Here is a 90,581-nt window from a genome sequence, read left to right on the forward strand (position 1 = left end):
TAGTGCCATTGGCAGTCTCAGTTTTGGTTTCTTCAACGTCTTTTGAGACATCGTCGACCTTGTTGCCAACTTGATCGACTTTTGAACTTGTATCATTACCTTGCTGAATGATTGACTTCTTAGTTTCAGTTCCCAGAACTACTTCAGTGTATTTCTTAGAAATAGCATCAAATTTGTAACTCAATATCTTACTTACAACTTCAACGTTTGGTAATTGAACATGTACTTTATCCCAAATACCAATATGCTGAAGTTTTTTGAACTGTTCATATTCTTTCGTATCACCAAGATGCTTGAACTTAATCTTGATATTAATTTGAGGTTTATCAAAGTTGTTAACTTCGAAGTCCTCTTTAGCTAACCGTCTTAATTCTGCATACGCATCTTCAAGTGGTAATGCATCGTCTTGATCAACAGTTGAGTTTTCAGAGATGGCTTTAACATCTTTGTACTCAACTTTTTTAATTTTGATGTGAGAATAATCATTGATATTTGGAGAATCAACATACTTTTCAGGAATCATCAAACCATCAAATCCATATGGCATAATTCTTGTAACGATTTGTTGATAATCAATATCATAGTCATATCCTGTTAAATTCTTACCATGTTTGATTTTGTATCCATTATCAATACCTGAATCTTTCAGAAACTTAACATCATAGCCATCACGAATGATCTCGCCACCCCAACGACTGATGAATGAATTGTCTTTGCCTGTATCAAGCAACATCTCAACAGGATTCATTCGAACAATTCTTGCGTTGGCAACTTTTCCAATATCAGAACTGAATCTGAACTTACTTGGGTATTGCATTGTTGAGTTCAATTTATTCATAACTGCCGTGCCTGTGAGGTTGACTAGGTTAGTGTCTTCGATGAAGTTATCAGCTAAATCATAGAACAAGTGATTACATTGCACTTCTAAGTACCCGATATGTTCGACAATATCGTAAATTCTGAATGGTTGATTACCGTGAGGTGTTGGTACAACGACGATCATATTGCCTTCGATTAACTTTGAATACTTTCCTGAAGACAAGTATTCAAAATCGAAAGTGAATAATCCATTCTTAACTTCCTGAACCGAGTTCTCAGTAATCGCATTATCAAGAATCGCGACACCGTTTGTTTTTAATTGTTCTTCAGTAGCATCTTGAGGAAAAAGTTTGATCATAGGTATCTCTCCCTCATCTGAATTTCAATTGTGTCAAAATCTCCGTTTACTAGAATCAAATTATCTTTTGGTTTTAATTCAGGAAATTCCCCTGTCATGGATAATCCATAATTCGTATCATCCTTGTAAATTTCCTGAACGTCTGAATCAATGATGATGTTCTCTTCTGGAAGATCTAATGCGACCACAGTGTCATTAACTGTGATGGTTCCTTTACCTTTTCCCAGAATCTTAATTCTAGGAAGTGACTTGTACGTTCCTTTATTAATTATCATTTCTGAATCAGTTACTTTGATAGTCTGATCGGCAACGATGTATTCGAATGGATCACAGTAAAATTTCACATCAAACTTGCCGTACTCAGCGATGTCATTCTCAATATCATCAATCTCAACTCGCTTAACTTTACGATACACAAAGTCATCTTTGAAGTAATACTTCTTAGCATTGAACAGCCATGCTTTTACGAATCTTAATTGACTTTTGATATTGAAGTCTTCCAAAATATTGAACTCAATAGTCTGTTCAACATCTTTAATATATTGAAGTCTATTAACACTGCCATCCCTACCATCAATATAAGTTGATTCAAAATCATATTCAGGAGATGAAATCTTTGGCCGTGTTGCGACAGATACCAACATATCTTTGTCTTCAATTCCATCGATCACAATCGTTGAACATGCCATTTAATCACACTCCCCTTATTCCAAAGTTTTTCTTAATTCCAATATTTCCAAGATATCTATCCAACTTATCGATCATGTAATCTGAATCGGCAGGACTAGCAATATTATTTGTCATATTTAAGTTCAAATATGTAGTATTACTATTCTCAACTCGTTCAGTAGTAGCAGCGGCAATTTGATTACCGATAGCAGCAAGGTTCTTTTCATTTAATGGCAAGATAGCTTCACGACCAGCTTCTCCACCGACTTGAGCAACACCATTGTTCATTCCAAACATGGTTGGTTGCGTCATGATTCCACCTTTTGCATGCCATTTAACTGATAAGTGAGGAACTGTCTTCTTCTTCAAATCAAAACTACCTGAAATACTAAAGTAAGGCATTGCAGGTAAATGAATTTTTGGAATACTCAAATGCATCCCTGAGAAAAATCCTTTGATTGCATCAACAATTCCAGAGATTTTACTTTTGGCTGCTTCAACTGGTGTAGTCATTGCTGACTTGATTCCATTCCAAACTGAAGTAGTAACCGACTTGATTCCATTCCATCCATTAGTAACTACTGATTTAACAGCATTTACCACTGAACTCGTTACCGATTTAATTCCATTCCAAACATTAGTGATCACAGATTTAATTCCGTTCCAAACAGAACTTGTAACTGACTTGATTCCATTCCATGCGTTTGTGATTACAGATTTAACACCATTAAATACACTGGTGGCAGTTGACTTGATTCCATTCCAAACATTCGTAACTACTGATTTAATAGCATTCCAAACATTCGAAGTCACTGTTTTAATTGCATTCCAGATTGTGCTGAAGAATGCAGATAGTGCATTAAACACTGTTGTTGCAACACTCTTAATGCCATTCCAAACGGAACTCAGGAATGAACTAATTGCGCCCCAAACACTTTGTGCAACACTGGAAATTCCATTCCACAAACTTACAAAGAAGTCTGCAATTGGCTGCCAGATTGGTTGTGTCAATGCAACGATAGCTTGCCATGCAAAGGTCAACCATGAAGTGATAAATGTCCAAACTCCCTCGATGACGGATTGAATAGTCATGAATATCAAGGTAAAGACATCAACCAATGTTCCCCAAACAGTTGATGCAATATTCACTATGTTCGTCCAAAGATTGGTTAGAAAATCAGCAATTGGTTGCCAGACGGCCATTACAGTTGTAGAAATGCTATTCCAAAGATTGCTAAAGAAGTCCACCAACCCTTGCCAAATTCCTGAAGCTGTATCAACAATTCCTTGCCATATATTACTTAGAAAATCGACAATACCATTCCAGATATTCTCGGTAGATTCTTTGATCTGATCCCAGTGAGTAACCACATATGCAACAATTACAGCAACGGCTGCCGCAATGACTACTCCAATTGCAACTACTCCTGCAACTACTGCTCCAAACGCTAAGGCTATGGTTCCAATAACAGATGCAATAGTTCCTAATACTGCAAGAACGGGTCCAATGGCTGCGGCAATTGCAATTAGTGCTAGAACAAAATCTTGAGTTGGCTTACTTGCATTCTTGAATTTGTTAGCTAAATCAGCTACTACTTTCAGAACAGGTTTCAAAGCATCAAGAACACTGCTAAGTGCGTCCATTAAAGGACCACCAAATTCAATGCCCAAGTCAGTAACCTTGTTCTTTAGAATTTGAAGTTTTGATGCAAAAGTTTCATGTCTCTTTTGTGCTTCATTCGTTAAGGCTGTATTCTTCTTCCAGCCTTCAGCTGAAATGTCCAACGCCTTCGACAACGTTCCACTCGATCCTGACAGACGAAGTAACGTATCAATCTCTTGAGTTGAGTTAATTCCCATGTCTTTAAGAACACCTGTAACGTCTTTACCAGACTTCTTAGCTTTGCCAAGTCCTTCAACGAACTTAACAATTGCACCAGATGCATCAGTTTGCCATTGCTTCTTAAATTTCTCAGAACTCATTCCTGAGATCTTCGCGAACTTGTCCAAGGCATCCCCACCACCAGATACAGCAGTGTTCATCTTTTGCATTACACGTGACATGGCACCACCACCAGCTTCGGCGTTAATACCAACGGAACTCATAGCAGCAGCCAAACCTGTAATTTGTGATTCTGTTAATCCGACCTGATGACCAGTACCTGCTAAACGAAGCGACATCTCAACGATATCTGATTCAGTAGTAGCCATATTATTACCAAGATTAACGATTGAAGAACCCAACCGATCGAAGTTCTTTTGTGGCATCCCTGTAATGTTGGCCAACTTGGCAAGTGCTGTAGCAGCATCTTCAGATGACATGTTTGTCGCTTCACCCATCTCGATCATGGTTTTGGTAAACGACATAACATTCTGTGTCTTGATTCCTAATTGACCAGCGGCTTCAGCAACATGAGATATTTCTGTAGTAGTAGCAGGAATAGTCTTTGCCATACTCCTGATACTTTTTTCCAGATCAGCATATGAAATCTTAACTTTACCGTTTGAGTCTTTAACTTCATCAACGGTCTTCTTAACACCTGTAAATGCTGAATCAAAATCACTAGCAGCTTTAACGGATGCGGCAACACCGGCAACGATTGGAGCAGTAACTCCCATTGTCATTCCCTTACCGATTGAAGTTAACTTTCCACCAAACGACTTCATTGAATTACCAAAATTCTGTAACTTGTCATTTGATTGAGCTAAAGAATTGGCGAACTCCTGATGTGCTTTTTTTGCATCAAGCAACTTGCCATTTAATTCCTGAACTTCCTGAGAATTCTCACCATATTCTTGCTTAGCAAGTGATAATTGCTTATCTAAATTCTTGACCTGTTCAGCAGTGGCCTGCTCTTGCTTAGCAAAGTATTGTTTTGCTAACTTAGCTTTTTCAGATGCGGTTGCATTCTTACCAAGACTAGCGACCTGTAAGTCATACTCTTTTCTTAAATTCTCAGAACTAGTTTCAAGCGATTTCTGCTCAGTACCTAAAGTCTTCAATGCGGCTTGACGTTTTTCAGAGGCTTTAGCAGCTTCACTTTCAGCTTGAGTAGCAGCTTTTAATTTTGTGTTTGTACCCTCAATTTGATTTTTGAGTGATTCTTCCTGCTTTTGTGCACTTAAAAGTTTGTTAGTCCAAACACGAGTTTCTTCTGAATTCTCTCCTGTTGCCTGCTTAACTTTGTTCAATGCTTCAGCAGTGATCTGAGTTTTACTTCTAGCCAATTCATACTGAGAATTTAACTTAGTAAGTTGTGCTTCCAACTTTTGTGATTCAGATGAAGTGTTTCTCATCTGCTCTTTTTGTACTGCGAACTGCTTGTTCAGAGTTGTGATAGCATTACCATTCTCACGAAGTGCTGACTTAAATTGAGAATTAATTAATTTATATTCAAGTTGAATCTCTTTATTTGCCCTTAGATGACCTCCTTTCTTATGAATTCATGAAGCTTTCAATTGCAACTTTGTTAATGAACAATTTGTTTAGTTGATCCACTGTCCAATCTTCGGCAAAACTTGGATCTAAACCTACAAAAAAAACGTAGAAGCTGTACAAGTCTTCTACGTCTTGGATGATTATTTTTGGTTGTTTCTTTTTGTCTTGCCTTTTGATTTTTTTGTTGCTCGTTTAAAACTTTGAGCCAACTTAGCATCAGCTTTTGCAGTTCCTCCAACCATCTGTGCAAGAATGTCGCCAAGTAATTCAAAATCTAAATCAATCTTTGATTCAAATTCATCCTTAGTCATGTGATCATCCTTATTAGCATTGATATATGCCAGCCATGCAGCATTCATCAAATAAGGTTCCATAATCTCAGGTTTGTCCTCAGCACCAACGAATGCCTGAAGTAATGATTTAGGCAATTCATCTTTTGCTTGAAAGTCGCGAAGTGTCTTCAATGTGATTCTTGGTTTGATAGAAACTTCCGTGCCATCATTCAATGTAATTTTGTCAGTCATTATTTTCCTCCTAAACTCCCTCATCGACAGCGCCTGCTACTACTAATTCAGGTGTGAATGCTGTTAACCACTTATCAGCCAATGCGGTATCAATTGCATCGCTACCTGTAGTCAATGCTTCGTAATAGAACTTGCTATTTGAATCTTTCATGGCAATGAATGATTGTTCGATTTCAGCAATCTCTTCGCCACCATTTTCAAGTTCCCACTTCAGTCCATCTGAAAATTGCATGTTAGGGAATGCACGTAGCATGTGTTGTTCTTCGTCAAGATCAAGAACTTCGAATGTTAAAATCCCTTTACCTTGACGTGAATCAGTACCATAGGCATAAATACCTTTTTGAAGCCCTTTGTTAGTCAAACCCCAAACTTTACGAAGATTTTCTACAGGGAAATGCCCTGTCCAAGTTCCATTAATTCGTGTAGGGATATCCTTGTGTTCAACTTCGTCACCCTCACACTTTTTAATTACAGTCTTGAGTTCTGTTTCAAGCTCAAGTTTTCCAGTACATCCTAATTTCACAGCGGGTGTAACGAACTTCCCTTCATCCCACCATTGAATCGATGCATTTGTAACTTTATATTCATCAAATGTTGTAAATTTTTCACCAGCCATTTAAATGACCTCCTATTATTTAAGTTCCATCGCTTCTCCAAGTGCCTTCATGACAGCATCGAAAATAAAGTTTGATGCGACATCGCCACCAGTTTCAAAGAACTTCTGAGCAATTGGATTATTCTTGCCAAGTCCATCATTAGGAAATACAAGATACCCAAAACCATTCTTGCCAGTAGCGCCACCTTTTGGAGTTATTTTAAAACCAAGGTTCTGCATCGTTGACTTCAACGGATTTGAACTCTTAGCATGCTTTTTATTTCTATCCGAAACAGGAATGAATTTGATAATATCCTGAATTGCTTCTTTAACTCCTACTGTTCGTAGGACATTATTGACGGCTTCTTCAGAACGTTCTGGAACCTTTGCCATTTCTGTTTCGATTTGTTTTGATTTAGATAAATCTAAGAAGTACTCAGCCATGACTATTCACACGCCTTTATGACATGAACGAATGTCATTGTTGTCATTTTTGTATCCTCATCAGTTTCAGCAAACTTGCCTTCTTCTGAATCTGAGTTTCTAAATATCAAGCGTGCTTTCGTGAGTTGATCACTCAATTGCAAAACGTTGACTTGAGCATTTTCTCTGGTAATGAATGCAAGCGTGAATTCCTGAAGATACTGATTGTGACTATCAGTACCCTTTTCGATTCTTCCTTCTTTTGAATAGATGAAGAACGACTTGTTATCAACAATTTCATCCTTTTCAGCATTAGTACCGAACCACGGATATTGCTGAGCATTCATAATCTCGATGAATTTATCCAAATTCAAAGTGTCATTGAATTTCATTAAGTGATCCTTTCTTCGTCAAATACCAAAACATCGTTTTTCTGTCGTTCGATGGATCAATATTTTTGACTTCGTAATAGTCATTCTTATAAACGACTTTCTGAATATTCTTATCAATTCCATCAATGTAATATGTTTGAACTTTTAAATTAGATGTTTGGTCTTTTCCAATGTCATAGATTTCTGTGTCTTCTTGACGAATCTGTTTGAAGTCAAAAAAAAGAAACCCAGACTCTACAAACTCAAGTCCGACTTTCTCTTTTAATGCGTTTCTTTTTGTTTTGATGGTGCCATAATGTAAAACTCCATCATTAAAATTGCTAAGTTTTCGCTTCATCATGATTCCTCCTAGCAATTCCATTCACTACTTGAAGATTTAAAATATCAGATTTGTAGTCACCTGCAAAAACTTGCCTATATCCATCCCAGTCATAACGACAGTAATTAATAAGCAAGTCATTAGCTAACAATGAAACTTCTGAATCTCCATTAAATTCAACATCTCCAACACGGCTGGTAATAAATGCCATGCCACGTCTTAAAGATTTTTCCAGCGATTTATCACGTTCACTAAAAGTAATTTGTAATTCTGATTTCAAATCATCAAGTAATTCAGTTGTAACTGTATATTCCATTAGTAACCTCCTTTTATTCAGTAGGTACTAAGGCAAGCAAGTCAGCTTTGACTGTTTTGCCAGTATGATCGATTGAATGAGCATCCAACCAATCAGTGATTTCAGCGACAGTTTGCGAATCTGTTGGTTTAGCATCTCCACTCACATCAAATTCGCCATCATTTTCAGACGGCGTATCTATTTTGACGCGTCGTCAGTAGCTTTTGCATCTTCAACATCGCCAATTTTACCAACACGTTGAACATCGGCTTCCTTTTCAAGTTCAGGAATAACGGCTGCTTCCATTGTTGATACATCTGCAACGAAGAATGCATTTTCGTTCTTAGCAACACCCATACCGAAGAATTTAGCAATGAACAAGTCCATATCTTCAATGGCAAGTGTTTGATCGTAGCTCTTCAATTCGACATTGCCTGAAACACCAAGCACATAGTTCTTTGGAACACCAAAGATAATCTTGTCTTCGGGAACGGCATATGATTGAACGATTGTATCGCCTGTTGGCATAGCAATTAAATGCCAGTTATTATTAGCGTCTTGAACTGCTAATTGTGGGAAAATCTTTGACCAATATGTCATAGGATTCATAATTGCACAAATTTGACCGTTGGCTGTCTTAGCCTTTGTTAATGCTGCATGAATTCCTGCAAGTGAAATTGGTTTCAAATCTTTCAATGCAATTGTGTCTTTGTCAGGATATACACCATCGACAGAACCACTCAATTTCTTGATCATACCGATTGGTTGTAACTTACCAGTACCGGCTACAACGGCGGTTTCAAGTGTTGCACTCATTGTTTCTTCCAAAAATGTAATTACATATTGTGATAACACTGATGGTCCAAGTTGGAAGAAACCTTTTGGAACTGCCATGAATCCTGAAAGTTTGCTTGATTCTAGTGACAATACCTTGAATCCATCTTCAAGAATTTGTTTGATATCTGATGGCACCTTATCCCAGAATGCGGTCTTCTTAGTTGGATCAGCATATACAAGTTTCATCAATGCTGTAACAGGTTGTGTATCAATCTCTGATAGTAATGGATGTTCTTCTTGAATTCTTGAAAGTACATCTGTAATAACTGTTTCAGGCAATACTTCATCAAGATTTTCAAATGATTGTTTTTGTGCTGCTTCCGCAAAGAATTTACGTTCAGATGAAGTTAATGGTTTTGTAATGCCACGCGATTCAAGAACCTTTTCATCTGTAATTTCTGCGCCAATTGTATCTAATTCTTCCTTGGCATTATCTGTAATTGAAGTTTGTAATGATGTTGCGAATTCTGCGAATGCATTATCTTGTTCTTCTTTTGAACCATCACGCATTGCCGCAAACATTTGAGCACGTGCTGTATCTAATTCTTTTGTGTTTAAATCTGAATTAATCATATTTATGATTCCCTCTTTCTAAATTAAATTAATAAGTTTTTCTGCAAAACTTTCTTGTGGTTCTTTAATATCTAAATCGATCACAGCTTCTTTTGAGCTATCTTCTGAAGTTGAGGTGTCTTCCTTAGCTTCAGCAGCAATTGGTTCTTTTGAATATTTACTGAATAATCTATTCTTGATATCAGCGTTTGACTCATCTGAATCATCTTCATCAGAATCGTAATCAACAATCTTATCTACGAATCCAAAAGCAAGTGCTTCGTCAGATGTTAAGAACGTTTCAGCATCAAGCAATTCACGCAATTCAGCTTCAGTACCTTTGAATCTTGATTCATAAGTTAAAATCATCGACTTATCCATTGCATTCAGTGATTGAATTACTTTTTCAAAGTCATTGGCATTGCCATATTCCAATGTTGATGCATGATGAACCATCAACTGTGCATTTTTTGGCATAAAAATAGTGTCACCAGCCATTGCGATCAATGAGGCGGCACTTGCGGCGATTGCATCAATATAAACATTCACTGTTTTATCTGATTCTTTTAAAACGTTATAAATTCCGATTCCTTCAAAAGCAATACCACCATAAGAATTGATATGAACGTCAACAGAATCACCATCAATCTGCTCTATAGCTTTCTTAACACCTTTGGCAGTGATAGATTGCTCATCACCAGACCATGGATCAACACCAACCGTTCCATATAAATCAATTCGTCCTGGTTCATCATTTGTCGGATTTACTACGTTCATTATTGTTTTGATTTTCTTCACTATTCTCACCTCCCTCCAGTTCTTGTTCTACAAGACTGTAATTCTTGCTAATAATATGTTGGTTCGCCCAGTCTTCAGCGATTGGTTCGTAATCCATAAAATCCAAGATGTCGTTAACTGACCAAACACCGATACGACTGATAAGTTCAGCAGAACTAGCGATTTTAGTGAGGTCATAATTACGAATCTTGTCAGTTCGAATCTTGCAATAAGTACTTTTAGCAACATTCCTTTTGCCATACATCTTTCGATTGATCTCATCTTCAATCTGCTCAGCAATTGGATTAATGCAAAATGAAATAAAATTGTCAGTCATTCCATCAATATCAGCGGTGTCACCTTTTAACAGACCTCTAGGAATCATAAATGCATCAGCACAAAGATTAATAATGTCATCAACCATTGCTGATATGTCACGAGTTGTCTTATTGGCCGCTGATCCAGAACTCTTACTATTACCAGTTGCATTCAAATCGACTAAATCAAGGCCGTCTTCAAGTGGTGTTACAGAATCATTATCACTAAATACACCTTTCAAACGATTTTCGAACATGTCATCAATCGCATAGTCATACTCTGTTTGCTGAATTCCATCTTTTAGGATTGGATTACCATCGGCATCAACTAACGGCTTGTTCTTCAACTGTTCAAATTGAGTTTCAATATTCAGAGCATATTTAATTGCATTACTTCGATTATAATTTCGAATTGCTCCAGAAAGTAATGTGCCATACTCCACAAACAAGTTGTCAAATAAGGTTTTTACTCGTGAGTTATTCAATTTCAAATGCCAAACTTCATCTTCTAAAAAGCTCGTTTGCATCATGTAATTGCTAATATCAACGTTTGAATAAACATTCGGTTTGAATGCAAACTCCTTAACCGAATATGAATCAGCGACTAGCAATTCCCCTGTGACCCTTGATTGAATCACCAACGCTCCATCTTCGTTCATAACCATTTGATAGATAACCTTATTCCAAAAGTCAGCAGCATTCTGATTCTCATTCGGTTCAACATTCAACTGATACCAGATATCTCCCTTTTCTCTTTTACCTGAGGTCAATGTTTGAAAATCACACTTAACTAAGGCATTTGAAATTCGGTTGATACAAAGTTGAATGGCATATAACTTGAACGCCGTTTTTGTATTAGTTCGATTAATGTAACGATCGAATAGTTCATATTGCTTCTTTCTTAACGCCAATGCCTGTTCATCTTCACTAACTCGCACCGGATCAGATTTAAAAAAGTTAAATATTCCCAATCTAGCACCTCCTTTCTTTAATAAGTTTTATAAATCTCAATAGGTTCTTGTTCTTAATCGACTGTGATATGTTGCAACAGGAACATCAGCCAATTCCCTGAATTGATATGCCGTTAAGAACGCAAAAAAGCCGTCAGTCTTTCGCAACTTAGGTTCTATTTTTGAGTATTCAATATTCCCACGCATATCCCTGTTCTTATAAACATTATTTGTGTACCAGCGCATCATCAAATCATCGCCAACATAGACTAAATTATGATATGCGAACAAGTCATCGATGTTATTTTCAAGTTCAGTATGCGTTTTGATACCAGTTCTCGCTTTCAACAATTCAGGAAATCCATTCTTTGTGAATTCATCTTCAAGATATGTTCGTCTGAACGTATCAGCAGCAACACCTTTGATATCATATTTCTTAGCTTGTGCAAGTACCCAATCAACAATATATTTTGGTTGATTGGTTTCATCATCGATAATGGTTATCAAACCACGCTCTTTTGCAACATCCAGTGGTACTTTATATTTTCTTCCCTGCAATGCTTTGCAATTTATAAGTGAATGATGCTTCCAGTAATACTTTTCTCCAACTTTAAACAGTAATCCTAAACCACAAAAATCCATTGTGTCTGAATAATCAATTCCAACGACGCAAGGTCTACCTGTTAAATCAGGAACATCTTGATTAGTAGCCTTGATATTTTCCCAACTAGCAACAGGCGATTGAGCTTTGGATGCAGGAATATTCATTCGTTTGGTCATGAACTCAATCCGTGCTTGATCTCTGTCTTGAGCTTTTTCAAATTCTGATTCCATTTCATGCTTTAAGTTTGGAAAATATATCAATGATGGATTAGCTTTCTCCCACATCTGCTTGTCTGACCATTCGTCAGGACTATCCAATTTACAGATAAACGGGAACGTTCTTCTGTTTGGTCGTTCGCCATTCAAAATCATCTTTGATTCTTCTTTTAACTGATCCAAGAAACCATCGCGGTTATATCCATCAGTTGTCATGTAGAATCGTCTTGGATAAGGCTTCTTACCAAGTCCAGATGTAAAAACATTGATTGAATCTTCATCTTTATAAGCATGAATTTCATCAAAAAATACCGCACCAGGACGCCCACCATCTTTTGTGTTTGCGTTACTAGTACGGTATTTCAATTTAGAATTAGTTTTCTTAAATTTAATCAGCTTCTTAGTCCATTGAAAGCTCTTTTTGTATCGTCGTTCATCGGCACTCAATAGGTCATGAATCTCATTAAATGAAGTAGTCGCCTGTTCTTCAGACGTTGCAACAACATCAATATCATAATTTTTAACGCCTTGAACAGACATTAATAACCATTCTTCAGCGGACATGAATCCTGTCTTCCCATCACCACGGCCAAGAAGAACTAGGAATTCATCAAACATCAAGCTGCCATCGTCGTAATAAGCACCATGAACGAATGCCAAGATAAACTTTTCCCAAGGAAGTAACTTCCAATCGAAGTGCTTATCAATATTATTCAGAGCTTTATCAATTAAATCTCCTCTAATTACAGCATGTGGATCAGACAATCGCTTTTGTAAGAAGTGCATTAAATCAATTTGTTCTTTGCAGGCAATGATTTTCCCTGACAAAACATCATTCATATAGTTATCAATTGCAGGATGATATTTAATCGAAGTCATCGTCGCTGTCATCATCCCCCTCTAACGTCTCAATGTGTAATTGCTGTAGGATTTTCAACATCTGAGCATTCACTTTTACTAATTCAGATACTGAGTCATTCTTTTTTCGTCCTTTTTGAGTAGCTGAATTAGCCCATTCGATTGAAACGCCACGATCGTGAATATCTGCAATTAATTCATTCTTAATTTTGTAAAAACTAATGTAATCTTCAACCAAGTCCAAGAATGTGGCTGAATCAGAGTTCATTGACTTCAATTGAGAAATAAGTGAGTCCCTCAATTTAGGAACTGTTGTAATAGTCTTCTGAGCCATTTTTGAATAAACCTCCCTTCATGTGAGAATCAATCTGCGTGTTAAGTCTGCATCCTTCCCCGTTGCTTGGTTCCCTAAGGGATTGGCCGTTTGGTTCGACCCGGGGGATTGACTACCAGCGTTCTTGATTCTCAAATTTGTCTTTGTGGAACTCTTGTAATTTTTCAGGATGTTCCATGTTGTGATGCATCCTGCATATTGTTTCAGTATTTTTTAATTCTAATGCAAGCATTGGCTTGTCTCTCACGTGTTCGATGTGATGCACAGTAGTCGAATGAGTATGCTTACCTTGTGTCTTGCATACTTGACACTCGTAATGATCTAACCTAAGTCGTTCATGTCTAACTGATTGCCATTGCTTTGAATGATAGAACTTAATCAATGAATCATCTTTGATCTCAGTTCTTATCTGCTTCAGTATCTCAGGTGTCATCAGGTTCATAGTGACTTGGCATACTCCTTGCACCATATGCTCATCATCTGAGTAACATCATCAATACTTAACTTATGTGGATCAATACCTAACTCATTGAGTTGATCAGCGTTGTGTGACATCTGCATCATGTTACGCATGATAGATACCATAAGTGCTGCGGCTTCTTCATTGCTTACCTGATTCATTGTGAATGAATCAAGGAATGCCTGTTGTATCTCATCAAGGCTCATCTTATTCTTATCAAGATATTCTTTGATATGTTTCTCCTGAATGTTATTCATATGCATCACCTCCTATCTATTTCAGATGTTGGAATCGAACCAACTTAGCAAGGCAAAGGAAACCTGCGAGATACCAACCTCCCATCTGAGTAATCATATACAAAACAAAAGACCAATAGCGATTAAGCTATCAGTCTGGTGTGTGTCCATTATTGGGGAAAATGCCGAGCAGGAGTCGAACCTGCATACTAAGTGATCGTTGGCATCTTTGGCCTACACCATTGTTCTTCCGTTGCAACTATCAGCACCGTAACGTTACTATATGAATTCAAACAACGCGGAGCCGCGTCTGCTAATTCAATTGGATTGACTGGACTTGAACCAGTGCATAACAGAGTCAAAGTCTGTTGCCTTACCAACTTGGCTACAATCCAATGATGGTTTGAGATAGATTCGAACTATCACACCACCTAATACTATCAACCTTTGCGGTAACACGTCTGTCCCCTCATCATCACAATGTCCACTCACGTACGAATAGTGAGCTAAGTTTCACGGTTGATATGTCAGTGATAGGATTCGAACCTATTCAGGCATCGCCACCAGATTTACAGTCTGGCTCAACTCTCCCACTTTGACGCACTGACAATGTGCAGGATATCAACCTGCTGTATGTATGCATATCACTATAAATTGATAGTGTGAGCTGGAATCGAACCAGCATATCAACTAGTATTGCTCTACCATTGAGCTACCACACTTGCCATGACACTCCCGATAGAAGCTATCTATCACTCTTATTTATCCTATGTGACATGATCCCACCCAATTGTGACTTGGATACCAATAGTCTGATATCAGGACTAATTAACGTCAGCCACCTAACGTCGATGCTAACTGTAAGAATCGAACTTACGACCTTCTGTTTACAAGACAGATGCACCACCGATTGTGCTAAGTTAGCAAAATAGCTATATCAGGAATTTACTCCTGATCACGCGATTACGTGTCTACTTGAGAATAGCTATAAAAACAATTAAGGAAAAAAAAGAAAATTAACACCAACAAGATGTACTCGAAGAACTACCCGTTTTCAGCCATATTGACTGCAATGTGGATATCAGGAGTTGAACCTGAACCAATGCCAAGATATTGAATGAAATGTTGTAACAATATTTTTGTTTATCATTCAGTATCTCTCATAATCCACCATCCTTATTAATTTCAAAGAGCTGGTAAATAATTAAATTATCTACTCTATCATAATAAGATTATTAGGCCCTTCGTGCGTACTCACTTTGTACTTTATTTAATAGGGATCATACATGTTCAATCTCTTTGCCAATCGAACGAAAAAGTCAGCTTTCTTTTGATAAGCGGGATTTCTTGAGCAGTTAATCTTATGATTGATAATCAAGCCATCTATTGTGAATTCAGGATGTTCTTTAAAGTACACTTCCGTAATCATAGTGATAGTATCAGCATCACTCTCAAGAACAGTTGCCTCAATAGCTTTCTTCTCAGACTCCATCGCTCGAAGTCTTCTGTCTTCATCAATCGTAATGCTAATTGTTTCTTGTGGCCGTGATATCTTACTAGACTTCCCACCACCAACATTCTGATCAATAGAATGATATGGCACAGTTAATTCCTGCATTCTGTCATCGATATGTTTGGCCATCTTTGGATAATCCCGAAGTATTTCTTCGATGCGTTTCTTAGTTCCACGTCTGATAGTGATCACTTCCTATTTGATATTTAAAGTCCATCTTTGATGTCATCGATTACCATTGCAACTATCAGTAAGTCTGATACCACCATAATTGCAAGAATTGAATATTGAATGAATAATCCTGCATTCATAAGCAAAGCTAATTTGTAGAATCCGTAAATAACAATATTTGATATACAGCAATGAGTACTCCCGCCAATACGCTTAACCAACCATTCATTTTTCTTCACCACACAAATGCCAATTATCGGAAACCAAAACCTGATATGCGAACATTGGATCATCAGCATTCAACCGATCACAGTATTTTTGACAATTTTTTCTAAAACGATAAATGTGACCCTCGGTTGAAAGAACTTTACCATCACCTGTAATCTTTCCACATACGTATGCTTTGGGAATTATTTTACTCATCACAACTTCCTCCCGCATTTCGGACAAAACTTGATATTAGTAACACAAGTTCCAAAGTCACAATCATCAAGCATTAACTTCTTATCCATAATATTAACTGATGCACCGATTTGTCCTCGATCATATAATTCGGGTTCATCGTACAAAGTATGAACATTCGATAATAAATCTTTACCAGACTTGCAATAATCGCAACCTTCACTTTTAATGCCATAATCAAAGTTATAATGCAATGGTAAAGGCCATTCAGCAGTTCTCTTTGAAGTAGTAATACCGCCCTTTGATGAATTCTTAACAGGGATTGATACGATTACGATAATAAGGAATATCCCAATCAACCCAGCAATTGAAGCAATTAGATCTCCCATTAAACAAATCCTCCTGACATCATCCATTCTCGATATGGATATTTTTCATGCATATCTTTTCGTGAATAAGCGAAAAACCTCGTGCCATCTTTGCTAACGATAAACTCATCACCTAAAAGCAACTGATCCCCTAAGTAGCAATCAAACGAATCATCATTCTTTTCCACTCGCGTGATACCACATTCTTTTTCAATTACAGGATCAAATTTCGTATCAGTAAAGTGATAGGCACGAACTACATTACCGTCACTATCAGCATATCTTGGTTGCTCATACATGAATGCTTTGTGCCAAGTACCAAGCACTTTAATCTTGCCATCAACCAAGGCAAGCGGCTGTGTCCAAGTACGATTCAATGAATAATTGAATTCTCTTGAATTGGCAAACGACTTTCTTCCGGCATGAGCTTGATCGTGAGTACGTCTTTCAAGACATCTGAACTGATTTTCGTATTCAACAAACTTCATGAATTTCAGTGAATAAGATGTCTCATTATCAACGACTCTTTTTGTCCAAGCTGTCATGTAATCACTAGTTGCTTGAATTAAATCATCAAGTGTTAGATTTTCAACTTCTAATGGAACAGACGTTAGCATAATTCCCGAAGTATAAACGAAAACTTTCATTAATCAACACTCCAATCTCCGACTTGAATAACATAGATATGCAATACATATTGTGGAAATCCACCAATGTTAGGTGCAATCAACTGATTTTTAACATATTGTTGAGCACTTTCCAATCTACTAAATAGCTTTACCGGAATGTTAATTCCAGGTTCAAAACCATAATCATCAGGATCTTCGTTATCATCTCGAAGAACCAGAAACATACTTTTTCTACCCGGTTTGGCTTCCTCAAATTTAGCATCTCGGCAAAAGTAATCTGAAATGTCCTGCACAATGGTATTCTCATCTTCACAATTCAATATCATTCGGCCAATGTTCTTATATTCACCTGAATGACTATTGATTCGAGGAATCAAGGTCCAAGCTGTTTCTCCAATGTCATCTGCATGCTTAATTTCTTTAATGGCTGCTTCTGACCAATCCTCAATTATTCGTGTCATAGTAAGTTCTCCAATTCATATTTTTTTCATTCACATTTCCTCAAGTTGTATCCGACAGCAGAGTATCGACGTAGGTAATTATTAACAGTCTTTTTCTGAAATCCTAAGTAATTAGCAATTTCATTGATCGTTCCAACTTTAAGAACCACACCAGTTCGATACAATTCATACCTAACAGAATCAACTTCCAGTTTTTGTTGCTCCAGTAACTTTTTCCGCTTAGCACCTTTAATATTTCCTTTATAAACAGCATCTTGAATTGTCGAATAAGAAATACCAACTTTATCCGCAATCATTTTGACATCCATTCCATTGTCGTAAAACTTCTGTGCCAATTTAATATTCCAACTTCGGCCCTGCTTTAAATTAGATTCATGAGCTGTTGACTTGAACCATCTATGCAACTTTTTAACGATAGGATCATCAAAAGGAATTTTGTTATCCAAAACATATCTTGCTACAGTACTGGCATTTTCAGATGTTACTTCAATATCAGTCATCATCTAACCTCACTCAGTGACCCAATTGGATCAGGAGTCTCCATTGCAAAACTTATAGTTGTTTCTAAACCGTGTAACTTTTTAGAACCATGAGCAGTTTTCAATTCGATATGGTTCTTTTCAGCAGCACTTAGAATTCGATCATGCCAAGATTTATGAGATAAAGATGTCATTATTCTTTCACCTCAATTGCTTCAAATTGATCCAGTGTTAATCTTGAAAAACCACTTTCGAGTGCTTGTTCAGCTTCACGTTTTGTAAATTGAAATTCAGGCATTCGGCATGCACTTTCAATATCGATTGACCATGAAGTCAGGTATAGCTTATCCAAAGTACCTGCTAAGAAAATTGGAAAAGTGTTTTGATCGGTAATACCAATCAACTTATAAACATAAGTCTTTTCTTCAAACTCAGCTTCACCAGCAAAGAAGTCAGCAATGTCTTGAACAACAGCGACATCATTATATTCAGAGCCATTAGAACCAAAACGCATACTTAAAATTGGCGCGACTGTTTCAATATTGCCGATCGTATCGAAAATATTAGTATTCTCTTTTGCTCCCATTAGTTCTTTGATCTCCGCTTCAGAGTATCCGGTTAGTGTTCTCATAGTTAGTTCTCCTCATTTATATGTCATGATGTATATATGACAGGTTGTGTGTTTTTTAGTTTAATTCATGATAATTATTGATTTTAGGGTAGGGTTACATTATCAGGGTACAACTTAGAATCTCTCAATCCCTTGGCAGAGTAGCAGGTTACAAGTTACAGCATTTTTTGACCAAAAGTTTTTTAATATAGTAACGTTACTAGATACATATACCTATATATATATTCTTTTTTAAAAAGGGTTACTTGTAACCCTGTAACCTTGTTCCTGTATCTCCTCTGCCACAAGGGATTGCGTGGTTACAATTTTGAAAAATTAATTGTAACCATCTGTAACCTGTGTAACCTACTCGTCAAATTCAACGAATATTCGTTGTGACTTTTTGTTCCTTTTCTTAACTTTAAGCTCAACGTGAAAATTGGTGCATATAGTATCCTTGAATAATTTAGGACCTTGAACGTTATATCCGTTTTCCTCACACCAAACTTCATATTGTTCGTATATCTCTGGTGATCTCTTGCCAAGAACATCGTCTTCCTTGTTCAAATCCTGAGCATAAGCAAGTGCTGTGTTGTTATCTTCATGATATTGTTTGTTGAAATCATCAATCTTGCTTGAATCAGTGAACTTCTTAGTCTTGTAAAGTCTTTGGTATCCATCGACAATCAGCTTCAACCAATATTTCAACGCTTGATCATTAGTCACATCTGTGATAAATGTCCCTGATTTATGCTTTGGCTTATTATACATAGGCAACCACTCAACACGTCTTTGATATGAAACACCCTTTTCAAATGATTTAAGAATATGGTTCGACGTGAATATCAGTGTTGGTGTCAATTCAGTAGATACAGAATCGGCATACAATTTTCTCAGTGATATAAAATCACAACTTGAGATATTCTTGAGAATCTTCATCTTCTTATTGTCAATTGCTTCGTCTTCAACATCATCTCCAAGATTGGTTAACTTTCCTTGAAGCGAATTTAAGTATCTTTCATCCACCATGTTATCGATTGATAATGATCCACAGTTCTTAACATCAAGAATCTTTCTGATAATGGCAAGCAAGGTTCCCTTACCATTACCACCATCCCCAACAAAGAAGAAGAATTTAGCAAGCAATCTCTTAACTTCCTTATTAACGATTAGCGTATGACCAAGAACTTCCAAGATATGGTTTTGATATCCCGTATCGTGGTCGGATAACATATCAAGATAGTCATCAACCAATTTAACTGGTGTTGCATCAGGATCATACTCAAGGTTAATTGAGTAAGGTGTAAAATCGTCGTATTCAATTGGAATGAATTTACCTTCACGCAAGATACCGTTGTTCAATCTGATATCAAATACCTGCGATTCATCAACTGACTTTGCTCGGTAATCCATTTGTTTTAAAACTTCATCAACATATCTTGTCTTTTGGCCAGGACAATACTCATATATAATCGCTCTCAACTTCTCGTCATCAGACAAATACTCATGCCCCTCTTTGAAATAAAGTTGATGCGCATACTTAACGACTTTTCTTTCTTCCATTACTACGTCTGCGATCTTTGATTCTCCATCTTTTTCAGCTTTAACATCTACCGAATCACGTAGGATCTCAGACATCTCTTCAGCGGGTAGTGGTGTCGCAAATATTGTGTTGTTAATGAAGTTGATAATTTGCTTCCAATGCTTGGTATTACCAAGATGCATTCTTTGTTTGAATAGTGCGGGATTCCTACCTTCGCCTTCTTCAAGCCCTAGCAAGTTCGATGATTTTCGATCAGGCTTTAAGAAATCTGGTAACTCTTCGCGAACACCTGCATTCTCAATTTCACGTGCTTTTCCACGTTGCTTGACTGTAATCGATTGAGTATTACCACTGTGCTTATACTCAACCTCAAATCCTAGTTGAGTTAATGATCTCGCACCTTTAAACACTTGAGGTTTCTTAAAGTAGAAGTGAACACCTCTGTTTGTCCAAACTGTTTGAGTCTTGATATTAAATATCTGAATCATCTCTTTGATCTGATCAATACTTAATGCATCAATATCGACCACCAAGTCATTCTCAGTCAGGATATAACCTGCATCGGCAAAAGACTCTAAGTCTTCAGCCATATCTGCGCCCTTCGCGGCGTGCTTCTGGTTTGGTAAGTATTCAACATACAAGCTATTCCCACCTTTCTAGGTTTTTAGTTGTAAGTTTGTAATAGAAATTTAAATCAACTTTGTTTTTAAAATCAGTGAACTTATCAGTTTCATCATTCCAAAGCATCATATTTTCAGGCGAATCAGGGAACTTAACAAGTCCATCATCTTGACGGCGTTTGTACAATTTAATCCCTGAATCTTTTGTTGCGAATACTCTGTTGATGTTTTGATATTTGTTGCCATTCTGATCGAACGTACCTTTATAAGTGCGTCCAGCCTGTAGAATGTACTGGAATAAGTGTGGATCATTCAAGTTCTCTTCTAATGTAGTAACTACATCTTTTCCATAAACAAGCTTGTTTACGATTGCGATGTCTACAATACGAATTGAATTATTCTTGAAAGGTTGGTCTTTATAGAATCTTGCAACATCCCCACCCTTAACTTTCAAGTGATCGCCTTTTTTACCAATATAATTATTAACATCTTTCTGAATGAATTCATCGAAGTAGTCATCTTCAAGCGATAGATTAAACATCTTCTCCCACTCGGACTTGATCACTTGTAACTTCTCTTCATCAACTTTAGGAATGAAGCCAATACCATCGGTATTGATGTTTACCAATGTCGCATAAGGTGCAAGCATTTCGCATAATTTGTAAAGTGCAATTTGACCATAGAAACAAACACTTCGTGCGGCTTCAGGGTTGTAAAGAATTGAGTATTTGTTCTTCAAGTTACCGTACACCGAATTCAAAATAATCTTATAAGCTGCGGCTAGTTCAGGATTAGTCTTCTTTAATCCGATTCTGTCCTCAAGAATCTGCTTATATTTCTCTGCATGTGGTCCAAGAACTCCAAGAATCAAAATGATATGTGGATACATGGAAGTAACATCCCACTGTCTAACATCTGTAAACTTCTTCTTATACTTATGAGCACCATGCAATCCACCGAAGCCGAATTGAATCTCACAATCGAACTGATCTAACGTCTGAGTGCCTTTTTGACCTTGCCATAATTCTCGAATTTCTTCGGGAACTATCTTAAGTAATTCATAATCTCTATTGGCATCATATTTTCCCAGTCTGACGTCTGACCACTTTGGCAGTGGTCTGTTCATCAAAACATTGGCACTGATAGTTGTAGTGTTCCAATCTTCAATTGAGCTTGACGGGTTATCGATCATTGAAACAAGGTGTTTCTTGGCTTTGAAATAGTTATCATGTCGCATCTTGAACACGTCAACTGTAGTTTTGACATCATAGGTACAATACTTGATGACTTCCTGAATCTCTTCTTCAGTCAACGGTCTATCAATATCAAAGGGAACGTCTGATTCAAAAATCATCTTCCCTTGATTACCCTCAATCTTCTTTAAACCAGGTCTTGAAACGTCAATTTGCTGAAAACAGTCATAAGTACTTTTCAACTTACCTAACTTACCTGCGTTCTCGTTACCTGCGATGATCTCGTCATTCAAATCTTTAATCTGAGCGACTGATTCACCATCCATCATCTTTGGTATAACTCGATCATCATAGTAATGGTTATTGTATCCAACTAACTTCTTATCACGAATCAGTTCCCTGCATCCGTCATAGTCGTTGTGAAATATCTGTACCACATTTTTGTTCTCATCGAGGAAGACGGCGAAGTTGTCACATTTAAAAACTTCTAAATCGTAGAATAGTAGTTCTTCAGTCATTTTGTCCTCCTACTTTTTAGCTTTCTTAATTTTCTTAATTTCTCCATAAGGGAATTTTCCGAAGGCCATTTTAATTTCAACTTGAATAGGTTGGCCAATCAATTCATCAGCTTTGCTGAATGGCTTGCCAAGTGTATCTTCAAACTTTTCAAGTTTCTTAGTTTTGAGGTTTGGATTAGGAATGTACTTGTTTAAATCTTCAAAGTACTTGGAATAGTTGTATTTAGTTTGATGAAGTTCGTTTTCATAGTTATAGCGAATCAAAATCATCTTGCCGTTGTCAGTAATGTTCTCAATCTTAGTGTCGAAGATAGTACCTTCATCGTCTTTATCAAACTTGGCAACTTGATCGATATGATATAGTGAGCAGAACTTGTCATATACATAGACATCATGCTTTGCATTGATTTTGGTATCTAACTTATCAAAGCTAACTCCGAATTCATCTTGAGCAATCTTCTCAACTTTGGCTGCTTGTTCATCACTCGGATTATATTGATGTGAGTCATTGTCGTAGGCACCTTGATGAAGATTGATTTCACGAATTTCTCCTGCATAAGCATCCAAGAATGTTAATGTTGCTGTCGTGTTGTTATCCTTGTATTCGACTTGAACCATTGGTAGATCTTTTAAAATTTGTTCTGACATTTTGTATTACTTCCTTTTTAGTTAATTTAAATTTCTTTGTATTCGATCTTGTTTGCATTCATATAGCTACGAACCTTAGAGGCTTCCCCAGTGTCATAAATTACAAATGTGACAGGCTTTTTAGCCTTAGTAATATCATTGTTATAGTCTGGTGTTTCAGTCTTCTTAGTGGCTTCAGCGGCCTTTTGAAGATATTCTTTCTTCTTCTGAACTGTTGAGATTGCTTCAGTGACTGAATCAGGAAACATGATGTACTGAGCTAGAATTTCTTCAGCGTCATCCATTTTCTTGATCACGTCAATATCCTTTTGCTTGGTATCAAACCATGCTGCCATTAATTCTTCAGTCTTGTTCATTGATACTGACTTATTCAGTACATTCGATTGCGCTGATAGAAAGTCATTAAATTTGAATGGAAAGTTAGGATACAAGTTAAGTCTTTGAAGATATAGTGCATTGATATCATCTTTCTTATGCTGACGTTGAGCTTCTTCCAACTCACGTTCTTGCTTTTTAATGATTTGAGTAGCATTAGTGATTGATTTCAGAATTGAATCGGTCTTAACTTTCAGCTCGTCATAAGGTTTGTTGATCTCTTTCTTTGCATCTTTTCGGAATCGCTCAACCTTATCGATCTGTTTGTTGACCTGTGCAAGTAACTTCTTACTTGTCTTCAACGTTTCAGGCGTGACTTTAACTGACTTCAATCCCTCAGCTAAATCGTCAGCATTCTTTTTTAATTTTTCATATTCAGGGAATTCGATTTTCCCTGGAATGATTTTTAGTAAATTCTCATTAATGACTAATTCATTCATAATATCCTCCGATTAATAGAATCTGGCAGACTTATGAAGTTCGATCCAAGGTGATTCGGGTGTCCTTCTGTGCATGAAATAGAATGCTTTTGCTTGTTGCGTTGATAAGTGTCGCTTGGCACCTGCATACGCATCATATCCGAAGCTCTTGTTCTCAATTTGTTCAATTTTCTTTTCGTCATGATTCGATTCAACGAACAACCAATCAAATTTGATGTCAGGGACGTTTTCCAGCGAATATGTATCTGTAACGTATATGATCTGTTGGCCAAACCACTTCCAGATATATCCATACACCAGCACATTGTGTGGTGCTTCGAATGGCAGGAATGTGTATCCTCCTATATCAATCGGATAACCAGCATTAGCAATAATGTCACAGTGGAATCGTTGAGATACTTCCCAATTACCAACAAACTTGATGTTCGGGAACACCTTTCTGATCCGCTTATAGGTGCTTGGATTAACGTGATCACTATGAACGTGAGTCAACAGAATGTAGTTAACTTTGTATAATGCATCATGCAACTTGCTAAATGGCAATCCAATGTCGCAAAGAACATCGTTTATTCTTACTGAATTACCTTTTGATGAACTTCCATAAATCTCGTATTCAAATTTTTGTTCCATTTATACTTAACCCTTTCGTGTGATATAATTGAGTTAAGTATTTGTGTATAATACCTTGCCAAGAATTGAGTGCTGTCAACGCTCAGTTCTTTTTTTTATGCATAATAATCTTCAAATCTCGCATAGATTGCTTGCTCGTATTTTGATTTCATATCTTCAAGTTCAGAACGCTTTGACTTGAGATAGATATAAGCTGATTTTTCTTCGGAACAATCTTGATATCCCTGTTCCAAGTCCCAGATATCGTCGCTAATTTGATGCATTTGATAGTCAACTGATCCAATCTCTTTGTTAACTTTTGAGTAATCAGTTAGTGTTGATTCAATGCTTACTAGTTCATCATTCATCGGCTTCTTCCTCTGCCTTTTCTTCAAAGTAATTTGCAATATCATTTATAACTGACTTTCGGACGCCTTTTCGTCTTGAATTCAATTCTCCAAGTCTCAATCTCAGGTAGTTATAATCTGAAAGTTCGGCATTCCAACTCCTGTCGTTCTTTGATGCTTCAAACATCGCTTTCTTAACTGATTCAATTCGATATGTAACTTCCCCAATTTCTTCACAAAGCTCATCGTAGTCTTCGCTGTAATCTTCAAGCATCACTTCGTCAATCCAGTCATAGTCGCTTCTGGCCATTCATATCACCTCCTTTCATGGATTTTCGAAAGTCTTCATTCAATTGGTCTTTGATTGACTTTGAATAATGATGGCCATCTCTGAATTCAATCTTGTTAGGGTGGTAGCTATTGAGATATTTTGCTATTCCGCTAACAGCCTCAGCAACACCATTCAGTACCGATCGAACATGATATTGCGTCTTCCTCCGAATGTTTCTAATTTCCTTTGGTTTCAAACTGCCAAAAGTTATGGCGTTGATATTTCGTTCAACAGCTTGATTCTTGTGCTTCTTTCTAATACGTTTGTTTGGCATTATTCATATCACCTCCTCTCGTGGCAATTTATCGATTTCAAATTCCTTAGCAGTTTCTTCGTCAAATTCAAAATCGTATTGTCTGGTAATTCTTTCTGACGCATCAATACCCACACTGCATAATTCTCCATGCTTCTTATTCAAAGCATAGTAACTATTGCCGTACATTGGGTTGAATACAAACTTGCCTGGTACTGGTACTTTAAACTTCATATCTTTTCACCACCCTTCTTCAATATCACAATCTTCTGCTCCAACATGTGGTGCATCTGTTGATTCAGGTGTTTCAGGTTCATTCAACTTCCAATCATCAAAATTATCTGGCATGATTGTGTCACTTCGATACACTTTCAAAGTTTGACTTCTTTAATTTTTCGGCTCTATTTTCAGAAAACCTTGCCCACGCTCCTGATTCATTGAGCATTGATGAACATTTAAATATCAGGAACTTGCCTGACGCTACAACATCTATTACTGGTGGTAGATTCGAGATGAATTTGTTAATTTGTTTGTCTGATTTGTTGCTTGTATCTAACGCAACTAGTTGAAGAATGTCTCTCATGCTTATCTCCTCCCTGATATAAATCTCAAGAATCTATGGACCAGACTCTTATTAGTTCCAAGCGTTACTTCAAACGCCCCGGATATGATTGGTCCTTTGATCATTGCATTTTGAATCGTCAACTCATCTTCAAGTGAGTTGGCTTTTTTATTTAGTTTCATTGGTCGTTCTCCTTTTATTCATTTGTGAAAACTAATCTTTTCAGGTTTACCAAATTTAAAGACGCGATTTTCTTTATTGATAACAGTGCTTGTTTTGTACAGAACTGATTTAGTAACTCCAAAGTAATCCGCAAGTTTATTAGCAAGTAGTCCATCTTTGCCAAGTTGGCGTTTGCTAATTTCCATATCAATCTGATCAACTGTTACATTCAAATCTTTAGCTAATTTAGCTTTACTGATATGTCTTTCTTTGAGCAAGTCTTCAATCTTATTTTTCGGTGTATCTTCTGCAAAACTGATTCCGAAATCCATCATTATGAATTCCTCCTTATTCGAATAATGTAGTTACTAATCTTTCGAACCATTTGAATGGCTTGACATTCATATCAAACAATCCGTTGATACCAAATTTAGTAACAAGATATGTGATTAATACTGCTGTCACGATTCCAAAGTAAAACGTTCCAAAATCGACTTTCATATGTACGCCCCCACGGCTATTTTTTATTAATGTTTCTTTATGAATTCGTCAATTTCATCTTTGTTATACATAGTCATGCCTTCGACCTCATGTGATGGCAATTCTCTAAACTTTGCATCAAATGTATTATTAACCATAGGAAGATATGCAACTGTTTGTTTCTTGTTCATCCAAAGTCTTGGCTTGGATTCTTCAATAGATTGCTGAATCAACTTTTTGAGTTCACTTTTAAATTCAGGATCCATGGTTAGACCTCCTAATTCATTGATGACTTTCATAATTTCAGAGTCTGGACTGTCAATTTGTCGGTCCAGATAATTATTAGTATTAAAAGCTGTCTACGCCATTTTGGCGTACATGAACGGTACTAATTTTCTGTGTGCTCTTATCTAGTCTGTAATCAGACCTCCACCAATTGCTCAATTTTTGGATAAATGTTTTCTTGTTTCAGTAATTCATAGAGTCCCAAGCGCCCTTTTTGAGTCCACTTAGTATTTAATACAGCTTTCTCAGTGCCGTCAGTGCGTTTGATCATGGTTGTCTTGGAATGTGTCCAGCCGTTAGTTTGATACTTGGCATACAGCAACCACGTATTGCCTTGCTTGTATTGAACACCAAGTTCGTGAAGTAGTTTATTCAGCTTTCTTCCACTCATTCCATAGTCTTTAGCGATGACTGTGATTGTTACTAATGATGGATTTTGTAAAACTTGATCGTAGTATGTGGCTTTTGGTTGTAACTCATTGACTTGTTGTTCAGCAATCAATCTTCCTTCGCGTTCCGTTTTAAGCTGTGTGGCTAATTTAATTAGGTAATCTGGATCCGTTAACGTTTGTTCAATTGCTGAATCAGTTAAGTAAGCACCATGTTTTCGTATTGTTGGTAGAACCTCTGATGTAACCCAATCTTGAAACTTCTCAGCTGTTGGGTTGTTGGCTTTAATTGCCAACTTATAAAATTGTGGCTCAGTGATAAAATCGCCTTTTGAAACCTTTCTGCCACTTTTGGCAGAATTTAAATATTCATTAACTCGATTCCATCTAACATTGATATAGCCTTTCGAACTTGATGTAATTCCTAATCCAATAGCTGCCTTTTCTGCATCAAATTCAATGTCTCCGTTTTGATTAGTACGAACTGGCAATTTGATATCACCATTTGTAAATTCTTGTAAATTATTCATTACTTTTACCTTCTTTTTTTATAGATTTAAAACTCGTGCTACTTGCTCACGTAACTCACGTGACTTAGGTGTCATGTCGCCTTTAATGGCTCTATTCAATTGTTGTGGATTGGCATGAATCAATTCAGCTAACTCTTTTTGCGTCATATCTCGATTAAGCAATGCGATCTTAATTGAACGTTCAGTGTCATATGCTACCTTTGCTAATTGTTGTTCTGGCATGTAATCAGCTCCTTTCTATTGTTATAATTTGATTAATTCATATATATTCGAGGTGATAATAATGGAACTAGACTACGATTTTGTTAGAAAAACTTTAATTGAATGTGCAGAAAGTGAACATTTACAGGGACCAACTAATAAGGAAATCCGTAATTTTGCTGATGAAAATCATGTTTCCTTAAATGAACTAGCATTTACAATTGACAAAATGGAGGAAGCTGGATTCATCACAGGTAAAGTGACCTATAGTGGTGAGGGTCCATATGTCATCCTTATAGGTAATTTAACCTGGGATGGTAATCAATATTTGAATTCCATAAGAAATCCATTTATTTGGAAAGAAACCAAACAAAAACTCATCGATAAAGGTGTCACTGCCTCATTCTCTGTAATAACTGCTTTGGCAACCGCAATTGCTAAACAAAAACTTGGACTATAGTATTTTAAATATATGTCCATCAACCATTACATAAAGATTCTTGTTCGAAGGTAACAGCTTCGACAAGGATTTTTTTTCTGCCTCATCAATGAAAAAAATCATACTAAACCTACTTGTTCCACCAGTAAGAATAGGTATTCTGTCATTACCATCCTTATAAAAGTAAACGTACTCATGATTTTCCAAGGCTATATCTCCTTTAAAAATTTATTAACAAAATATGTTTGACCTTTTCCAGTAACTTTAGGAGTTTTAGTCACTCTTACAGAACCATCCGGGTTGCTGTAGGTACGTTCTTTTATTTCAAATATCTTTAAGTTCATTGATCGTTGGGTTCCATCTTCGACCAATCCGATCGTCTTCATCAAATGGAACCAAAATGAAACATGATGAAGTATTAGTTGGAATTATCGTTGCTGCATAGGGCATCCACTTCATACGTGTGATACCTTTTTGTTTGCTCTGATATCCTTTAACCGCTTTTCTAATATTCATATTTTCTACCTCCTTTACTGTTATTTTTTCATCAAGTTATTGCACATGTTCTTTGATAAATTTCAAACCTTCGTCAAAGTACAACCATTGTGGAACTTCTTTATCAGAATGCTGAGACTTACTATTTGACCAACGGCCATATTTATTTTGACCAGGTTGTTCTGCTTTAATTCCAAACTTATTAGCAATTCGTCCAACCTTATTTGATGTAATTCCTGCTTTGTTACCAACTTCTGTTGCCGAATATTCCTTCTTCCTCATGACCGGAATAGTCATTTCTCCAGTTAACTCTTTGGCTGCATTAGCTAGTAATGATTGTTTCGAAGAATTAGATTCAGTCGCCATAGCAATTCGGTACATCAAATTTGCTTTTCTAGTAGCTGCATTCTTCTCCATAATTTCCAAGCGCTTGTCTTTTACAATAGCTGGATTATTTTCCTTGATCGCAACTCGCATATTAAAGTAGTTATCAACCAATTGGTCATATACTTCCCAAGCTTTATCATCATCAAGAATTTTTAGTAATTTGCTATAACCACGTTCAGACAATAGATAAATATTCTTCGTAGCATTGATCTGATTTTGACTAAATCCGCTCTTGTTCAAAACAATAGCGAAATTACCAGCCTTTAAATCTATAATATCTATGCCTTTTTTGAATCTTTTAATATTGCGATTAATCAGTAAATTAATGTTTCCCACCGTCTGTCCGTGAATTACCGCAATATCTTTAACCAACATTGCTTTCTTATCTTTACCGAAGCCGCCTTCAATTCCTATAAATTCAATTGATCCAATTTTCTCTTTACCAATTACTTTTAAATTATTCATTACTTTCTTCCTTCTTCTACGTTCAATTTATCTCTAAAAGAGATAACATTTCCAAAAAAAATAGCATTCATCGGATATTTATATAATTCAGAGAATCGAGACATATATTTAATAGGCATATTACCAGCATCTTTTTCCCATTTAATTATTGTCATTCGATTGACTCCCATGATATTTGCAACATCATTCTGTGTTAATCCTTTTCTTACTCGTAAAGCTTTTAAAGTCATCATTTGTTCAAGTGGCATCATGTCACCTCCTTTCAACATAGATTAGTATATATCCCTAAAAGAGATAATGCAACATTTAATTCTCTTTTAGGATATAAGGGTGGCTTTTTGTGTTGATTATATGACTTTAAGTGATATACTAAATTTATAAATATTAAGTAGAAAGAAAAAAATAAAAATCATGACTGAAGACTTAAAAAATATTATTGGAAAAAATATCAAAAAGTATCGTGAATTGCATAATGAAACAACATCTGAACTTGCTGAATCTATCGGAGTTGCTCAAAGTGCTGTTAGCAATTGGGAAAATGGAAATAAGATGCCTAGAGCTGGCTCGATTGAAAAGTTGGCCGAACACTGGAATATCTTAAAAAGCCAAATACTAACATCTAGTAATGAACCTCAAGACTCTACCCCCGAATTACGTGCAATTCAACGTGGAGCTCGTCAATTATCTAAATCCGATCAAGAAAAATTAATTAAGATGATGAAAATTACATTTGATAAATTAGACAATAATAATTTCGATGAGGATGACAGTGATGACGACTTATAGAGATGCAAACTATGCTCTTGCCCAAAAATCTGCATATGATCTCTTGGAAACTTTAGGAATAAGCAATTTACCTATTTCAGTTAAAAAAGTTATTAGAGTATTTCCCAATTTGCATTTACAAAGATATGACCAATATGCAAAAAGCTTGCAATGTTCTGAGCAAGAAGTTGCTAAATTATTACAAAGCGATGATGGAGCATTATGGTATAACGCTGATGACAATGATTATATTATTTTCTATAATGCAAAAATTGATTCCAAAGAAAGAATTCGATTTACACTAGCCCATGAATTAGGACACTATATTCTCAGACATAATGAAGAATCTAACGAAACAATCGTTTCTAGATATTTGCTTCCAGAAGGAAAATATCGAATCTATGAGCGAGAAGCAAATTACTTTGCAAAACGATTTTTGGCCCCAATCCCAGTAATAGATGGCTTTCTTTCGTATAATAATTCTAGAATTGATCAGTTTGATATCGAGTCAATATTCAATGTCAGTTTTTCAGTAAGTGGTCATATCATTGACGATTTAAATAGACGTAAGCAATATGGCTTACATGGAGTCAAAACAAAATTAACAAATCAGTTTGATCTTTTAAATTTCGGATTAGCAAAAACGACTACGTGTAAAACATGCAATTATTTACTTCTTAAAGATACTGTCATTTGTCCAATATGTGGGACTAAACAAAATCCCCAATATATTAATTACTTATTTTTGAGCAAAAGTTGGAGGAATAACTTAATGAATTATAAAAAACCTTGCAGACTCGATAAAGGTGGAAAAGCAATTATTTGTCCCGTGTGTGGCAATGAAGAAATTACGAATGGTCCAATATGTCCAATATGTGGAACTTATTTGATTAATAAATGTTCTGGTTGCTCTGTAACTTCAGAATTTGATGATATCGACGATATTAAATATGCGTGTTTAGAGTCTCCAAATGGATGCAATATGCTTCTTCCAAGTAATGCTAGATACTGTACTCAATGTGGTTGTATGTCTACCTTTTACTTACAAGATGTTTTGTCAGATTATACTGAGGAGTTTAATTCGGAATCAGATTCAAAACTAAAGGCTATTTAGTACATCCTTTCTGATATACTTATACTGATTAAATATATATTTATGGGGGAAATTATGGACACATCTAATGAAATTTTTGTTAAGCATCCAGGTAAAACAATTATTAATTATGACAATGAGAAAGTTGTTATTACTAGAAAAGGAACTTTAAACTTTATGACCCAAGGGATTAAAGGTTCTAAGACTATTCCAATCAAATCAATAACATCCATTCAATTAAAGAAGCCTGGTATGACTAATGGCTACATTCAATTCGGTGTATTAGGTGGTAATGAATCTAATCAAGGTGTTTTGAATGCTACGCAGGATGAAAATACTGTTATGTTTTCTAAGAAATACTATAATGAAATGACCTCTTTAAAAGAAAATATTGAGAAAATCATGTTTGAAAATAATAATAAAAAATCTAATTCTTCGGAATCAGTAGCAGATGAACTCTTAAAATTAAAGCAGCTACTAGATTCTGATGTTTTAAGCCAAGAAGAATTTGATCAACAAAAAGAAAAATTGTTAAGTAACTAAAAAAAATAAACTAAGTCTCAAGTAGGCTTATTTATTTTTCAAAAATTTAAGGAGGTGATGCCTGTTTACTCTCATAATTTGCGCTCCCACGCTTGAAATGAGGAGTAATAATATGGCAACAATAACAAAATATACATTAAAAAATGGCAAATCAATGTGGAGATGTATTTATCCTAGTAGCATTGATCCATTAACAAATAAAGTAAAAAGAACCACAAAACGCGGCTTTAAAACTAAAGCGGAATGTCAAAAATTTCTAAATGCAAAATTATCTGAAATTGATAACCATGGATATTCTAACGACTCTGATCTTACTTATAAAAGAGTATATGAATATTTTCTTGAGTCCTATAAAAATACAGTCAAAGAGAGCACGCTAAATCGTGTTGAGGGGCTTTTTAAACACCACATCTTGCCTTCACTGGGAAGTTTCAAGATAAAAAAAATAACCACTCCTATGTGCCAGGAAGTGGTTAATAAGTGGTCTAATGAACTATCATCATTCAAAATGGTTAAATACTATGCGAATCTTGTATTTAAAGAAGCCATTAGATTAAAGATTATCTATGATAACCCTATGAGCTTAATTGTAATGCCAAAGAAAAAACAGCAAGTGGTTAATAAACCAGCTAATTTTTGGACTAAGGAAGAAACAGCTATGTTCTTTGACCAACTATATAAAACTTATTTCGACCATAATCAAAAAGCCATAGCAATGTTCAGACTTTTATTTTTTTCCGGAATGAGAAAAGGTGAACTCTTAGCATTGCAGATCAACGATATTGATTTTGATAACAAGACATTGACCATCAATAAAACTGTAAGTCGTGGAATAGATAATAAACCTATTATTTCTACACCTAAAACTAAAACGTCTGTTAGAACTATCGGTCTTGATAGTCAAACTTGTTTAGTTTTAAAAAAGTGGCTTAAAGAATTGAGAAAAGAAATGTTTGTCCTTGGTTATAATATTGATAGCTCAAACGATCAATTATTGTTCCCTAACACACACAACGAACTATTGAGCTTAACTAAAATCAATAAATGGTTACAGGTCATAATAAATACATACAATAAAAATCATGACGAAAAGTTAAAACGTATTAACATTCACGGAATCAGACATACAGCATGTTCCCTCATGCTTGAATCTGGTTCAAGTATCAAAGCTGTTCAACTTCAACTTGGACACTCTGATACATCCCAAATCATGAAAGTTTATTGGCACATATCTAATAAAACACAAATGAATACTGTTAACAACCTCGCAAAGTTTGTGAATTTTTAAAGTGTGTCACGAGTGTGTCACGAGCATATTTTAACAGGCTGTAGCCCTTGTACCTATTGCTATTAAGGCATTTTGACCATTGAGGGTATCTTCCTCGTAGTTCGCTTATAAAATAACTTTTCCCTCAAATCATAATGGTTTGAGGGATTTTTTTGTAAAGAAATAGCTATCAAATTACTTGATAGCTATTTTCTTAGTTCAATGTTTTTTAATTTAGGTGCAAGTTCATTGAATAACGTTCTTATTTCCTTGGGAGTGTTGTTTTTGAAAGTAATGACCTGAAAAAGATCATCATGGGGAAATTCAGTAGTATCGATCCAAGGCAATATCCTATTTGTAAATATTTGAATTTCTTCAGGTGCTTTTGCCATTATATCCATAAGATAGTATCTCCTTAATAAGTTTTATAAGATTCTTATCTAAAATTTTTGCTTCATCAACCTCAACTTCAGCGACTAGCTCATTAATAGAATTACTAAATAAAATTCCATTATAGGCGTCTAAACTTACATTCAACAAAAATGAGGGGTCAATACAATTCTGATTTTTTACATAATTTACCAAAGATGCATCAATCACCATCTTAGCTTCTTCAACGTTATTATACTTGCCCAAACTATTATTGTATAGATTTTTAGCAGCGTCCCAATGTCTCTTGTGTACCAACTCATGAATCAATATTCCTTTAAAATTCCTAGCTGCAAAGTAATCATCATTTAACATCTTTTCTACTTTTCCATATGAATCTAAATTATCATTGATAAAAATAATGTCAGATATCCGATCGTATGCTGAAAAACTATCCGTTGGCATTTCAAAGTCTCTAACAATTACTATTATAGGTATTTCATATTTATCAATACTCCGCAAAGTGATATTTAACATTTTAAGGATATTCCTGGAACGTTGATTATTTTTTTGCACCCAAATATTGTAATTTGTATTCACAGTCTTGTGCGCTCTAATTATTAATTTATCCAGCTTGAATACTCTAGACCTAGACATCATTTCAAATTCCACGTAATTTACTATCTCCTCAAATAATCACTCTTATAACAAATTACGCAAAAAAATAACGATCCATCTCAATAGATGAATCGCTATTCTTAATATTCAACTGTGGCGCTTGGACTCTCAGCGCTTAATTTTTGAATCTTACCATCAATCTTAAAGTAGCCATCAGTTAATTCTTTTAACTTCTTAATAGCTTCGTCAGCACGTTTTGCTTGAGTTGCATTGATTGATTCAATAACCATTACGGCGTTCTTAGTATCTTCAGTCAACATAGTTCTTTGTGCCTCCCGCCAGTTCAAACAACGGCAAATGGCACCAGTATTATCATAATAAATTATTTCACCCTCTAGAGCTGGTGAATCCTCGTCAGCACCAAGTGGTTTGAAGGACTCTCCACCTTTGGCCATACCTAAATGTAAATCTCCGTCCATTTTCTCCAAGTCTTCTCCACCACAAGGTACAGCAAACTCCAAAGAAATACTATTATAAATATCAACTAATGGATTGATCGGTGAGAATTCTTTTCCTTGGTCAACACGTTTTAACAATGCTTCGATTGATGAACGTGCACCTTTTTTAGTCTTAAATTTACGTAATGCTTCACGCCATTCGTCAACTACCGGATTCAACCTGAATGTATCATTTTGCAAAAATTCATGTGATTCTTTTGAAGCATCCTTTAGCAATCCTGCGAAATAAGGATCATCTTTCTCATCTACCGTATTGTCAATTTTGTTCAAAGTTAAAATATTGATTTGTCCATCTGGAAATAAATCCCAAAATTCTTTGTCTATAATTACTTGTTTCTCCAAAATAAATCCTCCAAAAATTTAATAGTTTCTTTTATGTCCAGCTTTCACGTATTCCCAATCTCCAGCAATATTCGATTCTACCTTTTGTAATAACTCACCTAGCTGTTTCTGTTCTGACTCTGACAATCCTTTTAGAGCAATTGAATTAGAGTATTCGTTCTCCCTAATAATAAAGGGATATACATTCTTTCCCTTATTGGTTGGAAAAATCAGCCTTATTTTTTTATTAGTCACATCGCTTCGTCGTTCGATCATGCCATTTCTTTCTAGCTTCTGAACCGCACGAGCTGCTGTGGTCTTGTCTACCTTAATTAAGTTAGCCAATTGCTCCAAGATAATTCCCGGATTCTCGCATATCCTCACTAAATACAAATACTGTCCTCGAGTCAGATCAACCTCTTTAAACTCAATATTGCTAATAGAATCTAACGATCTAGCGATTATACCAATTGGTCTCAAGATATCACCCAACGATTCACCCTCCATCTATTTACAAAATGAATATACTTATTCTAATTTATTTTTGTTGCAAATGCAACATGATTATAAAAATAAAAGTGTGAATCTCTTTTCACACTCTAATTTAACTCCATATTCAAAACGTAATCAGTTTGAGGTTTATCACCCATATGAAAAATATGCGAGCTAACCTTTTTGAATCCCATACTAGTATAGAAGCTTAACGCACGGTCATTGTGCTCCCACACTCCAAGACAGATGCTGGTTCTTTTTTTATCACGTGCTTCTTGAACTGCTTTATCGAACAATATTTTCCCGAATCCATGACGATAATATTCCTTCAAGACATAGATTCTCTGAAGTTCCATATTCCCTTCTTCAGCATCATACCCCAATGTATTCATACCAAAATTAAGTTTTAAGTAAGCCACAGGCTTGCCATCAAACATCAAAAAATAGAATTCTGAGTTCGATTCTCGTAGTTCACTTCCTAATACTTCGTCATTATATGATCTTTCCAAGTATTCCTTAATATGTTCATCAGTATTATATGGTCCAAACGTTTCAGCAAATGTCTGGCGACTAATCTCTTGCAAAGACTTCAAGTCTTCAATTGTGCATCGATGTATCTTCATATCTTCCATAACTACGCCTACCATTTAATTAATAACTAAATCTTAGCAGAAAAGTTATGAAATCGTCTAGAAAAAAAAGAAGCCATCAGCATTCACTGATAGCTTCGAGTAAATTTGTGTTTAACAGACTTTCAATTAGGCTTCTTGAAGTTTGCCAACAGCTTCTTCGATTGTCTTACCGTTAGCAAAAACATTTGTATTGTTTTTTTCATAAACGGTAAACAATTGAGTATCGGTATTTAAAGTTACTTGATATTTCATCTTGCTTACCTCCTTAATAGTTATTAGTACTTAATATTAACCGTTTTCATAAATTTGTCAAATAATTTAAGTCATTTTCCGTAAAACGGTTACAAAAATATTAATATATTTTATTTTAGGCACGTCTAAGCAAGCACTACAACGTTTTGAAAACAAATGTAACCTCATTATAAAATGATTTAATCTAAATGATTATTTTCATTCTGTTTATATTTTGTATTTCGACTGTGTCCATGCATTAAATCTCGAACAACATCCTTACCTGGATGCACCAGATGATGAGTGTCTCTGAATTCAATACTCAGTTCAGTATGTGATCTAAGATCCGCTAGTACCTGCTGATAGACTTCCTTATTATGTGACATTTCTAACAGGTCATAGCTGTGAATCAGCCTCTCACCGGACTTCTGAGCTTGCAAAAAGAATCCATAACAATGGAACAAATGATTATCAACGATCAGTAAATGATAGCGCCAATGGTACTTACGCAAAAAATATTTATCAAAGTTTTCAATTAGCTTTTTAGATTCTTTTAACAAAATATCACTACCTTATGCTCGATGTCCTCCAACCAATGAAGAACGACTGATCGCTGTTCCAGCCTTTGTTTTACTGTATCCACGTACAATTGACTTGTATCCATATTTACTTCTGATTTGATCAATTGTATGTTCAAGCTTTAAATTAGCTTCATGTCGTTTCTCGTCCTCAAATAAAGACATCTGAAAGTTATTCATCTTGCTGATACGATTGACTCTGACACTCAAATTACGCAGTGGTTCACCCTGCCACCTTTTCTCAAATAAATATTTAACAGCTCTAATAAAATCGTCTGTTGAATTGGTTGAATCAATTTTGGTTTGGGCACTCCATCCTCGCTGCCCCTTCTCATTTGATTCTGAAAAACCAACTTGAATACCAACAACTTCACCCAAGACTTTGTGTTCTCTGAGCCTTGTTGCTACTTGATCAGATATTTCAAATAGGACTGTCTCTATATCATCCCTATTAGCGTAATCACGCATCAAAACCTGGCCATTACCGTAACCTTTGTTTTCAGCTCTGGGAACATATCTTTTTGCTAAGTCAGAATAATCTATTCCCCAGCTGTGAAAGTACAGTGCATCACCTAATACTCCAAATTTTTGTTTAAGCTTCTTTCTATCCGCATGTGCTAGATCATAAATCGAATGAATCCCAATTCGTTCCAACTTCTCAGCTGTCTTAGTTCCAATTGACCAAAAATCAGTTAAATTATTTATCTTCCAAACAGTATTTGGAACATCTTCATAACTCCAATACGCTCGCCACGGTGCTTCTTTTTTTGCATCATTATCTAATGCTAATTTTGCCATTAATGGATTGGGACCAATACCGATAGTTGTAACAATCCCCGTTTCATTAAAAATCTTATTCTGAATCTTTGCGGCGATTTCCTCATTACTACCGAACAAACTGTGACTCTTAGTTACATCACAAAAGGCTTCATCAATACTATAAATAAAGCAATGCGCATCATCCGTAAACTGACGAACTATCTTATTGATTCGGTAATTGAGTTCAATATAATCGTGCATATGTGGCGAAACCAGCTCAATATCCATCTCCGGACGTATCTCATACTTCCGTGTTCCCAGCTTAACGCCATAATCCTTCTTCGTATCAGGGGAAGCTGCCAAAATCAAGCCGCCATCGGACTCTTCACGAGATAACACCGCAATCTTAGACGCTAAAGGATATTCACCACGCCTGATTGCTTCAGTACTGGCAAAGAATGATTTGCAATCAATACACATGATATCTCGAACTGGCAACCGGCTTGGATCATCAAACGGTGTAATCATTCATTCCACCACTTAATGTTTTGTTCCAATTTCACATAGCGAATATCTTCGACAAAAACCGACTTGACGCTACCATCATCTAAATACAAATAAACTTGGTCATTTTCGAATCCCGCAACTATACCGTGAATTTCGGGTACATAATTGTTATCCTTCAAAATATCTAATTGAATAACAATTGACTTAGAGTAATCCAATGATGATTGAAGGCTCTCATTAATAGCCATATCGTCCATTTCATCCTCAACTTGACGAGGTTGTTCTGATGTACGAACACTATCCAAAAATGCACTGTGATCGGATAACAGCCACCCCATCCACTTCATCATACCGCGGTCGTTATACAACCACTTCTCACGAGGAACGATCCGCTCCATATGAATCACCGTCCTTTATTTTTATTATACGAACATATGTTCTATTTTTCAAGATGTTTTTCTGCCACTCTGGATATTTGTTATACTTGCCTTAAAGACAGTGGAAAAGGGGCAAGCACTATGAAACTAGATATTAACTTGATCAATGGTGACTCTATCACAATTACTGATGATACTTATATTGCAGCATGGAAGTCTTCCTCATCACGTTTTAGTGACGACGGGGATAATTATTATTTGGAAAATATCTTTGAAGGTAATTTTGAGGATGGCAAAGTTACTGATGAAGATGAAATAATAAAAATTGAAGGATTGATTGGTGCTGCCGATTGGTTCACGATTGGCAAAGATAGCAACAAGACGTACAAATCGACTGCTGTTCTTAGTATCAGCAGAGACTAAAAAAAACGGGTATCTCAGATTAAACTGAGGTACCCGTTTTCTATATGTTTTTTGACACGCTCTACTTAAACGCGTTTACAAAAGACAACATCCTCCGCTTAGCTACAGATAATAAAGGATGCACAATTCACATCAATTATTATCTTATGCTAATGCTCAGATATTCCCGTCTTTTGACACGCTCTACTTAACCTTCTGTGTCGCCCACTTGGCTGAATACTGATTACCAGCGGTAATGTCATACTGAATGATCTTGTAATCATGCAATATTTCTTTTTGCTTAGCTGTTAATTTATCAGCCTTGATCTTCTTGCTATTATCAGTAATAAAGACTTGTGAACCATTGAAGGCATTTGATCCATTATCAGCGGTATTAGTCGTTGCAGCTGGTAATTCTTCAGTAACCTTGGTCATCATAGCGTAGTATGGACTGACCTTGATTCCTGCCTGCTTCATTGCTAGAGCCGCGAACTCATATGGCGAGATAACTTATACTGCACTCTGCTTAGTACGATCACGAATGTACTTATTGTTATAAATAAAGTAATCTGTCTGATGTAATTGAATACCATACTCATCCATTGAATCATTATCAAACAATGCCGCCAAATGATCTCCGTACCAGACCAAAGTTATTGGTTTATTGATTTTATCTAATTTAGCAAGGAAAGTCTTCGTTGCTTTATCAGTATAATTCAAACCTTGTGAGTAATACTCTACTCGTGGTTTGTAAACTTCGGGTGCGGCAGTCCCATCAATTGTATAATCATGCTTCTGATAATAATCATTAAACGGCATGTGATTTTGCATCGTTGATAATTGAATAAATTGTGTTTTATTTGTCGATTTATCAATGACATCCAACGTATCCTTGTAGGCTGATTCGTCACTAATATAAGGATTGTCGTCAATTTTGTCGGTATACTTCAGCTTATCTTTGCTTCCGACATAATAGAACTTCTGGAATCCAAACTTTTTGAAGACATTCTTACGATTATAGAGTGATGCCACATAAGGATGAACTGCAACTTTTTCATCAAATAAATTGGTGATATTCGGTGCAATATTCTGGTTATCAACTAGCTGAGTGTACGGAGTTGGTAGCGTTGGAGACAAACTACTTAAGTCCAACCCAGTCAATGATTCCCATTCAATGTTGGCAGTCCCGCCACCATAACCAGTCGACATCATCAAACCTGATGTCGTATTTTTTTTAATGTTTCGAATATTTGGCATTGGATCTGACGAAATCGTTTGATTAGGTACACGTGCAGGATCACTAAAACTCTCACTTAAGTTAAAAATAAATGTTTGATCCTTAGCCCATGAACTACGAGTTTGGTTAATCTTATCAGCATCGTTATCATACTTCTTCATAACACGATCAACCTCAGCCTTACTGTATCCTTCCGGCTTATTCATAACTTTTGTATCGACGTTATTGATAAATTGCACGATTGGTCCATTGATCTGTGCACCTAACTCTTGGTTATAAAAATAACGATTAATATTAGACATATTAAAAACAGTAAACGGAACTGAACCCTCATGATTAACGAAGAATGCTCCGGACAAGAAAACTGCTAATAGCACTGTTGAAGCAACTCTTCCCTGCCATCTCATCCTCAAAGTAGATTGCTGTTTGAATCTATGTTGCAAGAAAACAGCAATAACTATTAAAACAAATATCAAAGCAAAACCAATTATCAAGATGATCGGATCGACCATCCCCAAGATATCTTTCATACCACCTAGCATCTGCAAGTCAGATGGCAAAACTGGTTCGTTACGCAACGGTATCTTCAAATAATTAGCAATTCCCAATGCTAATTCAATAATCAAGGTTATTGCGAATGAATACCAAAAACGCTTGGTTATGACATAAATCAATAGTAAGAACGCCATAACAATAACGGTATTTAAAATAATTGCTGCCTGACGATTGAACGGAATAAACAGTATCGCTGGCTGCCAAGTAGAAACTCCAACTTTGATCTTAACTGGTGAAACAGAGAACATCTGAATCATCGTAACAATATAGAAGAACAAAGCTGAATAAAAGATTTTTTTACGTGCTGCGACCCACTTGCCAATGCCACGTAACTTAGCCATAAACTCATCAAAACTGCTAAATGACAATATCTTAGCAAGCTTCTTAAACCATGGAATCATTGATATAAGAACTAGAATGACCGCCATTGCGACCGATGCCACAAAAATAATTATCCCACTCTTAGTTAACTCAACTAACCACTGCTTAGTTGATGTAATCGTGAAACCTGTCAAATACTTTTCGATCAAAGTAATATTTGGTTCCCAATTAATAACCACCTGTGTTGAGATAAACAATGCTGCTACAACATTAGCTGAAGCTTTTATCCGTTTTGAAATAGCAATTCCAAATACAAAAATGCTCAACGTTAAATACATGGCAAAAACAGAATTAGGAACATTGAAACGTGTCATTGTCTCAACATTCTCACGAATCATATAAGATATTTGTTCCATTAAATATGTCATGCCAAAGTAGATAGCTGCACTGACGATCAAATGGGCAAACTTAAAGTGAATCTTGGACATCCAGTCAAATCGTTTAATGACGTATCCTAAAAGCATCAAATACAATAACCAGACCGGATTATTACCAGATGCAAAGAACCATAGATCTTTACTAAAAATTGTCGGCATAACTACAAATAGGATCGTAGTAACTGTTAATATCCTTCTAACAACAATATTTTTTTGTTTATTCAAATACTCAAACAGATACGGTGCTAACAACATAATTAAGACGATTGAGGCACCATACGCAAAAATATTAGAACTAATTGGAAACAATATTCCCCAGAAATTACGCCAGACCAGACCCACCGAACGTGTGACCAAGAACACATTAAACGCCAAAATTGAAATAATATAGTACAGAATGTACCTACCTATTCCACTGGTAAACCTGCCTTTTCTAAATGAGGATTCATAATATCCTAAATAAAGCGGTACTAAATTAAATCCTAAAATAGAAACTGAAACCAACAGCTGATATGCCAAGTAGCGTAATTCATTGCTACTGTAATCTGGCATTGTACTTGATGCCATAATTCTGTTAAGCATCATTAAAACTGCCGCAACTAAAACAATTAAAAGATTAAACTTTTTAGACTTTTTCACAATCAAAATAAAACCTTCTCAACAAAATATAATTTTTCCAAAATAAAAATTCACATGAAATTATATCATATAAAAAATATTAAAATCGCTGATACAAAAAAAGAGACACAACTTTAACATTGTGCCTCCACGTACCTTTGCTCTCTGGGGGAAAGCAGTAATCAGAATTTTGATTACGCCAAATATTAACATCTGAATCCCCGTCAAGTCCAGAAACAAGCACTCATATTGACAACTTGTCTCATAGTTATTAATACAATGGCATGTAAGTGTCACGTTCCCATTGTGAAACTGTTTGTTGATAACGAGCCCACTCTTCATTCTTAGCTGCAAAGAAGCTGTTTGTTAGTCCTTTGCCAAGTGATTCTTGAACGAACTCATCCTTACGTAATGCTTTAAGTGAATTGTGTAATGTTGAAGGTAGATCAACGATTCCTTCTTCACGACGTTTGTCTTCTGACATTTCATAAATATTTTCTTTTACTTCTGGCATCAAGTCATAGTTGTTCTTAATTCCATCAAGACCAGCATCAAGGATACATGCGATAGCCAAGTATGGATTTGTTGTAGGATCAACACTACGCATCTCAAAACGTTTTGACTTGCCTTTTGCAGCAGGTACACGGATAAGCGGTGATCTATTCTTACTTGACCAAGCAATATATGTTGGTGCTTCGAATCCTGGAACTAGACGTTTATATGAGTTAACTGTTGGGTTATTGATGGCTGTCAAAGCACGGGCATGAGTCAAGATACCACTCATGAATTGTTTGGCAACATCTGACAACATGTCGTTTGAATCACCAAAAATATTTTCATCACCATTGAATAGTGACATGTTGATGTGCATACCTGAACCATTGATTCCTTGCAATGGCTTTGGCATAAATGTAGCATACATACCATTTTCTTTGGCAATAGTCTTAACTACTAATTTGAAAGTTTGGATACTGTCGGCTGCTGAAAGTGCGTTTTCGTACTTGAAATCAATTTCTTGTTGACCAGGTGCTACTTCATGGTGACTAGCTTCAACTTCAAAGCCCATCTTTTCGAGCTTCAAAACGATATCCTTACGAACATTTTCACCTAAATCAACTGGTGAAAAGTCGAAGTAACTACCATCATCATTCAATTGAAGAGTTGGTTGACCCTTATCATCTGTATTGAATAAGAAGAATTCAGGTTCTGGTCCGATATTGAAGTTTGTATATCCCATACCGTGCATCTTTTTAACGATACGTTGTAAATTGACACGAGGATCTCCAGCAAATGGTTCACCATTTGTTGTATAAATATCACAGATCAAACGTGCAACTTTTCCATGTTCTGATCCCCATGGGAAGACCAACCATGTTGAAAGGTCTGGGTGCAATAGCATGTCACTTTCTTCAATACGTGTGAATCCATCGATAGATGAACCATCGAATGTAATCTTGTTAGCAAGCACCTTATCGATTTGGGATACTGGTACTTCAACGTTCTTGATGATTCCGTTGATATCTGTAAACATCAAGCAAATAAACTCGACGTTTTCATCAACTGTCATCTTTTTAATATCTTCAGCAGAATACTTATGCACAATAACCACTCCTATTTTGTATATACCATTTTTTGACGAGTTATTAACCAGCGCCATTCTCATGGTGTTTTTTAATAATAGAACGATAATACCAATTCCATTTGTTGCTGTCAAATCATTTATGGAACAATATAAATAAATTTAATTCACCTATAAATTGTACTAGAAAACACCCCCTGAAATAAAGGGGTATCACAGATTTTTTAATTGACATTTAGTACTTTACCAGTTAAGTTATATATGCGAACGAAATACAATATAAAAATAATTATTGTTCGTATTTTGGAGTGAATAAAAATATGCAAGTTTTTGATTATGAAGATATCCAACTAATTCCGAATAAATGTATTGTGGACAGCAGATCAGAATGTGATACAAGCATCAAATTTGGTCCACGTACTTTCAAAATTCCCGTGGTCCCTGCTAATATGCAAACAATTATTGATGAAAATTTGGCTGAAAAATTAGCAGCCAATGACTATTTTTATGTCATGCATCGTTTCCAACCTGAAAAACGAATCAATTTTATTAAAGATATGCAATCTAAAGGTCTATATACTTCTATCAGTGTCGGTATTAAGGATGAAGAATTCGACTTCATTAATACTTTAAAACATGAAGGATTAACACCAGACTATATTACGATCGACGTTGCTCACGGTCACAGTGATCGTGTAATCCAAATGATTAAGTGTGTTAAATCATACTTACCTGGATCATTCTTGATTGCTGGTAACGTTGGTACACCTGAAGGTGTCCGTGAATTGGAGAATGCTGGTGCCGATGCTACAAAAGTTGGTATTGGACCTGGTAAAGCCTGTATTACTAAACTAAAAACCGGCTTCGGTACTGGTGGCTGGCAATTAGCCGCGATCAGACTATGTGCTAAAGCCGCAAGTAAACCAATTATTGCCGATGGTGGAATCAGAAATGACGGTGACATAGCCAAATCTATCCGCTTCGGAGCAAGCATGGTAATGATCGGCTTACTATTCGCTGGACACACTGAATCACCTGGTGAACTAGTTGAAAAAGATGGTAAAGAGTACAAAGAATACTTTGGTTCTGCATCTCAATTCCAAAAGGGTGTTTACAAGAACGTCGAAGGTAAGAAAATGTTGGCGCCATACAAAGGACCTATCAGTGGTACTTTGAACGAAATGAAGGAGGATCTTCAATCAGCTATTTCATACGCTGGTGGTAGAACTCTGGATTCACTTAGAAAAGTTGACTATGTCATTGTTAAGAATTCTATTTATAACGGTGATTAATATAGAAGGTTCTGGATAATTCAATTTGTCTGGAGCCTTTTTTGTTGTTGGCCGCTTCCGGAGGGGAGTGATTGAGCCTGCTATGAGGACCGGTTTCAGCCACGGTCTGAAACCTCGCTTTTGAACTTAGCATAAATTGCTAATTTTAAAAGTCGCCCTGTGCTGTAAGAACGGAAGATCACCGTTCAACAGCACTGCCACAGCTGGCTCATCGCTTCCCTCCTCCAGCTAAGAACCTTTAGCACGTAGTTTATAAATATGATATCTATATATAAATATGTATAAAGCAATAAATCGAATATTTCTACTATAAGACATGGAGATTAAAAAATATTTAACCAGCCGTGAAGGTGGCGTTAGGTCGGTGATTTATCCGGCCTTACACCACAGGACGAGCTGGGGGATTTGCGGTCTATGTAAAGCTTCAAGTCGAGGTGACAGACCGCCTTTCGGCTGGCACCGGTCCCCACAGCAGGTTGAATATTTTTTAATCGGAACACACAAACAAAAAAGACAACAAAAAAGCCGACGACTGGGTTATCGTCAGCTTCTTCAATGAATGGGATAGTTCATGTTCAATTTGGTATTCAGTTGTCCTGTGACAATTGCGTTACCTACCAAATTTAACATTACTTTAACACATTGAAGTGAGTTTAAAAAGCATCTAAACTCAAATAATTCAAATTTGTTTCAACATGTCACTTTCTAAGCTAATTAAAGTTTCAAAAACCTTATGAGAGAACTAATCCTCACTTCCTTTCTTAAATTTATTCTTTTTTTTATTGTTACTAGCTTGATCATTACTGACATCTGTCGGTAAAAATAAAACTCCTATTACAACTACCAAACTAGTTACTAAAATTATCAAACGTATCATTATTTCTTCTTTTCACTAACTACGCATTTGTCTTGCATCTAAATGATGTATGCCCTTGTTGCGCTCCTGAAATCCTTCAGTCTCACTTACGATAAATCTAGGACGATCATTTACTTGATCAAGAACCCTACCTAAGTAACTTCCTAGGATTCCCACGGATAATAATAATAGTCCTAAAGTAAATAGGAGAATCGTCATCCCTACTGATGAAGCAGTATATCTTCCAGTTGCGAACAAGTATCCCAAATAGAATACTCCACTGACAATTGGTACAACTGAAAAGATATTTGCGAACTGTAGTGGTTTCATTGAAAAGGATGTGATCCCATCAAGCGCCAATTTGATCATCTTAGACAATGGATACTTAGTTTCACCAGCAATACGTTCTTGACGATGATACTTAACACTAGTTTGTTTGAAGCCGATCCAAGTAACTTGTCCACGAACAAACGGATCTTGTTCATGTAATTTTTGAAGTTGTTTAACTGCCCTTTTATTCATTAATCTGAAATCACCCGTATCGAGCGGCATATCGATTGTTGCCAAGTGCTTGAAAGTTCTGTAAAACATCGCCGCAGTGAACTTCTTAAAGACTGTCTCACCATCACGTTGCATTCGTTTGCCATAAACGATGTCATATCCTTCATGCCACTTCTCGATCATTTGAGGAATGACTTCAGGTGGATCTTGCAAATCTGCATCCATAACAACAACTGCATCCCCACTGGTATATTGCAGCCCAGCCGTAATAGCTAACTGATGTCCAAAGTTACGTGAGAACTCGACCAATTTGATATTAGAATGTAGTTCGATTGCATGTTTGATAATTTTGACTGATTTGTCCTTTGATCCATCATCGACAAAAATCAATTCGTAATCTTCTTTTTGTTGTTCCGTAAAATTTAATAGTGTATCGATAGTTGCCTGAATACCAGGCTCTTCGTTGAATACTGGTAGGACAATTGAAATTAATTGAGACATGAGCACTCATCCTTTCATTTAATGCTAATTATAAATACTTGATAAATCATAAAGTGTTCCCGAAGAACCACCAGGCCCACCTGTCATACCACCCATTCCTTCGGGTACCGTGTTTCCTGTACCTGATGGTTTCTTTGAAGGCTTCTTCATCTTCTTAGTGGATGAATTTGATGAACCACTTGGTGGTGTTCCACCCATTTCTCCTTGCATTCCGCTTGGAGCAGTTCCGGATGGAGGCGTACCCCCGGCATTACTTGGAGCACCGGTTGGTGCTGATTCATTAGAACTACCTGTCTTAGTACTTGTAGTAATTGATGACGTAGCTGATGTTGAACTGCTTAACTTGATCTTCTTAGCATTCTTCTTGATCCAGTTAACAATCGCTGTGTTACTTCCACCAGTCTTACCACCTGAGTAGTAATATTTAATTTTTCCTTCTTTGACTAACTTCTTAAATTGTTTTAGTGTAATAGCTTTGTCAGTACCATTGAATCCACCAATGGCCATAACTGCTTTACCGGTCGAAATAATATATGGTGCTGCCGTACTTGAATCATCTGTAGCAAATAGATACTCTGCGTTACCTTGGTGCTTCTCAAGGTACTTGAGTAGGGTCGAATCAGTTGAACCACCCATACCTCCGGCATTCATACCCATTCCACCGCCACCTTGTTGTAGTAGTGAAGGTCCAGCAGTTGGAATCTGCGCTGATTCACCTGCTAATGTTGGTGTTAATGACCAGAATGATGGTGCCAACATGACCAGGATCACACCAGCAATCGGCCAAACATGTTTAGATTTCAAATTGGTAGCAATCCAAGGTAATACGAATAATGGTATTGAAATTAGGACTCCCAAACCAAGTAATACCCATGCTAATACTGAATAATACTGTGCCACATACCATGCTTGTAATGCTGCCGTCGATAATATTGCTATCGGAAGCAACATTGACCAAATAGATTTTTCTTTCCATTGTCTGAACATCGTATAGATACCAACACCACCAAGAACAGCGATGGCTGGTGCCAACATGATCGTATAATAAGGATGGAAGAAACTGGCAACTGAGAAGAATCCATAAACCGGAACTAACCAGCCGGCCCAGAGCCATAATTCCTTACGCTGTGGTGTTAACGACCACCACTTCTTCATCCTTGAACCACGATAATAGAAGTAACTTGAGATCAATCCTAAAATAGCTATGATCAATAACCAACTGATCTGCGGACCTAAATCAAGTCCAAACAATCTAAATGGTCCGACAGTACCAATGCTAAATGCTCCACCACCGGCACCGCCTTTGCCACCTTTGTTGCTTCCACCAGGTCCACCTTGACCCCCAGCTTGCATACCTTCGGCACCATTTGGTGGTGTTGGTGCATTTGTGGATGATTTCTTAGAACTTGACGAACCACTTGGCTTAGCAGGTGGTGTATTCGATGAAGAACTTGCTGACTTTTTTGAAGTTCCATTTGGTGGCGTCATATTCTTTGAGCTAGAATTCTTTTTAGAACTAGAACCCATACCGGGAAACGCTCCACCGGTACCAGTTGTTTGTCCTAACAAACGTTGTGTACCATTGTATCCAAAGGCAAGTTCCAAAGCTGAATTAGTTTCAGATCCACCTTCGTACGGGCGATTTGACGAATTTGTCATGTCAACTGATAATGGCCAAATCAATGTGAATATCGCTAAAAATATCGTTGCAACTCCTAAATGTGCCAGCTTCTTCTTCCAACCAATATTGGTTGCGATCCAGTAGTAAAAATATAGGGCCGGTAAAATCATGAAGGCTTGTAACATTTTGACATTAAAGGCTACACCCATTAATGCGAAGCCTATCCATAAATATCTTTGTTGATTTTTAAAAACTGCCTTTTGAACAAAATATATTGACAGTAATAAGAAGAAAATTAATGTCGCGTCCATATTGTTGGTTCTAGAATCTGCAACTGCAATAGGTGTTAAAGTCATGATCAAAGCAGCTAGACGTGCTGGAACCCTGCCGAACCTCTTATGAACTAGGTTGTAGATCAAGTATACCGAGGCAATTCCAAAGAGAATCGACGGTAATACAACGCTCCAACCATGAACGCCGAATATCTTGGCACTAATAGCCATAAACCATAGTGCAACTGGTGGCTTATCAACTGTAATGAATCCTGCAGGATCAAAGCTGGCATACCAAAAGTTCTTAAAACTCTTGGTCATACTTACAATGGCAGCTGTATAGAAACTATTAGCTTCACCTGCTTCCCATATGTTCCATGCATACAAGAAGGCTGCCAAAATCAAAATAGCAATCAACCAATAATCATATTTGATTAATTTCAGTCGGACCCAAATACTCACCTTTTTATTTTTTGTGGTACGAGTCGGTTCATTTTCCATCATTTATCAAACTCCAATCCTTAAAAGGCAATATTAATTAGGAAACAAATGATCGAGTAAACGATGACTGACAACAAGATGGGTCTAAGCTTTGTAATTTTATCTCTCATTTGTTAAACATCCTTTCCTTACGATGTGAACAGATTATCCAAGCTAACTTAAATTAAGCTTAAAGTTAAAAAAATGCTTTATAATAAACGTATTGATTTAAGACGAGTACTAATGAGGAGAAATTATATGCAAAACATAAAAATATTAGTTGTTGAGGATGATGTGAATCTAGCTGACAATATTGCATCATTCCTAGCTGATTTTGCTGAAGTAGATATCGAAAATGATGGTTTAAGTGGTAAGTTTGCTGCAACAGAGGATGTTCACGACCTAATCATTCTTGATCTAATGCTTCCGGGAATGAATGGCTACGACATTCTAAAGAGTATTCGTGCCGATCAAATCACGACTCCAGTTTTGATATTGACTGCTAAAGCTGAATTGGACGACAAAGTTCACGGATTCGATTTAGGTGCTGATGATTACTTGACCAAGCCATTCCACCGCGAGGAACTTCAGGCTAGAGCCAAAGCACTGCTCAAACGAAGCGGAGCATTGGCTGATGATTCCATCTTAAAAATGAATAGTATTGAAATTAATCTGAATAATCACGAAGTGTCCGCTGGAGACCAATCAATTTCTTTGAACGGTAAAGAATATGACTTATTAGTTTATTTATTACAGAATAAAAATACTATTCTAACTAAAGATCAAATTTTTGAACGTATCTGGGGATTTGATTCCGATACATCTATTACGGTCGTGGAGGTTTATATGAGTAATCTCCGTAAAAAACTTCGTCCGTCAAAGAACGATTATTTGATCAAAACTATTAGAAATGTTGGGTATATTTTCCAAGATGAAAATCAAAACTAGACAAAACAAAATCACCCGTCGACAGCAAGTTCGTCTCTTTCTATCAGTCATGGCCACCTTTGCGATCTTGTTCTTCACACTAGGCATAATTATCTTCAACTTATTCCAGTCCTCAACTTACCGAAGTATCGACAAAGACATTAAGGAACAAGTAACAGCAATCAAAAGACAGCCAAATATGGATAACAAAGTTCAAACCGGTCCTCAAGGTCCTGGGGGCAGAACTGAAGATAAACAGCCTCAACCAAGGGCACCATTTCAAGCATCTATTTTGGTTTTTGATAACAACGGAAAACTTCTTAACAAAACAAGCCTTGGTAATCGATACTCACTTCTTAAGAACATTAATTTGAATAAAAAGAACCTCAATAAGAAACAAACGCTCACCATCAAAAAAATGAGTTTCCGCGCTCTATTGATAAAAGTATCAAAAAATAATAACAATCCGATGTACGCTGGACACTATGTATTGATAATGCAAAATATTGATACACAAATTCAGGCAACCGAAAATTTCCAAAGAATATTAATTATTACTTTCTTTATATTCTGGGTCATAGCTTTGATTCTCGCCTACGTCCTAACACGTATCAGTATGTTTCCAATCATCAAATCTTGGAAACAACAAAGTGAGTTCGTAAACGATGCTGCTCACGAACTTCGTACACCCTTGACGATCATTCAGGGAAAATTGGAATATATGCTCACAAAACCAAGTAACACAATTATCGACGAAGCAGAGTCAATTTCTGTTTCACTCGATGAAGTTAATCGTCTGAATTCATTGACCAATAATCTATTGATATTAGCACGTTCTGATCAGGCAACCACTAAGATGGACTTCGATATTACAACACCTGATTTTTTCTTAAAAGACCCTATCATGCCCTTCAAAGAAATCATCAATTCACAATCCAAAGTATTTCAAGTGAATATCCATCACAAAGCCGATGTCAATCTCAATGTTGACCGTGACAAGATCAAACAAGTTCTGATTATTTTATTGGATAACGCAACAAAATATACACCTGAAAATGGCACTATTAGAATTTATGATCACATCGAAGGTTCAAAGTATCAGATAATTGTTTCTGATACCGGAATTGGCATCAGCGATACTGATAAGAAAAAAATCTTTGGACGTTTCTACCGTGTCGATAAATCACGGAACCGTAATAGTGGTGGACATGGTCTAGGCCTAGCGATTGCCCAACAAATAATTAATACTCACCATGGAAAAATATTTGTACGCAATAATTTACCCACTGGTAGTGAATTCGTTATTGAATTACCTATTAAACATTGATAAATAATAAAAAACAGTCTGAACAATACCGTTCAGGCTGTTTTTCTAGTCTTACAAATAATTTCATATATCAGATTACTAATAATTTATTATCAAAAGTATAATTATATTTTCTATTTTTTAGATTGTGAAAGTCCTTTCGCCATGATAATCTGATTTAGCAATCAAAAAACATTCGGGAGGTTATCCCCCATGCGAAGACGGAAAAAATTTATACTATTTATTTTGCTTTTATTCATATCCAACTTTTTCACAAATGCTATTTCTATTCTAGCTGTTGCAGATGAAACGTCATCAGCTGATATTACAAATATAAAGTTTGATAAAGATCATTATGAGCCATAATTCATTACACTTTGAAAAACAATGAGGATTCACTTCTCATCAGTGCTAATGATTTCGACAGTATAAACCAAAAGGCTTTGGAAAAAGAACTCGGCCCAAAAAACATCCGAATCAATACAAAGGACAGAAATATTGAAGTTAATCTTCAAAAGAACAAAACTGGGCAATTCAAGATTAATGTTTTGAAAAGCGATCACACAATTTTATCAATTAGTGACCAAAATAAAAATGATTTGATCACTAAAGAATTAATTATTGAAGATAATTTAGCCAACCCACCACCTTCTTCAAACACTGAAGCTACTGGATCTGATATACCTCCTGCAACTGAAGGAATAGATCCAAATATAACTAAAGATACACCTGAAGAAGAAGATCTAAGAGCTAATGAAGCTGATACTGCATGGATTCGTTCGCGTAACTTAAGAATAAGTAAAGGACCAACCTTGAAACACAATGACGGTAAAATAACTGTTCCGTTTATATACTTTGGTGATTATAATTACGCCAAAATGAACATGCGAATTGCTGCCGCGTATGAACAAGATGAAAGTGGTGGTGGACGCATTGACAGTTTAACGGCTCCAAACTTCTGTCTTGTAACAGCTCCAGAAGGTACTAAGTTAGAACCCGACAGTAATTTTTCAAGTGAAACAACTCATATATTCGGTCACAATTTTGGTGATGCCCAAATGAAAGATGGTAAACAAGGCTCCAATGGTACCTTTGTTACCACCGACATTCATAACATTGACACTCCAACTGATAGGAAACATCACCCTTCTATGGCTGGACCTGACAAATTTGGAACAACAATTGGCATGTTGAGAATTCCGCAATTATTCTATCGCATTGATCCTAAAACTGGCATGGAGGAACAAAAAATGGTCTTCCAGCAGCGATACATAAAAAGAAATCGTACTTACGGGATTGAAACTTCAATTATTCAAAGATTCGATTTCTCTGGTGAAGTCTTTACTGATATCAATTACAAAAACATCGGTGATGTTGAATTCGATGATTTTATCGGCTTTGCCTTTCATGACTTAACGTTGACCAAAGATTACGGCCAGATCAAAAATGAAAAAGGCATTAATATTGGTGACTATGCACCAATGAGATCATTAGGAAACAATCGTGGTTTCTATATGCAATCAGATAACGTTGAATCTCGTATAAACTTCCATATGGATCTAGAAAACAGCCCTAGTGCTTGGGCAACTCGAACCATTACCAAATCACATCATGAATTCAAGGGCTTCACTAATGCCGGTGGTGGACTATCGATTGTCTTTGGTACTATCTTACAAGCCAAATTTACTGGAAATCCTTGGAAACACAGTATGCATGATCAATATCACGATAAGCGCTACAAACCCGGTAGTGTTCCAGAAAAAATGTTTAATGCTTTTTATTATGATTCAGATCCTGGTGATAAGGGGTTTGACCCCGGTGCTGGAAAAAGATTAGGCAAACTTCATAAAAAGAAAGAGTCTGACAAAACCAAATACATCAGTGAAAATGAACCTTTATGGGATTCCGGAATCACAATGCACACAGAACACCAGACCTTAGAAGTCGGTGATTCAGTTAAACTTAGTTATTCAAGAACTGTTGACTTGAATCGAGAAAACTTTGCCCCCGTAAATTACTTGGATCAAAGAGATACAGATGATAATCCTGATATTATTAACAATGACACATCAGAATACAAATTAAGCGGTGCCTGGTACGATTTTGACAGTAATGACGTAGATCTTTATGTTTCATTCGATAATGATAATTTTGAATCCGCTAAACAAATCGAATCATACAATCAAAAAGACGAAGAAAAAGTTGCTGGTGTCCCCCATGATTGGGAAACAAACTTGGATTTAACAGACAAGGACCCCGGCAAACACAGAGTCTATATCTGGTTCAAAGATAAAGAAGGTAATGTTTCGATTGTCGATAAAACCGTTATTTATCTTCCTCAAAAGGCCACTGAGGCTCCACAAATCAAAATTATCAATCCTGAATCTACAGAAACAACACCGTTCATCCCTAACACCGAAATATTCAAGGTCGATGGCATTTGGAATGACAAGGATAGTAAAACTATCAAAAGTATCAAATACTCACTCGATAATGAAAAAGAACTTTTTATCAATACTAATCTCAAGAACCCTGGTAACAATAACAACGTCAAATGGGAATTGTCTAAGTTTAATATGTCCAAAATCGGTGATACAAGAATCCACAAATTAAAAGTCACTATTGAGGATGCAGAAAAACATCAAGGCTCAGATATTCTCTACTTCAAGCGCTCACCAGGTGCCTTTGAGATAGTTGCCCCAGAATACATCGATTTTGGTCAACAAATATTGGCAGGTGAAGATTCTCCTCACCTGCATCCAAAATTCGATCAAAAAGTTGAGGTGAATGATTATCGTCAAAAAACATCCGTACCACTCAAAGTTTTCGTAAAAATGTCTGAATTTGAAAGTGTTGACTCCAAAAACTTGAAAGTACCCCATTCCGTCTATTTAGATGACCAGTTGAAGTCAAATGACGTATTCCTTGGTGAAACGCAAAGTCCAAACGATGATAATAACATGACCTGCACTGACTTCACTAAGAAGGTCAAAGAAGGAATTTGTATTGTCTTCAGATGTGACGGAAATGCCAAGACCGGTAGCTTCACAAGTGAGTGGACTTGGATAGCTCAAGATGTTCCTTAAAATCTTTTGCTCCATGGCAGTGATTACATGATATTATTTGTATATAATATTCGCTAACTTGGAGGTTGGCTTCATGAACAAAAAAATTATCAAAGCTTATTGGGACAAGTTCCTAGAAAACAAGAGCCCTCGTGAGGATTATCCTATCGGAGACATAACTATTTTTGGCGGCGATCCCCAAACTCTGGCCGAATTGGTTGATAATAATACCAAGACTGCGACTACTTCCGCATATGATCTATATACTGAAACTGACTATATGCCAACAGTTGGCGATTACAACATTATCCTCGACGCTAATGAACTACCAGTTTGTATCACCAAAACTCTTGTAACAGAAGTAGTTCCCTTTAATTTGGTCAGCGCAGAACATGCCTATCATGAGGGCGAAGGCGACCGCAGTTTGAAATATTGGCGTGAAGTTCATGAAGATTTCTTCACCAAAGAATATGCCGAAGCCGGCAAAAAGTTTACCGAAGATATGCCTTGCTTGTGCGAAGTGTTTGTTAAAGCTTATGATGAAGCTAACGGAGATATATGATCCACACCTGCCAATAGTTCTCTTATCGTTAAAAACGATGTATGCCAAAAAAATTATTGGCGGTGAACAAACGGTCGAACATCGTAAGAGATTCTTACATACCAGTTCCCAAGCAATTGTTTATTCATCCGGAATCGATAAGTCAGTAGGATTGTTCTTAAAACTAGGAATTCCTGTTGAGGTTGAAGATGGGTACGAAATACCTATTATCTCCCTTACCGAATTTACCAGTACTTCATTGGATACCCTCCAGCAGAAGTTTCCTGGTTTTAAGGCTCCCAGGTCCTATATTTACTTGGATAGACCAGATAAAAAACCATTGCTAGACTATTTCTTACGACAAGCAGTAAAAAAAGAGATATGACGACGTCATATCTCTTTTTTGTTACACTGGATAATTTCCATAGTTATCAATTTTTTGTTCTAAGTCATTCATTCTGACGGTGTTTAATTCTTTAACACGTGATGATTTGAAGTATAGGTTATCCCCAACTTGCCAAACATCCTTACCATCAACTGTAACTTTATTAGCCTTCCAATGTTGGATCGTTTTATTCTTACCATTACCTTTATTCATATTTACACGTTTGCCAGTATAAACTAACTTGTCATTCTTTAACTTATAGACACCGATAGTTTGACTGTCATTCTTAGGAGAAGCTGCAATTACAACTACGGCATTGCCACCCTCATATGTTGGTAGATCCGGAGTATAGTTAGCGTACTCGATCACTGGCTGACCTAATTTTTCCATTTCTTCTGTGTCAACTACTGCCACACGACCAGATTTGAAATACTTGTTGTCGGCAATTTGCCACCAAGTCTTCCCCTTGACCTCAACTGGATTAGCACGCCAATAGCGAATCTCATTACCTTTGGCCATATTCTCAGCCTTGCCAGTCTTAACCATCTTGCCCTTTTTCTTTGTATAGACATCATACTTATGTGAATCACTCTTGCGTGATGCTGTGATAACGATCGTGTCAGATGCTTCGAATGTATACGTCTTATCTGCAGCCTGAGCAACATTGACAGTACCAAACATTGCGATAGTTGCCAAAATAATTCCGAGAATTGCCTTCTTCATAGTAATTAACCCCTTTAATTATTCATTTCATTCACAGTGTATCATACAAAGCTGTGCAAACAAAAAGAGCGATTAACTCGCTCTTTTTTGCATCTATTTTGCCAAGTCAACTTTGGCTTGTTCGATTTGCATTTGAACCTGTTTGAAGCCTGTACCACCTAGTGAGTTACGCCTTTCAACCGCAACTTCAGGTTTTAACATATTATAGACATCATCTTCGATCAACGGTGAAATCTGTTTAAATTCTTTCATCGTAATATCTTGGAGATTATGATGTGTTTCAATCCCTTTCAGTACTAACTGACCCACGATACCATGGGCCTCACGGAATGGAATACCCTTAGTTGCCAAATAATCGGCTAATTCAGTTGCATTTGAAAAGTCATTTTCAGTTGCATGATACATTCTTTCTTTGTGAACTTTGATAGTTGAAATCATCCCATTGAAGACACGTAAGGCTGGTAGAAGTGTCTTGACGGTATCAAATGTGCCTTCTTTATCTTCTTGCAGATCCTTGTTGTATGCCAAAGGCAATGACTTCATCGTCGACAATAATCCCATCAAGTGTCCATAGACACGACCTGACTTACCTCTGATAAGTTCTGCCATATCAGGATTCTTCTTCTGTGGCATGATCGAACTTCCAGTTGTATATTGGTCGCTTAGTTCCAAGTAATTGAATTCATAACTGACCCACATGCTGATTTCCTCACAGAATCTCGACAAATGCATCATTAAGATCGAAGCATTACTCAAAAATTCTAGGACAAAATCACGGTCAGATACAGCATCTAATGAATTAGTATAGATATCTCCAAAACCTAATTCCTGAGCTGTAAATTCACGATCAATTGGAAAAGTTGTTCCGGCTAAGGCTGCGGCACCTAAAGGTAAAATATCTGTGTGTTTCATGTTGAATTCAAATCGTTCCACGTCACGTTTCAACATCGCATAATAAGCCATCAAATAATGACCATACGAAATCGGTTGGGCGTGTTGTAGATGGGTATATCCAGGCATGATCGTCTCAACATTATCTTCAGCCAAGGTTACCAAAGTTTTTTGAATCGTTTTGATCTCTTCAATTATCTTTGGCAGGCGATTCTTGACATAAAGATGAAAATCAGTTGCGACTTGATCATTACGTGAACGTCCCGTATGCAATTTACCGGCGACTGGTCCAATTTTTTCGGTCAAAATACTTTCAATATTCATATGAATATCTTCGTTTTCAACTGTGAATTCTAACTTGCCATCATGAAGTTCTTGTTGCAGTTCTTCCAATCCGGCAATTATCTTGTTACTATCAACTTCACTCAATATCTTGGTCTTCTTCAGCATTTTCACATGTGCCAATGAACCCTCAATATCCTCATCGGCCATCAATTGATCGAAGCTGATCGAAGCACCGAATTCATCGACCCATGCTTCTGCTTGAGCTTGAAAACGGCCACCCCATAGTTTCTTAGTACTCAATTATTGGACCTCGTGTGCTTCTTCGTTAGCATTTTTTTGAGCTACTTGAGCAGCGACTTGAGTTGAAAGTCCCCAAAGTTTGATAAATCCTTTGGCAGCGACTTGATCAAATGAATCAGATGATGTGTATGTAGCAAGATTGAGGTCATACAATGAGTTAGGTGATTTACGTCCTTGGATCCAAGTGTTACCTTTGAATAATTTCATCTTGATAACACCATTAACAGTCTTTTGACTTTCATCCAAGAATGCTAGTAATGACTTCATTAGTGGTGAATACCAGAGACCGTTATAGATCAATTCTGTAAGTTCTTTTTCAATAACTGGTTTGAAGTGAGCCAAACCACCTTCTTGAACTAGATCTTCAAGTTCTTTGTGAGCCTTGATCAAGACAGTCGCAGCTGGTGCTTCATAAACCTCACGTGATTTAATACCAACCAGACGGTTTTCGATATGATCGATACGTCCAATACCATTTTCACCAGCGACAGCATTCAATTCTTGAATAATATCAACCAGCTTCATCTCGATGCCATCAAGTGCAACTGGGATACCATGTTCAAAGGTGATTTCAACACTTGTTGGTGTATCCGGTGTTTCTTCGATTGGTTTTGTGAGTGCAAAAGCATCTTCTGGTGCTTCAGCCCATGGATCTTCTAGTACTCCACATTCATTGGCACGTCCCCAAATGTTGGCATCAATTGAATATGGTGAATCCAAATTAATAGGAATTGGAATATTGTGGTCTTTAGCATAGTCGATCTCTTCTTCACGGGACCAATGCCAATCACGAACGGGACTCAATACTTCTAGGTCGGGGGCTAGAGCATGAATCGCAACTTCAAAACGAACTTGATCGTTGCCCTTTCCGGTACATCCATGAGCAACAGCTGATGCACCTTCATTTTGAGCTACTTCTACTAATTTTTTACTAATCAATGGTCGGGAGAGAGCGGAGAGTAGCGGGTAAATACCTTCGTAGAGGGTGTGTCCTTGCAACGCAACAAGTGCATATCCATCTGCGAATTCTTCTAGTGCATCAATAGCGATTGCCTTAATGGCTCCTGCGTTGATGGCTTTTTCTTTGATGAAGTCGAGGTCCTTACCTTCACCAACGTTAATACAACAAGCGATAACGTCGTATCCTTTATCTTTCAGCCAAGGAATGGCTACAGAAGTATCTAAACCTCCGGAATAAGCTAGTACTACTTTCTTTGTTTCTGTCATAATGCGTCTCCTCCGATTAGAAAAAAATTAATTTGATGTACAAAAGATTAACACTTAATTAATTTTGAAACAAGAGAAAAATTGTGAAAACGTTTATGAATTCCTTTACAACGTGTCTAATTCGTTAACAATCACCAAAATACATTAGTTAAAGGAAAGAAAAAATCAATTAGAAATAAATTAATATTTACCCTTGCATTTTGATTTTTTCGTGTTTATAATTAGCACCAATAAATCAAAACAAACGTTGAGGAAAAAAGTAGAAATCTCAATTACGCACAGTGAGTCACGTTTAATGAGAAGTGGCCGTTACGAGAATCTTCGAAAATCATTTCTGAGTTCGATGTCGATATGTAGGTCATCGTGGTTGCCACCAATATCTGGCTAGTGGATCAATTGGTCCGCGATTCGAGTGAGCAGTTCTCTTTGAACTACTCAAAAAGGTGGTACCGTTCTTTAACTAGAGCCCTTTTCCCTATTTAGTGGGAAGAGGGTTTTTTTGGTTTTAGAGAATGGAGAAAGCCGAGAAATTCCGAGCACTGCCTAAGATAGTGAAAGTGCCAACGTAGTTGGTGCATTTACTATCTGTAGCAGGTACAGGAATTTGGCTTTCGCAACTCGTTTCAGATAAAAATAACAACGTTAAAAATTTAAGGTGGTGAGTATCATGGATTCTGATATTAGTGGCATTACGCAGATTAGTCATATAAATAATATTACGCAAAATTCTAGGGGGATTTTTTATGCAAAACGATTTATTGGAACCAAAGTCAAACAAGAGTAAGTTCTTACAACTATTGGTAGTTAGTTCACTTATCTTCGGGATGTTTTTTGGATCAGGTAATTTGATTTTCCCAGTTCATTTAGGACAAATGGCTGGTAACAATTGGTTCGCAGCCGCAGTTGGCTTTGCCGTTTCTGGTTCACTATTTCCACTTCTCGCCATCCTCGCCGTTGTCGTTACTAAGAGTGATGGATTATATGATCTAGCACGTCCAGTCGGCAGACATTATGCCGCATTGTTCCTTGTACTAGTTCACTTAACTATCGGACCATTCTTTGGTACTCCACGTACAGCCGCAACTGCCTTCGAAATGGCAGCCAAACCATTCTTACCCGCACAATTTAATCAATTAAGTATGTTTGTTTTCACAGCCGTATTCTTCGGTCTTGCTTATGCATTGAGTGTTCACCAAAACAGACTTGTTAAATACGTTGGTAAATATTTAAACACTATCTTCTTGGTATTATTAGCAGTTATCTTCGTAGTAGCGTTCACTAACCCAATGGGTGGCTTGAATCACATGCCTACTACTGCTTATCAAACAACAGCTACGATCAGTGGTATGTTGGAAGGCTACAACACAGTTGATGCCGTTGCTCTATTGGCTCTATCAGTTACCTTCGTTCGCTCGGTCAAAGGCCTTGGTTATCGTGACAAGCAATTATCATCCCTTACAGCTAAAGCTGGTACCATGGCCATCACACTTGAAGTATTCGTTTATCTAGGTTTAGTTCTATTAGGTGCTTTCAGTTTGAACAAAATGAGATTATCCGCTAACGGTGGTGACGCACTATCAACTATCGTCGGTGATTACTTCGGTAACTTCGGAGCCGCACTACTTGGTGTCTTAGTTACATTAGGTGTCTTCACAACCGCACTTGGATTAGTTGCATCATTCGCACAAGACTTCCACAAGTTGTTCCCTAAAGTAAGCTATCTTACATGGTTGCGTTTGACATGTTTCGTTTCATTCGTAGTCGCTAATGCCGGACTTGATACCATCATCAGTTACTCATTGCCAGTCTTAATGCTTCTTTACCCATTATCACTTGCTTTGATCTTAGTATCATTAACAGTTCACAACAAACCATATGCTGGCGTCGTCTACAAAATGACCATCGCCTTCACGGTATTACCAGCAGTTCTTGATATGTTCAACGCTGCCCCTGCTGTATTCCAAGTAGGCTTCGTCAAAACAGCTTTGAACGTCTATCATCAATACCTACCATTCGCCAGTCTTGGCCTTGGTTGGGTAACCCCTACATTACTTGGATTCGTCCTCGGATTAGTTCTTGGTAAGATGGGTGTCTTCGTTACAAATAACGAAACCGTTCCACAGGAATCAAAATATTAATAGCTAACAAAAATACGGAAGCCACATGGTTTCCGTATTTTTTAATCTTCAATTGTTTGAAAACTTACTAATTGATCAGTTGAAATCTGCTGATACAATTCATTTCCTAACTCTCGACTGTACTTATTAGAAGCAACTTGTGATTGAACAAAGTTATGTTCATGTTGGAATGCTTCAACCAATAACTCATTTTGCTGATCTTGTAAATCACGAGTACCAGACAACCGACGGTGTCGTTGATCATAGGCACGACGAACTAATCCTACTTCTACTTCATTTTCATCGGTCATATTTGAGGTTAGAAATACAATTACCCTATTATAGGCTTAGTCTCCATTTTACGGATATTCTTCCATAACTGCCTATTCCGGCTAATCATTTCTTCACGTGTACGATCACGATTCCTAACGGAATTTTGTCTAATCATTTTACGTCGTTTTCTAGCTTTACTACTCATCGACAGCCTAGTTATAATTTGAAACTTGAGTACATACAGCAGATGCTTACGAAGACCACCCGCATGCTGAACAACTGTTTGACGAATAAATTTGGAATATACAGCAAACTCTCGACTTGATATCTCACCGTTATGAAGCATTTGTTCAGCGGTCGAAGTTTCTATTTCAAACGTCTTATCGTATAAGGCAGAAAGAACAGCTTTGTTCGGACGTCCCTCAACCGCACGCTGGCTTTCAATGATCCGAATAACTTCCCCACCGGCGGGCGATGCACCAAATTGCGATTGAATCATTTGAACAGCATCACGGACCATGTCTGCTTTAGCATCACTTAGTTCACTTTCACCAACAGCGGATACTTTCTTAGGCAACATAAACGGTAAAACTAACGTTGGTACGATCAAACTTATTAAAATGACTACTGCGGCCACAAATATTATGTCATTACGATACGTGAAAGCTTGTCCACCAAGTGTTAGCGGTAATGAAAATGCCATTGCCAAAGTAATAGTTCCATGGACACCACTAAAAGCCATAACAGCACTATTCATAATTTTGTCATGTAACGTCCAAGCTCTGATTTCAGCAAAATCAAATTGCGTCCATAAGAATCTTAATAACGTCATTACGAGATATAGTAAAGCAGCTAATCCAACTAAGATGGCAACTGAACCAGTATCACGTTCGTGGAGATTCCTAATTACTCCCGGCAACGATAACCCCAGTAGGACAAACACTATTCCGTTCAAGATACTGGCAACAATTGACCAAGTCGTACTCATAACGATCTGTAATCTAGAAGTGGTCAATCGTAATTTGTTTTGTTGCAGTCCGTGAATCAATCCAGTCGCGACAACTGCTAGAATCCCTGAAACACCAATAGCTTCCGCTACTAGATAAACCGCAAATGGTGTCATCAATGTATATGGGACAATGACTGACGGCGTATCCACTCGCATATTGATCAACATAATACGGACTGCCACGATGACATATCCCAAGACCAATCCCAAAATAATTCCACCGACAAAGACGTACAGAAAGCTTTCGACACCACTAGCTATCGAGAACTTACCTGTAACTAGAGTCGCAATTGCCAAGTTAAAGGCCACGATACCTGAAGCATCGTTGAATAATGATTCGTTCTCTAACGTGCTCATGGCTTCTTTCGGAACCATTACTTTACTAGTAATGGAAGAAACTGCCACAGCATCGGTTGGTGTAATGATTGCTCCTAAGCTAAGGCCAGAGCCAATGAGAATTGTGGAATCAACCTATGAGTAACTGTTCCAACGATTAAGATAGTAATAATTGCCAGAACCACGGACATCGAAAGTGTGGTTCCCATCTGATGCATCAACTTACGAATATTAGTATTCTGACCATCGTTGAACATTAAAACAGCGATGATCCCAAATAAAAACAATTCTGGTTCCAATTCAAAATGCTTATATAACGGTACAAATGATAAAACTAATCCTGCAGCTATTTGTAAAAAGGCCACAGGTACTAAATTAAAACGGGCATAGATGGCATTGGCGGTAACAACAGCCAAAACTATTAATAGGACTAAAAAAATAGTTTCCAAATGATTTGCCCTCCCCTGATAGTTTTTTGACTTTTTAATTTTAACGCAATCAATTCGAAGTTGAAACAAAAAAGGAGATTAAGCCAAGTTGGCTAATCTCCTATTTGTGTTCCTTATCAACTGATTCTGAAATCTTCTTCAAATACATAATCATTTCATCTTCCTTAGAAGCTTCTTCTTCCTCTTCAGCATCTTCGTCAGACTTTCTAGCATTGATGATCGTATTCATTGCCTTCACTAAGAAGAAGACTACTAGCGCGATTATCAAGAAATTAATAATTGATTCAATGAATGCACCATATTTGAAAGTTGCATCCCCAACTTGGAACTTCAAATTAGTCAAATCAATTTTACCTAAGAATAACCCGATCAGTGGATTAACCAAATTACTTACTAATGATTGAACGATGGCGGTAAAAGCAGCACCCATAATGACACCAACTGCCAAGTCCATAACATTTCCACGACTTATAAAATCTTTGAATTCTTTAATCATAATGCATGACTATCCCTTCTATAAATATTGTCATATTTAATTATGCTATTTTTCATGTCGCCTCGACAACAAATAACTCCCTCTCAAACCGAATTGTAAGACTTTTTTAAAGATTTACAAATAAAACGAGCGCAACAAAACACGCTCAGTGACTTCTATTTACGATACTAGTATCCTGCATCATAAATATAATCATTACCATCATCATAAATATCAATAAAATCTTCGTACTCATCATAGACTTCATCATCAAAGCAAGTCATCAATACTTCCATGTGATAATCTGAGTTTTTTTCAAGCCAATCACCGACTGCTACTAATGCGACTTCACAGGCATCTTCAAGTGGATAACCATATACCCCTGTAGAAATTGCGGCAAAGGCAATCGTATGTAGATTATTATCCCTAGCTAATGTCAAAGAGTTCTGATAACACTTCGTCAGCATTACCTCATCATCTGAACTACCAGAATAAATCGGTCCAACCGTGTGAATTACATGCTTGGCTGGCAAATTATATCCCTTAGTTATTTTGGCCTGTCCTGTTTCACAACCATGTAATGTTCGACATTCTTCAAGAAGTTTGGGACCAGCAACTCGATGAATCGCTCCATCAACGCCACCGCCACCTAGTAATGATTTATTGGCGGCATTAACTATTACATCGCACTTAACCTTAGTAATATCACAAACTTCAATATCGATCGTACTTTTTTTATGTTCATCAATAGTCATATCATAATCTCCTGTCGCAATTTTGGTTGTATTCTTAATTTTGTAGAGAATCTTTTTGTATTTATTTAGCAATACTTCAGACTTTGGACATACCCTGACGTTGATTACTGTAGCTTCTCGGGGATGATTGTTAGACCCAAACGGTACCATGACCACGTCACCGATATTAATATTTTCATTATCCGTCCAACAATACTTGCTATTACCACTAGCTTCTTTAACTTCACAAATAATAATATTATCAACTGATTCCACGTTACATCACCTACTATTACTTACAATATAACAGATTTTGTATGCTAAACTAACAGTATAATAACTGATTAAAAATATTTACGACAGCAGGCGCATCTAAAAATGAAAACCTTAAGATATCTCTTGATCAATTTAATTATTGCACTAGTTTTTTGCTTTGCTTACATCATAATCGATCCAACATCAATTATTCAGGAAACCTTCACGATCCATATTCCTAGATATATTATCTATATTATTTGGACGGCGATAACCATTGGATACTTATATACTCTTATTATCCGTTTGCCAGATGATGAACCAACTGCTAAGAAAGTTACTACACAAACAGTACAACCAGCTTCAGCAGTGGTGACTGAATCCAATCCTCTTTCTGAGGTTGATCAATTAAAAAAAGAAAATCAAGAGCTCAAAGAACAACTCAATCAATTAAAGCAGCCGACACCCGATTCCGTTCAAGAGGCAACATTTGACTTGATATACAAACATAAACCAATTCTTGAACAAAAATCATCAATTAAAATGGCAAATGATCAAATAAATAAACTTCACTTCATAAAAGCCAAAAAGCTCACCAATTATCTTAAGGATAAGTTATCCAAACTCGGATACGACACCAACGAACCATCTCGCTATCCTGTGACGACTATTATTGCTAAAAAAAATGGAAAAAGATATAAAATCATAAACGAACTCAACTCCCGTCAAAGCAACACATCCATCATTGATTCTCACATCTCATCGTTATCAACATTAAAAACTTTTGATGAATTAGTTATATTAGTCAATCGATGTGATAAAGCTGATATCGAATATGCTAGAACTCATGGTTTTACATTGTGCGATGAGGACATTGTTCATAATATAATCTATGCTGCATTCAAGAAAGAGAGCGTGATATAACTACATAAGTTACTAAATTTGCAGCGTAAACGCGCGGCAAAACACAACTTCTTCCGTTTAACTACAAACAACCTCGCATTTACTACGTAAATACGAGGTTGTTTTAGGTTATACTCAGAAGTTAAACGTGTTTTGCCACGCTCTCTTTTTAAATGAACTCAGTTTCAATAATATAATCGTTGTCACCTTCATAGTCATCAAAAAAATCATAATAAGAATCATAACTATTTTGATTATCACAGGCTATTAAGACATCTAACTTGTAATCCTCATTTTCATCCAACCAATCGCTTATTTCTTCCATGGCGTTCGCAGCTTTGGTATCTAATGAATTCTTAGACTCATAAAAAAGCACATCTGGAAATACTATACTATTCAATTCATTAGCTTTTGCCATCTCCAAACACTGCTTATATGGAGATACACCATCTTGCTTATCGACATAATGAATGACATTTTCTGCCGGCAAATTGTATCCCTTAGTAATAACTAAATCATCATTATCGTTAAACTTTTTGTATTCAGCTTTTAATTTGGGACCAGCCACTTCATTTATATCACTACTATTAACGTATTCTGTATCTTCTTCATAGACGAGTGCATCACACTTAATACGTGTCAGGTCACATACCTTTACTTGAATTGCACTGTCTTCGTCATAATTGACAAAATCCGTAATCGGTTGATCGTCATTATAGTAATCATACTTCTTAGTGACCTTAGCAATCACATGCTTCATCTTACTAATTGGGAATGACGAAGTTGTATCAGTATATTTACCAATACTATCAACCGTAACTTCTTTTTGATTACCATTAGCACCAACTGGAACCAGAACTCGATCGCCAACTTTTAATTTTTCATCATTAATTAAGTATGAATATGAGGTTCCGTAATCATTAAATTTAACTTTGCAGATTAAATATTCTTTTTCAGGAGGTTCAATATCAAAAATATTTCGACTTAAGTTTCCATTCTGAAAATAATATTCGATTCGCCTGGTAAAATCTTTCCAATTAGTTGGAAGTTCACCGTTATCTTTATAAAAATAAAATTCATTTTTACCATCAGCATAACTAACCTTTAATCGTAAAAAAGCATCCGGGACAATTTTGCTCTTTTTATCAAATTTGGATACTTCATCATCCAAATCATCTAATAAACCTTCTAATCCATATTCAGAATGGTAACTGAAATTTTGTGTTTGTCCACCATCTTTGGTGTTATATCCAATCGAATCATTTTCACCATCAACTACTAATCTCTCTATAGATTCAGACTTTAACGTAATAATCTTTTCACGGAATATATCATAATTATTTTGTGGAAGAATATAATCATGATAGTTTATTTCTAACTTAGTTATTTTAGAATGAGGTAATTTATTATCATCGTAATTAGAAATATTTTCCGAATCAAAAATATTTTTAGCCTCAAAATAATCGTTCAAAACCTTGTTCTTATCAACATTCGAACTAGAAATACTATCGATCAATCCACTAGATTCAATAAAATCCATTGTCTTGGGAAACTTCTTATTCAATTTTTTTCGATTGTTATTAAAGAAATTCAAACTAATATCATTAAAATCATTTGAATTGATTTCATTACTCAAAAGACCAAAGAATTTTTCCATCTTATTATCGTAGTCCATGGTTGCCCTCCATTCGAACGTTTGTTTGCTTTTAATATACTATATTTTGAAGATAAAAAAAAGAGTAGAGATGTAAAAACATCCCTACTCTATATCATCTATGCCGCTGGAAGATTCGAACTTGTACATGGTTGCCCATACAGCGACCTGAACGCTGCGCGTCTGCCAATTCCGCCACAGCGGCACGGTACCATATCTCACTGATATGGCTTACAATATTAAATGATACTACAATTGGAGGTTCTTGTAATGGAAAAAATCAATAAATCTATATTATCTAAAGTAATTAAAGCACGTAACCCAGAATCATATAAGGGTAACTACGGGCGAATATTGATCATTGCTGGATCTCTTCCATTTGGTGGAGCAGCCATTTTGTCTACGTCAGCTGCAGTTCATACCGGAGCAGGATTAGTCACTGTTCTAACGATTCCAGAAAAATTTACAGCTATGAATACCGCTGTACCTGAAGCTATGACGCTTGATTATAATGACAAAGAAGAAATGATCGATGCCATCGTCAAAAACAACGTGATTGTCGTTGGACCCGGATTGGGAACATCGCCTAAAACTGAAGAAATAATTGATACTGTCATTAAAAACATCAATCCTGATACCACCGTCATTATGGACGCTTCAGCTCTAACAGTTGCTGCGGAAAAGAGTATTGACTTAACTTCTATCGACAAATTGATTTTGACTCCACATCAAGGTGAATGGGCTAGACTATCAGGCTTAGATATACCCGAGCAAACCCCTGACAACAACTTATCTGCACTAAACAGAATTGCTCCAAAAGCTGTATTGATTCTAAAAAAACATCATTCAGAAATTTATTCTTCTGAAGAAGTACTCCAAATAGATGATGGTAACCCCGGTATGGCAACTGGTGGCATGGGCGATACATTAACCGGTATTCTAGCAGGATTCATTGGACAGTTCGGATTCTCACTCGAAACAATCTCTGCTGGATTGTACTTACATAGTTATATTGCTGATAAGATCAATAAGACTGACTATGTTGTCCTACCTTCAAAGCTGATCAGTAAGATACCAAAATATATGATGAAATTCTCAAATTAAAAATGCCGACTAAAAAGTCGACATTTTTTTTATTTTATATTAACTAAACGTCTAATACGTTCAACCTTTGAACCAAGTATCTTATCAGCCAGTTGTGTTTTCAACACTAGATAACCATAAATACCGCCACCTAGTACTGCTTCAACCATCAAGATAATAACACTTAGTATACGATCAGAATTGCCAACAAAATGGAATACTAACCAGTTAACAAGGATTACGACCGCAAACATTACAAGTGAAAACATAATGATCCCACTAATACGACGTGAAATTCTATTGGTATCGAATGGATAAACCTGATGTAATTTTCTAGTCATCAACCAACAAACTACGCCCATACCAATACTTGTTGCCACCAATGGACCAAACTCATGGAACAATCCAATCATTGGAATCTGTGCCAATACTTTGGCAATGAAACCATAGATGAAGTATTTAATAGCTAACCTGTTGTTATACAACGCCTGCAAAATTGCGGATAGTACGGTAAAGAATCCTAACAAGATTGAAATTACCGAACTGAATTGTAACATCAAAATACCTAATTCATCATAACGATAAAATGTTGTCCATAGCGGCTGCGATACAGCGTACATCCCTAACGATGCTGGAATCATGATGAAGAAGAACAATTCTAGCGTATTAGAAATTTGATCTTCAATATCTTTCTTAACACCCTTAGAATACAATCCTGACAAAATCGGAATTGCTGTAACTGCCATAGCAGCTGACAATGAAACAATAATCATGATTAACTTATTAGCCTGGAATCCAAACAATGAATAATAATTATCCAATTGATCATTCGTAGCCTTAACAAACATTCTCATGAATTGATTAAAAGTTGATTGGTCGAACAAATTAAAGAACGTAATACCGGCATCCAATATGATGAACGGCACGGCTTGTTCAAAGATTTCTCTCGTAAAGTTCTTATTAAGTTCCTCTGGCGCCTTCCCGTTACGCGACAACTCCCGCAACTTAGGCATCTTCTTCATGAACGCGAATAACAAAATTCCAATTGCAAATGCAGCACCAATGAATGCCGCAAATGTTGATTGAACAACGGCAGTAATATAACTACCGTTATTCATCTTCATAATCACATACGTTGCTCCAAGCATATAAATAACTCGGGCAATTTGTTCAATGAACTGTGATATAGCCGAAGGAGCCATGTCAGAATAACCCTGCATGTACCCTCTCATAATACTCAAAATTGGAATTATCAAAACCGCAATCGCTAGCGACTTGATAACGGGAATACTACGAGGATCCCCGTCCGCAAATAATGCCGCCATCAATGGTGCACCGAAGTACATCAATGCGGCAAAGGCAACACCCATTATGGTCATGATCCGTAGACCATGTTTAAATAGCCTGTTACCAGTCGAATACTCATCTAAGGCGTTATAGTGAGAGATTTGTTTTGAAATAGCCCCCGGAATCCCCGCCGTCGAAATAATAATAAATAAACTATAAATATTATATCCCTTCGCATACAATGCGTTAGCTTGTGGGTAAGCAGCACCCATCCACGCCATCCAAGGAATAATATATATTGCACCTAATATACGTGAAAAAATACTCCCTGCAGTCATCCACGCTGAACCTTTCAACATCGTATCTTGTGTTGAAGTTTCAGGATTCAAAACTGGGGTTATTTCTTCATCGTCACGGTTTTCGTTCAAGTCCTGCACCACCTTAAAAACTATCTCTTCAATTATAGCAAAGTTGTGAACTCAGAAACTTAAAAATACTCTTAAATTCAGTTAATTGCAATTAAATTCTAAAAAAGAGACTGTGATTTGTCCATCACAATCTCTTAGAATTGGAAATTTATTTTACTGTTTGTTTGCTTTATACGTCTTTCGAAACGAGTTGCGAAAGACAACCCCCTCCGCTTAGCTACGCTTAAGAAAGGATGCACAAACCGCATCAATTCTTAAGCTAGGCTATGCTCAGCATTTACCGTCTTTCTCCACTCTCTCTAAAACGCGCTTACAAAAGACAACCCCCTCCGCTTACTACGAATAACAAATGCACCAACTACGTTGGCACCTTCGTTATCCTAGGTAATGCTCAGGCGTTACCGTCTTTTGACACGCTCTACTTAACAACAACATTAACAATCTTATTAGGTATAACAATCACCTTAATAATATTCTTGCCTTCAGTAAATTTCATGATTTTCTCATCTTCACGAGCTAATTTTTCAATTTCATCTTTGCCCATTCCAACAGGAACTTCCATCTTATCTCTCAACTTACCATTAACTTGAACGATCAATTCAACAGTAGCTGAAACCATCTTGCTTTCGTCGTATGTTGGCCATGCTGCATAGCTGATTGAACCTTCGTGTCCATACTTGCTCCATAATTCTTCCATCATGTGGGGAGCGATAGGTGCAAGCAACTTAACGAATCCTTCAGCGTATTCTTTAGGCATAGTATCAACTTTGTGAGCTTCGTTAACGAAGACCATCATTTGTGAAATAGCAGTGTTGAAGTGCAAGGCGTCATAATCTTCAGTTACTTTCTTAACTGTTTCGTTATAAACCTTATCCAACTTGCCATCATTAGTGTCAACGACATAACCATCGCAAAGTGTACTGTAGTCATCATCATTGATAAATAATCTCCAAACACGATCAAGGAACTTGTGGGCACCGGATAGTCCGTTTTCTGACCAAGGAATTGAAGCATCCAATGGTCCCATGAACATTTCATAAACTCTCAAGGTATCAGCACCGTATGATTCAACAACATCATCCGGATTAACAACATTACCCTTCGACTTAGACATCTTTTCATGATTATCACCCAAGATCATACCTTGGTTGAATAGTTTTTGGAATGGTTCCTTAGTTGGAACAACACCCAAATCGTACAATACTTTGTGCCAGAATCTAGCATATAGTAAGTGAAGTACGGCGTGTTCTGCACCACCGATGTACAAGTCAACTGGCAACCATTCTTTTAGTAGGTCGTAGTCAGCTAATTTTTCATCATTATGTGGATCAATATATCTTAAGTAGTACCATGAGCTACCAGCCCATTGTGGCATTGTGTTAGTTTCACGACGACCCTTACGACCGTTCTTATCAACAACATTTACCCAATCAGTCAAGTTAGCAAGTGGTGATTCACCAGTACCTGATGGCTTGATATCTGCTTCAGCAGGCAACTTCAATGGTAATTCATCTTCAGGAACTAGAGTTGTTTCACCATCTTCCCAGTGAATAACAGGAATTGGTTCACCCCAGTATCTCTGACGTGAGAATAACCAGTCACGAAGTTTGTAGTTAACGAACTTCTTACCGTAACCTTTGTCTTCTAGATATTCAATTGCTTTATCAATAGCTTCTTTTTGATGTAATCCATCCAAGAAGTCAGAGTTGATGTGCGCACCGTCACCACCGAAAGCTTCTTTAGTAATATCTCCACCTTCAACAACTTGTTTAATTGGCAAGTGGAATTTTGTAGCAAAGGCAAAGTCACGATCATCATGAGCAGGAACAGCCATAACAGCACCTGTACCATATGTAGCTAGAACATAATCTGAGATCCAGATTTGAACTTTTTCACCATTTACAGGATTGATTGCATAAGCACCAGTAAATGTACCAGTCTTATCATGATTCAAGTCAGTTCTGTCAAGGTCTGACTTACGAGCAGCTTCTTCTTTGTATGCTTCAACATCAGCACGTTGTTCATCCGTTGTGATGATATCAACAAGCTTGTTTTCTGGAGCTAGAACAACATATGAAACACCGAAGATAGTATCAGCACGTGTTGTGAAGACAGTGATTTTCTTATCATCGTAACCATCGATTGGAAAATCAATATGAGCACCGATCGAACGACCGATCCAATTACGCTGCATTTCTTTGATGCTTTCTGGCCAGTCAATGTCATCCAAATCGTCTAACAATCTGTCTGCATAAGCTGTGATCTTTAGCATCCATTGACGCATAGGTTTTCTAACAACTGGGAAACCTCCACGTTCGGTCTTACCGTCGATAACTTCTTCGTTAGCGACAACTGTACCAAGATCAGGACTCCAGTTAACTGGAACTTCAGCTTCATAAGCTAGACCCTTCTTGTACATTTGTTCGAAGATCCATTGTGTCCACTTGTAATACTTAGGATCAGTCGTTTGAACTTCACGATCCCAATCATATGAGAATCCTAGTGAGTTGATCTGACGTTTGAAGTTTTGGATGTTCTTTTCTGTGAAGTCAGCTGGATTGTGACCTGTATCCATCGCATATTGTTCAGCAGGTAGTCCAAAAGCATCGAAGCCCATTGGATGCAAAACATTGTATCCTTGAGCACGTTTCATACGAGCGAGAATATCAGTTGCAGTATAACCTTCTGGATGTCCAACGTGTAGACCTTGTCCAGATGGATATGGGAACATGTCTAGTGCATAATAGTTCTTCTTATCCTTGTCATTAGTAGTTTTGAAAGTTTGATTTTCTTTCCAATACTTTTGCCATTTTTTCTCAACTGTATTGTGATTGTACATATTTTATCCTCCAAATAATTTGTCACGATAATAAAAAATCGCCCTATGAAATTAATCATAGGACGAAATTATCGCGTTACCACCTAAGTTCCGCTCAATGAGAGCGACTCTTGAATGCCTTAACGCGGACTATTCGTAATCACCTACTGTTAGTTCAGCAATTAAACTTAAATGGATGAGTTCAGTCAAAGAAGTTATACGTTCACATTAGCCACGTACTTTCTGAAATTCTTCCTTCACTTACTATTTCCGTTGATTTATATACTATACCATTAACTTCTGTCCGACAACCAATAAATCAGAATTTAAGTTATTATCTTGCTTGATCTGATCAGCAGTTGTATTAGCTTGAGATGCAATCGAATCAATTGTGTCACCATCTTGAACGGTTACAGAATTGTCAGTTGAATCATCTTTTGGCGTAGTATCATTATCAGCTGCGGCAGCTGGGGCTGAATTATCTGAGCTACCAGTCGTACCTGTAGTCAAAGTATTCTTAACTGATACTGCAACATTAGATGAACTGTTAGATGCATCGTACTTCTTAACTCCGTCAGTTTCATCTTGAACAATAATTGGTGCTTGGTCATTACCATAAACATCAGAACTTGTAGCGGTTGCTGAAGCATCAGTTGAACCAGTTACATTAGACATATTATTAACCGTTACAGGTTGTTGATTGTCACCATTGTTATTACCGATAACCTTTAAGACTGTCAAAGTCTTGCCAGGGTATACATAGCTACTTGTCTTCAAGTTATTAAGTTCCATCAATGTTTCAACGGTCATATTGAACTTGTCAGCAACTGATTGTAATGTGTCCCCTGATGCAAAGACATAAGTTTGATCTTGTGAATCAGTGTCTGTATCAAAACGAGTTAAATCATACTTTTGAATGATAGCATTCAATTTGTCAGCATAAGTAGTATCAGTAGCATAACGACCTGTCAAATAAGCTGTGGCATCTTTGTATGATTCAGTATTACTCTTCCATGCACCAGCGTAAATTTCAGGATTACCTGAAACGCCACCTCTGATCAATGAAACGTAATCTTCAAGTGATTCCTTGTAAGATGGATACTTTCTGAAGTTAGAACTGATCGAATACAAACTACCAGTTCCATCGTCTTCTTGAGTTCCCATGTTAACCGACTCACCATTGTATGAACCCTTAACACCGAACAAATTATAGTTAGGTGCACTAGCTAAACCACTAGTTCCCCAGCCACTCTCGACCATAGCTTGGGCAATCATAACTGATGCATAAATATCATTATTGTCAGCCAATTTACGTGCTGAATTACCAATGTAGTTAATGAAATTTTGGTCACCAACTCCACGCGGTGTGACCATCCCTGCTACACTAGTAGTTGAATCTGTTGAACCTGTGCTAGCTGAAGTTGCTTCCGCATATACTGGCACAGTAGTTGATACATCAGCTAATTGAGCAAATACTCCACCGACAACCAAACTACCGCCTAAGAAAGTAACATTCTTACGCAAATTTGCACTTTTAATACTTTTATTATTTAATTTAGTCAAACGATTTTCTTCACGAATGCGTTCACGACGTATAATAGTCATATTCATTTACCCCACATAAAAGCTTATACAACATTATATAATTTCTTAAACAAAATTTAAACAATAGAGAGTAAAAACAATGAAAATTTCTAAAAAAATGTCTTTTTTTAATTTAATCCTGCTGATTTGTTTTATTATTTGGAGCCTACTGGTTATCAAACAGACAAGTTTCATCAGGACATTTGATCAAGTCGTAATCGGACAAGTTTATCATCACAATGCTTTTTCACTCAGTATTTTTAGATTTTTAACTTCCTGTGGAAACACTGGCACAATTACAATTTTAACTATTATTTCTGTAATAATATTAGCTCTAATGAAATACTTTTATGCAGCTGGATTCGTTGCAATCAACGAAATTGCTATATCATGGATCAATCATACGATCAAGATGAACGTCCAACGTCCACGACCAGCACACCATCACTATGTTTATGCTGGTGGATACAGTTTTCCAAGCGGACACTCTGCTGGATCATTTGCACTATATATTTCATTACTGATAATTGCTCTATTTGTGTTCAAAAAGTTAAGCGTCAAAATCACACTAAGTGTCATCGCAATTGGATTAGTGATCCTTATCGGATACAGTCGTATCTTCGTTGGTGTTCACTATCCAAGTGATGTTGTTGGCGGCTACCTCTTGGCAGCAACCATTCTCACATTCACAACTCTATTATTCAGAGCCAAGAATCTTTCTATTCTTAAGCTCAAAGGCATTTAGAATTAAGCCTATAATCAATAATACTAGAGATGCGACGTACATATTGTGCAATCCAGAAAAAAGAATTTGTCTCATTTTGGGTAAAAGCTCTGTTGGCAAGGAACTGGCGGTTTGTGGATCAATTAATTGATTCATCATATCGACAGTTATTTTTTTGTTCTCAGCCGCACCTTTGATCAAGGCAGTATTAAGAATAATTCCGTAGACTGAGACCATCATTGATTGACCGATGGTACGCAACAATGTATTAAAACTAGTTGCGACACCGACGTTTTCAGGTGAAACGACTGTTTGTGTTGTAACGGTCGTTGTCGTGATGGTCAAACCAAACCCTAGTCCACCAACAGCTGCAAGGCCACAGAAGTAAATAAATGGCGTTGAAACATTTGCCGTCAATAAAGCGATATTCGCTAATCCAATGAAGAACAAACTAATATAAATAATTCTGTTTGGAGCCATTTTCTTGATTAATGAACCAGCCCAGAATGAACCGAAGATCCAGACGATTGAACTTGGTGTAACAGCAAATCCACCCATTGATGGACTCAAGCCTAAGATTCCTTGCATCCAAGTTGGAATGTAAGCTTCAAACCCAATTAAGAACCCACTGACTAATAGCGCAATAATATTCTGAATTACAAAAGTCTTATTTTTGAATAATTGCAGTGGCAAAATTGGATCAGCAACATGTTTTTCAACCTTAATAAACAAGAATACTGAAACAACTGAAACTAGAGCCAAACCAATTGGTAATAACATTGAACTAGCACTCAAATACTGTAAGGCAAGCATTAGTGGCAATAATATTAGAACTAGCAAAGCTGTTCCAGTGTAGTCAATTCTGACCTTGTCATGCTCACGCTTGTCTTCTTTTAAGAAGATCCAAATCAAGGCAATCGTGATCAAACCTACTGGCAAGTTGATCAGGAATACCCAATGCCAGCTTAATTTTTCAACAATGAATCCACCTAGTAATGGTGCAATAATAGCAGCGATTCCCCATGCTGATCCATTGAATCCAAGGATCTTAGCACGTTTATCCAATGGATAAATATCCGCAATAATGGTAAATGTCAAAGGCTGAATGGCTCCTGATCCCAATCCTTGAACAACACGTGCTAGAATCAGTGTAAGCATTGAATTAGACATGGCACAAAGTGTCGAACCAACAACGAATAACGCTAGACCAAACATCAAGACTGGCTTACGTCCGATAATATCTGACAACTTACCATAAATTGGCGTCGAAACAGCTGTCATTAATAAATAAATTGAGAAAACCCAGTTCATCAAACTAACACCGTGTAAACTACCGATGATAGTAGGCATGGCAGTAGATACAATTGTTCCCTCAATCGCAGTCATGAATGTAGCGATAAAGATTGCGACAGTTACAACAGCTACATTTGATTGATTTTTTTGTTCCATTAAAAATACTTCCCCCTCAAAAACTAAATAATGACATAAAAAAAACAGAGGTCCTTTAAAGTATTAGCTTTAAAGGAACGCCTCTGTAATCATCTACTATTCCTTGAAGAAACTCTTGATCTCATCAACCTTATCAAGTTTTTCCCATGGAAGTTCAATATCTGTACGTCCGAAATGGCCATAAGCAGCCGTTTGTTTATAAATTGGTCTTTGAAGATCAAGCATGATGATAATACCTAATGGTCTTAAATCAAAGAACTCATTAATACAATCAACAATTTGATCTTCAGAATAATTACTTGTACCGAATGTATCAACGTGAATTGAAACCGGCTTTGCTACACCAATGGCATAAGCAATTTGAATTTCAACCTTTTCAGCAATACCAGCAGCAACAAGGTTCTTAGCAATATATCTTGCGGCATAACTAGCTGAACGGTCAACCTTTGTAGCATCCTTACCTGAGAAGGCACCACCACCGTGACGAGCAAAACCACCGTATGTATCAACGATGACTTTTCTACCAGTAAGTCCAGAATCTCCTTCTGGTCCACCAATAACGAAACGGCCTGTTGGGTTGATCAAGATTTTAGTCTTGTCATCCATCATATCTTTTGGAGCTACTTCATCGATGACATACTTCTTGATGTCTCGTTGAACTTGTTCCAATGATGCTTCAGCCTTGTGTTGAGTACTGATAACGATAGTATCAATACGCAAAGGCTTGTCATGCTCGTCATATTCAATTGTTACTTGTGACTTTGCGTCTGGCATCAAGTAATCAATTGTCTTGTTCTTTCTAACTTCAGCAGTCTTACGCATAAGCTTGTGAGCCAATGAAATAGGAAGAGGCATGAATTCTTTAGTTTCGTTTGTAGCGAAACCGAAGACAAAGCCTTGATCTCCGGCACCAATTTGATCCAATGGATCGAAATCAGCGTCTTTACCACGCTTCTCAAGCGCATCATTAACACCTTGAGCGATATCAGGTGATTGTTCGTCAAGTGCAACAAGTACGGCACAACCATTACCATTGAAACCAGGATTTGAACCATCATATCCGATTTCTGTAATAGTCTTACGAACAACGTTTTGGATATCAACATAAGCTGTTGTTGAGATCTCACCTACAACTAATACTAATCCAGTAGTAACAGTTGTTTCACAGGCAACGCGCGCATTCTTATCCTTTGTTAGGATTGCATCGAGAATGGCATCACTAATTTGATCAGCCATTTTATCTGGATGTCCTTCTGAAACTGATTCAGAAGTAAATAAATAATTTTTTGACATAATTTTTCCACCTTTCGGTTACAGGGCTTCTCCTTTTATTAATCACAATAAAAAAAGGATCCCATCAGGAACCTCTTAATAGATTAACACAGATTTAATTTAAAACAAATTGACGAAGACAATTTTCTACATTAATATTGCTGTATATACCCGCAAGGAGCAGTCATGAACAACTCAACTTATAAAAAGTATAAAAAATTATTTGCTTCATTGATAGAATTTCTCAGTTATCATATATTTCCGTTCATATTCATCTTCGGACATAATCTAAACAACTACACGATCAATTGGTATCTGGCTATTATGATCGGTATGGTCGCTATCTATAAGGAATATATTAGATCATTAAAACCTAATATGTATTTCAACGGACTTTATAGCATAATTTACGTAATTTTAATTGTACTGTCATCCAAGAGTTTGAATCTTAACGTAATCATCTTGATTTTTGTACAATTAGTATTACTCTTCATCACCAAATACTTCGACGAAAAATATCAACTGGTACAAACCCTGATTGAAAGTTTTATTATCCCTAGTTTTATGTCGATTGCCATTGCCTATACGTACATGCACTTCATATCATTTACCTTTGTCGTGCCACTACTATTAGTCAACATCGCCGCTATTTTGATAGATTACTTCGAAGGAGCCAGATCAGATTACATTCAATTAGTAACACTATCGGGCCTAACTTTGATATTATTCTTATTGGGATACATCAACGCTTTAACTGCGATCACCATCGTTATCTTCGTGGTCGTTGCGGTGCTATTAAAGAAGTTCAGACATCTATCTACATCCAATTTGTTCTATCGAGTTATCGGAAACTTCCTATTATTAATTTGAGAAATGAGGTCTTAGATGGAAACAACCAAATCAAACTTTGATTGCTTCAACCCTGACTCCAACGAATACCCAGTCATCTTCAGTCTGCCGCACAGTGGGACGTTCGTTCCAGAAGAAATTCGTACTGTACTGAGGAGTGAGGCTGTGTTGGCAAACTCCGACTGGTTTTTGCAGGAACTATACAGTTTTTTACCTGAATTAGGCTTAACTGTGATTCAAAACAATATCAACCGTTATATTGCTGACCCTAACCGCAAGAGCTTTGCAATCGATGACGACAACGATTACCGTCATAATGTTGTTTATCAACACAATACGTTTGGACATGATCTATACGATGAACCACTTAGTAAAGCACAAATTGAGGACAGATTAACCAGATTTTATCATCCCTATCATGACCAACTACAAAAGCTGATCGATTACAAACTAGATAAGTTCGATGAAATCTATCTAGTGGATCTCCATAGCTTTGCATACTATCCCCGATTTGAAATGATGTCTCCAGCTGACTTCGTGATTGGCAATGATTACGATAATACTTCGTCTGACCACATCAGAAGCTGGCTGACCAACGAATTACATCGAAAGAGCTATACTGTATCTGATAATTTTCCTTTTACTGGTGGTCACATAACCAAGCATTACGGTCGACAAGCTAATATTCATGCCTTACAACTTGAAATACGTTACAACAATTACATCGAAAATCGAGAGTTCACAGAAGAAGAACTAACAAATTACAATTCAGAATTATTTGCTACAGCACAAAATGATTTGAAAAAAATAACTGACTTATTTATAGCAAAAATGGGGCTGTGACATAACTACATAAATCAATAAATTTGCAGCATAAACGCGTAACAAAACACAACTTCTTCCGTTTAACTACAAAAAGACATCGAATTTACTACGTAAATACGATGTCTTTTTTAGGTTATACTCAGAAGTTAAACGTGTTTTGTCACACTCTCGTTTTTAAATATGTTTCAAATAATAAAACTCTTCTTGTGTTAATTTACCTGTCTCAGATTTCTTGATATATTCACGAACTGTTTTTTGATGTTCAATTTGAAGTCTCTTCTTCAAACGACAGTTCTTCCAGAATCCATATGCAATGATCGATACTGGAATGATTTCTAGTAATACAGTCGAAGGTATCAACCATGGCTTATCGTTGATCAAAGTAAAAAACTTTTCTTTATCTTCTTCGGTAGCTCTTGGTGCGCAATGATGATTTAACATTTTATATCACACTCCTATTACCATTCTTTGAAATTACCACCATCATAACCTATTCTGTAAACTCTGTCATGAATTAAGAGTACAAAAAAAGCTAGGACAAAATGTCCTAGCTAACTTGGAACAACTATTCGATGGAGGATACAGGGATCGAACCTGTGACCTCCTGCTTGTAAGGCAGATGCTCTCCCAGCTGAGCTAATCCTCCAAATAGTGACCCGTACGGGATTTGAACCCATGTTACCGCCGTGAAAGGGCGGTGTCTTAACCACTTGACCAACGGGTCATAACTTCGTCAAGAAACCGTATATTTACGTATCCCTTTCTCAAGCACAAAAAATATTATATATTAGATATAAAGACGTGACAAGTCTTTTTTCAAGTTTTTATAAAAAAATTGCTGGAGGTACATTTTGAACGTACAAGATTACTTTGAAAATAACGAAACGATGGACATTGCCAAGGACATGCTTGGTCATACTTTTACCTATAATTCTGACCAAGGCAAGTTCTCAGGGATCATTGTTGAAACAGAAGCATACTTAGGACCGATCGATATGGCTGCACATAGTTACGATGGCCGCCATACACCATCTAATGACCCACTGTATCAGGCTGGTGGCACAATTTATATTTATTCGATCCACAGTTGGCTTGATATGGATATCAGTGTCCAAAAGGCTGGTACACCAAATGGTATTTTGATCCGTGGATTACAACCCCTCGACGGGATTGAAATGATGGAACAAAACCGTCACCAAACTGGCTTCAATATTTCTAACGGCCCAGCAAAATGGATACGTTCATTTGGAATTCTTGATAAAGAATTATCTGGCACGATGCTAAACTCTGACAATTTTATTTTTTCAGATAAAAAAGTCCAAACTCCCAAAAACATTTTGGCAACACCACGTATCGGTGTACCAAATAAGGAGCCTTGGACTTCTAAAAAAATGCGTTTTATTGTTGAAGGAAATCCTTATGTTTCCAAGATGTATAAACGTGATATGAATCTTGATACATACGGATGGCTATAGACGATCACTTCTAGCACGCAACGCATAGAGAATCGTAACTGTATCAACTACTTCTTGTAGCATGGCGCCAATAATAGTGGGAATTAATCCGAATCCCGCGATGACCATCAAGATAATGCAAATAAAGATACCGATCAATACCGCTTCACGAGCAACTTTCATCGTATCACGGGAGATCTTAACCACATCCCCTACCTTGCTCAGGTCATCTTTGAGGATAACCGCATCCGCGGACTCACTAGCGGCGTTAGCACCTTTATACCCCATCGCGATACCAGCATCAGCCAAAGCGAGTGCTGGGGCATCGTTAACACCATCACCGACCATGATACTTGGATGGTATTCTTTATCTAAGCCTTGAATTATTTTAACTTTATCTTCCGGCAAACTACTTGGAAAAGTTTGTGTGATACCTACTTCAGAAGCAACCAAATCGGCTGCTTCTTTTTTGTCCCCAGTAATCATCAATATATTGGAAATCCCGAAGTCCTTTAACCGTTGAATAGTTGACTTCGATTCAGGCCTAATCTGATCGATCAGACTGTATGCACCAGCATATTTACCATCAATTGATACATATACACCTGAACCCTTCACATCATCAACTTTTGACTCAGTGACAAATTCACCTTGTCCTACTTTGACAATATGACCATCGATCGTTCCGGCAATCCCTTGTGCAGTGTACTCCTTAGCATCATTAACGTTGATCAGTTTCAAACCCTTGTCAGTTGCATAGTCAATAACTGCTTGTGCCATAACGTGACTCGAATTCTGTTCGATCGAGGCCGCATATGATAAGACGGTATCTGAGTCGAATCCAGACTGGAGTTTGAACTTATCAATAACTAATTTGCCACGAGTGATCGTTCCAGTTTTATCGAAGGCAATTGATTTGGCTGACGAAATTTTTTCTAGTGCTGTACCGGATTTTACGATAATACCATTTCTACTAGTACGACTCATCCCTGATACGAAAGCAATCGGAGCTGCCAAGATCAATGGACATGGGGATGCGACAACCAATACTTGTGCGATCCTGACAGGATCCTTTGACAAGTACCAAGCTAATCCTGCGATCACATACGCAACAATAGTAAACGGAACGGCATATCTATCAGCCAAACGAACGAAGTGTGCTGGATTAGAAGCCGACTCCTTAACCAATTTAACAATAGCTTGATATTCACTATCTGCCGCAATTTTATCGGCTTTCATTTTGAATGATGTCTCACCGTTGATTGAGCCTGACATAACGTGTGAATCAAGACTAACACTGACCGGAACTGACTCACCGGTTAGCGATGACTCGTCGATTTCTGATTCACCTTCAATAACGATCCCATCAACTGGGACTTGTTCCTTAGGACGAATCAATAGAACATCCCCGATTTGAACATCATCGATATCTACGTCTTTCACATCGTCATCTAATAATTTGTGTGCCTGTGATGGTGTATTGTCGAGCAATGTCTTCAATTCACTCTTAGCTTTGTTGGCGGCATATTCCTCAAGAGTATCTCCACCTGTTAGCATTAATAAAACAATCCAACCGGCCCAGTATTGACCAAGAACGATGGTAGCAACGATGGCAGTAATAGCTAATAGATCAACTCCAAAGTCGCCGCTCTTGAGCACCTTGATCATATCTACAAACATGATCAAAGCTAATATTAATCCCAAGACACTAATAATCACCTGCGACAACAGGGGCTTATGGAACATAAATTCCAATACAAAAGCTACTGCACCAATTGATAACGTACTATATAGTTTTATTTTATCTGAATTCATAATGTACCCCTCCCTCTCAATTTAAAGATAACATTTAAGAACTTCATATAGTACATTCTTGTATCGTTATGCCAACATCGCATACCTGCAATATACTTTTGGTATAGAAAAAAGATGAGGATGCGTTTTGCCGCACTCTCATCATCTGTTATCGTACTATCATTACCGATATCGGCGAATACTTCGCCATGTATGCTGCCTGAGAACCAAAGTACTTTTTGATACCTTTTTTTGAGTTGGAACCGATTATTAATAGATCAGCTTCAGAAGACGGAATTATTTCTTTGACTATCATTTCTCCCGGTTCACCTTCATCTACAAACATCTCGACTTTTTTGACACCATATCGAAGAGCCACATCCCGATAATGTCTAATGTGCTCCTCTAATTCCTCGCGTTCTCCATGAAGATAATCTTTGCTCAAAATCTGATAGACACTCATATTTTGTTCTTCAAGTATTGAAGTAATTATCAAAGTGGCATTATCTCTAACACAACGTTTCATCGCATATCTAAATGCTAATTGTGAATCTTCTGAATCATCAACACCAACAAGGATTCTTTCATAAGAATTATCCTGCTTAGACATACTTACATCTCCTCATCAAAATAACCCTTGAATTGAACTCCAAACAATTTGTAAGTTCAGAATGGTCAATATCACGGTACATGACCATGCCAGAACGGTTATCCAAGTTTTATTTGCAAATCTTTTACCCATGATCTTCTTTGAGCTAGTGAATATCGTCAGCGGAATCATGGAGATTGGCAATGCAACTGACAAGAATACTTGTGAATTGACCAAGAGATTATCTAATGCTGTTTCCTTGCCGCCATAGATAATCGTGCAGATCAAAACCGGAATTACTGAGATGAGTCTTGTTACCAATCTACGAGCCCAAAGTGGCATCTTCATATGGATGAAGCCTTCCATTACGATCTGACCAGTTAGTGTGCCGGTAATTGTAGAATTTTGACCTGATGCCAGTAAGGCAACCGCGAACAAAATTGAAAGGATTGGTGAAGCTACTGATCCTGCCATCTTAGGGTTTTGCAATGCAGCATATAAGTTGCCGAACGTACCCAATTGTTCAGTTGGTTTGCCAAAGAACATTGCAGCACCGAGAAGTAATAGCAAGCAATTGACGATAAATGCACCACCTAATTGAACATTTGAATCCCATGTTGTGTACTTAACTGCTTTAGCAATATCATCTTCGTTGCTGTGATCAAACTTACGTGTCTGAGAAATTGATGAATGTAAATACAAGTTATGAGGCATAACAGTAGCACCAACAATACCTAGTGCCATTGTTAGTTCACCGGGATGCATGATCTTTGATTGTGGAATGAATCCAGCCATTGCTTCTGCCATATTGGGCTTTGCGATTGCTACTTCATACAAGAAGACCACCAGGATAACCATAATCAAGCAGACGACGATTGCTTCGATTTTTCTGAAGCCTAATTTTGTTAGTAACAACAAGATCAATACATCAAACACTGTTAGTGAAACACCAATGACCAATGGCAATCCGAACAATAATTCTAGTGAAATAGCACCACCGATAACTTCAGCAATGTCAGTTGCCATAATAGCTAGTTCAGTTGTTATCCATAATACGATGCCCAAGGTCTTGCCGGTATGAAGTCGGGTCGCTTGAGCCAGGTCCATTTGTGTAACTATTCCCAGTTTAGCCGCCATATATTGTAATAACATGGCGATTAAACTCGAAATCAGAATCACAGACATTAACAAATATCCATATTCTGCACCACCACCGATAGATGTTACCCAATTACCAGGATCCATGTACCAACGGCTACCAGAGCTCCTGGTCCTGAGAACTGCCATCAAATTCTTCCAAAAGTTATTACCTTTGGGGATATCGACTGTGCTGTTTATCTCTTCCAGTGAAGGTCCATTAGCATAGTGAATCAACTTTTCTTTCTTTGAAGCCATTACGATATCTTTCATCTTCTTTGCCTCCTATGCCCACATAATAGGGCGATTAATTGGGAAGTAAAGCATTTAGTTAGGCTATCCTAAACATCTATAAATATTTATATCAAATCAAAAATGGTCAACCACTTCAAAAACAAGCGGTTGACCATTTCTTTTAATTCACATTAACAATTATTTAACCAATTTGTCCCAAATGACGATTTGTCTATCAGCTAATGACTTCTGAACATCAATAATTCTCTGGTTGGAACTTCCTCGAAATTGTAATGTCAGATCCATTTTATCCTTGAGGAATCGTCCATCGACCAGGATGTCGATCAATGATAATAATTCCAACTTATCATCAGAATCCTTTTGTAACTCTTCCCAAGTATAGCCCGACCATGACCAAATATCTTTGGTATCGCCAAACTCTTGACGCACTCTCTTACATAACTTCAAACAAACTTGCGTATTGATGAATGGTTCGCCACCTAGAAGTGTCAGACCTTGAACGTAATCTTCACTCATGTCCGTTATGATCTGATCTTCTAATTCTTGTGTATATGGCTTACCATAGCGAAAATTCTGTGCAGCAACGTTATAACAACCCGGGCAATGAAACGGACAGCCGCTTACATACAAACTGCAACGAACGCCTTCTCCATCCACAAAGTTAAATGGTTTGTAATCAGCAATATACTGTTGACTAAGATTCTGTGCTAACCATTCTTTGGGAGTCGGATTGTTTGGTCTTCTCGTATCTTGCAGCATTCTTTATCATCTCCGAAGTCATATTTTTCTTACGTGAAGCAATTTCAACGTGTCGACCATGAATCATCGGACGTTGTTGCGGATTACCCAAGTAACCACATGTACGCTTAACAACATCACAGAATTGAGGATCATGATTGCCACATTGTGGACATTCAAATCCACGAGCAGTCGCATTGAACTCGCCCTTGAATCCACACTTGAAACATTGGTCGATCGAAGTATTGGTACCTAAATAACCAACATGATCATAAGCCCAATCCCAGACCGCCTCTAAAGCTTTGGGATTTTGTTTCAAATTAGGATATTCACAATAGTGGATGAACCCACCAGAAGCATAGTGTGGGAAGATTTCTTCAAAGCTTAATTTCTCAAATGGTGATGGATGCTTTCTAACATCATAGTGAAAACTATTCGTGTAATATTCCTTATCTGTAATATCAGGAATACGACCAAACTTCTCAATATCATCACGACAAAATGTATCAGTCAATGACTCAGCTGGTGTTGAATAGAGACTGTAATGATAACCACTAGCATCTGCCCAGTCACTACACTTGTCACGTAATGCACGAACAATACTCTCTGCGAAGTCATGAGCTTCTTGATTATCTTCCCATTGATTACCAAAGAATTCAGTACACACTTCATATAGTCCAATGTAACCTAGTGAAACGGTCGCACGTTGATTCTTGAATAATTCATCCACGCTGTCGCCAGCTTTAAGACGTTTACCGAAGGCACCATACATATACAATAGTGGCGCATTTTCTGGCTTGGCTTCTTTCGTACGCGCAACACGATATTCAAGCGCCATTTTACAGAGTTTCATTTTCTCTTCGAATATTTCCCAGAACAAATCCTTATCACCATGTGCTTCAAGCGCAACACGGGGAAGATTGACAGTAACAACACCTAAGTTCATCCGACCGGAATTAACCTCTTTGCCGTTTTCATCCTTCCAACCTTGTAAGAATGACCGACATCCCATTGGTGTTTTGAAACTACCAGTGATTTCTTTGATCTTGTCATACATCAACAAATCAGGATACATACGCTTAGTCGAGCATTCAATAGCGAGTTGCTTAATATCGTAATTAGGATCTTGTGGATCTAAGTTCAAACCTCGTTTTACGGTAAAAGTCAGCTTAGGAAAAATTGCTGTTCGATGTTCTTTGCCTAATCCCTTGATACGAATCTTTAAAATGGATTTTTGTATTTCGCGTTCGATCCAGTTTGTCCCTAATCCAAAATTAATCGTAGTAAATGGTGTTTGACCTTGTGACGAATACAAAGTGTTGATTTCATATTCAAGAGCTTGCATCGCATCATAAATATCTTTTTTGGTCTTAGCTTTGGCGAACTCTTCACGCTTATCTTCAATGACCCATTCCTTGGCATCCTTCATATGCTTGTCATAATTCAGCTGAGCATATGGTGCCAACAATTGATCGATTCGATTAGCAGAACATCCCCCATATTGTAGTGAGGCTACATTAGCAATAATCTGCGACATTTGGGCGGTTGCTGTTTGGATAGATCTTGGTGATGACACCCAAGCATTACCGATCTTAAAACCATTTGTCAACATTTCATCAAAGTCGATCAAACAACAGTTGGTTTCTGGTGTAACTGGTGAATAATCCAAATCGTGCCAATGCAAGTCACCTCGCAAATGGGCCTTGGCAACTAATTCTGGCAACATCTTGAGTCCTAGGGCGCGGCTAGTAACCCCTGCTTCAAGATCACGCTGTGTATTAAAGATATTACTGTCCTTGTTGGCATTCTCATGGACAATACGTTCATTATTACCGAACAACTTGTTGATATTGGCTTCGACATTCGTGGCATCCTCGAAGTTTTGCTGTTCGGCTTCAAAATACTCTTGATACTCATCAGCTTGGCTGGCTAGATGGTATTTTTTTAACAATCCGATAATTTCATCATGTAACTGTGATGTCTCGATAACAAAAGAGTCTTGATACTTGTAGACCAAGTCATCCTCGATTTTTTTGATTTTGTCTTGATCATCAATCAATTTGTTTAATACAAATTCAATTTTGTATGGATAGAAGTCTGTCTTCTCTCCGCATCTTTTTAGAATTGGAATACTCTTCAAAGTATCCAGTATATTTTGAGCTTTTACCTCGTACATATTACACACAACCCTTTTCAAGTGAATGGCTCTATTATATTGGGTAAATATTTTAAAATCAATATCTAGTGGTGGGCCTAATTTGTTTCACACTATATGTGGTATGTGATTTTTGATAATAAAAATATTTTTGATGAATGTTTCATAAAAACAGCCCTAAATTCATCTAAAAAATCAAGGATTTAATTTAGATAATTATTTTGGGTATTTTAATTTTTATGCCAATAATATATAGGAAAATATTATTCGTTTATCATAAGTTAAGTGAAATCTATTGACACGGTGTCACCTACTACATATAATAGCCTCATACATAAAAGTGACACGGTGTCACAAAGGAGGAACCATGGTTTCTAATACATTCAAAAATTTAGATAATAAAAAACAAACCCGTATATTAGATGCATTACTAGATGAATTTTCGCACCACACTCTTGCAGAGGCACAAGTATCACGCATAGTTAAAGAATCCGATATTGCCCGTGGGGCATTCTACAAATACTTTGACGATCTGCAGGATAGTTACGAATATCTTTATCATCATGCTTTAACAGAGATTCATCAAAATATCTCAACTGATACTCGTAAAAAATTAAAACCTACAGAGTATGTCGAACAAACTAGAGAATTTGTCGAAAGAAGTAGTGACAGCCGTTACTACCCCCTAGTAAAAATGCACATGCTTTACAATGAGAACTTTTTTATTTCCACTTTCAATAATCATTTGATAAGTGAAAATGAATACTTCTGGGCCACACAGATCATGATCCACGATGCTATTAAACAAATAATGATCGATCCGGAATCCAAAGAAATGATTTTAAAGAAACTGTCTAACGTCTTACACACATTAGCCAAAGAGGATGATTAAATGTTTTTATCACTTAAAGAAATCAAGAAGGAAAAACTTAGGTATGGATTGATCATTGGTATGATCGTGCTTATCTGCTATCTGATTTTTATTTTAACTAGTCTAGCAATGGGATTGGCGCAACAAAACACTGATGCCATCGACTCATGGAACATCAACAGTGTTGTGCTTGATAAAGATTCAAACACTAGTATGACGCAATCCCTGATCACCAAAGATGAAGTAAAAAAGACTAAGATAACTTCTAAAGAAGCTTATATTGGACAGGCGGCTGTGGTCGTTAAGAAATCTGGTCGTACTAACGAATCGGCCCAATTCTTAGGTCTAAAGGATAGCCAGTTTATCGCTAAGAATTTGGTACTGTCATCAGGACACAAAGTAAACAAGTCTAACCAAGTAGTTGTCGATGATAAATTCGAAACAGATGGATACAAGCTCGGTGACAAGATTCAATTCAATTCGATTGACAAAAAATATACGATCGTAGGATTCACTAAGAATGCCAAATTAAATATTGCCCCTGTCGTTTATGGTGACATCTCAGCTTGGCAAAGTTTGAAAAACATCAATGGCCAGTTTGTTGCAAGTACCATTGTTTCAAAGAATGCCGATTTCAAGGCTGGTAACAAACAACTCAAGACATACCCAACGTCTGCTTTTGTTTCTAAATTACCAGGATACTCAGCACAGAATTCAACTTTCACCTTCATGATTGCCTTCTTGATGATCATCTCTCTTATCGTTATAGCGGTGTTCTTATATATTCTGACAATTCAGAAGATTCAAAATTACGCTGTTCTAAGAGCACAAGGTATCCCTGCCAAAACACTTGTCGGTGCTACCATCTCGCAATCAGTAACGCTTGTTGTTGGTGGCTTGTTGATCGGTATAGTTTTGACGGCTATAACAGCCTTCGTAATGCCAGCTACAGTCCCAATGAGCTTTAATATTCCTATCCTGTCTGGCGTTGGTGTTGGATTGATCTTAACTGGATTATTAGGCTCACTAATTCCCATCAGAATAATCTTACACGTCGACCCAGTCAGTGTAATTGGAGGATAACTTATGACAACTTTACAATTAAATAATATCAACAAATACTTCGGCACTGGTTCTAGCCGTGTCCATGTTCTAAAGGATATCAACTTCACCGCTAAAAAAGGTGAACTTAATTTGGTAATTGGACCATCAGGGTCTGGTAAGAGTACCTTCCTAACAATTGCTGGTGGCTTACAAACTCCATCGACTGGTGAAGTTGAGCTAGAGGGACAAGCTGTCAAGTCAATGTCTAATAAACAACGTGACGCTATGCGTTTGAACAAAATTGGCTTCGTATTGCAAGCATACAATCTTATTCCTTACCTCACCGTTAAAGAACAATTTCAATTAGTCAAAAAAGTTAAGAAAGAACACAATTTAACCAATCTTTCCTTAGAAGCTTTGCTAAGACAACTAGACATTGAAGAATTACAAAACAAATATCCCGGTGAATTATCCGGTGGTCAAAATCAACGTGTAGCAATTGCTAGAGCACTATACACCCGACCTGATATCGTTTTGGCAGATGAACCAACTGCTGCTTTGGACAGTGAACGTGTGGCCGAGGTAGGCAAAATTTTTCAAACACTCGCTCGTGAAAAAAATACGGCTGTAATCGTCGTAACTCATGATCTACGTTTGATCGAATTTGCGGACAACGTCTATCAAATCATGGACGGACAAATGACTCTGAATAATAACATGAAAACTGCATAACGAAAGAGGCTCAAATCC

The 90,581-nt window shown here is 37.0% G+C and carries 98 protein-coding genes, 8 tRNA genes, 2 pseudogenes, 1 riboswitch and 1 other annotated feature; of the genes and pseudogenes, 22 read left to right on the top strand and 86 right to left on the bottom strand.

Annotation, left to right across the window (positions count from 1 at the left end; translation table 11 throughout):
* The 46 genes from JCM14932_RS07665 to JCM14932_RS07885 form a co-directional block, all read right to left on the bottom strand.
* On the bottom strand, positions 1-1,177 hold a 1,177-nt coding region (locus JCM14932_RS07665), incomplete at its 3' end, for a phage tail spike protein (protein ID WP_025024364.1).
* Positions 1,174-1,866, bottom strand: coding sequence for a phage tail domain-containing protein (locus JCM14932_RS07670; RefSeq protein WP_025024365.1), 693 nt, complete (start codon positions 1,864-1,866; stop codon positions 1,174-1,176). The genes JCM14932_RS07665 and JCM14932_RS07670, both read right to left, overlap by 4 nt.
* Before the next feature lie 4 nt (positions 1,867-1,870).
* Entirely contained in the window at positions 1,871-5,143 is a 3,273-nt protein-coding gene (locus tag JCM14932_RS15955) for a phage tail tape measure protein (RefSeq protein WP_025024366.1), read from the bottom strand.
* 282 nt (positions 5,144-5,425) lie between these two features.
* Positions 5,426-5,809 carry a hypothetical protein gene (locus JCM14932_RS07680; RefSeq protein ID WP_025024367.1) on the bottom strand — a complete coding sequence of 128 codons (384 nt, stop codon included), beginning with the start codon at positions 5,807-5,809 and terminating at the stop codon, positions 5,426-5,428.
* Between the two features lie 10 nt (positions 5,810-5,819).
* Complete coding sequence (locus JCM14932_RS07685) at positions 5,820-6,425, bottom strand: hypothetical protein (protein WP_025024368.1); 606 nt, start codon at positions 6,423-6,425, stop codon at positions 5,820-5,822.
* Positions 6,426-6,440: 15 nt separating this feature from the next.
* Positions 6,441-6,848 carry a hypothetical protein gene (locus JCM14932_RS07690; protein ID WP_025024369.1) on the bottom strand — a complete coding sequence of 136 codons (408 nt, stop codon included), beginning with the start codon at positions 6,846-6,848 and terminating at the stop codon, positions 6,441-6,443.
* A gap of 2 nt (positions 6,849-6,850) precedes the next feature.
* Positions 6,851-7,219, bottom strand: a complete 369-nt coding sequence (locus JCM14932_RS07695) for a hypothetical protein (protein WP_025024370.1) — start codon at positions 7,217-7,219, stop codon at positions 6,851-6,853.
* Positions 7,206-7,556, bottom strand: a complete 351-nt coding sequence (locus JCM14932_RS07700) for a hypothetical protein (RefSeq protein WP_025024371.1) — start codon at positions 7,554-7,556, stop codon at positions 7,206-7,208. The genes JCM14932_RS07695 and JCM14932_RS07700 overlap by 14 nt, the downstream gene beginning before the upstream one ends.
* On the bottom strand, positions 7,540-7,854 hold the full coding sequence (locus JCM14932_RS07705) for a hypothetical protein (RefSeq protein ID WP_025024372.1): 315 nt from the start codon (positions 7,852-7,854) through the stop codon (positions 7,540-7,542). The genes JCM14932_RS07700 and JCM14932_RS07705 overlap by 17 nt, the downstream gene beginning before the upstream one ends.
* 13 nt (positions 7,855-7,867) lie before the next feature.
* Positions 7,868-7,999 carry a hypothetical protein gene (locus JCM14932_RS17435; protein WP_268870365.1) on the bottom strand — a complete coding sequence of 44 codons (132 nt, stop codon included), beginning with the start codon at positions 7,997-7,999 and terminating at the stop codon, positions 7,868-7,870.
* Between the two features lie 32 nt (positions 8,000-8,031).
* A complete protein-coding gene (locus tag JCM14932_RS14985; protein WP_034542861.1) occupies positions 8,032-9,243 on the bottom strand; it encodes a phage major capsid protein in 1,212 nt (403 codons plus the stop codon).
* 18 nt (positions 9,244-9,261) lie between these two features.
* Positions 9,262-10,020: a head maturation protease, ClpP-related gene (locus JCM14932_RS07720; RefSeq protein ID WP_025024373.1), complete on the bottom strand. Its 759-nt coding sequence runs from the start codon at positions 10,018-10,020 to the stop codon at positions 9,262-9,264.
* Positions 9,974-11,287 (bottom strand): phage portal protein, encoded by a 1,314-nt coding sequence (locus JCM14932_RS07725; RefSeq protein ID WP_025024374.1) that lies wholly within the window; start codon positions 11,285-11,287, stop codon positions 9,974-9,976. Before JCM14932_RS07725 ends, JCM14932_RS07720 begins: the two co-directional genes overlap by 47 nt.
* Positions 11,288-11,323: 36 nt before the next feature.
* Entirely contained in the window at positions 11,324-12,979 is a 1,656-nt protein-coding gene (locus tag JCM14932_RS07730; RefSeq protein WP_081776126.1) for a terminase TerL endonuclease subunit, read from the bottom strand.
* On the bottom strand, positions 12,951-13,277 hold the full coding sequence (locus JCM14932_RS14990; protein WP_034542865.1) for a P27 family phage terminase small subunit: 327 nt from the start codon (positions 13,275-13,277) through the stop codon (positions 12,951-12,953). The genes JCM14932_RS07730 and JCM14932_RS14990 overlap by 29 nt, the downstream gene beginning before the upstream one ends.
* A 112-nt stretch (positions 13,278-13,389) precedes the next feature.
* Positions 13,390-13,719, bottom strand: a complete 330-nt coding sequence (locus JCM14932_RS07740; protein WP_051528093.1) for an HNH endonuclease — start codon at positions 13,717-13,719, stop codon at positions 13,390-13,392.
* Positions 13,716-13,994: a hypothetical protein gene (locus JCM14932_RS07745; protein ID WP_025024377.1), complete on the bottom strand. Its 279-nt coding sequence runs from the start codon at positions 13,992-13,994 to the stop codon at positions 13,716-13,718. Before JCM14932_RS07745 ends, JCM14932_RS07740 begins: the two co-directional genes overlap by 4 nt.
* 160 nt (positions 13,995-14,154) lie before the next feature.
* Positions 14,155-14,242, bottom strand: a tRNA-Trp gene (locus JCM14932_RS16540).
* Positions 14,243-14,295: 53 nt separating this feature from the next.
* A tRNA-Gln gene (locus JCM14932_RS07750) sits at positions 14,296-14,368 on the bottom strand.
* A 130-nt stretch (positions 14,369-14,498) separates the two neighbouring features.
* Positions 14,499-14,581: transfer RNA gene (locus JCM14932_RS16545), tRNA-Tyr, on the bottom strand.
* A 50-nt stretch (positions 14,582-14,631) separates the two neighbouring features.
* Positions 14,632-14,695, bottom strand: a tRNA-OTHER gene (locus JCM14932_RS16550).
* A gap of 130 nt (positions 14,696-14,825) precedes the next feature.
* Positions 14,826-14,898: transfer RNA gene (locus JCM14932_RS07755), tRNA-Thr, on the bottom strand.
* 345 nt (positions 14,899-15,243) lie between these two features.
* Complete coding sequence (locus JCM14932_RS07760; protein ID WP_051528094.1) at positions 15,244-15,678, bottom strand: DUF722 domain-containing protein; 435 nt, start codon at positions 15,676-15,678, stop codon at positions 15,244-15,246.
* Between the two features lie 204 nt (positions 15,679-15,882).
* Entirely contained in the window at positions 15,883-16,080 is a 198-nt protein-coding gene (locus tag JCM14932_RS07770) for a hypothetical protein (RefSeq protein WP_025024380.1), read from the bottom strand.
* Positions 16,080-16,448 carry a hypothetical protein gene (locus tag JCM14932_RS07775; RefSeq protein WP_025024381.1) on the bottom strand — a complete coding sequence of 123 codons (369 nt, stop codon included), beginning with the start codon at positions 16,446-16,448 and terminating at the stop codon, positions 16,080-16,082. Before JCM14932_RS07775 ends, JCM14932_RS07770 begins: the two co-directional genes overlap by 1 nt.
* Positions 16,448-17,074, bottom strand: coding sequence for a hypothetical protein (locus tag JCM14932_RS07780; RefSeq protein ID WP_025024382.1), 627 nt, complete (start codon positions 17,072-17,074; stop codon positions 16,448-16,450). The genes JCM14932_RS07775 and JCM14932_RS07780 overlap by 1 nt, the downstream gene beginning before the upstream one ends.
* Entirely contained in the window at positions 17,074-17,517 is a 444-nt protein-coding gene (locus JCM14932_RS07785) for a hypothetical protein (protein WP_025024383.1), read from the bottom strand. Before JCM14932_RS07785 ends, JCM14932_RS07780 begins: the two co-directional genes overlap by 1 nt.
* A gap of 26 nt (positions 17,518-17,543) precedes the next feature.
* The gene (locus JCM14932_RS07790; protein ID WP_025024384.1) at positions 17,544-18,017 is read right to left on the bottom strand and encodes a COG3415 family protein; all 474 of its coding nucleotides are present in this window, start codon (positions 18,015-18,017) and stop codon (positions 17,544-17,546) included.
* Positions 18,017-18,190: a hypothetical protein gene (locus tag JCM14932_RS16555; RefSeq protein ID WP_155832096.1), complete on the bottom strand. Its 174-nt coding sequence runs from the start codon at positions 18,188-18,190 to the stop codon at positions 18,017-18,019. Before JCM14932_RS16555 ends, JCM14932_RS07790 begins: the two co-directional genes overlap by 1 nt.
* Complete coding sequence (locus tag JCM14932_RS07800) at positions 18,190-18,627, bottom strand: hypothetical protein (RefSeq protein ID WP_025024385.1); 438 nt, start codon at positions 18,625-18,627, stop codon at positions 18,190-18,192. Before JCM14932_RS07800 ends, JCM14932_RS16555 begins: the two co-directional genes overlap by 1 nt.
* A gap of 345 nt (positions 18,628-18,972) precedes the next feature.
* Positions 18,973-20,790 (bottom strand): DUF5906 domain-containing protein, encoded by a 1,818-nt coding sequence (locus JCM14932_RS07805; protein ID WP_025024386.1) that lies wholly within the window; start codon positions 20,788-20,790, stop codon positions 18,973-18,975.
* Between the two features lies 1 nt (position 20,791).
* Positions 20,792-22,480: a DNA polymerase domain-containing protein gene (locus tag JCM14932_RS07810; protein WP_025024387.1), complete on the bottom strand. Its 1,689-nt coding sequence runs from the start codon at positions 22,478-22,480 to the stop codon at positions 20,792-20,794.
* Between the two features lie 9 nt (positions 22,481-22,489).
* Positions 22,490-23,128, bottom strand: coding sequence for a hypothetical protein (locus tag JCM14932_RS07815; RefSeq protein WP_025024388.1), 639 nt, complete (start codon positions 23,126-23,128; stop codon positions 22,490-22,492).
* A gap of 26 nt (positions 23,129-23,154) precedes the next feature.
* On the bottom strand, positions 23,155-23,943 hold the full coding sequence (locus JCM14932_RS07820) for a DUF1351 domain-containing protein (protein WP_025024389.1): 789 nt from the start codon (positions 23,941-23,943) through the stop codon (positions 23,155-23,157).
* 12 nt (positions 23,944-23,955) lie between these two features.
* Complete coding sequence (locus JCM14932_RS07825; protein WP_025024390.1) at positions 23,956-24,573, bottom strand: MBL fold metallo-hydrolase; 618 nt, start codon at positions 24,571-24,573, stop codon at positions 23,956-23,958.
* 95 nt (positions 24,574-24,668) lie between these two features.
* Positions 24,669-24,920 (bottom strand): hypothetical protein, encoded by a 252-nt coding sequence (locus JCM14932_RS07830; RefSeq protein WP_025024391.1) that lies wholly within the window; start codon positions 24,918-24,920, stop codon positions 24,669-24,671.
* Positions 24,913-25,209 carry a hypothetical protein gene (locus JCM14932_RS07835; protein WP_025024392.1) on the bottom strand — a complete coding sequence of 99 codons (297 nt, stop codon included), beginning with the start codon at positions 25,207-25,209 and terminating at the stop codon, positions 24,913-24,915. Before JCM14932_RS07835 ends, JCM14932_RS07830 begins: the two co-directional genes overlap by 8 nt.
* On the bottom strand, positions 25,190-25,504 hold the full coding sequence (locus JCM14932_RS07840; protein ID WP_025024393.1) for a hypothetical protein: 315 nt from the start codon (positions 25,502-25,504) through the stop codon (positions 25,190-25,192). The genes JCM14932_RS07835 and JCM14932_RS07840 overlap by 20 nt, the downstream gene beginning before the upstream one ends.
* A 3-nt stretch (positions 25,505-25,507) precedes the next feature.
* A complete protein-coding gene (locus tag JCM14932_RS07845) occupies positions 25,508-25,717 on the bottom strand; it encodes a hypothetical protein (RefSeq protein ID WP_025024394.1) in 210 nt (69 codons plus the stop codon).
* 121 nt (positions 25,718-25,838) lie between these two features.
* Entirely contained in the window at positions 25,839-26,066 is a 228-nt protein-coding gene (locus tag JCM14932_RS07855; RefSeq protein ID WP_025024395.1) for a hypothetical protein, read from the bottom strand.
* Positions 26,067-26,068: 2 nt separating this feature from the next.
* Positions 26,069-26,227 (bottom strand): hypothetical protein, encoded by a 159-nt coding sequence (locus JCM14932_RS16560; protein WP_155832097.1) that lies wholly within the window; start codon positions 26,225-26,227, stop codon positions 26,069-26,071.
* Between the two features lie 18 nt (positions 26,228-26,245).
* Positions 26,246-26,542: a helix-turn-helix transcriptional regulator gene (locus tag JCM14932_RS07865; RefSeq protein WP_025024396.1), complete on the bottom strand. Its 297-nt coding sequence runs from the start codon at positions 26,540-26,542 to the stop codon at positions 26,246-26,248.
* A 13-nt stretch (positions 26,543-26,555) separates the two neighbouring features.
* Complete coding sequence (locus JCM14932_RS16565) at positions 26,556-26,708, bottom strand: hypothetical protein (RefSeq protein WP_155832098.1); 153 nt, start codon at positions 26,706-26,708, stop codon at positions 26,556-26,558.
* A 26-nt stretch (positions 26,709-26,734) separates the two neighbouring features.
* Entirely contained in the window at positions 26,735-26,953 is a 219-nt protein-coding gene (locus JCM14932_RS07875) for a hypothetical protein (protein WP_025024397.1), read from the bottom strand.
* A gap of 155 nt (positions 26,954-27,108) precedes the next feature.
* On the bottom strand, positions 27,109-27,891 hold the full coding sequence (locus JCM14932_RS07880) for a phage antirepressor KilAC domain-containing protein (RefSeq protein ID WP_025024398.1): 783 nt from the start codon (positions 27,889-27,891) through the stop codon (positions 27,109-27,111).
* Positions 27,892-27,909: 18 nt separating this feature from the next.
* Positions 27,910-28,113 carry a helix-turn-helix domain-containing protein gene (locus tag JCM14932_RS07885; RefSeq protein WP_025024399.1) on the bottom strand — a complete coding sequence of 68 codons (204 nt, stop codon included), beginning with the start codon at positions 28,111-28,113 and terminating at the stop codon, positions 27,910-27,912.
* 61 nt (positions 28,114-28,174) lie between these two features.
* Between JCM14932_RS07885 and JCM14932_RS07890 the strand changes: the two genes are divergently transcribed.
* Positions 28,175-28,552: a DUF2513 domain-containing protein gene (locus JCM14932_RS07890; protein ID WP_025024400.1), complete on the top strand. Its 378-nt coding sequence runs from the start codon at positions 28,175-28,177 to the stop codon at positions 28,550-28,552.
* Between the two features lie 188 nt (positions 28,553-28,740).
* Here the strand turns inward: JCM14932_RS07890 and JCM14932_RS16320 are convergent.
* The 4 genes and pseudogenes from JCM14932_RS16320 to JCM14932_RS07910 all read right to left on the bottom strand — a co-directional run.
* Positions 28,741-28,887: pseudogene (locus JCM14932_RS16320) on the bottom strand (phage antirepressor KilAC domain-containing protein); the annotation flags it as partial.
* Positions 28,856-29,047: a hypothetical protein gene (locus JCM14932_RS07900; RefSeq protein WP_025024401.1), complete on the bottom strand. Its 192-nt coding sequence runs from the start codon at positions 29,045-29,047 to the stop codon at positions 28,856-28,858. The pseudogene JCM14932_RS16320 and the gene JCM14932_RS07900, both read right to left, overlap by 32 nt.
* A gap of 36 nt (positions 29,048-29,083) precedes the next feature.
* Positions 29,084-29,878 (bottom strand): ORF6N domain-containing protein, encoded by a 795-nt coding sequence (locus JCM14932_RS07905; protein ID WP_025024402.1) that lies wholly within the window; start codon positions 29,876-29,878, stop codon positions 29,084-29,086.
* Positions 29,878-30,129, bottom strand: a complete 252-nt coding sequence (locus tag JCM14932_RS07910; RefSeq protein WP_162149791.1) for a helix-turn-helix transcriptional regulator — start codon at positions 30,127-30,129, stop codon at positions 29,878-29,880. Before JCM14932_RS07910 ends, JCM14932_RS07905 begins: the two co-directional genes overlap by 1 nt.
* A 160-nt stretch (positions 30,130-30,289) precedes the next feature.
* Between JCM14932_RS07910 and JCM14932_RS15960 the strand changes: the two genes are divergently transcribed.
* From JCM14932_RS15960 to JCM14932_RS07930, 4 genes are all read left to right on the top strand, one after another.
* A complete protein-coding gene (locus tag JCM14932_RS15960; RefSeq protein WP_010019226.1) occupies positions 30,290-30,664 on the top strand; it encodes a helix-turn-helix domain-containing protein in 375 nt (124 codons plus the stop codon).
* Positions 30,651-31,757, top strand: a complete 1,107-nt coding sequence (locus JCM14932_RS07920; protein WP_025024404.1) for an ImmA/IrrE family metallo-endopeptidase — start codon at positions 30,651-30,653, stop codon at positions 31,755-31,757. Before JCM14932_RS15960 ends, JCM14932_RS07920 begins: the two co-directional genes overlap by 14 nt.
* A gap of 54 nt (positions 31,758-31,811) precedes the next feature.
* Positions 31,812-32,279, top strand: coding sequence for a DUF4429 domain-containing protein (locus JCM14932_RS07925; RefSeq protein ID WP_034542871.1), 468 nt, complete (start codon positions 31,812-31,814; stop codon positions 32,277-32,279).
* 112 nt (positions 32,280-32,391) lie between these two features.
* Positions 32,392-33,567, top strand: a complete 1,176-nt coding sequence (locus tag JCM14932_RS07930) for a site-specific integrase (RefSeq protein ID WP_025024406.1) — start codon at positions 32,392-32,394, stop codon at positions 33,565-33,567.
* Positions 33,568-33,752: 185 nt separating this feature from the next.
* Here the strand turns inward: JCM14932_RS07930 and JCM14932_RS07935 are convergent, their stop codons facing one another.
* The 9 genes from JCM14932_RS07935 to JCM14932_RS07975 form a co-directional block, all read right to left on the bottom strand.
* Entirely contained in the window at positions 33,753-33,947 is a 195-nt protein-coding gene (locus tag JCM14932_RS07935) for a hypothetical protein (RefSeq protein ID WP_025024407.1), read from the bottom strand.
* On the bottom strand, positions 33,922-34,587 hold the full coding sequence (locus JCM14932_RS07940; protein WP_025024408.1) for a hypothetical protein: 666 nt from the start codon (positions 34,585-34,587) through the stop codon (positions 33,922-33,924). The genes JCM14932_RS07935 and JCM14932_RS07940 overlap by 26 nt, the downstream gene beginning before the upstream one ends.
* Positions 34,588-34,673: 86 nt before the next feature.
* On the bottom strand, positions 34,674-35,393 hold the full coding sequence (locus JCM14932_RS07945; protein WP_025024409.1) for a B3/B4 domain-containing protein: 720 nt from the start codon (positions 35,391-35,393) through the stop codon (positions 34,674-34,676).
* Between the two features lie 18 nt (positions 35,394-35,411).
* Positions 35,412-35,864, bottom strand: a complete 453-nt coding sequence (locus tag JCM14932_RS07950) for a MarR family winged helix-turn-helix transcriptional regulator (RefSeq protein ID WP_025024410.1) — start codon at positions 35,862-35,864, stop codon at positions 35,412-35,414.
* 107 nt (positions 35,865-35,971) lie between these two features.
* Positions 35,972-36,496: a GNAT family N-acetyltransferase gene (locus JCM14932_RS07955; RefSeq protein ID WP_025024411.1), complete on the bottom strand. Its 525-nt coding sequence runs from the start codon at positions 36,494-36,496 to the stop codon at positions 35,972-35,974.
* 126 nt (positions 36,497-36,622) lie between these two features.
* Positions 36,623-36,748 carry a hypothetical protein gene (locus tag JCM14932_RS17440; protein ID WP_263853651.1) on the bottom strand — a complete coding sequence of 42 codons (126 nt, stop codon included), beginning with the start codon at positions 36,746-36,748 and terminating at the stop codon, positions 36,623-36,625.
* A gap of 179 nt (positions 36,749-36,927) precedes the next feature.
* Positions 36,928-37,287, bottom strand: coding sequence for a hypothetical protein (locus JCM14932_RS07965; RefSeq protein ID WP_025024412.1), 360 nt, complete (start codon positions 37,285-37,287; stop codon positions 36,928-36,930).
* Positions 37,288-37,299: 12 nt separating this feature from the next.
* On the bottom strand, positions 37,300-38,592 hold the full coding sequence (locus tag JCM14932_RS07970) for a Y-family DNA polymerase (protein WP_025024413.1): 1,293 nt from the start codon (positions 38,590-38,592) through the stop codon (positions 37,300-37,302).
* Positions 38,589-38,969, bottom strand: a complete 381-nt coding sequence (locus JCM14932_RS07975) for a hypothetical protein (protein WP_025024414.1) — start codon at positions 38,967-38,969, stop codon at positions 38,589-38,591. Before JCM14932_RS07975 ends, JCM14932_RS07970 begins: the two co-directional genes overlap by 4 nt.
* A gap of 120 nt (positions 38,970-39,089) precedes the next feature.
* Between JCM14932_RS07975 and JCM14932_RS07980 the strand changes: the two genes are divergently transcribed.
* Entirely contained in the window at positions 39,090-39,371 is a 282-nt protein-coding gene (locus tag JCM14932_RS07980; protein ID WP_025024415.1) for a hypothetical protein, read from the top strand.
* 183 nt (positions 39,372-39,554) lie between these two features.
* Here the strand turns inward: JCM14932_RS07980 and JCM14932_RS17150 are convergent, their stop codons facing one another.
* The 3 genes from JCM14932_RS17150 to glnA form a co-directional block, all read right to left on the bottom strand.
* Positions 39,555-39,827 carry a hypothetical protein gene (locus JCM14932_RS17150; protein ID WP_051528095.1) on the bottom strand — a complete coding sequence of 91 codons (273 nt, stop codon included), beginning with the start codon at positions 39,825-39,827 and terminating at the stop codon, positions 39,555-39,557.
* Between the two features lie 33 nt (positions 39,828-39,860).
* Positions 39,861-42,539, bottom strand: coding sequence for an LTA synthase family protein (locus JCM14932_RS17155; protein ID WP_235700564.1), 2,679 nt, complete (start codon positions 42,537-42,539; stop codon positions 39,861-39,863).
* 250 nt (positions 42,540-42,789) lie between these two features.
* Positions 42,790-44,118, bottom strand: coding sequence for a type I glutamate--ammonia ligase (glnA, locus tag JCM14932_RS07990; protein WP_025024416.1), 1,329 nt, complete (start codon positions 44,116-44,118; stop codon positions 42,790-42,792).
* 299 nt (positions 44,119-44,417) lie between these two features.
* On the opposite strand from glnA, the gene JCM14932_RS07995 reads away from it, so the two are divergent.
* A complete protein-coding gene (locus JCM14932_RS07995) occupies positions 44,418-45,389 on the top strand; it encodes a GMP reductase (RefSeq protein ID WP_025024417.1) in 972 nt (323 codons plus the stop codon).
* Positions 45,390-46,281: 892 nt separating this feature from the next.
* On the opposite strand, the gene JCM14932_RS08005 is transcribed toward JCM14932_RS07995, so the two are convergent.
* Together JCM14932_RS08005 and JCM14932_RS08010 are read right to left on the bottom strand one after the other, a co-directional pair.
* A complete protein-coding gene (locus tag JCM14932_RS08005; RefSeq protein WP_025024418.1) occupies positions 46,282-47,247 on the bottom strand; it encodes a glycosyltransferase family 2 protein in 966 nt (321 codons plus the stop codon).
* Positions 47,248-47,271: 24 nt separating this feature from the next.
* A complete protein-coding gene (locus JCM14932_RS08010) occupies positions 47,272-49,584 on the bottom strand; it encodes a glycosyltransferase family 39 protein (RefSeq protein WP_420834778.1) in 2,313 nt (770 codons plus the stop codon).
* Between the two features lie 294 nt (positions 49,585-49,878).
* Here JCM14932_RS08010 and JCM14932_RS08015 point away from each other — a divergent pair, with 294 nt between their 5' ends.
* The 5 genes from JCM14932_RS08015 (at position 49,879) to JCM14932_RS08040 (ending at position 55,844) form a co-directional block, all read left to right on the top strand.
* Complete coding sequence (locus JCM14932_RS08015) at positions 49,879-50,568, top strand: response regulator transcription factor (RefSeq protein ID WP_025024420.1); 690 nt, start codon at positions 49,879-49,881, stop codon at positions 50,566-50,568.
* A complete protein-coding gene (locus JCM14932_RS08020; RefSeq protein WP_025024421.1) occupies positions 50,552-51,874 on the top strand; it encodes a sensor histidine kinase in 1,323 nt (440 codons plus the stop codon). The genes JCM14932_RS08015 and JCM14932_RS08020 overlap by 17 nt, the downstream gene beginning before the upstream one ends.
* 356 nt (positions 51,875-52,230) lie before the next feature.
* The gene (locus tag JCM14932_RS08030) at positions 52,231-54,939 is read left to right on the top strand and encodes a hypothetical protein (protein WP_025024422.1); all 2,709 of its coding nucleotides are present in this window, start codon (positions 52,231-52,233) and stop codon (positions 54,937-54,939) included.
* A gap of 73 nt (positions 54,940-55,012) precedes the next feature.
* On the top strand, positions 55,013-55,480 hold the full coding sequence (locus JCM14932_RS08035; protein WP_025024423.1) for an ASCH domain-containing protein: 468 nt from the start codon (positions 55,013-55,015) through the stop codon (positions 55,478-55,480).
* The gene (locus JCM14932_RS08040; protein ID WP_025024424.1) at positions 55,455-55,844 is read left to right on the top strand and encodes a hypothetical protein; all 390 of its coding nucleotides are present in this window, start codon (positions 55,455-55,457) and stop codon (positions 55,842-55,844) included. Before JCM14932_RS08035 ends, JCM14932_RS08040 begins: the two co-directional genes overlap by 26 nt.
* Before the next feature lie 21 nt (positions 55,845-55,865).
* On the opposite strand, the gene JCM14932_RS08045 is transcribed toward JCM14932_RS08040, so the two are convergent.
* The 3 genes from JCM14932_RS08045 to JCM14932_RS08055 all read right to left on the bottom strand — a co-directional run bounded on the left by JCM14932_RS08045 (position 55,866) and on the right by JCM14932_RS08055 (position 59,273).
* On the bottom strand, positions 55,866-56,567 hold the full coding sequence (locus JCM14932_RS08045; RefSeq protein WP_025024425.1) for an SLAP domain-containing protein: 702 nt from the start codon (positions 56,565-56,567) through the stop codon (positions 55,866-55,868).
* Between the two features lie 93 nt (positions 56,568-56,660).
* Positions 56,661-58,043: an argininosuccinate lyase gene (gene argH, locus JCM14932_RS08050; RefSeq protein ID WP_025024426.1), complete on the bottom strand. Its 1,383-nt coding sequence runs from the start codon at positions 58,041-58,043 to the stop codon at positions 56,661-56,663.
* Complete coding sequence (locus JCM14932_RS08055; RefSeq protein ID WP_025024427.1) at positions 58,044-59,273, bottom strand: argininosuccinate synthase; 1,230 nt, start codon at positions 59,271-59,273, stop codon at positions 58,044-58,046. It lies immediately after the preceding gene.
* A 740-nt stretch (positions 59,274-60,013) separates the two neighbouring features.
* Between JCM14932_RS08055 and brnQ the strand changes: the two genes are divergently transcribed.
* Positions 60,014-61,408 (top strand): branched-chain amino acid transport system II carrier protein, encoded by a 1,395-nt coding sequence (gene brnQ, locus JCM14932_RS08060; protein ID WP_025024428.1) that lies wholly within the window; start codon positions 60,014-60,016, stop codon positions 61,406-61,408.
* Positions 61,409-61,449: 41 nt separating this feature from the next.
* Here brnQ and JCM14932_RS17160 read toward each other — a convergent pair whose 3' ends face one another.
* The 4 genes and pseudogenes from JCM14932_RS17160 to JCM14932_RS08075 form a co-directional block, all read right to left on the bottom strand.
* Positions 61,450-61,698: a hypothetical protein gene (locus tag JCM14932_RS17160; protein WP_235700565.1), complete on the bottom strand. Its 249-nt coding sequence runs from the start codon at positions 61,696-61,698 to the stop codon at positions 61,450-61,452.
* Between the two features lie 20 nt (positions 61,699-61,718).
* Positions 61,719-63,370 (bottom strand): annotated as a pseudogene (locus JCM14932_RS15005) (cation:proton antiporter).
* A 184-nt stretch (positions 63,371-63,554) separates the two neighbouring features.
* A complete protein-coding gene (mscL, locus tag JCM14932_RS08070) occupies positions 63,555-63,950 on the bottom strand; it encodes a large-conductance mechanosensitive channel protein MscL (RefSeq protein WP_025024429.1) in 396 nt (131 codons plus the stop codon).
* Positions 63,951-64,117: 167 nt separating this feature from the next.
* Positions 64,118-64,684 (bottom strand): O-acetyl-ADP-ribose deacetylase, encoded by a 567-nt coding sequence (locus JCM14932_RS08075; RefSeq protein WP_034542895.1) that lies wholly within the window; start codon positions 64,682-64,684, stop codon positions 64,118-64,120.
* A gap of 357 nt (positions 64,685-65,041) precedes the next feature.
* On the opposite strand from JCM14932_RS08075, the gene JCM14932_RS08080 reads away from it, so the two are divergent.
* Positions 65,042-65,842, top strand: a complete 801-nt coding sequence (locus tag JCM14932_RS08080; RefSeq protein WP_025024431.1) for a hypothetical protein — start codon at positions 65,042-65,044, stop codon at positions 65,840-65,842.
* A gap of 148 nt (positions 65,843-65,990) precedes the next feature.
* Here the strand turns inward: JCM14932_RS08080 and JCM14932_RS08085 are convergent, their stop codons facing one another.
* Both JCM14932_RS08085 and JCM14932_RS08090 read right to left on the bottom strand, forming a co-directional pair.
* A complete protein-coding gene (locus tag JCM14932_RS08085) occupies positions 65,991-67,496 on the bottom strand; it encodes a macro domain-containing protein (protein ID WP_025024432.1) in 1,506 nt (501 codons plus the stop codon).
* Between the two features lie 101 nt (positions 67,497-67,597).
* Positions 67,598-67,680: transfer RNA gene (locus tag JCM14932_RS08090), tRNA-Leu, on the bottom strand.
* A 65-nt stretch (positions 67,681-67,745) separates the two neighbouring features.
* Between JCM14932_RS08090 and JCM14932_RS08095 the strand changes: the two genes are divergently transcribed.
* Complete coding sequence (locus tag JCM14932_RS08095; RefSeq protein ID WP_025024433.1) at positions 67,746-68,579, top strand: NAD(P)H-hydrate dehydratase; 834 nt, start codon at positions 67,746-67,748, stop codon at positions 68,577-68,579.
* 29 nt (positions 68,580-68,608) lie between these two features.
* On the opposite strand, the gene JCM14932_RS08100 is transcribed toward JCM14932_RS08095, so the two are convergent.
* From JCM14932_RS08100 to JCM14932_RS15010, 3 genes are all read right to left on the bottom strand, one after another.
* Positions 68,609-70,204 (bottom strand): putative polysaccharide biosynthesis protein, encoded by a 1,596-nt coding sequence (locus tag JCM14932_RS08100; protein ID WP_051528099.1) that lies wholly within the window; start codon positions 70,202-70,204, stop codon positions 68,609-68,611.
* A gap of 487 nt (positions 70,205-70,691) precedes the next feature.
* Complete coding sequence (gene leuS, locus JCM14932_RS08105; protein WP_025024435.1) at positions 70,692-73,112, bottom strand: leucine--tRNA ligase; 2,421 nt, start codon at positions 73,110-73,112, stop codon at positions 70,692-70,694.
* Between the two features lie 55 nt (positions 73,113-73,167).
* Positions 73,168-73,375, bottom strand: a binding site (T-box leader).
* A 1-nt stretch (position 73,376) separates the two neighbouring features.
* The gene (locus JCM14932_RS15010) at positions 73,377-74,696 is read right to left on the bottom strand and encodes a glucosaminidase domain-containing protein (RefSeq protein ID WP_025024436.1); all 1,320 of its coding nucleotides are present in this window, start codon (positions 74,694-74,696) and stop codon (positions 73,377-73,379) included.
* Positions 74,697-74,775: 79 nt separating this feature from the next.
* Between JCM14932_RS15010 and JCM14932_RS08115 the strand changes: the two genes are divergently transcribed.
* Positions 74,776-75,420, top strand: coding sequence for a phosphatase PAP2 family protein (locus tag JCM14932_RS08115; protein WP_025024437.1), 645 nt, complete (start codon positions 74,776-74,778; stop codon positions 75,418-75,420).
* Here the strand turns inward: JCM14932_RS08115 and JCM14932_RS08120 are convergent.
* The gene (locus tag JCM14932_RS08120) at positions 75,373-76,848 is read right to left on the bottom strand and encodes an MDR family MFS transporter (RefSeq protein WP_025024438.1); all 1,476 of its coding nucleotides are present in this window, start codon (positions 76,846-76,848) and stop codon (positions 75,373-75,375) included. The two genes, JCM14932_RS08115 and JCM14932_RS08120, sit on opposite strands and share 48 nt — an antisense overlap.
* 96 nt (positions 76,849-76,944) lie before the next feature.
* Positions 76,945-78,141 (bottom strand): methionine adenosyltransferase, encoded by a 1,197-nt coding sequence (gene metK / locus JCM14932_RS08125; RefSeq protein ID WP_025024439.1) that lies wholly within the window; start codon positions 78,139-78,141, stop codon positions 76,945-76,947.
* Positions 78,139-78,225: riboswitch (SMK box riboswitch) on the bottom strand. Its footprint overlaps the gene before it by 3 nt.
* Positions 78,226-78,306: 81 nt before the next feature.
* On the opposite strand from metK, the gene JCM14932_RS08130 reads away from it, so the two are divergent.
* Together JCM14932_RS08130 and JCM14932_RS08135 are read left to right on the top strand one after the other, a co-directional pair.
* Positions 78,307-78,990 carry a hypothetical protein gene (locus JCM14932_RS08130; RefSeq protein ID WP_025024440.1) on the top strand — a complete coding sequence of 228 codons (684 nt, stop codon included), beginning with the start codon at positions 78,307-78,309 and terminating at the stop codon, positions 78,988-78,990.
* Between the two features lie 15 nt (positions 78,991-79,005).
* Positions 79,006-79,812 (top strand): N-formylglutamate amidohydrolase, encoded by an 807-nt coding sequence (locus JCM14932_RS08135; protein WP_025024441.1) that lies wholly within the window; start codon positions 79,006-79,008, stop codon positions 79,810-79,812.
* Between the two features lie 156 nt (positions 79,813-79,968).
* Here JCM14932_RS08135 and JCM14932_RS08140 read toward each other — a convergent pair whose 3' ends face one another.
* The 3 genes from JCM14932_RS08140 to JCM14932_RS08150 all read right to left on the bottom strand — a co-directional run bounded on the left by JCM14932_RS08140 (position 79,969) and on the right by JCM14932_RS08150 (position 80,518).
* Complete coding sequence (locus JCM14932_RS08140) at positions 79,969-80,235, bottom strand: hypothetical protein (protein WP_025024442.1); 267 nt, start codon at positions 80,233-80,235, stop codon at positions 79,969-79,971.
* A gap of 132 nt (positions 80,236-80,367) precedes the next feature.
* Positions 80,368-80,440: transfer RNA gene (locus JCM14932_RS08145), tRNA-Val, on the bottom strand.
* 6 nt (positions 80,441-80,446) lie between these two features.
* Positions 80,447-80,518: transfer RNA gene (locus JCM14932_RS08150), tRNA-Glu, on the bottom strand.
* A gap of 127 nt (positions 80,519-80,645) precedes the next feature.
* Between JCM14932_RS08150 and JCM14932_RS08155 the strand changes: the two genes are divergently transcribed.
* The gene (locus JCM14932_RS08155; protein ID WP_025024443.1) at positions 80,646-81,269 is read left to right on the top strand and encodes a DNA-3-methyladenine glycosylase; all 624 of its coding nucleotides are present in this window, start codon (positions 80,646-80,648) and stop codon (positions 81,267-81,269) included.
* Here the strand turns inward: JCM14932_RS08155 and JCM14932_RS08160 are convergent.
* From JCM14932_RS08160 to nrdD, 5 genes are all read right to left on the bottom strand, one after another.
* Positions 81,264-83,063, bottom strand: a complete 1,800-nt coding sequence (locus tag JCM14932_RS08160; protein ID WP_025024444.1) for a heavy metal translocating P-type ATPase — start codon at positions 83,061-83,063, stop codon at positions 81,264-81,266. The genes JCM14932_RS08155 and JCM14932_RS08160 overlap by 6 nt on opposite strands.
* Positions 83,064-83,211: 148 nt before the next feature.
* Positions 83,212-83,652 carry a universal stress protein gene (locus JCM14932_RS08165; RefSeq protein ID WP_025024445.1) on the bottom strand — a complete coding sequence of 147 codons (441 nt, stop codon included), beginning with the start codon at positions 83,650-83,652 and terminating at the stop codon, positions 83,212-83,214.
* A gap of 15 nt (positions 83,653-83,667) precedes the next feature.
* Positions 83,668-85,041: an Nramp family divalent metal transporter gene (locus JCM14932_RS15015; protein ID WP_235700568.1), complete on the bottom strand. Its 1,374-nt coding sequence runs from the start codon at positions 85,039-85,041 to the stop codon at positions 83,668-83,670.
* Between the two features lie 159 nt (positions 85,042-85,200).
* Complete coding sequence (gene nrdG, locus JCM14932_RS08175) at positions 85,201-85,782, bottom strand: anaerobic ribonucleoside-triphosphate reductase activating protein (RefSeq protein WP_025024446.1); 582 nt, start codon at positions 85,780-85,782, stop codon at positions 85,201-85,203.
* On the bottom strand, positions 85,718-87,937 hold the full coding sequence (nrdD, locus tag JCM14932_RS08180; protein ID WP_025024447.1) for an anaerobic ribonucleoside-triphosphate reductase: 2,220 nt from the start codon (positions 87,935-87,937) through the stop codon (positions 85,718-85,720). Before nrdD ends, nrdG begins: the two co-directional genes overlap by 65 nt.
* 346 nt (positions 87,938-88,283) lie before the next feature.
* Here nrdD and JCM14932_RS08185 point away from each other — a divergent pair, with 346 nt between their 5' ends.
* Genes JCM14932_RS08185 through JCM14932_RS08195 form a run of 3 tightly spaced genes read left to right on the top strand, consistent with a single transcriptional unit; the run spans position 88,284 to position 90,563 of the window.
* On the top strand, positions 88,284-88,808 hold the full coding sequence (locus tag JCM14932_RS08185; RefSeq protein WP_025024448.1) for a TetR/AcrR family transcriptional regulator: 525 nt from the start codon (positions 88,284-88,286) through the stop codon (positions 88,806-88,808).
* Positions 88,809-89,870: an ABC transporter permease gene (locus JCM14932_RS08190; RefSeq protein WP_025024449.1), complete on the top strand. Its 1,062-nt coding sequence runs from the start codon at positions 88,809-88,811 to the stop codon at positions 89,868-89,870. It begins immediately after the preceding gene.
* A 3-nt stretch (positions 89,871-89,873) separates the two neighbouring features.
* Complete coding sequence (locus tag JCM14932_RS08195) at positions 89,874-90,563, top strand: ABC transporter ATP-binding protein (RefSeq protein ID WP_025024450.1); 690 nt, start codon at positions 89,874-89,876, stop codon at positions 90,561-90,563.
* Positions 90,564-90,581 lie beyond the last annotated feature (18 nt).

It is taken from the genome of Companilactobacillus nodensis DSM 19682 = JCM 14932 = NBRC 107160, assembly GCF_000615905.1.
Lineage (GTDB): Bacteria > Bacillota > Bacilli > Lactobacillales > Lactobacillaceae > Companilactobacillus > Companilactobacillus nodensis.

What these genes read in the sequence shown, in the direction of transcription:
- metK (WP_025024439.1), bottom strand. Translation starts at nt 78,141, where the DNA reads ATGTCAAAAAATTATTTATTTACTTCTGAATCAGTTTCAGAAGGACAT.
- JCM14932_RS08130 (WP_025024440.1), top strand. Translation starts at nt 78,307, where the DNA reads ATGAACAACTCAACTTATAAAAAGTATAAAAAATTATTTGCTTCATTG.
- JCM14932_RS17440 (WP_263853651.1), bottom strand. Translation starts at nt 36,748, where the DNA reads ATGAAATATCAAGTAACTTTAAATACCGATACTCAATTGTTTACCGTT.
- JCM14932_RS07920 (WP_025024404.1), top strand. Translation starts at nt 30,651, where the DNA reads ATGACGACTTATAGAGATGCAAACTATGCTCTTGCCCAAAAATCTGCA.
- JCM14932_RS07800 (WP_025024385.1), bottom strand. Translation starts at nt 18,627, where the DNA reads ATGAGAACACTAACCGGATACTCTGAAGCGGAGATCAAAGAACTAATG.
- JCM14932_RS08190 (WP_025024449.1), top strand. Translation starts at nt 88,809, where the DNA reads ATGTTTTTATCACTTAAAGAAATCAAGAAGGAAAAACTTAGGTATGGA.
- JCM14932_RS07695 (WP_025024370.1), bottom strand. Translation starts at nt 7,219, where the DNA reads ATGAAATTCAATGACACTTTGAATTTGGATAAATTCATCGAGATTATG.
- JCM14932_RS07685 (WP_025024368.1), bottom strand. Translation starts at nt 6,425, where the DNA reads ATGGCTGGTGAAAAATTTACAACATTTGATGAATATAAAGTTACAAAT.
- JCM14932_RS15015 (WP_235700568.1), bottom strand. Translation starts at nt 85,041, where the DNA reads ATGAAAGATATCGTAATGGCTTCAAAGAAAGAAAAGTTGATTCACTAT.
- JCM14932_RS07790 (WP_025024384.1), bottom strand. Translation starts at nt 18,017, where the DNA reads ATGACTGATATTGAAGTAACATCTGAAAATGCCAGTACTGTAGCAAGA.
- JCM14932_RS08135 (WP_025024441.1), top strand. Translation starts at nt 79,006, where the DNA reads ATGGAAACAACCAAATCAAACTTTGATTGCTTCAACCCTGACTCCAAC.
- nrdG (WP_025024446.1), bottom strand. Translation starts at nt 85,782, where the DNA reads ATGCTGCAAGATACGAGAAGACCAAACAATCCGACTCCCAAAGAATGG.
- JCM14932_RS07880 (WP_025024398.1), bottom strand. Translation starts at nt 27,891, where the DNA reads ATGAATAATTTACAAGAATTTACAAATGGTGATATCAAATTGCCAGTT.
- JCM14932_RS08095 (WP_025024433.1), top strand. Translation starts at nt 67,746, where the DNA reads ATGGAAAAAATCAATAAATCTATATTATCTAAAGTAATTAAAGCACGT.
- JCM14932_RS07855 (WP_025024395.1), bottom strand. Translation starts at nt 26,066, where the DNA reads ATGAGAGACATTCTTCAACTAGTTGCGTTAGATACAAGCAACAAATCA.
- JCM14932_RS07900 (WP_025024401.1), bottom strand. Translation starts at nt 29,047, where the DNA reads ATGAATATTAGAAAAGCGGTTAAAGGATATCAGAGCAAACAAAAAGGT.
- JCM14932_RS08015 (WP_025024420.1), top strand. Translation starts at nt 49,879, where the DNA reads ATGCAAAACATAAAAATATTAGTTGTTGAGGATGATGTGAATCTAGCT.
- JCM14932_RS08165 (WP_025024445.1), bottom strand. Translation starts at nt 83,652, where the DNA reads ATGTCTAAGCAGGATAATTCTTATGAAAGAATCCTTGTTGGTGTTGAT.
- JCM14932_RS15960 (WP_010019226.1), top strand. Translation starts at nt 30,290, where the DNA reads ATGACTGAAGACTTAAAAAATATTATTGGAAAAAATATCAAAAAGTAT.
- JCM14932_RS07995 (WP_025024417.1), top strand. Translation starts at nt 44,418, where the DNA reads ATGCAAGTTTTTGATTATGAAGATATCCAACTAATTCCGAATAAATGT.
- JCM14932_RS17150 (WP_051528095.1), bottom strand. Translation starts at nt 39,827, where the DNA reads ATGAAGCAGGCAGGAATCAAGGTCAGTCCATACTACGCTATGATGACC.
- JCM14932_RS14985 (WP_034542861.1), bottom strand. Translation starts at nt 9,243, where the DNA reads ATGATTAATTCAGATTTAAACACAAAAGAATTAGATACAGCACGTGCT.
- mscL (WP_025024429.1), bottom strand. Translation starts at nt 63,950, where the DNA reads ATGATTAAAGAATTCAAAGATTTTATAAGTCGTGGAAATGTTATGGAC.
- JCM14932_RS16565 (WP_155832098.1), bottom strand. Translation starts at nt 26,708, where the DNA reads ATGAAAGTCGATTTTGGAACGTTTTACTTTGGAATCGTGACAGCAGTA.
- JCM14932_RS08045 (WP_025024425.1), bottom strand. Translation starts at nt 56,567, where the DNA reads ATGAAGAAGGCAATTCTCGGAATTATTTTGGCAACTATCGCAATGTTT.
- JCM14932_RS07815 (WP_025024388.1), bottom strand. Translation starts at nt 23,128, where the DNA reads ATGTCAGAACAAATTTTAAAAGATCTACCAATGGTTCAAGTCGAATAC.
- JCM14932_RS07690 (WP_025024369.1), bottom strand. Translation starts at nt 6,848, where the DNA reads ATGGCTGAGTACTTCTTAGATTTATCTAAATCAAAACAAATCGAAACA.
- JCM14932_RS08005 (WP_025024418.1), bottom strand. Translation starts at nt 47,247, where the DNA reads ATGTCTCAATTAATTTCAATTGTCCTACCAGTATTCAACGAAGAGCCT.
- JCM14932_RS07810 (WP_025024387.1), bottom strand. Translation starts at nt 22,480, where the DNA reads ATGACTGAAGAACTACTATTCTACGATTTAGAAGTTTTTAAATGTGAC.
- JCM14932_RS07700 (WP_025024371.1), bottom strand. Translation starts at nt 7,556, where the DNA reads ATGAAGCGAAAACTTAGCAATTTTAATGATGGAGTTTTACATTATGGC.
- JCM14932_RS08195 (WP_025024450.1), top strand. Translation starts at nt 89,874, where the DNA reads ATGACAACTTTACAATTAAATAATATCAACAAATACTTCGGCACTGGT.
- JCM14932_RS08140 (WP_025024442.1), bottom strand. Translation starts at nt 80,235, where the DNA reads ATGTTAAATCATCATTGCGCACCAAGAGCTACCGAAGAAGATAAAGAA.
- JCM14932_RS07955 (WP_025024411.1), bottom strand. Translation starts at nt 36,496, where the DNA reads ATGGAAGATATGAAGATACATCGATGCACAATTGAAGACTTGAAGTCT.
- JCM14932_RS07930 (WP_025024406.1), top strand. Translation starts at nt 32,392, where the DNA reads ATGGCAACAATAACAAAATATACATTAAAAAATGGCAAATCAATGTGG.
- JCM14932_RS07780 (WP_025024382.1), bottom strand. Translation starts at nt 17,074, where the DNA reads ATGAAAGTTTTCGTTTATACTTCGGGAATTATGCTAACGTCTGTTCCA.
- JCM14932_RS07670 (WP_025024365.1), bottom strand. Translation starts at nt 1,866, where the DNA reads ATGGCATGTTCAACGATTGTGATCGATGGAATTGAAGACAAAGATATG.
- JCM14932_RS07835 (WP_025024392.1), bottom strand. Translation starts at nt 25,209, where the DNA reads ATGGCCAGAAGCGACTATGACTGGATTGACGAAGTGATGCTTGAAGAT.
- JCM14932_RS07970 (WP_025024413.1), bottom strand. Translation starts at nt 38,592, where the DNA reads ATGATTACACCGTTTGATGATCCAAGCCGGTTGCCAGTTCGAGATATC.
- JCM14932_RS08115 (WP_025024437.1), top strand. Translation starts at nt 74,776, where the DNA reads ATGAAAATTTCTAAAAAAATGTCTTTTTTTAATTTAATCCTGCTGATT.
- JCM14932_RS07740 (WP_051528093.1), bottom strand. Translation starts at nt 13,719, where the DNA reads ATGAACCTGATGACACCTGAGATACTGAAGCAGATAAGAACTGAGATC.
- JCM14932_RS07785 (WP_025024383.1), bottom strand. Translation starts at nt 17,517, where the DNA reads ATGACACGAATAATTGAGGATTGGTCAGAAGCAGCCATTAAAGAAATT.
- JCM14932_RS07680 (WP_025024367.1), bottom strand. Translation starts at nt 5,809, where the DNA reads ATGACTGACAAAATTACATTGAATGATGGCACGGAAGTTTCTATCAAA.
- JCM14932_RS07840 (WP_025024393.1), bottom strand. Translation starts at nt 25,504, where the DNA reads ATGCCAAACAAACGTATTAGAAAGAAGCACAAGAATCAAGCTGTTGAA.
- JCM14932_RS16555 (WP_155832096.1), bottom strand. Translation starts at nt 18,190, where the DNA reads ATGACATCTTTATCTCATAAATCTTGGCATGATCGAATTCTAAGTGCT.
- JCM14932_RS07830 (WP_025024391.1), bottom strand. Translation starts at nt 24,920, where the DNA reads ATGAATGATGAACTAGTAAGCATTGAATCAACACTAACTGATTACTCA.
- JCM14932_RS07925 (WP_034542871.1), top strand. Translation starts at nt 31,812, where the DNA reads ATGGACACATCTAATGAAATTTTTGTTAAGCATCCAGGTAAAACAATT.
- JCM14932_RS07975 (WP_025024414.1), bottom strand. Translation starts at nt 38,969, where the DNA reads ATGGAGCGGATCGTTCCTCGTGAGAAGTGGTTGTATAACGACCGCGGT.
- JCM14932_RS15955 (WP_025024366.1), bottom strand. Translation starts at nt 5,143, where the DNA reads ATGAGAAACACTTCATCTGAATCACAAAAGTTGGAAGCACAACTTACT.
- JCM14932_RS07890 (WP_025024400.1), top strand. Translation starts at nt 28,175, where the DNA reads ATGGAACTAGACTACGATTTTGTTAGAAAAACTTTAATTGAATGTGCA.
- JCM14932_RS07875 (WP_025024397.1), bottom strand. Translation starts at nt 26,953, where the DNA reads ATGGATCCTGAATTTAAAAGTGAACTCAAAAAGTTGATTCAGCAATCT.
- JCM14932_RS08035 (WP_025024423.1), top strand. Translation starts at nt 55,013, where the DNA reads ATGAACAAAAAAATTATCAAAGCTTATTGGGACAAGTTCCTAGAAAAC.
- JCM14932_RS07775 (WP_025024381.1), bottom strand. Translation starts at nt 16,448, where the DNA reads ATGGGAGATCTAATTGCTTCAATTGCTGGGTTGATTGGGATATTCCTT.
- nrdD (WP_025024447.1), bottom strand. Translation starts at nt 87,937, where the DNA reads ATGTACGAGGTAAAAGCTCAAAATATACTGGATACTTTGAAGAGTATT.
- JCM14932_RS08080 (WP_025024431.1), top strand. Translation starts at nt 65,042, where the DNA reads ATGAAAACCTTAAGATATCTCTTGATCAATTTAATTATTGCACTAGTT.
- JCM14932_RS08100 (WP_051528099.1), bottom strand. Translation starts at nt 70,204, where the DNA reads ATGTTGAAAGGTTCAGCGTGGATGACTGCAGGGAGTATTTTTTCACGT.
- JCM14932_RS07770 (WP_025024380.1), bottom strand. Translation starts at nt 16,080, where the DNA reads ATGAGTAAAATAATTCCCAAAGCATACGTATGTGGAAAGATTACAGGT.
- JCM14932_RS07730 (WP_081776126.1), bottom strand. Translation starts at nt 12,979, where the DNA reads ATGATGACAGCGACGATGACTTCGATTAAATATCATCCTGCAATTGAT.
- leuS (WP_025024435.1), bottom strand. Translation starts at nt 73,112, where the DNA reads ATGTACAATCACAATACAGTTGAGAAAAAATGGCAAAAGTATTGGAAA.
- brnQ (WP_025024428.1), top strand. Translation starts at nt 60,014, where the DNA reads ATGCAAAACGATTTATTGGAACCAAAGTCAAACAAGAGTAAGTTCTTA.
- JCM14932_RS07910 (WP_162149791.1), bottom strand. Translation starts at nt 30,129, where the DNA reads ATGATGCCACTTGAACAAATGATGACTTTAAAAGCTTTACGAGTAAGA.
- JCM14932_RS07745 (WP_025024377.1), bottom strand. Translation starts at nt 13,994, where the DNA reads ATGAATAACATTCAGGAGAAACATATCAAAGAATATCTTGATAAGAAT.
- JCM14932_RS07905 (WP_025024402.1), bottom strand. Translation starts at nt 29,878, where the DNA reads ATGAATAATTTAAAAGTAATTGGTAAAGAGAAAATTGGATCAATTGAA.
- JCM14932_RS08120 (WP_025024438.1), bottom strand. Translation starts at nt 76,848, where the DNA reads ATGGAACAAAAAAATCAATCAAATGTAGCTGTTGTAACTGTCGCAATC.
- JCM14932_RS07825 (WP_025024390.1), bottom strand. Translation starts at nt 24,573, where the DNA reads ATGGAACAAAAATTTGAATACGAGATTTATGGAAGTTCATCAAAAGGT.
- JCM14932_RS07980 (WP_025024415.1), top strand. Translation starts at nt 39,090, where the DNA reads ATGAAACTAGATATTAACTTGATCAATGGTGACTCTATCACAATTACT.
- JCM14932_RS07935 (WP_025024407.1), bottom strand. Translation starts at nt 33,947, where the DNA reads ATGGATATAATGGCAAAAGCACCTGAAGAAATTCAAATATTTACAAAT.
- JCM14932_RS17160 (WP_235700565.1), bottom strand. Translation starts at nt 61,698, where the DNA reads ATGACCGATGAAAATGAAGTAGAAGTAGGATTAGTTCGTCGTGCCTAT.
- JCM14932_RS07820 (WP_025024389.1), bottom strand. Translation starts at nt 23,943, where the DNA reads ATGAATGAATTAGTCATTAATGAGAATTTACTAAAAATCATTCCAGGG.
- JCM14932_RS07845 (WP_025024394.1), bottom strand. Translation starts at nt 25,717, where the DNA reads ATGAAGTTTAAAGTACCAGTACCAGGCAAGTTTGTATTCAACCCAATG.
- JCM14932_RS08040 (WP_025024424.1), top strand. Translation starts at nt 55,455, where the DNA reads ATGATGAAGCTAACGGAGATATATGATCCACACCTGCCAATAGTTCTC.
- JCM14932_RS15010 (WP_025024436.1), bottom strand. Translation starts at nt 74,696, where the DNA reads ATGACTATTATACGTCGTGAACGCATTCGTGAAGAAAATCGTTTGACT.
- JCM14932_RS08185 (WP_025024448.1), top strand. Translation starts at nt 88,284, where the DNA reads ATGGTTTCTAATACATTCAAAAATTTAGATAATAAAAAACAAACCCGT.
- JCM14932_RS08075 (WP_034542895.1), bottom strand. Translation starts at nt 64,684, where the DNA reads ATGACTATTGATGAACATAAAAAAAGTACGATCGATATTGAAGTTTGT.
- JCM14932_RS14990 (WP_034542865.1), bottom strand. Translation starts at nt 13,277, where the DNA reads ATGGCTCAGAAGACTATTACAACAGTTCCTAAATTGAGGGACTCACTT.
- JCM14932_RS07865 (WP_025024396.1), bottom strand. Translation starts at nt 26,542, where the DNA reads ATGATGGATTTCGGAATCAGTTTTGCAGAAGATACACCGAAAAATAAG.
- JCM14932_RS08020 (WP_025024421.1), top strand. Translation starts at nt 50,552, where the DNA reads ATGAAAATCAAAACTAGACAAAACAAAATCACCCGTCGACAGCAAGTT.
- JCM14932_RS07705 (WP_025024372.1), bottom strand. Translation starts at nt 7,854, where the DNA reads ATGGAATATACAGTTACAACTGAATTACTTGATGATTTGAAATCAGAA.
- JCM14932_RS08160 (WP_025024444.1), bottom strand. Translation starts at nt 83,063, where the DNA reads ATGAATTCAGATAAAATAAAACTATATAGTACGTTATCAATTGGTGCA.
- JCM14932_RS16560 (WP_155832097.1), bottom strand. Translation starts at nt 26,227, where the DNA reads ATGAAACTAAATAAAAAAGCCAACTCACTTGAAGATGAGTTGACGATT.
- JCM14932_RS07885 (WP_025024399.1), bottom strand. Translation starts at nt 28,113, where the DNA reads ATGCCAGAACAACAATTAGCAAAGGTAGCATATGACACTGAACGTTCA.
- JCM14932_RS08085 (WP_025024432.1), bottom strand. Translation starts at nt 67,496, where the DNA reads ATGGACTACGATAATAAGATGGAAAAATTCTTTGGTCTTTTGAGTAAT.